Origin of the sequence: Marinomonas sp. NPDC078689 (assembly GCF_044542435.1) — a bacterium.
GTDB classification, from domain to species: domain Bacteria; phylum Pseudomonadota; class Gammaproteobacteria; order Pseudomonadales; family Marinomonadaceae; genus Marinomonas; species Marinomonas arenicola.
In genome coordinates, this window is sequence record NZ_JBITUJ010000001.1 from 519,045 (window position 1) to 634,387 (window position 115,343).

Here is a 115,343-nt window from a genome sequence, read left to right on the forward strand (position 1 = left end):
ATAACTTTGTTGTTTGGGTGCTCTTGTTGATGGGGCTTATCTGGGGAGCGGACTCTGGCGCTTATTTTTCTGGCAAAGCGTTTGGTAAAAACAAGCTTGCTCCACACGTTAGCCCAGGCAAATCTTGGGAAGGTGTGATTGGTGGCTTGGTCTTTACTCAGATTGGTCTTGTGGTGTTTTCTTACATGGTGCATTTCTCTTTGGTGCAGTGGCTTGTGTTAGCGGCAATCGGCTTGTTGACTGTGGCTGTGTCTGTGTTGGGCGACCTGACAGAGAGTTTGTTTAAACGTCATGAGTCGCTAAAAGATTCCAGTCGTTTAATTCCTGGGCATGGTGGGGTGATGGATCGTGTTGATAGCTTGACGGCCGCCGCGCCAGTGTTTGTTCTTCTGCTTAGTGTGTTTGGGTGGTTATGATGCAAGGCATTTGTCTACTTGGTGCGACCGGTTCGATAGGGCAAAGTACGCTGGATATTATTGAACAGCACCCTGAGAAATTTAAATTGGTTTGTGCGTCGGCGCACTCAAGTGTGGCGAAAATGGCGGATATCTGCCGCCGCTTTCAACCCAGTCGTGTGGTTATGGGCTCTTTGTCAGCACGTGATGAACTTGCTGCCTTGTGTCCTGATTTGCCTATTTCTTTTGAATGGGGTGATGAGGCCTTAGAGGACATTGCCGCCGATGCGCAAGTAGACCAAGTAATGGCGGCTATTATGGGGTTTGCTGGACTGAAGCCGACCTTATCGGGCATTCGCGCCAAGAAACGTATCTTGCTGGCTAATAAAGAGTCTTTAGTCACCGCGGGTCAGTTATTTATGGATGAAGTTGCGCGCCACGATGTGCTGCTACTGCCGATAGATAGCGAACATAATGCCATCTTTCAAAGCCTTCCTCAGCATGCCCAAGGGGCTCATAAAAAACACGTCAGCAAATTGTTGTTAACCGCGTCTGGTGGGCCGTTTCGTTCTTGGTCTTTGGATGAGATGCGCAAGGTGACGCCTGAGCAGGCGTGTAAGCACCCAAATTGGTCGATGGGGCAGAAGATATCCATTGACTCAGCTTCTTTGATGAACAAGGGGCTAGAGCTGATTGAGGCGTGCTGGTTGTTTGGTGTAACGCCTGCGGATGTTGATGTGGTGGTTCACCCCGAAAGTATAGTTCACTCTATGGTGTCCTATTTGGACGGTAGTGTGATTGCGCAGATGGGCAATCCTGATATGAAAATCCCTATTGCGTATGGCATGACCTGGCCAAATAGAATCGAAACCTCGGTGCCTCCGCTGGATTTAGTGTCCATTGCCGCATTGAATTTTGAAGCCCCAGATTTAGCGCGTTTCCCCAACCTTAAGCTGGCTGCAGACGCTTGGTACGCAGGCGGGACAGCCATGGCGACGCTCAATGCCGCAAACGAAGTCGCGGTGGCCGCCTTTCTTGAAAGAAAAATTGGATTCCTTGATATCGCAACGATTAATGGCGCGGTATTAAATCAGCTGGAGAGTTGCCCAGTGACCTCGCTTGATGTGGTGTTTGAGGCGGATCGTATGGCGCGACAAGTGACCACAAACATTATTAATAAGAAGGATTGGGTGTGATTCAGGATATTCTTTCCATTGTTGTAGCGCTGGGTGTGTTGATTACTTTTCATGAGTTTGGCCATTTTTATGTCGCGCGTAAATGCGGTGTGAAAGTGTTGCGTTTTTCGGTCGGCTTTGGCAAACCCATTTATCGTTATGTTGGCAAAACAGGCACCGAGTTTACTCTGGCTATGATTCCTTTGGGCGGCTACGTCCGCATGTTGGATGAGCGTGAGGGAAATGTACCTGAAGCATTTAAATCGCAAGCATTTAATAACAAAACAGTGTGGCAGCGTATTGCTATTGTTGCGGCGGGGCCGATTGCCAATTTTATATTGGCGGTGATTATTTATGCGCTTGTGGCCTCGATGGGACTGCAAACATTGGCGCCAAAAGTGGGTCATATTACGCCAAATACACCACTGGCCGAGACCAATATCCAGCCTGGGGATGAGCTTTTATCCATCAATGGCTCGGCCGTTAGTTCGTGGGAAGATGTAAATTTAGTGTTAGCAGACTTGATTGGAACTAGCGGAACCATTACCGTTCGCTATCAGGAAGAATTAAGTAAAGAAAAAGAAACCGATTCAGTGACGTTGGATCGTTGGTTGAAAGGGCAAAATCCCAACAATTTGATTCAAGAGTTTGGGGTGAGACCTTGGCAACCAAAAGTGACGCCTGTGATTGCTCAAGTGGTCGAGAAGGGCGCGGCGGAAACGGCGGGCTTTAAGGTTGGTGATAAAGTCATAAAAGCCAATGGACAGTCCATAGACGATTGGGCGCAGTTTGTTACTTTTATTCAAAACCACCCTGGAAGTCGAGTCTCTGTTGTGGTCATGAGATCGGGTGAGCCTACTGTGTTAACGATAGTGCCGGGGTCAATAGAGCGCGGTAATGATATTGTCGGTTACGCTGGGTTGGCCGTTGTGCCACCTAAATTGGATGAGAGTGTGTTCCGAGAGCGTCACTTTGGTTTATTGGCGTCGCTGAACTACGGCGCACAGCAAACTTGGAAGATGACGGCGTTAACCGTTTCCTCTATCGGAAAAATGTTGCAAGGCCTGATCTCTATCGATAATTTGTCAGGTCCTATTACGATTGCCAAGGTTGCTAGTGCATCAGCAGATTCCGGGTTGCAATCATTTCTAAAATTTATGGCCTACCTTAGTGTCAGTTTAGGTGTGTTGAATTTGTTGCCTATTCCTATGTTGGATGGCGGTCATTTAATGTTTTTTGGCGTCGAGGCGATTCGTCGTAAGCCAGTCTCTGAAAAAATCCAGAGTATGGCTTATCGGGTGGGCGCTTCATTATTGTTTACCTTAATGGCCATAGCCATTTTTAACGATATTGCCCGTTTGTAGTGAGGTATATATGAAGGTCGTTTCAGCAGTACTGCTGGCTTTGATAAGCGTGCAAAGTGTCGCTAAAAATATAGAAGATGTGCGGATTGATGGTTTAGTACAAATGCCATCATCAAGAGCGTTTGATGTAATTGGTTTTGAGCAAGGGCAGCCTTACAACTCTGATAAAGTGTATCAGGCGATTACTGCGTTGTTTGGAACTGGGTATTTTAGCAATGTTGATGTCTATGAAGAGAAAGATGTTTTAACGTTTAAGGTGGATGAAAGACCGTCTATTGGGGATTTGACCATAGATGGCAATGATTTGATCAAAACAGAAGACCTTAAGCGTGGCTTAAAACTGTCTGGTTTGGAAGTTGGTGAAATCTACAAACCTGAAACACTGAATAAAATCCAACAAGAGCTACAGCGTCAGTATTATGCGTTAGGGCGTTACGGCGCCACTGTGGATGTCTCCATAAAAGACATGCCGCGTAATCGAGTTCGTGTTGCGATTAAGATAGATGAAGGCAAAACGGCCAAAATTGTTCACATTAATATCGTAGGCAACCATGCGTTCAGTGATGAAGAGTTAACCAAAGACTTTCAGTCAGGAGAGGAAGGCGCTTCTTGGAACCCCTTCAGCTCAGCAGATGAGTACAGCAAGGCCAAATTACAAGGCGATCTTGATACCTTAAAAAGCTTTTATCTTGATCACGGCTATTTAGATTTCAATATTGAGTCGAGCCAGGTTAGTTTGTCGCCCGACAAACGCGATGTCTATGTCGTGGTTAATGTGGATGAAGGCAAGCCTTATACCATCAATAATGTGTCACTCAGTGGTAGTCTGCCTATTTCAGAAGATTTGGTGTGGAAAAAAATCGATCAGAAAAAAGGCGATGTTTTTTCTCGTAGCCAAGTAACGACCATTATCGATAATATTTCAGCGGAATTGGGTGACCATGGTTACCTGTTCACCAACGTTAATTTGATTCCTGAAAAATTAAAAAACCATACGGTTAATTTAACCTATCAAATTACCCCAGGGCCAAAAGTCTACGTACGTCGCATTGTTTTTAGCGGTAACAGCGAAACGCAAGACGAAGTGTTGCGTCGTGAAATGACACAATTTGAAGGCGCACTGGCAACGCACTCTAAAATCCAAGCCTCTAAGCGTCGTCTTGAGCGTTTGGGGTTCTTTAGTAAAGTCGATTTGAAAACACGTCGTGTCCCTGGCACAACCGACCAAGTGGATTTGGATGTGTCGGTTGAAGAGCAGGCGTCAGGCAGTATTCAGGCGAGTATTGGCTTCTCTGATTCCGATGGGTTGATTCTAGGTTTTGGTATTTCTAAGTCCAACTTTATGGGAACGGGGAATAAGCTGGCCTTTAACGCTACCCGCGCCAGCAGTTATACCGATTACACCATTAGTTATACCGATCCGTACTTTACGGTGGATGGCGTGAGTCGTGGGGCGAAAGTCTATTATCAAAGTAGTGATTACGACGACGATGATATCGAGGATTACCAACTGGATAAAATCGGTGCTGGCCTTACCTATGGTTACCCGATATCCGATACGCAGCGCATTACTTTTGGCGCGACAGTGCAGCAGACATCCATTAATTTAAGTGATGATCCATCGCTTGAAACAAGTGACTTTGTTGATACGAATGGCGATAGCTTTACCGATTTGATTGCTTCTATCTCATGGAGTGACAGCGATTTGATTGGTGGTGTGCTGCCGACTAATGGTTATTCAACCAGTGCAAGCTTGCAAGTGTCTACGCCTGGCAGTGATCAGCAATATTTCAAAGTCGGTTTGACGTCGCAAAAATATTGGAACATCCAAAACTCTAACCTTTGGTTATTCCATGTGAAAGGTCGTGCAGGTTACGGTAATGGTTATGGCAGCACAGAATATTTGCCATTTTATGAAAACTATTATGCCGGTGGTACTGGATCAGTACGTGGTTACAGCTCTTCATCATTAGGGCCGAAAAACTCCTATGACTCTGATAGTGATAATGACAGTGAGGCTATGGGCGGTAATATCCTAATGACAGGTACGGCAGAGATTATTTTCCCAATGCCTATGGTGGAGGATCATAAGTCGGTACGAACCTCTATTTTCTTGGATGCAGGTAACGTATTTACTGACTCTTGTTACTCGGTCAGCACCAACTGTACGGAAGGTGTGGATCTTGCGGATCTGCGTTACAGCATTGGTTTTAGTTGGACGTGGATTACTCCGATTGCGCCGTTATCATTTAACTTGGCGAAAGCCTTGAATGCACAAAGTGGCGATGACACAGATGTATTCCAGTTTCAGTTAGGAACGACTTTTTAACGTTAAATAAGAACGCATAATAAAGGAATAGAATATGAAAAACCTACTAGGTGCTCTCATTGGTTTTATGTTGATTGGCAGTGTGCACGCCAATGAGGTCGCTGTTGTCGATTTTCGTGCTGCTTTATTGCAAAGCGCGATCGGGCAAAAAGAGGCCGTAGAGCCGAAAAAACAAGTCGCTGAAATGGATGCCCGTTTAAAAAGCGAACAAGAAAAACTGAAAAAAATGGCCAACGATTTAAAACGTGACGAATTGACATTGGCGCCAGAAGATTTAAAGAAACGTCGTATTGAACTGGCGCAGCGTCAAAATCAAGTTCGTAATATGGCCGCTGGCATGCAGCGCCAAGCGAAACAGCTTGAACAGAATTTGATTAAGACGCTGACGCCAAAAGGTGAAGTTGCGTTAAAAGAAATCATCAAAGAGCGTAAATTAGACTTGGTGCTAAACCGAGAGTTGATTATTTATGCGAAGGCAGATGCCGACATTACAAAAGAACTGATTGATCGAATGAATAAGGGAAAATAAAGCATGGAATATACTCTAGCCCAGTTAGCAGAAAAGGTTCAGGGTAGAGTAAAAGGCGACCCCGAGTTAAGGATTGACGGATTAGGGACGCTTGAAAATGCTCAGTCACATGAAATTGGTTTTTTAGCGAACCCTAAATATAAAAGCCAGTTGGCGACAACATCCGCGGGCGCGGTGTTGGTAAGAAGTGATGAGCTGGCGTCGGTATTAGATAATGCCATCATAGTTAAAAACCCTTACCTGGCGTTTGCAGCTCTGAGCCATTTGTTTGTTCCCGCTACTCAGAAATGGGTAGGGATGGACGCAAGTTGTGTTATTTCTGATAGCGCTACCATTGCGGATAATGTCGTGCTTGCCCCCAATGTGGTTATCGATGATGACGTCGTTATTGAAGCAGGTTGTGTGATTGGCGCGGGGACGGTTATCGGTCGCGGCGTTCGAATTGCTGAAAAATGCCTTATTTACCCTAATGTTACTCTTTATCACGATGTTATAATTGGCTCAGATTGTATTGTTCATAGCGGTGTGGTGATTGGCGCAGATGGTTTTGGTTTCGCACCGACAAAAGACGGTTGGGAAAAAATCAATCAGCTTGGTTCAGTAGAAATTGGTAATCGAGTAGAAATTGGCGCTAACACGACGATTGATCGTGGTGCAATTGAGAATACAAAAATCGGTGATGGTGTTAAAATCGATAACCAGGTTCAAATTGCTCATAATGTTGTAATTGGGGATAATACCGCGATTGCAGGATGTGCCGCGATTGCTGGAAGCACTAAAATAGGCTCTTTTTGCACAATCGCAGGAGGAGTAGGCATAGTTGGTCATTTGACGATAACAGACTGTGTGCATATTACGGCGATGAGTTTGGTAAGTAAGTCAATTCTTAAAGAAGGGTCATATTCTTCTGGAACAGGATTAGAACCGACGGATAAATGGCGACGTTCGGCGGCTAGACTAAGAAGAATCGATGATATGGCAAAGCAAATCTCAAAACTGGAACAACAAGTTAATAAGCTTTTAACAAAAGGTTGATGCTAAATGATTATGGACGTAAAAGAAATCCGTAAATACTTACCCCATAGGTACCCATTTTTACTGGTAGATCGAGTTATTGAGATTAATCTAAATGATTCTATTGTCGCTTATAAAAACGTAACAGTGAACGAACCTTTCTTTACAGGTCATTTCCCAGATCACCCAGTTATGCCTGGTGTGTTGATTATTGAAGCCATGGCGCAAGCTGCGGGTATACTGGGCTTCAAAACAATGGATAAAACGCCTGAAGATGGTTCTATCTATTATTTCGTTGGATCTGACAAGGCGCGATTTAAACGTCCTGTTGTTCCTGGTGATAGACTACAATTAGAAGCCAAGATCATTACTGAAAAACGTGGTATTTGGAAATTCGAATGTAAAGCAACCGTCGATGGCGAGCTTGCTTGTTCCGCAACTATTATGTGTGCAGACAGGAAATTATAGTGACGATACACCCAACAGCTTTAGTTGACCCAAAAGCAGAACTGGATTCCAGCGTTGAAGTTGGCCCTTTTTCTGTGATTGGACCTCATGTAAAGATTGGCGCGGGTAGCGTTATTAAATCTCATGTGGTGATCAATGGTCATACGACGATTGGTTGCCATAATGAAATTTATCAGTTTGCTTCTATTGGTGAAGCAAACCAAGACAAAAAGTACAAAGGCGAGCCAACAAAGCTAATCATTGGCAATCATAATAGTATTCGTGAAAATGCGACCATTCATCGTGGTACTGTTCAGGATAATGGTTTGACCCAGATAGGCGACCATAACTTGTTCATGGCAAGCACTCATACTGGTCATGATTGTATTGTTGGTAATAATAATATCTTTGCGAACTACGCGGCGCTTGCAGGCCACGTAAAAGTGGGAGATTTTGTTATTTTAGGCGGCTACACAGGGATTCATCAGTTTTGCCAAGTGAATTCATACAGCATGTGCGGTATGGGTTCTATGGTGGCTAAAGATGTTCCTCAGTTTATGATGGTTTCTGGAAGCCCAGCCAAAGCCCATGGTATGAATTTTGAGGGGATGCGCCGTAGAGGTTTATCTCCTGAGGTTATCAAGGCTCTGCGAAAAGCGTATAAGACGATCTATCTAAAAGGAATGACTTTAGAGCAGGCGTTAACTGAGCTTGAAGGCAGTGCTATTTACGATATACCTGAAGTGACCAACTTTGTTTTGTCTATCCGTCGCTCTGAACGCGGCATTGTTCGTTAAACATTGTTCGCTAGACATTGTTAGAGAAAACCCCGGACTATTTCGGGGTTTTTTTATTACTCAAAATGGAAGAAATTGAATGGCGGTGACGCGTTATGTTCTCGTGGCAGGAGAGGCTTCAGGCGATATTCTCGGCGCCAATCTTATTGCCCACCTTAAAATGTTACAACCAGACGCTGTCTTTGAAGGCATTGGTGGTCCATTAATGCAAGCGCAAGGCTTGACGAGTATGGTGCCAATGGAGCGCCTTTCTGTCATGGGGCTGGTAGAGGTGTTAGGACGTTTGCGTGAGCTTCTCGGCATCCGTAAACAGTTGTACCAAGCTTGTCTGGCTCACCCTCCAACGGCGTTTATCGGGATAGACTCCCCAGATTTCACTATTCCATTAGAAAAAAAGCTAAAAGAAGCGGGCATTAAAACGGTCCATTACGTGAGTCCATCGGTTTGGGCTTGGCGTCAAAAACGGATTTTCAAAATCAAAAAATCTGTTGATCTTATGTTGGCTTTGTTTCCATTTGAACTGCCTATCTATCATCAGCACAATATCCCTGTGGTTTGTGTTGGTCATACATTGGCGGACGATATTCCCTTAGAAAGCAGTGCAGAAGACGCAAGAAAGGCATTGGCGCTTCCGGTTATGAAAGGGCCTGTGTTCGGCATATTACCGGGGTCACGAGGCGGTGAAGTTGCCAAATTAGCCCCTTTGTTTATTGAGACGATGAAGCTTATTAAGCAGCAGCAACCTGACGCGCAGTTTTTGATTCCTGCGGCGAACCAAGAGCGCAAACAGCAAATTGAAACCTTGTTGCAAGAAGCCAACGCAGAAGCGGTGTTGATTGATGGGCAATCGCGTACCGTCATGGCGGCGAGTGACGCGGTATTATTAGCGTCGGGTACTGCTGCGTTAGAGACCATGCTGGTCAAACGACCTATGGTGGTTGCGTATCGGTTTAGTGCGTTGACTTACGCTATCATGTCGAGAATGCTGAAAGTGCCTTATGTGTCTTTGCCTAATCTATTGGCGAATGATGCGCTTGTGCCAGAATTGATTCAGGATCAAGCAACGCCTGCTAATCTTAGTCGTCGCTTATTGCAAACTTGGCAGTCCTTTATGGGAGATCATAATATCCAAGCTCGTTATCAGGAGTTGCATCGAATGTTGCGCAAAAATGCCGGCGAAACGGCGGCCCAGGCAATTGTTGATATGGTTGAAGGGAAGCGTTAATGGAACCCTTTGTGAGTAGTGTGTATTTTGGTGATTTGCTTGCTGGTGCGGACGAAGCAGGACGCGGCCCTCTGGCGGGCGATGTGGTTGCAGCAGCGGTGATTTTAGACCCTAACAAGCCTATCGCAGGGTTGGCAGATTCAAAAAAATTGACCGAAAAAAAACGAGAAGCCTTGTTTGTTGAAATTCAAGAAAAGGCCTTAGCGTATGCGGTGGCGAGCGCCAGTATTGAAGAAATAGATCAGCTTAATATTTTGCACGCCAGTATGCTGGCGATGAGTCGTGCCGTGAATCAGCTGTCGGTCAGAGCAGAACATGTTTTGATAGATGGCAATCGAGTGCCCAAGGATTTGCCTTGTCCAGCAGAAGCCGTAGTGAAAGGGGATGCGCGTCATGCCGCTATCTCGGCCGCGTCTATTTTAGCAAAAGTGACACGCGACAGAGACATAGTCAAAATGGCGGCGCAATATCCGCAATACGGATTTGAAAAGCATAAAGGCTACCCGACCGCACAGCACCTTGCGGCTTTAGAGTTATATGGCATTACCCCTATTCATAGGCGCACCTTTGGCCCTGTGAAGAAATTTTTAGAAGGTTAATATTTTGTCCACATCGTTTATCCATTTACGTGTTCATACCGAGTTTTCTCTAGTTGATGGCTTGGTAAAAGTGAAAGGCTTATTGGGCACGACTGAAAGCATGTCGATGCCAGCTGTCGCGATCACAGATGAGAATAATTTGTGTGGCTTTGTGCGCTTCTATAAAGGCGCGATGGACAAAGGGATTAAGCCCATTTGTGGCGCGGATGTCGTGTTAGAAGAAGATGAGAAGGTTGAAGACCGTTCTCGTTTGACGCTGCTTGCGATGTCGAATGAAGGCTATAAGAATATCATCAAGGTGATTTCTAAAGGCTACCAATTGGGGCAGGTTGAAGGTCGTCCGATTATTAAGCGCGCTTGGATTGAAGCGCATAGCGACGATGTCATTGCCTTATCTGGTGCTCGTGAAGGTGATATTGGTAAGTTGCTAGAAAAAGGGCATCCAGAGGAAGCCAAGCAACAGTTGGCGTATTGGATGTCGGTTTTCCCTAACCGTTTCTATGTTGAGTTACAACGAACCAGTCGTTCAGGTGAAGAGCGCTTTATCCATCAGGTTGTCCCCATTGCCGCTGAACTAGGGTGTCCTGTTGTTGCGACCAACGATGTACGCTTTTTGAAACGTGGAGATTTTGAAGCCCATGAGGCACGAGTGTGTATTCATGATGGCGTTACTTTGGATGATCCACGTCGCAAGCGTCGCTATTCAGAAGAGCAATACTTTAAAACCGCTGAAGAAATGGAAGCCCTGTTTGAAGACATTCCTGAGGCGCTAGAAAATACCGTTGAAATAGCCAAGCGCTGCAGTGTTGATGTGCTGCTTGGTAAATACTTTTTGCCAGATTTTCCGGTGCCTGAAGGCATGACGATGGAAGACTTTTTCAAAAAGATCTCCTACGACGGACTTCAAGAACGTTTTGATTTTCTGGTGAATAAATATGGCGATCGCATTGAAAAGCGCCGCCAAGAATATTGGGATCGTCTTGATTTCGAATTGAATATCATCAACCAAATGGGATTCCCTGGTTATTTCCTTATCGTTATGGATTTTATTCAGTGGGCGAAAGATAACGACATTCCCGTTGGGCCTGGGCGAGGGTCCGGTGCCGGTTCTTTGGTGGCCTACGCGCTTAAAATCACCGATTTGGATCCACTTGAATACGATTTGCTGTTCGAGCGATTCTTGAACCCAGAGCGTGTCTCCATGCCCGATTTCGATATCGACTTTTGCATGGATAACCGTGACCGAGTGATTGATTATGTATCAAGAACATACGGTCGAGATGCGGTATCGCAGATTATTACGTTTGGTGCGATGGCCGCGAAGGCGGTAGTACGAGATGTGGCGCGGGTGCAAGGTAAACCCTATAGCCTTGGCGATAAACTGTCTAAGTTGATTCCTTTTGAAATTGGCATGACGCTGAAAAAAGCGTTGGAAGAAGAACCCGCGTTGCCTGAGTTTTTGGCTGGGGATGAGGACGCAGCAGAAGTCATGGAAATGGCTTTTTCCCTTGAAGGCGTTGTGCGTAACTTTGGTAAACACGCCGGTGGTGTGGTGATAGCGCCGACCAAGTTGACCGATTTTTCGCCTTTGTATTGTGAAGAAGACGGTTCCGGTTTGGTGACTCAATACGATAAAAATGACGTTGAGGAAGCGGGCCTAGTTAAGTTCGACTTCTTGGGGCTGAAAACGCTGACCGTAGTGGATTGGGCGGTTAAGAATATTAATCAGATCCATGAGGTTGCGGGTAAGCCTCCTCTCGATATTGCCTTAATCGATCTTGAAGATAAGTCCGTGTATGACTTGTTACAACGGGCGGAAACGACGGCGGTGTTCCAGCTGGAATCCCGTGGCATGAAAGAGTTGATCAAGAAGCTATTGCCATCGCGTTTTGAAGATATTATCGCCTTGGTAGCCTTGTTCCGTCCGGGGCCTTTGGGGTCCGGCATGGTAGATGACTTCATCAACCGTAAGCATGGCCGAGCCGAGTTGGCTTTCCCACATCCTGATTATCAACATGAAGACCTTATTCCGGTTCTGGAACCTACGTACGGTATTATTTTGTACCAAGAGCAGGTTATGCAGATCGCTCAGGTGTTGGCAAAATTCTCACTGGGTGGCGCCGATTTGTTGCGTCGAGCAATGGGTAAGAAAAAAGCCGAAGTTATGGCTGAGCAGCGCTTAATCTTTATGGAAGGCGCGCTGAAAAACAATGTTGATAAAGAGTTGTCCGGTAATATCTTTGACTTGATGGAGAAGTTTGCCGGCTACGGGTTTAACAAGTCTCACTCGGCGGCTTATGCCTTGGTGTCTTACCAAACCGCTTGGTTGAAAAAACATTATCCTGCGCCCTTTATGGCTGCCGTGTTGTCGGCGGATATGCAAAACACGGACAAGATCGTTATTTTCATCGAAGAATGTCGTTCGATGAAGTTGCCATTAGAATTGCCGAATGTGAATATGTCGGTTTATAAGTTTACCGTGACACCAGCCGGCGAGATTGTCTATGGTTTAGGGGCGATCAAAGGGGTGGGTGAAGGCCCGATTGAGGCGATTGTTGAGGCGCGTAAAGATGGGCCGTTTGAGCACATTTTTGACTTTTGCCAGCGGGTCGGTCGCAAGGTTAACAAGCGTGTAATGGAAGCGTTAGTGCGTTCAGGAGCGTTTGATACGATAGGGCCAAATCGAGCGACCTTGTTTGCTTCGATTGACGGCGCCTTGAAAAGAGCAGACCAAGCCGCAAAAAGTAAAGATGCAGGCATGATGGATCTGTTTGGTATTGCAGTTGAAGAACCAACGGAGAATGCCTACGATGAAATTGGTATTCAACACGAGTGGTCTGGACGTCAGCGTTTAGATGGTGAAAAAGACACATTGGGTCTTTATGTCACAGGTCACCCGATTGATGAATACGAAAAAGAAATTCGTCGTTTTGCGCGTTCTCGTATCGTTGATTTGCAGCCAAAGCGTGGCGATACACAGGTCATGGCGGGGTTGATTGTTGATTTACGGATTACCAAAAGTAAAAAAGGTGGAAACATCGCTTTTGTGACTTTGGATGATCGTTCGGCGCGCATTGAGGTGACGGTATTCCCTGATAGCTACGAAGCCTTAAAAGGCGTCATTGTAAAAGATGAAGTCGTGGTGGTTGAAGGGGAAATCAATGTCGATGAGTTCCGAGGCGGGCAAAAGGTTATCGCGCGCAATATATTCGATATTCCTCAAGCTCGTGTTCGTTATGTCGAAGCCTTACGTATTACATGGAGTGAAGAAACAGTAACGACCAGAGCGATTCAAGAGCTGGCCAAATACATGGAACCATTTCGAGGGAACGGATGTGATGTAGTGATAGGGTTCGATACGGATCAAGCGCATGGAGATATTCGTTTAGGGTCAAATTGGAAGATTTTACCCAATGACGAATTAATTCATGAACTTCAGAAACAATACGGTAAACAAAATGTTCAGCTAGTGTATACTTAGCCTCATTTTATAATTTGTACAAAAGAGCGTTGCGAGAAGCGGCGCCGACAGAGCAGATGGCAAAATGTCTTTTGCCTTGTATTTGATGGCAACCAAACAGCAGTGTAATTAAACATGAATTTAGATTATCTCCCATTTGAGCAGCCGATTGCTGAACTCGAACAAAAAATTGAAGAGTTACGTTTAGTCGGTAACGATAACGAGCTCAATATTAGTGACGAAATTAGCCGCCTTGAAGACAAGAAAGTCGCGCTTATTAAAAGTCTTTTTAGTAATCTAGGTGCTTGGGAAGTGTCGCAACTTGCGCGCCACCCAAAGCGTCCGTACACGTTAGATTACATTAAACACGTTTTCACAGACTTTGAAGAAATGCATGGTGACCGTCATTACGCGGATGATCGTGCCATTGTCGGCGGTATCGCACGACTAGAAGGTCGCCCTGTGATGGTTATTGGTCACCAAAAGGGTCGTGAAGTAAAAGAAAAAGTGCTTCGCAACTTTGGTATGCCGCGTCCAGAAGGTTACCGTAAAGCGTTGCGTTTAATGGAAACGGCAGAGCGCTTTAAGTTGCCAATCATTACGCTAATTGACACACCTGGGGCATACCCAGGTATAGGTGCAGAAGAACGTGGTCAAAGTGAGGCGATTGCCTTTAACCTTGCGGCCATGTCTCGTCTTAAAACACCGATTATCTCTACCGTTATTGGTGAAGGTGGTTCTGGTGGCGCATTGGCCATTGGTGTGTGTGATGAGCTTATGATGCTGCAATACGGCACCTATTCTGTTATTTCTCCAGAAGGCTGTGCTTCTATTCTTTGGAAGAGTGCTGAGCGCGCTTCTGATGCCGCGAAAGCGATGGGCATCACAGCGGATCGTCTAAAAGAACTTGGTTTTGTTGATACTATCATCAAGGAGCCAATGGGCGGTGCACACATTGCTCACGAGCAAATTGCACAAAGCTTAAAAGAAAACGTATTGGCTGCGTTGGCGCGTTTGGATGAATTAACAAGCGAAGAGCTGCTGGCTCGACGTTACAACCGTCTGATGTCTTACGGTTTATAATCGTTTAACGCCTTACGGCTTATAATAGTCATACCGGTGATCAAAGGCCTCCTATTTTTAGGGGGCTTTTTTGTTTATAGATAAGGCTGCTCCGGTATAGTATTCCCTTCATACCTATATAAGAGATGACTTTAATTTCGATTATGCCTGCTTATTCTTCATTACCACCGATTTTATCGACTCACCCGTTGAGCTTTCACCCTGACTGGATTCGCGCTTTATTTGAGGGTGATGGCCTAATTTGGGTCGGATTCAGTGGCGGTGTTGATTCTCATGTCTTGCTCCATGCGTTGGCGACCGCCTTGAATGCGGAACAAAAAGAAAAGTTAGTGGCGATACATGTGCATCACGGCTTGAGTGCGAATGCAGAGGATTGGCTGAATCATTGCCAGGCTATTTGCCAAGGGTTAAACGTGCGGTTTGTGGCGAAGCGAGTGGTGCTCGGCGAGCAGGCGTCAATAGAAGACGCGGCACGAAAAGCCCGCTACGCGGCTTTTGAAGAAGAGCTTAATCCAGCCGACGTTTTTCTCATGGCACATCATGCAGGAGATCAAGCTGAGACTGTATTGTTTCGCTTATTGCGAGGGACGGGTGGCAAAGGTCTGTCTGGTATCCCCGCAGTGCGTTCATTAGGTCAAGCGACGCTAATACGGCCACTTTTGGCCACTCCCAAAGCTTGCATAGTGGCGTACGCTAAAGAACATGGCTTGTATTGGGTGGAAGACGAATCCAACGACGATGAAAGATTTACACGAAACTTTATTCGTCATCGAATACTCCCCACATTAGAAATACGCTTCCCTAAAATGGAACAAAGCATAGGCTTGACTGCGCAACGGGTGGCAACAGACTACAGTATGCTTGCCGAGTTTTCGGCAAAGCAATTGGTCGACTGGTGTGATGCATTTGGTGGTTTAATACTGCAACACCTAACAGCCATGCCAGAAGAAAAACGCTTATTTTGGTTGCGTCATTTTCTACAAGAGAAACGAGTGTCATTGACACATACCCAGTTAGAAAGTGTTGCGGCTATGGTGTTTGGGGAAGATCATAAGCAACCAGAATTTTGTTTCGCATCAGGACGTATTATGCGCCATCAAGGTGTTGTTTATGTGTTGCCAAAAGAGCGTCCTGTGCAGCTTGGGGAGTTGATTTCAGGGGTGCCGTTAACACGCGATTTTGATCAGTTATTGGTTGAAGGTCGTGGGTGCTTTTCCCTACGTGAACGCCCCCAAGGTGCCACCCTTTTGCTGGCTAATGGTCATCGGCGAAAACTCAAGAAGTGGCTGAATGATCAGAAGGTGCCAAGCTGGTGGCGAGAGCATTTACCTTATCTCTATTTGGACGATGAGCTGATTGCAATTGGTTCATTATGGCGTCACCCTAGTTACCTTGATATAAAGTTTGATTGGCGCGCAAACGAAACGCTGCCTTTTCCTTTAGGTTAACCTTCTGCAGAATGAGAAAATGATGAAAATTGCGATATTAGACGATTATCAAAATGTCATAAAAGACCTGGCATGTATGTCTTTATTACAGGCTCATGACGTGACTATCATCAGTGATATTTTAAGCCAAGAAGAAAAAATACGAGCCCTTCAAGACATTGAGGCCGTGGTGCTGATTCGAGAGAGAACCACGGTCGATGAGGCTTTTTTGGCCGCTTTGCCCAAGCTTAAAGTGATCAGCCAGACTGGCAAAATCAGTCATCACCTGGACGCGGAGGCCTGTCAGAAAAGAGGCGTTACCGTGTTAGAAGGTGTTGGTTCTCCAGTGGCGCCTTCAGAGCTTTGTTGGGCGCTTGTGATGGCGGCGTCACGCCATATTGTTCCTTATGCCAGTCAGCTCGGTGCAGGACAATGGCAATCCTCAGGCTCGTTAGGGTTGGGGCGAACGCTTGAGGGTTTAACATTTGGTATCTGGGGTTTTGGTAAAATTGGTCAGCGGGTCGCTCGCTATGCCAGCGCCTTTGGTATGAAGGTGCTGGTGTGGGGCAGTGATGCCTCTCGTCAAAAAGCGCTAGCAGAAGGGTATACAGCAGCGTCCTCTAAAGCGATGTTTTTTGCGCAAAGTGATGTTTTGTCGCTGCATTTAAGGTTGCATGACAGCACCAGAGGCATAGTGACAAAAGACGATTTAGGGCAAATGAAACAAGACGCCTTGTTGGTTAATATCAGTCGAGCTGAATTGCTGGAGCAAGGGGCATTAGTCGAGGCTTTGCGTGCCGGTGCTCCTGGATTTGCAGCCATTGATGTGTTTGAGCAAGAGCCTGTGATGGCTGACTCTGAGCCTTTATTGTCCTTGCCCAATGTCTTGGCGACGCCACACATTGGCTATGTGGAGAAAAACAGCTACGAGCTTTATTGTCGAGTCGCGTTTGAAAATCTAGCCGCGTACGCTGCTGGGTAAACGTCATTGCGCCCGAGTTTTTAAAAGGGCGCAGTAGCGCGTTAGTTTTGTATTTTTTAGCGTCTGTTTGCGGTGTTTTGGCATCGCTTTATGAGGCAGTATAAGGTGAGGTACGATGTTACAAACCATCTCTTTTGCAGGGTTAGAGTTTAGCCCATTGGTTATTCTTCTTCCTATCGCCTTTTGTTTGGTGGCGTGCACTCGGTTTATTTTACATTGGCTTCATCTTCGAGAACGAATCTGGAAAGTCGCTTGGTTTGAGGTGGCTTTGTTCTTTTGTTATTTGGCGGCAACGGTTTATTTATTGGGTGGAAGATAAGGTTTATGATGAAAACAGTGCGCGTGCTTATAACGTTGTTGGTGATTTTGGTGGCCGGAGTCGCAGGGTCTTGGGTTTGGAATGATTACATGCATTCACCTTGGACACGAGATGGCCGAGTTCGAGCGGATATTATCACTGTGGCACCAGATGTGTCGGGGTGGGTAACTAAGCTTAATATTCATAATGACCAGCCAGTTAAAAAAGACCAGTTGCTGTTTGAAGTAGACCCATTGCGTTATCAAGCTGCGTTAGCCAAAAGTGAAGCGACGGTTGAAACAGAAAAGTACGCGCTGGCGTTAGCGAAACACAAATACGAGCGTCGTAAGCAGTTGGTCAAAACGAACTCAATTAGCTTAGAAGATTTAGAAGTGGCTCGGATTAATACCAAGGTGGCAGAAGCCAATTATAAATTGGCACAAGCAGAGCTTGAAACCGCCAAATTGAATCTTGAAAGAACGGCCGTTTATGCTCCTGAATCTGGCGATATTATTAATTTGAATTTACGCCAAGGCAATTATGTTAAACAGGGTTCGTCTGTACTGGCCATTGTAAAAGCCAATTCTTTTTATGTGACTGGGTATTTTGAAGAGACCAAATTGCCTTTAATTCACCTTGGTCAAAAAGCAAAGGTGACCTTGTTAGGTGGGGGTAAGGCGCTCGCCGGTGAGGTTGTTAGTGTAGGGCGAGCGATTGCTAATACCAACACACAAAGCAACAATCAATTACTTCCTCAGATCCAGCAAACCTTTAACTGGGTACGGTTGGCGCAGCGTATCCCTGTGGATATTAAGCTTGATTCGATTCCTCAAGGCGTTCAACTCAGTGCCGGTATGACAGTCTCTATTCATCTGTCTGAACAGTAGGCCATAGCATGGGCGTTGTTTTTCGAGCTCTATTCTTGCCTGAGCGTTATGCGGTTATCTTTGCGCTAAAAGGTGTGATTGCGATGGCAATGGCGTTGACCATTGCCATGTATCTTAATCTTGATAGACCTTATTGGGCGTTGATTTCAGCGGTTTTTCTACAGATGCGTCCAGAAGGCGGTTTGGTGATTGAAAAAGCCGTCTGCCAAATCGCCGGCACGCTTGTGGGGGGCGTCGTTGGTATTGTGATCTTGAGTTATTTCATGCCATACCCCTATTTGGCGATTGGCATTGTCACCTTGTGGCTTGGTATTAACTCCGCTTTGTCAGCCATGGTTAGACAGGCGAATTTTATTTATGGCTTTGCGATGGCGGGAGTCACCGCAGAAATCATCGTGTTATTGGTGATGGTGTCTCCGACCACTGCAGACAGCCAGGCCGTATTTAATGTGGCGCAAGCGCGAGTGAGTGAAATTGTATTGGGCTCGATTTGTGCGGCTGTGGTTAGTCACCTTTTTTGGCCGGTGAAGGTGAGGCACAGTTTGCAGGCGCAATCGCGCTCTGTGATTAACCAAACGCTGAGTTATTTGGTGGCCGAATTAGACCCCGCCGGGTCCCATGAAAAGCGTCACCAGCACATTGATAGCATCATGCAAACGTTGAGCTTGGTAAGTGATGATTCGAGCGCTGTGTCTTATGAAGGGCCAGAAGGGCCTGGGAGAGCGCGAGCGGCGAATCAAATCAGCCATAAAATCTTGTCCTTGCTGGCGGTGATACAAATCTTTGGTCGTTTGCAGCGCCAGCATCCAGAAATGATAACCCCTGCCCTGAGTGAATTGTTAGATCAACTGAGAGCGGCGTTTACCGCTATTGCTGACTCGAATGATTTTGATGATTGCTATGAGCAAGTAAGGGCGTTACGTAAGACGATTTTAGAGCTTCGTCAGCAGCCTAATAATGATCGACCGTTTGAAGCAAGAATGCTGACGGTAGGCTTGGATTTGACCGCTGATTTGACGGTTCTGCTGCGTGCGTTCCGTGCTCTTGAAAGTCGTGATAGTAGCTTGCTCAAGGCGCCTAGTGCTCATACCCATAGAGATCCTTTGGTTGGTCTGGTGACAGGCGTAAGAACCGGTGTGATCTTCTTGGTGGGCGCTTTTATCTGGATCAATACTGGGGCCAGCGCGGCCTTAATGATTATGATTTTGCCCGCTATTTTCTCCATCATGTTAGCGCGTTTACCGCGGATGATTCTGAGAGTTGTCTTGCAGCGTATTTTGATTGGCGTGCTGGTTGCTGTGCCCGTGGCTATTTTTTATGCGCTGAATCTCTTGGCGCAAAGTTCTGGGCAGCTGGAAGTGTTGTTGCTGGTGCTGGCGGCGCCGTATTTTATTGGTTTATTGGCTTTAGCCAAACGTGAAACATTGCCTTATGGGTTGGGCTTTTGTATTCCATTTAGTATTTTAGTGCGTCCGAGTATGGACATGTCACTGGCGTTTTCTGTGGATTATACCTTAAGCTCCGCGATGGCCATCTTTGTGGGTGTGTGCATCTTGTATTGGGTATTTGAGCTTATTGAGGGGCCAAGTAACCAGCTGTTGGTGCGTCGATTGTTTAAAGCGACGACCGCAGATTTGGCAGAATTAAAGAGCAAAGATAACCCCAGCGATTGGTTTAATTGCAGGATGGAAGATCGTTTGTTGCGGCTGATTAATTACGATCAACGTTCAACGACTCGGGTTGTAACTGACTTAGGGTTAACTGGTCTAAACCTTGGTCATGTCTCGATTAAATTGCACTCCTTGTGCGAAGGCATTGCGGGTGGGAATTTAAAGGCTGTGGATGCGTGGCAAGCGGCGTTAGCTAAGACGTTTATGTTGGCCACCAAAGGGCAGATGACAGAGGAGTTTGAAAACGCCTGTAGCCTTGTCCATAGCGAGCTTGTTGAACGAGTAGGAAATACCCCTCAGACAGAGATGATTCAAGGGATGTTTCAACGCATAAGCCTCTCTTTGAAGCGCAGTGCAGCGATTGTCGCCGAGGAGAAAGGGTAAGACCGCGCGCATTGTTTGCTGGGTTTAATTTTCCTCGACTCTGTCGCTGTGCTGTCATTACACCGTTAAATACCAGTCGGCGCCAGATTTGCTGGCGAGCACTGTGTGAGCGTTGAGAGAATCGCTTTGCTGAATTCTCGCCATCGCTTGTTCATGGGTAAAGCCCCATGCTTTCATATGTCGTTTGGCGAGTTGTTCAATGGCAAGTTCTAGTGGGGTGTCCAAAAACCAGTGCTGATCGAGTAAATCAGCGCATCCTTGCCAACCGTCTTTATCGTGCAGCAGGTAGAGTCCTTCAATAAGGATGATCTTTGCTTCTTTGGGGATCCGTATGTCATTGTCAACGGGGTCCCCTAGCTGATGATCAAAACTTGGCCATCTGGTATCTTGTTGTTGATACAGCGCTTTTAGAGTGCGCGTTTTGTTCATAAACGCAGCGCAGTCAAACGTCCAAGGTGCGCCCCGTTTGGCAAAGGCTTCAGTGGCATTTGGCCATTGTTTTAGGGTTTGTTTTGGAAAATGAAAACCGTCCATAGATAGGCAGACCACTTGGTTAGGGTGTAACTCCTCCATTCTTGCGCTTAAATAGGTAGCAAGCGTGCTTTTGCCTGAGCCAGGGCCTCCTGTTAAACCAATAAGAGAGCGCGTAGGTTTTGTTAATAAAGCCTCAAGTTTTTTGATTGCTTGCTCTACATCGCTTGAGTAAGCATATAAGTTATGAAGTTGTTCTGGGCTCATGGTGTGCTCCTAATGGGTAACCTTGTAGGAAGTATAGTGTCAACTTCGGTGTAAAAGTCTGAATTGATTGTTGCTGTCACTTTCGTCAATGTAAACCTTGCCGATGTCTTTTTAGGTCCGTATGCCGCAATGAATGTTTAGCAATAAAGTAAATAAAGAACATTGACGGAAGACAGTGAATGTTCTGATTTTGTTTGACTCGTATTGTTAATAAAGTCGTTTAAGATGGTGCTTTATCTAACAATACGCAATGAAAGTCTTGTAAAAAGGCTTTCTGGGGGATGTATGATTGCCGTTGTTGTAGGAAGTCGAACGAGAGAGACTCAGGGTATCATCCGAGTCGTTTTTCATGCTAAAGAGGGGGGGTTGCCGCCCTATGAGGCAGGAGCGCACATCGATGTTTGTTTGCCCAGTGGGCTAATTCGACAGTATTCGCTTTGTCGCTTACAGGACGATCCTCGGTGTTATGAAGTGGCTGTGCTTAAGGCGCATTCATCAAAAGGTGGTTCTGAGGAGATGCATCGACTTAATGTTGGCGAAACGCTGATGATAAGTGCCCCTAAGAACCATTTTCGGTTAGCGACAACCCCGGCAAAATCATTGCTTATTGCGGGTGGTATTGGGGTGGCTCCCTTGATTGCCATGGCGCAGCAGTTAGAGCAAATGATGAAGCCTTTTGAATTTCATTATTGCGCTCGCACCCCAGATGCGGCGGCCTTTGTGGCTTGGCTAAAAGCCGCTTCGTTTGCCGATAAGGTGCATTTTCATTTTAGTCAGGTGCCAACCTCTGGGCGTATGGATATCTTAAATGTGTTGTCTCAGCAGGCCATTAGCACGGAACTCTACTTGTGTGGTCCGACTGATTTTATTCAGCAGTTAGAGTGGCAGGCGCAAACGCTTGGTTGGTCGCAGGAGCGTTTACACAAAGAGTACTTCTCTGGGTTATCGCCGGTCTCTAAAGAGGACTCGAATACTCGCTTTACGCTTAAGATTCACAGCACGGGCGAGGAGTTTGACGTGGCGCCGGAGCAAACCATTACTCAAGTCTTAGACGCCAATGGAATTTATCTTCCCGTGTCGTGCGAAGAGGGCGTTTGTGGCACTTGTCAAACAAAGGTATGCCATGGTGTGCCGGATCACAGGGATTTGTTTCTCAGTGAGAAAGAGAAGGCGGCTGGTGGGTTTATTATGCCCTGTTGCTCGCGTTCAAAAACGTCTTTGCTCGAACTTGACCTCTAAGTGCTCTGTTTACAAGGTGTTTTCGAATTACTGGGGCTATTTTCATTTTACCGAGTATAAAACAGGTACGTTTTACATTGAGTGGAATGCCTTGCGATGTTATCATTTTCTCCCGTCCTGAAGGTGTATTAATATGCGCCATCAAATCTCATTTTCTCATTCTTTAAGGCGGGTTAAACACTCATGGCGACACGATATATTTTCGTCACAGGCGGCGTGGTTTCATCACTTGGTAAAGGCTTAGCGGCAGCCTCTTTGGCGGCTATTCTTGAATCTCGTGGACTGAAAGTCACCATGCTAAAATTGGATCCATACATCAACGTGGATCCTGGCACCATGAGTCCTTTCCAGCACGGTGAAGTGTTTGTCACTGAAGACGGCGCTGAAACCGATCTAGACCTTGGTCATTATGAACGCTTTATCTCCACTAAAATGGGTAAGCGTAATAACTTCACCACAGGTCGTATTTATCAACATGTTCTGAAAAAAGAACGTCGTGGTGAATACCTTGGCGGTACTGTTCAAGTTATCCCTCATATCACAGATGAAATCAAACGCCGCGTTATTGCTGGCGCTCAAGGTGCTGATATAGCATTGGTTGAGATTGGTGGAACCGTGGGTGATATTGAGTCTCAACCTTTCCTAGAAGCGGTACGTCAAATGAAAGTGGAAGTCGGTTCACACCGTGCTTTGTTCATGCATTTGACCTTGGTTCCTTACATCCGCACAGCGGGTGAAACCAAAACTAAGCCAACCCAACACTCTGTGAAAGAGTTGCGTTCTATTGGTATCCAGCCTGATATTCTTGTTTGTCGTTCTGAAGTGACTATCGAAGCGCCTGAACGCAAGAAAATTTCTTTGTTCACCAACGTAGAAGAGCGTGCGGTTATTTCATTACCGGATGCTGATACTATCTACCGTATTCCACAAATGCTGAATGACCAAGGTTTGGATAACTTGATCGTAGAGCGTTTCAACCTTGATTGCGATATGCCTGACCTGAGTATTTGGAACAAGGTTACGCAAGCCAAATTGAACCCTGAAAAACAGATCAATATCGCCATGGTTGGTAAATACATGGAGTTGTTGGACGCTTATAAATCCTTGATCGAAGCAATGGATCACGCCGGCATTCATGCGCGTACTAAAGTGAAGTTGCACTACATCGATTCGGAAAGCATCGAAGAAAACGGCACCGAAGTACTAAAAGGAATGGATGCGATTCTTGTTCCTGGTGGTTTTGGTGAGCGTGGTGTTGAAGGTAAAATCACCACAGCACAATACGCCCGTGAAAACAAAGTACCTTACCTAGGCATTTGTTTAGGGATGCAGGTTGCGGTTATCGAGTTTGCTCGAAATGTAGCGAACTTGTCTGGTGCACACAGTACAGAATTTAATTTAAAAGCAGAGAACCCAGTTGTTGGTCTGATTACAGAATGGACGAACACAGAGGGTTCCAAAGAAATCCGGTCAGAGGAATCTGATCTAGGTGGCACGATGCGCCTAGGCGCTCAAAATTGTAATTTAACAGCGGGTACGAAAGCGTTTGAAGCTTACGGAGAAGCGGTTATTACCGAGCGTCATCGCCATCGTTATGAAGTAAATAACTTCTATTTGGATGCGTTAGAAGAAGCTGGCTTGACGATCTCTGGTCGATCAGAAGACAATTCTTTGGTTGAAATGGTAGAAATTGCCGATCATCCTTGGTTTGTGGCTTGTCAATTCCATCCAGAATTTACGTCTACACCTAGATATGGACACGGCCTGTTCAGTGCATTTGTTCACGCAGCATTGAAGCATGCAGGTAAAGAAAAATAATTAGCACAAGCATAATCGTTTGTGATTTTTCATTTATTTTAAGAGGTTTGTTATGAGTCAGATCGTTGATATTAAAGCCAGAGAAGTTTTAGATTCTCGTGGTAATCCTACTGTTGAAGCCGATGTTGTGTTGGCGGATGGTTCTGTAGGCTCAGCGTGTGCACCGTCTGGTGCCTCTACCGGTTCTCGTGAAGCTTTAGAATTACGTGACGGCGATAAAAGTCGTTATTTGGGCAAGGGTGTTCTTAAAGCCGTTGCCGCTGTTAATGGTCCAATCCGTGACGCTTTGATCGGCAAAGACGCGCTTGCGCAAGCCGAACTTGATCAAATCATGATTGACCTTGATGGTACGGAAAACAAATCTACCTTTGGTGCTAACGCTATTTTGGCTGTGTCTTTGGCGGCGGCGAAAGCGGCGGCAATTTCTAAGAAAGTGCCATTATATGCCCACATTGCTGACATCAATGGCACATCAGGCGTTTACTCTATGCCGGTACCTATGATGAACATCATCAATGGTGGTGAGCATGCAGATAACAACGTTGATATTCAAGAGTTTATGATTCAGCCTGTTGGCGCGCCAAACTTCCGTGAAGCTCTACGTTACGGTGCTGAAATCTTCCATGCTTTGAAGAAAGTATTGAGCGATCGTGGTCTAAGCACTGCGGTAGGGGATGAAGGTGGTTTCGCGCCTGACCTAGCATCGAACGCAGAAGCGTTAGCGGTTATTAAAGAAGCGGTTGCGGCGGCTGGTTATGAGCTTGGTAAAGATATTACGCTAGCGATGGATTGTGCCGCCTCTGAGTTTTACGACAAAGAAGCAAACATCTACGATCTGAAAGGCGAAGGTAAGAAATTCACTTCAGAAGAGTTTAACGTTTTCTTAGAAGACCTGACTAAGCAGTACCCAATCGTATCGATTGAAGATGGCCTTGATGAGTCTGATTGGGAAGGTTTTGCACACCAAACTAAATTGTTGGGTGATAAAATCCAATTGGTTGGTGATGACTTGTTCGTAACCAATACTAAGATTTTGAAACGCGGCATCGATGAAGGTATTGCGAACTCAATCCTAATCAAATTCAACCAAATTGGTTCTTTGACGGAAACGTTAGCGGCCATCAAGATGGCAAAAGACGCTGGTTTTACCGTGGTTATTTCTCACCGCTCTGGTGAAACAGAAGATGCGACCATTGCAGATCTTGCTGTGGGTACGGCGGCTGGACAGATTAAAACAGGCTCTTTATGCCGTTCTGACCGTGTTGCTAAGTACAACCAATTGCTTCGTATTGAAGAGCAGTTAGGTGGAAAAGCCCCATACAAGGGTCTTTCTGAGATCAAAGGTCAGGCATAATTTGTTCTGATTTGAAAAAGGGAGAACATTGTTCTCCCTTTTTTTATTTTTTTTTATTCGATTTCCTTTGATAATAGAGGATTGTGAATAGATAGGCTGAGGGCATTATGCCGCGATTGATACTGTTTCTGTTTGGTTGTGCGATTTGCTATCAGGGTTACCACCTTTATTATGGTGAGCAGGGCATAAAACGACAGGAAGAATTGGCCAAGCAAATTGAATATCAAGAACGCGTTAATCAACGACTTAAACATCGTAATCAAGCGCTAAGAGCGCAAGTGGGCGACCTTCGTCAAGGTGAAGAGGCGGTGGAAGAGCACATTCGAACCGAGCTTCAATACATTAAAGACGGCGAAGTTTTTTATCGGATAGTAGAAAAATGACACAACCTCTTTGGGTAATTATTCCTGCCGCTGGCGTTGGTCAGCGAATGAATGCGGGATTTCCTAAACAATACCTTTCGTTAGCTGGCGACACGATTTTAGACCGTACCATCGCAATTTTCATTGATCATCCTCTGATTGCCGGCATTCTTGTTGGCTTAGGAGCAGATGACGAATATTGGCAAGATTCAAAATGGTTAAACCACCGTCAAGTTTCTACTTTTGTGGGCGGTGACACACGCAGTGATACGGTGCAAAAAGGCTTACGTTTTTTGCATGAGCAACATCTGGTTGGCAGTCAGTCAGTCTTGGTGCATGATGCTGCTCGTCCATTATTAACCGCGACAGCATTAGAGCGAATCGTAGAAAATACCCATCCACAGGGGGCTATTTTAGCCATTCCTGCACGCGATACCGTGAAGCGTCAAACGGACGCTGGTAAGGTTCACAGTACCTTGGACCGCAATCATATTTGGCTTGCACAAACACCGCAAAAATTTCCTGCTGATGCCTTATATGACGCGTTAAAAAAAGCCAGTCAGCACGCGGTAGAAATTACCGATGAATGTTCTGCGATGGAGTTTGTAGGCTGGAACCCTGATCTTGTGGTCGGTGAGAGCAGCAATATCAAGGTGACTTTACCGGAAGATTTGTTGATCGCAGAAGCGCTTTTTTCTCAACTACACTAATTATCAAATGGGAGACTTTATCATGGTACCGTTTCGTATCGGTCATGGTTTTGATGTACATAAATTCGGTGAAGGGGATCATATTGTTCTCGGTGGTGAGCGTATCCCTTACTCCCAAGGCTTAATCGCTCATTCAGACGGTGATGTGGTGCTGCATGCGTTAACAGACGCTTTGTTAGGCGCTGCGGCGCTGGGTGATATTGGTACCCATTTCCCGGACACAGACCCAGCCTTTGCTGGGGCCGATAGCCGAATATTATTAAAGCGTGCTTACCAAGAAATTCAAAAGTTGGGTTTCTTAGTGGGAAATGTGGATGTCACTATTATTGCGCAAGCGCCGAAAATGCGTCCTTATATTGATCTGATGCGAGCCAACATTGCCGCTGATTTAGAGGTCGAAATAGGGCAGGTGAATGTGAAGGCCACCACGACGGAAAAACTGGGCTTTACCGGCCGTAAAGAAGGGATTGCCGTTGAGGCTGTCGCGTTGATAGTTAAGCAGGATAAGTGATGAATACCGAATGGCGATATGCTTGGTCAAAGCCTGCGATTACGGGTGACTTAAAAACCACAGTGCAGGATTTTTATGTTGAAGAAGTGCTGGGTTTTGAGCCGGATGAACAAGGCGAATTTTGCTTTGTTTTCATTGAAAAACAAGGTGTTAATACAGACTTCTTGGCAAAGCGTTTGGCACAAATTGCTGGCATAGCCCCTAACAAGGTGACTTACAGTGGCGTAAAAGATCGTCATGCTTGTACCAGACAGTGGTTTTGTTTGCATGTATTGAACCAAACCCCTGATCTTAGCAATATTCAGGAAGCGTTTCGTGAACCAGAAAGTGTTCGGGTAATCCGTCAGACACGTCATTCTAAAAAATTGCGCACAGGCAGTCATATTGCTAACCGTTTTGTGCTGAGATTGCGAGAGCTGGATGGCGATTTAGATGAGTTACAAAGTCGCCTTGAGTTAATTAAGCTCGGCGGTGTGCCCAATTATTATGGTCCACAGCGCTTCGGTATAAACGGCAATAACTTGCATAATGGCAAAGGGTTTGTGCTCAAAGGCAGGCAAGGTCGCAACAAACTGGCGAAGACAGAGTCCTTTTGGTTATCGGCGATTCGCTCTTGGTGTTTCAATGAGGCACTGAGTCAGCAAGTTGAGTCAGGTATGTGGGCGCGTCTTTGCGACGGGGATATTGCTCAATATCAGGCAAGAGATGAGCAGTTTCGTGTTAAGGATATGACCGCAGACCTGCATCTTACAGCCATGCGGGGCGGCGTCCATCCTGTGCTGCCATTGATCTGTGAAGGTTGGGAAGCGGGCACTGGCCCACAGCGTGAGCAAGCAATCAAAGCAAGTTTGTCAGGCAATATGGAATTGGTTGACGGCTTGATTAATTTTGGTTTGTCTCGAGAGAGTCGCCTAGCGCGTTTAATGCCCATGGATATGGCCTGGGAATTGCTACAAGGGCCTAATGAGAAGGCGCAGCTTATCGTGGAGTTCTCTTTGTCTAAAGGGTGCTTTGCGACCAGTATATTGCGTGAAATGATAGATTTTCGAGACAAATCAGTAGAGAAACACCATGAGAATATTGATCGCGAATGACGATGGAATTGATGCTTTAGGCATCCAGACATTGGCGCTGAACTTAGCGGCTAACTACGATGTCTTGGTGGTCGCTCCGGATCGAAATCGCAGTGGTGCGAGTAACTCTCTCACCTTAACCAGGCCGCTTCAACCGACCAAAGTATCTGAAAACAGTTATCGAGTGGATGGCACGCCAACCGACTGCGTTAATTTGGCTCTCTCTGGTGTGATTGCAGGGCAGGTTGATCTAGTGGTGTCTGGTATTAACCATGGTGCAAACTTGGGTGATGATGTGATCTACTCAGGCACAGTCGCAGCAGCGATGGAAGCGCGTCACCTTGGTCGCCCCGCATTGGCGGTTTCTTTGGTGGGGGATACTTATTTTGAGACGGCTGCAAAAGTGGTGCAGCAGCTTATTGAAGATTCTCCTCGCCTTGCCTTAGCGCCCGGCATCTTGTTGAACATTAATGTGCCAGACGTGCCCTATGAACAGCTTAAGGGAATAAAGGTGACGCGTCTTGGTTATCGCCAGCGAGCACAAGAAGCGATCAGCGCCCAACACCCAAAAGGAGTGCCCAGTTTTTGGATTGGTGCCTTGTCTGAACCTCACGATGCGTCACCAGGAACAGACTTTCATGCCGTTGAGGAAGGGTATGTGTCTATTACGCCGATTCATACAGACATGACCTGTCATGAAGCGAAAAAGCCACTAGAAGATTGGGTTGTTTCATTGACGTTATGAGCCCATACGATCTGAATTGGTTGGTGAAACACACAGAGCCTAGAACTGCTCAGATGGTGGCTCAATTAAAAGAGCAGGGAATTCACCATTTGGAATTGCTGGCAGTAATGGGCGGTCTTGCGCGCCATGACTTCGTTGAACCTGCTTTTTCTCACCTTGCCTATTCTGCCACACCGTTACCTATTGGTCGAAACCAAACGATTAGCCAGCCTTTAACCGTTGCGCGGATGACGCAGTGGTTGTTGGACTATGCTCGCCGTGGCCGAGTATTGGAAATAGGAACAGGGTCTGGTTATCAAACGGCCATTCTGGCTCACTTTTTTAATAAGGTGCATACCATTGAGCGACAAGAGTCGCTTTATCGCTTGGCGAAAGAGCGATTGGCTAAGATGTCCGTTCATAATGTGGAATTTCATTTTGGTGATGGCCAGGCGGGTTGGCCACAAAAAATCGACATGGATGCCGTTATTATTACCGCTATGGCGAGTAAGGTACCGATTGCGTTAACGGATTGCCTGAAAGAAAACGGCATACTTATTATGCCGATAGATACGCCTGTATCATGTATTGGGTGTTGGCAAAAGAAAGGTCAGCATTGGAAATGTTTAGGAACAGCGCCTGCGCACTTTGTTCCCTTATTAGAAGGTAAAGAATATGCCTAATTGGCTAAAAGTGTATTTGGGTGGTGTAATGATGGGGGCTGCCGATGTCGTCCCGGGTGTGTCTGGTGGTACTATCGCTTTTATCTTAGGTCTATACGATCGCTTGCTTCATGCTTTAAGTGGGGTGAATAAAAGCAGTCTCATGTTGCTTTGTAAGGGGGACTTGAAAGGTTTATGGCGCCATTTTGATGGGCGCTTTTTATTGCCTTTGGGACTTGGCATATTAACCAGTATTTTTGCTATAGCTGGCCTGATTACTCATTTGTTGGCCACCTATCCAGCGTATTTGTGGAGTTTCTTTTTTGGGTTGATTTTGGCATCAGCGTATTTTTTGATTAGTCAGATAAAAGGCTTTTCAGTGCGCCATTTTTTATTCTTAGTCATAGGGATTTGTATCGGCGCGGCTGTTTCCTTGATCGTACCCACTCAGTTGAGTATTTCTTATACAATGATCTTTGTATCAGGCATGATTGCTATTTGTGCGATGATCTTGCCGGGTATCTCAGGCAGCTTTTTGCTACTGATGCTAGGAATGTACGGTTTTATTATGGGTGCGGTGAAAAGCCTTGATCTAATGGTTATCGCCGTTTTTGCTGGCGGTGCCTTGATTGGGTTGCTAAGTTTTGCCAAAGTGCTTAATGCATTGCTTGAACATGCAAAGCAAACAACGCTTGCTGTGTTAACCGGCATTATGTTGGGGGCGCTGGTTAAAGTTTGGCCTTGGAAGGTGACGGACACTTGGATCACAGTAGGGCATAAAAAATTGCCTTTAGAGGAACATTTGATACTGCCTTGGCAATCAATAAATTACCAAATAGGAAGTGATTTGCTGCTTCCGTTGTTCTTTGTTTTTGCTGGTTTGTTGAGCGTGCTTCTCATTTCTTACATTTCTTTACTAAAAGCAGACAAATAATTTTTTTGTTTTTCAGGTGACTTTTGAGGTAGTAGGTTATCAATAATTTTGCATTTAAAAAGACGTTGTCGTTATTTCCTTCCTGGGGTCTTATGGTGGGAATTTTCGTCTGTCTTTTTATTTCAGGTTGTTCTTATCAGGTTATTAACTTCCCTAACAAAAACAGTCAATCCTATCGTTCTAATAATGCCAGTGTGTCTTCGGTCCCTGCTTCTGGATACCATCGTGTCAAACGTGGTGAAACCTTGTTCTCTATTGCGTTTGGATATGGTCTTGATTATCGAGAAGTGGCTAATTTAAACAAAATTCGTTCACCATATACGATTTATCCGAAGCAAAAAATCTGGTTGAGAAAGAAAACCAATTCAGTATCTAAAAGAGTCAGTAGCGCTCCATCAAGGTCGACGAATAAAGCGCCTGTCGTGAAAAAATCAGCATCGGATATACAGCTTCAGAAGCGCAGTTCGCCACCTAAAGTTGTATCGAAATCGTCACCTGTGAACTCAGAAAAAGTCTCTTCTTGGCACTGGCCAATTGATGGCACCGTAGTGAAGGGGTTTTCAAGTGGTGGCGTTAGTAGTAAAGGTATAGACATTAAAGGGCAAAAAGGCAATTTAGTAAAAGCAGCGGCCAATGGAGTGGTCGTTTATGCAGGCAGTGGTCTGATTGGTTATGGCAACTTAGTAATAGTGAAACATAACGATGTGTACCTAAGCGCTTATGCATACAACGAAAGGATTTTGGTGAAGGAGCAGCAAACGGTTCGTGCAGGTGATGCATTGGCTGTAATAGGTGGAAAAGGTAGTGAGAAATCATTACTGCATTTTGAAGTTCGTCGTGATGGGCAACCAATAGATCCGCTAAAAGTACTCCCCCGGAAATAGAGCTCGGTAGGGGACAAGGAGGAAATATGAAAGCAATTGAAACGAATAATAGTGCGGCAAAACGAATTCCAGACACGTCCAATTATGATCAGGAAGTTGATAACAACGAATTAGTTGATTCAACCGATGAAGAATTTGAGTCCGCTGTTAGTGCCAGATACGCTAGTGAAGACAGCGGTAAAGTGTTAGATGTTACGCAGTTATATTTGAGTGAAATTGGTTTTTCCCCTTTGCTTTCTGCAGAGGAAGAAGTGTACTTCGCGAGGCTTTCATTAAAAGGTGATGAGAAAGCTCGCAAACGCATGATTGAAAGTAATTTGCGCTTAGTTGTGAAGATCTCACGTCGCTATTTGAACCGTGGCTTGTCCTTATTGGATCTAATTGAAGAAGGCAATTTGGGCTTGATTCGAGCGGTAGAAAAGTTTGACCCAGAGCGCGGTTTTCGATTTTCGACCTACGCCACATGGTGGATTCGACAAACCATTGAGCGGGCGATAATGAACCAAACTCGAACCATTCGTCTGCCAATTCATGTGGTTAAAGAGCTTAATGTTTACCTTCGAGCGGCTCGTGAGCTGACTCAAAAACTGGATCATGAACCCAGTGCAGAAGAAATTGCAGAGATGTTAGATCGTCCTGTAGAAGATGTTCAAAAAATGCTGGGCTTAAATGAACGGGTAAGCTCAATTGACTCTCCAGTAGGTGGGGAGAATAACGATAAAAGCTTAGTAGAGATTCTCGCGGATACTCAGCATCAAGGGCCAGAGGAAGACCGTCAAGATGGCGATGTTCTTCACAGTATAGAAGGTTGGTTGAGCGAGCTTAATGAAAAGCAGTGTGAAGTCATTGCCAGACGTTTCGGGTTGCGTGGATATGAGCCAAGTACCCTTGAAGATGTTGGTGCTGAAATAGGTCTGACGCGTGAGCGTGTTCGACAAATTCAGGTAGAGGCCTTACGCAAGCTAAGAATTATGATGGATAAAGAAGGTCTTGCATTGGATGATGTAATTCGTTTCGATAGCTAATGTTTGATTGAAAAACAAAGCCAGTATAGGAGAAGTGTTCCGTCTAAAGACGCGCTTTTCTATACTGGCTTTGGTGTTTTTATAAAGAGTGTTTACTGCGAAAGTCCGTTTTGACGCATTTCGATAATCTTCTGTTTTACCTTCTCTTGGTGTTTTTCTGCCATGCCTTTTACTTCGTAAGCGAGTATTTCTTCCCCTTCGATGTCAATGATTTCAGGGAGGCCTGTGAAAACACGATTTTGAATGTCGTTTAGAGTGAAGATGGCGTCACTAATAACCAGTTTGTTGACGCTTTCTGAATGACTTAGTTGAGAGACTTCTTCTAGTAGCATTTGGATTCTTTGGGTGTCGAACTCATTGTTTTTCATCATCTCTGTTATTTCCGGACCGCCGTTATGCAGGCCTAGATGAAAATCAAGCGCTGGCGTGTCTTGGTACAAATCATTCTCTAAAAGTTCTTCCATGAGTCCTAGGAAGAGCTGAGCCGTGCTTATGGCGTTAATGTATAAATTGTCTTTGCTGGTTTGAGCGCTGAAGAAAATAACCACAGAGTCATTATCATATTGATGAACCTGCCCCATGAAGGTTTCACTGGCTTGGAAAATGGCTCGGTAGATGGGGGTTAACAAGTTGGCTACTTGCAGTTGTGTCATCTCGTTGTGCCAATTGTCGAGGTTAAGAATGTCAAAATAGAGCAGGCAACTGCGCTTGTTTGATTCTTCAAGGATTTTATCAAAATCCATTTCAAGTTGAGTTTTGGCTGGTATTTCAACATCAACCGGCACAGCAGCAGGAACCTCTTCCACTTTAGGCCAATCTAATGTTTGTACGTCTTGAATGGCTTGGCACAGATTTCGACCCTCTTTGAACGATGGCGTTGGTAGCGGGCTGTCTTGATGGCCTTTTGCCAGTGCATTAAGTGCGTCAGTCGCTTCATTGATAGGGGAAAAAAGCCAGCGTGTTAGCAGTATGACGAGCAATAATGCGATGGCACAAATAAAGATAGAAACACCAATGAGTAAATTGTTCAGGTGCTTAAGTGTGGTCTGAGTTGGGGTTCTGTCTAGTGTTATGAGTACGTGCCCAACGATCTCATCGCGAAAGCGTATGCTGGAACTGTATACCCGGTGTTTGTCTGAAGGTCTTAAGTCGATGTCTTTAGACACATCGGAATTGCCGCTATCGGCTTCTGCCAACAATTCGTCTTTTTTATTGTAGACGCGCGCACTCAGAATATTGTCGTCTACGACCAGTCGATTAAGCAGAACATTTAGGCTTAATAAATCATTGGTTAGGATCGACTGGGTTGCATTGAATGCCGCTTGGGTGGCTAAGCTGCTTCCCAACACTTCGGTCTGTTGGTTTAAATAGTTCCCTAAGGCCTGTGTCATGGTAAACCAAATAAGACAGACTGTAATCGCCATCAGAGACATGAACGCCGTGATAATAATGGCAGAGGCCGTCAGCTTTTTCTTAAGGAAAAGCGTTAATGCGTTGGTTTTGATGTTCGTCTCCATTTACGTCCTTCAAACTTACCAATAAAAACAATCGCTAAAGTATACACAGGGTATCGTTGTTTTTCTTGGTTCTTTAAAGTGCAAGCAATACTTAGTTTCTATTGGGCTATTTGGTATAGTAGCGTGATTACTGTATTAGGAGCTTTTATGTCTGCCAGCATCACTTTAATGGGGTCTTTTCAACCATCTTATCTGAGTCAATTCGAGTCTTGGTTAGATGATCATCATCTTATCGGAACGTTTCAGACACTAACAGATGAGCTAGATGCTTACACTGTGGTTCGAGTCGCGCTTGAACAGGCGGTTTCCAATGACCAATTAGCCTCCATGAAGAAGGCATTGCTGGCTCTTTCTGATGACACCAAAATCGACCATATTTATCAATCTAAAACGCCTTGCCTTGATCAAAAAGGGGTGGCGGTATTTGATATGGATTCGACATTGATTAAAGCAGAAGTGATGGATGAGCTTGCGGTGGAAGCGGGCATAGGTGAAAAAATCGCCGCCATCACCGCCAGTGCTATGCGCGGTGAAATTGATTTTGTTGAGAGCTTTGTACAGCGACTGTCATTACTTGATGGCCTTAGTAGCGATGTAATGGATGGTGTCTACCAACGTATTGTTCATATGGATGGCATTGAACGGTTAATGAAGGTGTTGCATCACTTTGGTTGGCACACTGCTATACTGTCTGGTGGTTTTACGTATTTTGCAGATCGAGTTCAAAGCCAGTACGGGATATCGGAAGTGCATGCGAATGTGCTTGAAATTAAGTCAGGGCAGCTAACGGGTAAGCATTTAGGGCCGATTGTCGATGCTGAACGTAAGCAGCTTTTGTTGGCTAATATTGTCGACAATACAGGGGTTGATTGGTCCCAAACGATCGCTTGTGGCGATGGTGCCAATGACTTACTTATGCTGAATAAAGCGGCTCTGGGCGTAGCGTTGCACGCAAAGCCTTTGGTTAGAGAGCAGGCGCCATGCCCCATGAATAATTTAGGGTTGGATGGCATTTTATACTTATTAGGCGCTTCTTCTGCGCAAATACGTGACACCCTCGCTTAGCGTGAAAGTGGCGATGCGTCGTTGGATCTATTGACTGGAGTGGTCACTTGTCAGAAATAAGACTGTCGGATATCGACTTAAACTTACTGTATATTTTTCGTGTATTGATCGAAGAATTAAATGTGACCAAGGCCGCGGCTCGACTTGATGTCTCTCAGCCTGCGGTCAGCCGCTCGCTGTCAAGACTGAGGGATATCTTTGATGATCCCTTGTTCGTTCGAACGTCTCACGGTTTGTCGCCTACCACCAAAACACAATCATTGACGCCCTTGTTAATTGATATGTTAAAGGGGTTGGAAAGCCTGATTCAGCCAAGTGAATTTAAGCCTTTAACGAGCCAGCGTCGGTTTGTCCTATCGACCACAGATTTTGGCACCTTAACCGTATTGCCAAAGATGCTGGATCGTTTTCAGCAGGCTGCTCCGAATGCCATTTTGGATGTGAAAGCATGGGATGAAGAAACTGCGAACGAGTTGGACCATATGGATGTGGATTTAGCCGTAGCGGTATTGTCGAAAGAGCCTCCTGGTGGCATTCGCGCGATGCGCTTAAAAAGTGATTGCATGGTGTGTCTTGCTCGCAAAGATCACCCTAAGATCCAAGGCAATCTAACATTAGAAGCCTATTTGCAATCGAATCATGTGCAGGTGGTGTTGGGGCGTCGGGCGTATTTTGCAGTCGATAAAGAGCTGGATCGGTTAGGGCATAAGCGGCATGTCACTGTGCAACTTCCGACATTTGTTCCAGCCGCAAGAGTGGTTATGGACAGTGATTTATTGCTGACTGTACCGCGCCTTTTTGCAGAAGACATGGTGGCAACCGCGTCGGGGTTGGCGCTTTATGAGCTGCCTTTTGCTAGCCGCTCGTTTGATTATTCAATGATTTGGCACGAGCGTTTTCAGCATGATCCTGCTCACCAATGGTTTCGAGGGCTATTAAGACACGCCTTTATTGAAGAAGGTGAATAAAAACGTGTCTTACTGGTTAGGTCGTATTAAGTTAAAACCCTGAGAAAGGGTAGAAGGCATAAGAACATCCATATTCAATGGAAGTATGCGCCTTGATATGCAGGTAACCTTGGCTTTCACAAGCGGCCATTAGGGCTCCTGAGCTCTGTTGGGGATGCGCATAAGCCAGCCCATCTTCGCTAATAGAAACCCGTAAAAACTCATCTCGTTTAATGGTTTTAGTGCGACTAAAACCTGCATCGACTGGATAGGATAGGTCGAATATATTGTCCTGTCCTGCACAGCGAGCGAGTAAACGGCGCGCAAACCAATGGTAAGTAACCAAGGTGGAGCTCGGGTTCCCCGGAAGCCCTAAGAAAGGGGTTGTTCCAAGCGTCGCATGAACCAAGGGTTTGCCTGGTTTAATGGCTATTTTCCACAAATGAACGTCGCCCATTTTTTCTAAAATGGCTTTGACATGATCCTCTTCCCCTACCGATACTCCGCCAGATGAAAGAATAACGTCGCTGCAGGCGAGCAAGGTGCTGATCGCCGTTTCAGTTTCTTCAGGAGAGTCCTTGGCGTGAAGGCGTTGGGAAACGCAATAGCCAGCTTGAGTAACAAGAGCCTCCAGCATAGGGCCATTTGAATTGAATATTTGCCCTTCAGCCAGGGTATTACCTGGGGCAATTAGTTCATCCCCTGTGGTTAGGATACCGACGTTAAGTCGACTAAAAGCCGAAAGGCTTGTCATGCCAAGACTTGATAGTAGACCAATGTGCATTGGGCTAATTTTCGTGCCTTTTTTAACAATAACTTGGCCGCGCTGAATGTCTTGTCCTTTCGGGCGAATGTTGCCCCCAGCTTGCAGAGAGTCCAAAAAAGAAACGCCGTCTTCGTGACGCTTTGTTTCTTCTTGCATGACAACGGTGTCTGCGCCTTCGGGAATATTCGCTCCGGTAAAAATACGGGCACAAGTGCCTTCTTCTAAAGGCGTAGGGGCGTAGCCTGCAGGGATGCGTTGGCTGATTTTCAATACCTTGCCAGGGCTCCAGTCAGAGAAACGCAAGGCGTAACCGTCCATGGCGCTATTGTCGTTAGGAGGAACAAAAGCGTCGGCTACTATGTCTTGTGACACAATGCGCCCTAGCGCGCTCTTTATCTCGATTGTTTCTTCATTGACTTGAACGCTTTGCATGTTCTCAATGGCATCCAGTGCCTCTTCGAAAGGCAGTAGTTCAGACATTTTGTTTATACCTCATGTAGCTTGGAGTGATAGGCGCCAAGTAGCAACTCAACAAAATTACATGGGCGGTGAGTTGAATCTAACTGCTCTTTCAAAATGCCATTCCAAGCGGTGTGGCAGGCTCCTGTTGAACCTGGTAGGCAGAAGATGAGCGTGTTGTTCGCCAATCCGGCTACCGCTCTTGATTGAATCGTAGAGGTGCCAATTTCTTCATAGGAAATGTGTCGAAATAGCTCGCCAAAACCTTCTATTTGTTTGTCAAACAGTGGAATCATGGCTTCTGGTGTGCTGTCGCGTGAGTAAAAACCCGTACCACCAGTGATTAGTACGACATGATTGTTGTCATCTGCTATCCATTTAGACACCACGGCGCGCATGGCGTACACATCATCTTTGACCAGTTCACGCTGGTAAAGGAAGTGGCCGGCAGCACTGAGGTTCGCGATGAGAGCATCACCTGACGTGTCTTCTGCAAGTGATCGGGTGTCTGAAACCGTTAATACGCTTATTTGTAATGGTCGAAATGGCGTTGGGATTTTACTCATTAGGGGTCCTTATCTAGCCTCCGGTCGCGCTCATGAAGCGAAGTATTTGTGGGGCTTCATCAAGATTAAAGTGGTGTTTAAGGGGTTTTAGAGCCAAGGCGTCAATAATGCCTTCCTCTAGTGTTAATGACTGTTGCTGAGGCTCTCGTAAAAAAGGTTTAAGGTCTTTTGAATGCTCATTGCCTAAGCAAAGCAGTAGTCGGCCTTCAGCGGTTAATCGAATTCGGTTGCAGGTATCGCAAAAGTTGTGGCTGTGTGGAGAAATAACGCCAATTCTTCCGCGATAGCCAGTGACGTCGTAATAACGCGTTGGGCCACTGGTGACATGCTGGCTTTCATTTAAGGTAAACTGTGTGGACAGCTGCTCTATGACGTCGTCGCTCGATAAATAAGAGGCGGCGCGGTCATGGCTGGTGATAACGCCAAGCGGCATTTCTTCAATAAAACTGATGTCCATGTCTCTATCCAGTGCGAATTGAGCCAAATCCTGTAGCTCATCATCATTATGGTGTTTCAACATGACGCTGTTGATTTTCAGTTTTTTAAAGTCCAAAGACGCGGCTTTTTCAATGCCATCGATCACCTGTTGGAATTTGTCTCGTCGGGTTAACGCGAAAAAGCGATCGGCTTTTAGGGTGTCTAAACTGATGTTTATTCGAGACACGCCAACATTTAAAAGATCGTTGGCCATCTTGTATAATTGCGACCCATTAGTGGTCATCGTCAATTCTTCTAGGCCGGGTTGCTTGGTGATTTGCTCCAATGCCCAAAGAAGGTTTTTACGAACCAATGGTTCGCCGCCCGTAATGCGAATGCGCTTGGTGCCCATTGCGATAAAAGTTTTGGCGACTTTCACCACTTCTTCTAAAGATAAAATTTGGCTTCTTGGTAAGAAGGTAACATCTTCATCCATACAGTAGGTGCAGCGAAAATCGCATTTATCGGTTACCGAGATGCGAAGATAATCTATTTTACGGCCGTATGGATCAATTAAAGATGACATTGCTTAGAGAAATACCTATATAAGTGAGCGTCCATCAAAGCAAAAAAACGCCCATTTGGCAAAACGTAAACAGGCTAATTTCAAGGGATAGGTAACTAAGGAGCAAGCTTCCTAGATAACTGCATATTTATCACTGATTCTCTGCCCTGATTACTTACATAATAGCCCATATTTCACCCAATAAGGTTCCAATATGAAGCAAGTAGTAGATAACCTGATTGACCTATTAAAACTTGAGCGTTTATCAGAAACTAAGTTTATTGGTCGAAGTCAGGACTTGGGTTTTCCTAAAGTATTTGGTGGCCAAGTAGTTGGTCAAAGTTTGAGTGCCGCGACCCAAACCGTCGAGGCGAGGCACCCTCATTCGCTGCATTGCTATTTTCTTCGTCCAGGGGACTCCAATCATCCCATTGAATATGATGTGGAGATTGTGCGTGATGGCGGCAGTTTTAGTGTTCGTCGGGTGACGGCTTCTCAATTTGGAAAAAGCATTTTGGTCATGACAATTTCGTTTCAAATTGAAGAGCGTGGATTTGATCATCAAGACGCCATGCCTAATGTGCCCGGGCCTGAATCCTTTAAGTCTGAGTTGACGCTTTATCAAGAACACGCGAATGAAATTCCACAGAAGGTGAGAGAGCTCTTCACCGCAGATCGGCCTATTGAGTATCGTATTGTTGAAAACCAAAACCCATTTCGACCTCGCCCAGGCATCGCCAAACGACACATGTGGATACGCAGCGTAGATAAACTGCCGGATGAACCTTTGGTGCATCAATCCATGTTGGCGTATACGACAGATTATGGTTTTTTAGAAACCGCCCTGATGCCTCACGGGGTGTCGATCGGTAATCCTTACTTGAATATTGCGAGCCTAGACCATGCCATGTGGTTTCACCGTGAGTTCCGTTTGGATGAGTGGTTGCTGTATGTGGCAGATTCGCCGTCAGCAAGCCAATCTCGTGGTTTTGTGAGAGGTCAGATCTTTAATCAATCAGGCCAGCTGGTTGCCTCGACGGCGCAGGAAGGCTTGATTCGCTATAACAAAAAAGCGTAGAAAACAGGCTTTGGGAAAGTGTATTTATGTCTGTGATGACTTAGCGTTTGTTCGTTGTTCGATGTGCGTCTGCGATTTGAGTGGGTTAAATATGAGGTGATTGATGTTGCTCAAGTGCCCAGCGAACGTGTTCGCTTACCAGTTCTGATGTGGACGCTAGCGCACCTTCAAGGGCGTCAATAATCGCCTTTTCCGTCGGAGCATTGCCTAGTGCGACAGCAATGTTTCTGCGCCAGTTTTCGTAACCTGTGCGACGAATCGGTGAGCCTTCGGTATTTTTCAAAAAGGTCTCTTCATCCCACAGAAATAAACTGACAAGTTCTTCAGAATCCAAGTTGTGTCTGGGTTGAAAGTCTTGCTCTGTGGTGTGCTTGGCAAATTTTGTCCATGGGCAAACGAGTTGGCAGTCATCACAGCCAAAAATCCGATTGCCCATTTTTGACCTTAGCTCAACGGGGATTGCGCCTTTATGTTCAATGGTTAGGTAAGAGATGCATTTACCGGCATCCAGAACCCAAGGTTCAACAAAGGCGTCGGTTGGGCATTGAGTAAGACAGGCGTCGCAGCTGCCGCAATGACGAGTGGTTGTCGGTGGATCAACTGGCAGCGGCAAGTTTGTGAAAATCTCGCCCAGCAAAAACCAACTGCCTGCTTTTGGGGTGAGCAATAAGGTGTTTTTCCCGATCCAGCCCATGCCAGCTTGTTCTGCCACTTGTCGCTCTAATACGGGAGCGCTGTCTACAAAAGCACGATAGCCGTGTTCGCCGACTTGCTCTTCTATCTTTTTAGCCAGTTGTGTTAAGCGCTTACGAATCAATTTGTGGTAGTCACGGCCCAATGCATAGCGCGCGATATAGGCTTGATTTTTGGTTTTCAGGCGTTCAACTGTCGCCACCGATTGCGGCAAGTAATGCATGCGCAATGAGATGATGCGTCGAGTGCCTGGGTGGAGTTTGTCTGGCTGAAAGCGGATATCCCCATGATTGGCAAGATAGTCCATGCCGGCGTGATAATCGTTTGCGAGCCAGTTATTAAAATCGTCCCGGTATTGCTCTAAATCAGGCTCGACAATACGGGCCTCAGCAAAGCCAAAGTCAATCGCCCATGATTTGATATCACTTACCAGTGCGGTTAAACGCTGAGGATCTGAAAGAGAAGAAGGAAGCAAACGTATTACCAGAATGATGGTCTAGCTAGGCGACTGAAACAGCAGGCACCTAGCTGAAGAATAAATCAATAGAGCTGTGAATCACCTTTTACGACGTCCATCAAAAGTTTGATAAACATGCGATCTGCTTCGGTATGATCTTCTTGGATTTTCAGTGTCGTCTGATTTGAAACTTCTTCGGCAATACGCTGGTAAGCATTGGGCTCACTGATGTTCTCTTTTGCGATACGAACTAACTCTCCTGCTAGCTCTGGATCCATCAACATTTTACGAAAGCAGCGCAGAAATTCATCAATAATACGCTGTTGGTTGAGCTCATTCGCCATGGTTAAAACTCCTAATCAAATTATGTCGCTATAACACCACGAAGTGTGCGTCAGAGCAAGTTTTATCCTGCAAAATTGAGGGTTTTGGTTGACAGTTTTTTGTCTGATTGCGAGAATGCTAGGTCTATATTTTTCGGCGCTACCCATGCCGATTACTTCCTTGTATGTGGGCCACCAGCCCCTCCAATCAGATCTATATCTGATAAGCACAAATAGAATAAGGCTAAATTCTCGCCATATTGTATTTTTCCTCGCGAAAAACGCGGACAGTGTTAACACTGCGATTTATTGCGTTTGAGTTTCCCTTTGTTTCAGGTGACCTCATTAGTTTTGCAAACTTCGTGCTATCAACTTTTATCTGCTTGGCGTATGCGGTTACAATAGCGGCATAACACTAGCAGACAGATAAATACAATAGAGGGTAACAAGGTGGAGTTATTATCCGGTGGTGAAATGATCGCCCGCTTTCTCAAAGATGAGGGAGTAGAGTATATCTATGGTTATCCAGGTGGTGCTGCGCTTCATATTTACGATGCTTTGCATCGTCAGTCTGATGTAAAGCACATCTTGGTTAGACATGAACAAGCCGCGACGCACATGGCCGATGGCTATGCTCGCGCAACAGGTAAAGCGGGTACCGTTCTTGTGACCTCAGGTCCAGGCGCGACGAATACCGTAACTGGGATTGCGACGGCGTACATGGATTCTATTCCTATGGTCGTGATTTGTGGTCAGGTAATGAGCTACCTGATCGGTGAAGATGCTTTCCAAGAAACCGATATGATTGGCGTGTCACGACCTATCGTGAAACACAGCTTTACGGTTAAGCATCCTTCTGAGATTCCAATGATTCTCAAAAAAGCGTATTACATTGCTAGTTCAGGTCGCCCAGGTCCTGTGGTTGTCGATATTCCAAAAGATATGACAATGCCTGGTGAGAAATTCGAATACAAATACCCTGAATCTGTTTCTTTGCGCTCTTACACACCGCCAGCAAAAGGCCACAGTGGTCAAATCAAAAAAGCCGTTGACCTATTGCTTGCCGCGAAACGCCCGGTTATTTATGCCGGTGGTGGTGTTATTTTAGGTGGCGCATCTGACCTATTAACAACGCTGGCTAAGACATTAGATTTTCCTGTTACCAATACCTTGATGGGATTGGGATCTTACCCAGGAACCGATCGCCAATTTGTTGGTATGCTAGGTATGCATGGCGCTTATGAAGCCAACATGACCATGCATCACAGTGATTTGATTCTGGCTGTTGGCGCTCGTTTTGACGACCGTGTGACCAATGACCCTGACAAATTTTGTCCAGGTGCCAAAATTATCCACATCGATATTGACCCAGCAGCCATTTCAAAAACCATTCGTTCTGATGTGCCTATTGTGGGCCCAGTTGACCAGGTGTTGGAAGAAATGCTGTCGCTTATTGAAGGCGCAAGCACCAATGTCGACGCCGTCTCTAATTGGTGGAAACAGATCAATGAGTGGCGTCTTGTGCATGGCGGTCGTTACGACACAGCAAGCGATAAGATCAAGCCTCAAGCCGCGGTAGAAGCGTGCTGGAGAGCAACGAAAGGGGACGCGTACGTGGCCTCTGACGTGGGTCAGCATCAGATGTTTACTGCGCAATATTATAAATTTGATAAACCGAATCGTTGGGTTAACTCCGGTGGTCTTGGCACCATGGGATTTGGTTTGCCAGCGGCAATGGGCGTGAAGCTGAGTTTTCCTGAAGAAACGGTTGTTTGTGTCACAGGCGAAGGCAGTATTCAAATGAATATTCAAGAGCTTTCCACCTGCTTGCAATACGGCTTGCCAGTGAAGATTTTATGTTTGAATAATGGCTATCTCGGCATGGTTCGCCAATGGCAAGACATGAACTACGAAGGTCGTTACTCTAATTCTTATATGGATTCTTTGCCTGACTTCAAAGTATTAATGGATGCATATCGCCATAAATACGTTGAAATTCGTAGTAAAGATGAGCTAGATGCCAAGATGGAAGAAGCGTTTGCAATGAAAGACCAGTTGGTTTTCATCAATTGCTATGTGGACCCAGAAGAGCATGTTTATCCGATGCAAGTGCCTCGTGGCTCTATGCGCGATATGTTCTTGAGCAAGACGGAGCGTACCTAACATGAGACATATTATTTCTGTATTAATGGAAAATGAACCAGGTGCCTTGTCACGTGTTGTTGGCTTGTTTTCACAGCGAAATTTCAATATTGAATCGCTAAACGTGGCGGCGACCGACGATGCAACCTTGTCTCGTTTGACGCTTACGACCTTTGGTTCGGATCAAGTGGTTGAGCAAATCACTAAGCAGCTTAATAAGCTTATTGATGTCATTAAGTTAGTTGATCTAACGGAAGGGCAGCATATTGAGCGCGAATTGATGCTGGTTAAAGTCCGTGCTACCGGCGCTCAGCGAGCAGAAGTGAAGCGTACTGTGGACATCTTTCGTGGCAACATAGTTGATATGACACCGTCTATTTACACGGTACAAATTGTCGGTGAATCCGACAAGCTGGATGGCTTTCTTCAAGCGTTAGGTGGTGCACATCTACTTGAAGTGGTTCGTACTGGTGTTTCTGGTGTGGCTCGCGGCGAAAAAACATTATCTCTGTAATGGCAAATTAGCCGTCTGGGATACGTGATCGCAAAAGCGATACAGTCGTTTTGCGATGAAAACCCCAATCATTGAATAACATCAGCGGTTGGGGTTTTTTATGCTCAACGTTAAGCCGGAACGCGTTGGGAATGATTGTATTGAAGTAAGGTTTTGATTTGCTCGGTGGCAGCCCTAGGGTCGTCGGCCTGACAAATAGCCGAGACTAATGCCACACCATGGACACCTGTTGCCACTATGTCTTTCAGGTTGTTTATATTGATTCCGCCAATGGCAACTATTGGCAAGGATGTGGTTTGCAGCGCGCTTGCTAAACCGTCAATCCCCCAATGATGGCGGGTGTCGGTTTTGGTCGGCGTGGCAAAAATGGCACTGAGTCCAATGTAATCGATTGGCAAATCATGCACGCTGGCCAATTGCTGGTGGCTTTCAATGGACAAACCTAACAGTTTGTTGGGACCGATCAATTGTCGCGCTAAGCGAGCTGGCATATCGGATTGCCCTAAATGAACGCCATCTGCCTCAATCGCCAACGCCACATCCACCCGGTCGTTAATGATCAAGGGCACACCAGAGCCTTTTAGGACGTCTTTGACGGCGCTTGCGCGTTCAATAAAGGCACGCACGTCATGGTGCTTTTCACGAATTTGCACCATGGTAACGCCACCTTTGACGGCTTCTCGAACAATGTGAGTCAGGGCTTTTAGATCTAACTGTTCATCTGTTACAAGATAAAGCTGGTAAGGGTTCATGCTGCATTAACCTATGATTCGGTCGGAGGTATCGATCGCGGTGAGTTTCAAACGCTGTGCCAAGGTGGCTTCATCGAGTGTGTAGAGCACGTCTAAAATAGCCAGTTGCAAACTGCCTGGGCCTTTTGCTTGTTCAGCGGCGATTTCCCCCGCAACCCCAAACACCGCGGCTGCGGCCAAACCACTGGTCTCCCCAATTGCGGCAAAGGCGCCTGTCAGCGCCGAAAGCGAGCACCCCATGCCTGTGACTTGCGGCATCATGGGGTGTCCGTTGTCTAATGCGAGGATGTTTTTTTCTTGCTGAATAAAGGGGGGGTTGACGATGAAATCGGTTTCCCCAGACACCACCACGCTCGCATCAAAGGTCTCCATCAAGGTGACAGCGGCTTGAATAGCGGCACTGCTGCTGTCCATCGCATCGACGCCTTTGCTTTGCGAGGATTCACCCGCCAGCGCGATGATTTCAGAGGCGTTGCCACGGATAATCAAGCGCTCGGCGAGTTCAGCAAAACGACGAGATGTTTGGGTTCTAAGGGTGCTTGCACCACAGCCAACAGGATCAAGGACGACGACTTTTTGATGGTGATTTGCTTGTTCAATTGCAAAGGCCATGCGCTCAATCCAGTCACTGTCTAGGGTGCCAATATTGATCACCAGAGCGCCAGCAAAGCTCATCATCTCAGCCATTTCTTGACGAGAGTGCGCCATAATAGGCGAGGCTCCTATTGCCAGCAGAGCATTGGCTGTGTTGTTCATCACCACGTAATTGGTGATGTTCACCACTAAGGGTTTTTGTTCTCTCAGGGTGCGCAGTGCATTGAGAATAATGTGCTTATGCATGATGATTCTCCTAACGTGAAGCGTTTAGACCTTGCTGCCAAAAAGCCACTTCCATTCTGGTGGCGGTACAAAATACCTCAATCAGCTGTTGGCCTCGTTCACTGTTTATATCAATATTCTTCAGTAATGTATTGAAATACAGCGCGCCTTGTTTGGCGTGACCTTGGTAGTCGTCTCCAGCGTACAGCTCGATCCAACTCCTATATGGGTTGTTTTCCCACTGGGTATTGGCATCTAGGCTGATTTGTTCGCCGATCACGGCGTAACCAATAGAGCATGGCGCTAGGGCGGCGTAAAGGTCTACGAGATTGCCACTCATGCCAGCATCAAGAACGTATCGAGTATAGGCTAGGGTGCCGAAATCTTCTCTTTCTTGCTCCATTTGGTTTTCAGTTAATCCCCAGTCTTGGCAAAAGTTAACATGGTGGCTGATTTCACTGCTTAGCAGAGCATTTAATGTTGGCAAAGCTTGGCGCATATCGGTTAATGAATTGGCTTTATACACCGCCAGAGCATAGGCTCTGGCGTATTGTTTTAAAAACAAAAAATCTTGTTTTAGATAATGTAAAAAGCTGTCTTTGGGCAAGTTACCAGACGCCAATTGAGTAACAAAGTCATGCTTTGTGTAGGCTTGCCATTCTGTTTGGCAGGCGTCGATTAAATCTTGATACTGCATAAATCACCTGATTAGAAAGTAAGAAGGTAGTGTTTGGCTTCTGGTAAAGTGCTAATGATTTTATGATCGAATAAAAAGCGAGCGTAATGATCGTAACGGGTTAAATCCACGGCAGCAGGACGTAATGCAAAGCGAGAAAGTGTGTCTTGCCAAGCCATCTTATTAAGTGTGTTATCCAGGGTGTCTGGGGCGTAAGTGACAAATTCTTGCCACGCTTTTTTAGGGTGATTCACTATGTAAGTGGTGGCTTCTTCAATGGCGGTATTAAAGGCTCGAATGGCTTTTTTATTGTGTGCTTTTGCGTTTGTGACAAAAATCAATTCATCGTAATTTGGCACGCCGTTTTCTTCAGGGTAGAAGAGAACAGGCTGATAACCTTCTGTGATCAGTTGGTTCTTTTCAAAGTTACGTAACCCGCCCCAAATAGCGTCGACCTTCCCAGAAGCCAATGAAGAAGAAAGCGCCCAACCAACGTTCACTATTTTCACGTCATTAATGGTTAAGCCGACACTATTGAGCATGGTTCCTACCGTGGCTTCTTCATTGCCAGCGATCGAAATGCCAATGGTTTTACCTTTTAATTGGGCGAGAGAGTGGATGCCGCTCTTCTTCAATGTGATCAGAGAGTTAAGCGGTGTGGCGATTAAGGTGCCAGAGCGAACCAATGGTAACCCTTGAGCGATGTCCATGATCAAGCTGGGTTGGTAGGACACAGCCATGTCGACTTTCCCTGCCGCAACCAGTTTAGAAGGGGTGCTCGGGTCGGCGGGTTCTTGAATGGTGACCGCTAACCCCTGCTCCTTAAAGTAACCATGCTGTTGCGCGATAACAATGGGTCCATGGTTCGGATTGACGAACCAATCCAGCATGAGCGTGATTTTTTGTGTCTCGGCTAGGGCAGGTGTTGCCAGCAGTGAAGACGCCAAGGTTAATAGTGTGCTTGCGATCAGTTTTTTCACGTGTTTTCCTTTTGTTATTAGTGAGGATAGATAAGTGTTTTTCTCGGCCTTGTGGCTTATCGATAACATTAGTGCTCCCAAGGGATGGCTTTTTTGAGAGCAAAGTCCGTTGCAAAATACAGCACCACAGACAACAGAGATAAAATAAATAAGGCGGCAAACATGTCGTCGATCATCATTCGAGCATTCGCCTGTAACATGAGATAGCCCAAGCCAGCACTAGAACCGACCCATTCTCCAGCCACTGCCCCGATGGGGGCGATCACGACAGCGACACGAATGCCTGAGGCCAATGCCGGTAATGCCGCCGGTAGTTGAATATGGATCAGTTGCTGCCAGCGGCTAGCTTGCATTGTGTGAGCTAGGTCGAGAAAGCCTTTTGGGGTGTTGCTGAGTCCGTCGTAACAACAGGTCGTGACGGGAAAGAAAATAATGATGGCCGCCATCACGACTTTGGACGCAATGCCGTAATCTAGCCAAAGCATTAATACTGGGGCAATGGCAAAAACAGGGATGGCTTGGCTGGCAATCAATATTGGCAATAACCAGCGTTTTACTGGTTTAAACAGCAGCATTTGCAGAGCAAAAAATAGCCCCATGCTAAGCCCGAGCAATAGACCTAAAACAATTTCTTGGGCAGTGACCCAGGAGTGGCGCATCAGTACGTCATGGCGCACGAATAAACGGTCCAATACTGACAGTGGTGTGGGCAAGATAAACGAGGGCAAATCAAAGACGACAATAAGCCCCTGCCAAGTGGCCAGTATGGCGAATACTATGATGATGGCGCGCAGCAGTGTGTGAAACGACTTATTGAAGGCGGGGGTGCCATTGCGTGCACGACGGCTTTTTTTAGGCGGACTGGCAAGAGGCGTCAAATTAATCATTGTCTTGCTCCAATCTGTGAAAAATCTGCTGCTGAACATGGGCCGACTCTGGGTCTAATTCTCTTGGTGGAAAAAGCTTGGGTAAGGCTAATGGCTCTGCTTGCGCGGGTGAATTGGTGAGAATGTATAAACGTCCGGCTAGGCGTACCGCTTCTTGTGGGTCATGGGTGATGAGCACGACGGTTTTGTTTTTTAATAGGGTATAGGAAAGGCGCTGTAATTTATGTCGTGTTACCGCGTCCAACGCCGAGAAAGGTTCGTCCATTAACACAAAAGGTTTGTCCTGCATTAGGGTTCGAGCAAGCGCGACACGCTGACGCATACCGCCAGACAGTGTTTGAGGCAGTGCTTTTCGAACGTCAAGTAAGCCAACGCTTTCTAATAAAGATAAGGCTTTGTTGCGAACCTCATCGCTTACTCCTTGCTTGTTAAAGCGATAACTTAGGCACACATTGTCTTCGACTGATAGCCACGGGAGCAGCAAATCTTGTTGCGCCATATAAGCAATTCTATGCTGAAAGGGGAGGCCGTCGCTGCATTTTACCTCGCCGTGCCAGTCTACTTTATCGTCCAGTAAACCCGCTAAATAACGCAACAGTGAGGTTTTGCCACTGCCACTGCGACCCAGCAAGCAGGTCCATTCTCCAGGGGGAATCTCCATCGATAGCTTTTCCAATGTGGCCTTGTCTGCGCCATGGTAATGCAGGCAGGCTTGCTGGATGGATAACCCCAGCGGTGCGTTACTCATTGCTTTATGTCACTCTGGTTCAGCGCGAAAAAGTGATTTACAGGGCCATGACCCTGGCCAATTTTTAGCTGGATTGCGTGGGCAATTGCTTGGCTAATGTAGTTTTTAGCTTGGTGAACGGAAGTGTGTAAGGTGTTTCCTTGGGCAAGGTAAGAAGCAATGGCAGAAGAGAGGGTGCAACCTGTGCCGTGGGTGTTTTTTGTGTCAATGCGCGGCGCTGAGAGTCTGTCTACTGTGGTTGCCGTGATGAGCAGATCAAGGCTGTCTGCCTGCTGGTCTAAGTGTCCGCCTTTTAACAATACCGCTTTAGCACCGAGAGCCCTGAGAGCCGCCACCATGGCGAGCATGTCATCCTCGTTGTTAGGCAGTGGCAAACCGGTTAACGCCGCCGCTTCAGGCAGGTTTGGCGTAATGATGTCGACGAGAGGAAAGAGCCTTTGCTTAAGGGTATTGATGGCGTTTTCTTGCAGTAATAAATCGCCACTGGTAGCGATCATGACAGGGTCTAGCACGATGAACTTAGGTTGATACTGCAGCAGTTTATTGGCCACGGTTTTGATGATGTCGCTGTCCGCTAACATGCCTATTTTGACCGCGGTGATATTGATGTCGCTAAACACCGCGTCTAGTTGGTTTTCAACATGGTCTAATGGAATCGGAAAAATAGCAGAAACACCAAGGGTATTTTGCGCGGTGATCGCGGTAATGGCTGAGCAAGCGAAGCTGCCGGTGGCCGAGATGGCTTTTATATCTGCTTGGATGCCAGCGCCACCGCCACTGTCTGAGCCTGCGATGGTTAATACAATCGGCGTAGCAAGATTTTGCGGTTGCTGAGATCGAATGTGAGACGAAGTAAATGATGGACTAGACATATGAGCTCCTAACGGTGGTGCAAGGAACTACATAAGCAAATTTGATTAGAAAGGCTTCTTTGAACGCTTTATCGAGAAGCCCAAATTGCTATATGGGACACAGTGACTAGCACTGTTATCACAATAGTTCCCTACGCCAGTGTTAACTGAATCAGGTTCAACGGGTCTCGTGTTATACGATCTCAGCAAAAAAATGCCCCCCGACTATGATGCTAAGGATGTTAACAAGATTTGATTAAAGACTCATCACTTTTTAATCCTAACGGCCTTAATGATGACATTTTCGCTTATTTAATGGGCTCATCTAAGTGTGGTTTAGGTGTGAGGTGTGCTTGTACTGCCATGGTCATGGCTTCGAGCCCTGCGTAAGAATTGGATATCGCCGCATCCCGGGAAACCAGCACATAGTGACCTTTTTTGCAGGCGCTTAAAAATTGGCAAAAGCCTGGCAAAATGGCGTTCATCTTGGCTATTTCTACTTCTGGTTTTTGTGCAGAAAAATAAGGATCAAAGATAATGTCTGCGTCTAATTCAGGTAAACGCTCAGCGCTAAAGTCGACGCGTTCCCCTTTAGGGATTTGATTGATAATACTAGGGAACTGAAATCCTGCATCTCGCAAGACACGGCCGAGGGAGCGGTAACTGTGGTAAACGCTAATTTTACCTCGTAATGGTTGCATCACAGAGACGGTGATCTTGTGTGTGTCTATGGTAGCTTTGAGGCTTTTAATTTGCTCTTTATAGCGTCGTTCAAGAATCGCTAAGCGCTTTTCTGTGTGGGTGATTGTGGCAAGCTGTTGGTAGACATGGGCAGCGTCTAACCCACTGTCGAGTGAGATGGTCGGGGCAATATTTGCCAGTAAATCCACCGGCGTCGGACGCGAATTAGCGGTGATGATCAGGTCAGGCTTTAGACCTACGATGGTTTCTAAATCGACGTTAGTCGCCCCAATAAAAGTAATGTCGCTGTTGTCAAAATCCACCCCAGTTAATAATGCGCTAGAGCGAATATAAGGTGTGCCATTTTTGGAAATTCGACCATGGCTACCAATGGGCATGACACCGAGCTCAATCAAAGGGATGGTAATGTCGATGTCATACACAGAGACAATGCGCACAGGGTGACTGGGAATGGTCACTTGGCGGCCTAGATCATCGGTGAAGGAGACGGTTGTGGCGGAGAGGCCCTTGGCTGCCGAAAAGGGGCAGCCAAGGGTGATGAACAAAATAAGCAGTAGTCGGTTCAAAGCTGGTTCCTACGAGTCCAAAGAAGAATAATCAGCGTGGGCGCGCCTATCACGGCAATGACAACACCGGTCGGCAATTCGACTGGTGCAAAGGCGGCACGGCCTAGCGTGTCAGCAGCCAATACCAAAATAGCACCGATTAAGCTGGTGGAAATTAAATGATAACGGCTTGAGTAATTCGGTAAAAAACGCGCCAAATGCGGGGCAATCAAACCGACAAAGCCAATGCTGCCAGCCACAGACACACTGCCAGCAACAAGAAAAATAGCGACGCTAAAGCGAATGATATTGACCCATTTCCGGCGCACTCCCAAACTGGTGGATAGTGCGTCCCCAAGTGCTTCAATGTCGGCGGAGGGCGCATTGAACAAGAGGGCAATGAGACAGATAGCAAACAAGATGGCTACGAGCTGAACGCTTTGCCAAGTGGCGCCTTGTAGGCTTCCCGCGATCCAGATCAACACGGTTTGTAGGTCTTTAGTGTCGGTGGCGGCTAACAACACCATCATGGCGCCGACAAAAACCAAGATAAGCTAATGCCGATCATGACAAATCGAATGCTTGAACTGCCTCGAGCAAGCAATAACACAAAGACGCCGCTGGCCAATCCGCCAATCATGCCCACCAGAGGACGCCACGCCAATGAGAGTCCAGGAGCGGTCAATATTAGCGCAACAACACACAGAGCTGCGCCTTCTCGAACCCCTAAAATAGAAGGGTCAGCCAATCCATTTCGTGTGAGAGATTGCATCACGGCACCCGAGCAAGCCAACATTGCCCCGCAGCATACAGCTAGAGCGATTCTAGGGGCGCGAAATGCGTCTAGAATCAATAAATGAGAGAGGTTTGTTGTTGATGTGTTTGGCGTTTCTAGGTGCAAGTAAGCCAACACAGAGTGCAATGGAATGGCCTCGCTTCCAGTGGTTAGGGCGAAGAATATGACGCCCATTAAGGCTGTGAGTAACAGCCCAATCGTCAACAAAGACGCGAGATGAATACGGATCGAATAGTGCCCCGATCTTAGGGACAGCGGTGAGCTGGCTATCATCGCATTCTCCTCACAAAAATCCAGAGAAAAACAGGCGCGCCGACTAGGCCGGTTAATGCCCCTGTGGGTAACTCTTTTGGGGCGAATAAGCTAATGGCTGCGATATCGGCCGCCATTAATAACGCCGCGCCAGTGAATGCCACCAATAGAAGGGAGAAGACACTTGGGCGTGAGTGTATGCCGCGCCAAAGTGAGGCACAAATGAGCCCGATAAACCCTATGGGTCCGACCACAGACACCGCGCTGCCGGTGAGTAAAGCGGCCGCACAAAGAGAGAAGAAGCGGACTTTTTGGATCGATGCTCCCAAGCCTTTTGCCATGGCGTCGCCTAACGACATGGCGCTTAACTGCGGCATAATGAGCAGACTCAGGGCGAGTCCAGCCCCAGCAAAAGGCAAACTGATTAACACCGAGTGTAAGTTTGAGCCTGCGCCATCTCCAATAAGCCAGAAACGCAGTTGATCGAGCGTGTCTTCATCCAGAATTAACACAGTAGAGGTGATCGCACCGGCTAAGGCTGAAAACGCAATGCCGCAAAAAATCAATTTAAGCGGCTGCAAACCTTTTCTCCCGGCTGAAGAAATCAGCAAAACCAAACTGAAAAGTAGGCCAGCACCAACGCTCGCAACCAGTGGTCGAACTAGGGTAAACATAGGGGCGATAGGAAAAGCGGTAACCAATACGACGGCAAGACTGGCGCCAGAATTTAACCCAAGCAGTTGTGGGTCACTCAGACGGTTGCGCAGCGTCACTTGCAATAAATACCCCGCAATAGCCAAGCAGCTGCCTGCGAGTAACATTGCCAATACTCTGGGTAATCGTAATGATATCAACACCCTATGATCAAAATCATGAGGGTTATAGTAAAACAAGGCCTGGGTTAAGGTCGTTAACGAAATAGCGCGTGCGCCGTGCAACAAATGAAGTCCGCTTAACGCAATAACGAGAACCAACATGAACCCAAAGCGTGATCTATTGGACCATGGTTGAGTGTTGCTAGCGCGTGAAAGTAAGCTCCTGCTCATGCCACAGCCGATGCTTTAGGGGTTTGCTGTGACTTAGGCAGAAAAATGGGTAAGCCTGTTTCAGGGTGGGTGACGGCCAGAACTTGGGTCTCAAAAACCTCTTCTACCATCTTGCTATTACAGTGTGATGGGTGACTTAGCGTATGGCGAATTTCCCCTTCTTTTAAGAAGATTAAATGGTCGGCGTATTGCAGTGAAAGGTTGAGATCATGCAATACACAAACAATGGTTCGGCCATGTTGTTGAACCAGATCAACCAGCATTTCCAGTAGCTCGACTTGATGGCGCATGTCTAAAAATGTTGTTGGCTCATCGAGCAATATGAGGTTGGTTTCTTGGGCTAACACCATGGCAATCCAGACGCGTTGGCGTTGCCCACCAGACAGGCTATCAACGGGTCGTTCTGCCAATTCTTGAGTGCCGGTGACAGCCAGCGCATGATCTACGGCGGCTTCGTCTTGCTTGCTCCATTGTTTTAAGAAGCCTTGATGGGGAAAGCGACCGCGGGAGACAAGGTCTTTGACGGTTAAATCTTCTGGCACTATGGGGTGCTGCGGAAGCAGGCCTAATTGGCGTGCCACCTCCCGCGTGGGGAGTTGTGCAATGTTGTTGCCTTGTAGCAGAACCTGTCCTTTCATTGGCGAGATTAAGCGCGCCAAAGTGGACAGTAAGGTCGATTTTCCTGATCCATTTGGGCCCAGTAAGACCGTCATTTTGCCATCAGGAATAGTAAGGTTGATGTCTTTTAAAATCTGCTTGGAGCCATGGCCAGCATCAAGATGGAGAGTGCTGAGTGGGGCGGCTTGGCCATGTGAAGAAACGGTCATTGATGAATGTCCTAATAAAGCGGTTTTAATCTTGCTTGGCAATACAGTTTAATAATTGAAGTGATAATAGTTATTGTTAACTTTTTGATGGGCGTATTCTATGGTGTCTATGGTCAAAAATCACGACAAATTTGTCTCGATTGGTGATGCCCTAAGGCTTATAAACCTCTAGGGCATCTAACTGGCTAGCGAGCTAAGGCGGTTTTATTCTGTTTTTTGTGGTTGGGGAAGAGCGCCTTTATAAGACGCCATCAAAGGGTTCTTGAAGCGCAGGCTTTCGCCGTTTTAGTCGCGCTAGAAGGCGCTGGATGTCCTCTTTAATCATTAAGAGGACAGGAATAAGAACCAATGTGATTATGGTGGCGAACATGATGCCATAGCCTAAAGAGACGGCCGCAGGAATCAGCATCTGAGCCTGTCTTGAGGTTTCTCCGAGGATCGGCATAAGCCCTGCGAAGGTGGTAAAAGACGTTAATAGTACTGCGCGTAACCGGCTACGGCAGGCTAGATTAATGGCCTTTTGCACGTGGCTGGTTTCTTCTTTGCGAAGCGCATTAAAGCGTGACACAAGCAATAGACTGTCGTTGACCACCACGCCGCTGAGCGCCAAGATGCCGTTTAAAGAAAAAATGCCCAAAGGTAAGTCGTTGATCCAATGGCCAAGCAGTGCGCCAATAATCCCAAAGGGAATTGCCATCATAATGATGAGCGGCTGTGAGTAAGATTTGAGTGGGATGGCAAGCAGAGCATAAATGATCAATAAGGCGATCAAAAACATGTTTGACATGGAGGACTGAGTTTCAGCGCGTTGCTCTGCTTCCCCAGAGAAATACACGTCGACGCCTGGGTATTTTCGTTTCATCTGAGGCACCACAGCTTGCTGTAAGTAGCTGACTACTTCGCTGGCGGACATGGTGTCTTTATCCACCTCGGCGGTGAGAAATAAAGAGCGTTTCGCATTGATTCGAATGATGCGAGTTTGTGCCTCTTCTTGCGTTAACGTGGCCACCGAGGACAGGGGAACGTAGGTGCCATCCGATAAGACTATTTTGGTATTCAGCACCGCCGCAGGAGACTCTTGTTGCGCCTTTGGGTAGCCTAAATGGACTTCGATTTCCGTGTTGTCGCGCTGATACTTTTGTACCGTAATGCTGTCAAAGTTATTGTTTATTTGAGTGGCCAATCCAGCCGTGGTTAAGCCTAATAAACGGCCTTGTTCGTTGAGGGATAAAGCAAGGCGTGACTCTGTTGGCTCATCGTTTTGCTCTATGCCTGACACCGCCGGTAAGGTGTCTAGTTGCGCCAGCATATTGTGCATAGCGGCACTGAGTACGCTGTTGTCGTTGCCTCGTAATTCGATTTTAAGATCATCTAATAGCGCTCTTGAGCTGCTAAGGCGCAGACTCTTAACGCCTTCTGGCGTGCCTGCCAGCCGCTCCCATTGCTGAACAAATTGCGCGGCGCTGTAAGGGCGAACCGTGTCTAGTTCAATGCGCAAGCGGCCACTTTGGTCATTCGTGGCAGTAACTTGAATGTTGTTAATAAACGAAGCCGTACTTTTTTGATCGGCGCTGGTGTCTTTTTGATTGGCGCTGGTGTTTTCTTGATGAGTGTCACGGGCCATTTTGTGGCGTAATTGCTCATCGGCTTGATAGGCGGTTTTTTCCAGAAAAGAGAGTACTTTGCTGGTTTGCCCGTAGCTAACATCGTTGTACATAGCGAGCTCACCACGTACGGTGTCGCCAGGGATTTTAGGAAAGAAACTAATGCGTAGCGCGCCAGTAAAAGGCATCGACATCACCAGCATAAACACAGCGACAAACAGCACCAGAACTGCGTATCGATAGCGTAAAGCAAGGTCGATAAGAGGGCGATAAACTTTGTCGCTGAACCATTGAAGGCTAGCATCAGCACCCTGCTGAATCATCCCCCAGGAGCGTGATAAGACATTTTTATTGATCGATTTGCGGGTGTTAATGTGCGCCAAATGCGCGGGCAGTATGATTTTAGATTCGATGACAGAAAGCACTAAACAGATGGCAACCACGATGGCGAATTGAGAGTAAAGTTGCCCCAATCGACCGTCGATATTGGCTAATGCCCAAAAGGCGGCAACGGTTGTGAAAACACCAAATAGGGTCGGTACGGCAACTTGCAACGTGCCCTTGATCGTATTGTTTAGCGTATCCCCGTCTTTTGATCTAAGGCTATACACATTTTCTCCAACCACCACGGCATCGTCCACCACAATGCCTAATGCCATTATGAAACCGAAGGTGGTAAACATGTTTAGCGTCAGACCAATGGTTTGGGTGCCCATGAAATACAAGGTGCCAAAGAAGATAAAAGGCAGCCCCATGGCGACCCAAAATGCGACTGTGACATTGAGGAAAACCGCCAACAAAATAAACACAAGTAAAATGCCCGTGATGGCATTCTCAATCATTAAGTCTAAGCGTTGATTGATAGACTGGCTGCGGTCATACCAAGTAGAAAGTTGAACATTGGGTGGCAAACGACCGTCTGCATACCACTCATCAATAACATCTTTGGCGGCGGAAACAGAGTTAGATATGTCGTCTTGCCCGGTGGTGATGACCTGTATTGCAATGCTGTTTTGTCGGTTAAACCGCGACAACACAAAGTCATCTTCGTCGAAAGCATCGCGAATGGTTGCAATATCGCTGAGACGAATACGACCACCATTTGCTGTGGTCTTAATTTGAATGTTGGAAAACTCTTGCTTGAAGTAAGCCTGTTCTGACGCACTGATGTGCAGGTAAATATTCCGATCACGTAATGTGGCTACTCTCGCAGGGGACGACTCTTGGTTTATGGCGGTTGCAACCTCAGACAAGGTAAGGCCATAGCCTTGCAGGGTATTTTTGTCGACTTCGACTATCATGGTGGGGTCAATCCACCCTGAAATATTCGCCGAGCTAATGTTGTCTTTCGCTAATAAATCGGTTTTTAAATCGTAAGCGAGTTTTTGTAAGGTGCGACGGTCAGTGGTGCCGTGCAGTTGCAACCAAATAGCGTGCTCTTCTCTGGTGGATTTCGTGACAACCGGTGGGTCCGCTTCATCGGGAAAAGAAGTAATTTGATCGAGCGCATTTTTTATATCGTCTTCTAAGGTGTCTATGTTGTAGCCGTCTTGCATCTCAATGCTAACACTGGTGCTGTTTGCGGTAGAAGTCGTTGTAATGTCTTGGATGCCAATCACGTCTTGCAATTTTTCTTCAATAGGAATGGCAATGCCTTCTTCGTTTTCTTTTGCTGAACCACTTTCATTGCTGACCGAAATAGCAATGCTGTTAGGCGGTAAGCTAGGGAAGGCTTCTTTATTGAGCGCCCCCATGTTCATAACACCCAGAGTAATGATCAACAACATTAACAAGTTGGCGGCTACGGGGTTGCAAGCAAACCAGGCGATAATACCTTTAGGCTGATCCAGTGGTGTCATGGCGCTATACCTTCAGCCTGCATGGCTTGGTTTTCTATAGGGGTAACCAAACGGCCAGGGAGATAGCTGTTATAAGGGTGCGTTAGGATCTGATAAGGCTTGTCTTGCATGGCTTTTGGTACGCTAATGTAGACGTAGTTTGCATCAACAAACTCAGGGGATGTCGCAAAACTAGCGAGACGTTGGTCGTCTGTAATGTACCAAATCTCACTCTTTTGACTGAGTGCAGAATTGGGCAGCTGCCATAGATTCTCGATGGGCTTTCCTTCAAGTATGACGTTAACAAATGCACCAGGAAGTAAGGCAGGAGACTGTTCTAACGGATTGGCTAGACCGACAACAAGTTTGCGCATACGAGTGCTTTCATCAATGTGCAGATCTGCACTCAATACTCTGCCTGCCCAATGTTGGCGCCCATCCATAGATTCGATACGAGCCGGCCAGCGCTGTTTGATTAATGCCGTTGTTGTGGGCAATTTCTGCCAATCACTGTGTGCCAGATCCAGTTCGATTTCCAGTCGGTCGGTGCTGTAAAGTGTTGCAACCTCGTTGCCAGCATTTAAAAAGGAACCGGGAGAGATAAAGCGCGCGACCACAAGCGCATCGAAAGGCGCAATTAATTGAGCGTGTTTTAGCTTGTCTTTGGCGTCTGATAAGGCCGCTTTTGCCGCTTCGAGTTGCGTTCTAGCCGCTTCTAATTGCGGTTTTCGTAAGACTAGGTCTGAGTCGGGTGCTCCGCTGAACCCTGCTGCTTGCCACTCGGCTTTGGATTGTTTGGCTTGGCGTTCTTCTTCTTTTAAGGCAAGGGTCGCGCTGGCTACTGTATTTGCTGCGGTGGCGACTGAACTGGCCAGTTCAGTATTGTGCAGGCGGGCTAACACTTGCCCCTTGGTGACTCGCTGGCCTTTTTCGAAATGCTCGGCAAGGTAAGTCACTTCGCCGCTGACTTGGGTGGTTAGGGTTAAGTCATAATGTGGTTTGGCGATGCCTGAAACCTGCACCATGGCGGCGTGTTTACCTGGTGATACGCGAATCACACTGACTTCCATGGCTTGTTCAGGCGCCGCAGGCCTTGGTTGGCGAACCTTGTTTTTTTGCGCTTCTAACGCCTTGGTAATGTAAAAATAAACGCAGGCGATAACGAGCAAAGCAAGGATCAAGGTAATCCATTGATAAAGGCGTTTCATGACTCTTTGACTCCTAGCCCGAGGGCGAGCCCTAAATCGACTCGATTAATTAAGTGTAAGTACAGTAAGTTGTCTAGTTCTGCTGCCAAATTAAAGGTGGTTTCTTGCACCCGAATTAAATCGCTGAGTTCGACTAAGCCGGTACGGTATTTTTGTTCATAGCGAGTGAGGTTTTTTTGCGAGCTTTGTAAGGCTTGTTGGATGTTAAGCAGCTGTTGGGTTAAGAGCTTTTCTTGTCCTATGGTGGTTTCGACTTCGTTGATGGCGGTTAATAAGGTGCTTCGATAGTCTTGATAGGCTTCAGCTGTGTTTATTTTGGCAATTTCAACCGCGGCTTTTAGTTTACCGCCTTGGTACAAGGGTTGGGTGAGTTGCGCCAATAAAGACCATATCGGCGACGCAAATAGGGCGCTGCTTGGAGAACTGGCAGTATCGCTTAAGGTGGCGCTCAGACTAATGGTCGGTAACATGTCTTTATAGGCAACCGATACGTTTAAGTCCGCAGCTTGAATGGCCAAATAGGCGGCTTTTAAATCAGGGCGGCGTTGTAGGCTTTGCTCTGGTAAATAATCGAGCGTCAGATTGACCCTAGGGTAGTCCGTATTGGGTACTATGTTTAGCGTATTTTCACTGCCTAAGTAACGTTGTAATGTGCGCCGCTCTATCGCGAGATCTTCTTTGTATTGCGCGAGGTCCGCCCTTGATTGTGAGCTGGCAGTTTGCGCTTCATCAAGTTCTTCTAGGTCATTTAAGCCATTTTTAAAACGTTGTAAAAGCCGATTTTCGTTGGTTTCTAATACCGCTAAGCGGTGGCTTTCAATATCGATCAGATGCTGTTTTGAGGTCATGGCCAGCCAAGATTTAATGATGTTGGCCACTAGTACGTCTTGGCTTTCCTGATACAAGGCTTGGTCGGCCGCTAGGCTCTTTGCGGCGGCTGCTTCGCTGTTCGCTAATTTTCCCCAGAAATCCGCTTCCCAGCTGATGCTAATGTCTGCGTTATAGCTGGCTTCGACGCTTTCTGTTTTATTGCGAGAAAATCCAGCGTCGAGACTAGGAAGGCGGTCCCCATGGATGCTTTTTAATTGCCAAGTACTGGCTGTTAGGGTGAGCAAGGTTTTTTGTAAGTCAGGGTTTGCGGTTAGTGCCTGTTGAATAAGTAGGTCTAATTGCGCATCTTGAATAAGATCCGTCAAATAGCTGATCGGGGCTACTTCGTTTAGTTGGCGCCATTGGGTCTCTTTCTTGTCAATAAGTGCCGCGCTTTCTTTTTGTGCTTTGTCCGCAATTTTACCACGTTGCATGTCGCTACTGCAGGCTGTCAGCGAGAGACTTAGGCATAAGCATCCCCAATGCCAAAGCGTCTTATTTATCATGCCGTTCCTCTTTGTGAATTCACCCAATGTTAGGCCGCTTTGCCATAGACAACAAAATCGCCAAAAAAGTCGATCTTGGTTAATAAAAGATAAGGTTAATTTACTGGCTGGAATTTCAGTAAGACTTGCGCCAAGGTTTTGATGGCAGCTTCGCGTTGTTCCATGCCTTGTTCGCTGAAATTAATACGAAAACAGTGGCGGTATTTTCCGGTGGCGGAGAACAGAGGCCCAGGTGCGAATCCAACTCCCTCCAAACGGCACTGTTCCACCAACTTCATGCTGTCGATGTCTTTATCAAGCTCTACCCATAAGATAAAACCGCCATCAGGAAAACTAACACGGGTGTTGCTTGGAAAGTAGCGTTTGATGGCGGCTAACATATGATCTCTTTGCTTTTCATAGCGCTGGCGCATAGTGCGAATGTGTTTGTCATACCCACCAAGGCGAATGAATTTGGCAATGGCCAATTGCGGTAGCGTAGGGCACATGGAGCTACTGACGTATTTTATGTGAGTAACCTTGTCTCGATAACGCCCAGGGGCTATCCAGCCTACGCGTATCCCTGGTGCGACGGTTTTAGAAAAGGATGAGCAGAGTAAGACACGACCATCTTCATCAAACGATTTGATGCTTCTAGGGCGAGGAAATTGATAAGCGATGTCACCGTAAATGTCGTCTTCTATGATGGCAATATCATAGCTTTGCGCCAATCTATATAAGCGCTCTTTTTTGTCGTCCGACATTGTGTAGCCCAGAGGGTTGTTACAGGTTGGCGTGACTAAAATGGCTTTGATTGGCCATTGATCGAGCGCCAGCTCTAAAGCCTCTAAACTGATGCCAGTTTCTGGGTGAGTGGGAATTTCCATCGCTTTTAAGTTAGCCGCTTTGATGGCTTGCATAGAACCATAAAAACTGGGTGATTCGATGGCAATAATATCATTGGGTTCTGTCACTGCCCGTAGGCAAACAGAAAGTGCTTCTTGGCATCCTGATGTGACAACCAGGTCGTCTGGATGCAGTTGGCAGCCAGAGGCACCGGCTAAACGGCATAGTTGCGTGCGCAGTTCTTCTGAGCCTCTTAGGTCGCCATAGCCTAAGCCTAATGCAGGGTTTTGTTTGGTTAAATCCGCCAAGGTTTTTAGCAAAGGTTTTAAAGTTGACGCCGTCATATCAGGCATGGCGTGCTGTAACTGTACTCCGTTAGCATTGTCTCGGATCATGAGTAAGTTGAACACTTCTTCCCACTGTGAGACTTCCAATGGGCGTTGAGGTGGCCGAGAGATGCTGGGGAGGTTATCAATGCGCTGTTTTTGGACAACAAAGTAGCCTGATTTTGGTCGAGCCTCTACTAAAATTTCTTGCTCTAATTGCCGATAGGCTTCTTGAACGGTTGAAATACTCACGCCATGCTCTTGAGATAACTGACGTACCGATGGAAGTTTGTCACCAGGTTTATAGAAACCTAATTCAATGTGTTCTTTTAAGCGTTCTGACAAATCTTGATAGAGCGTCATAGCGTAGCGTCCTGTTAAGTCAGTGGCAGGGGGTACGTTATTGTAGACGAATAAAGACGCAAAATTGACCATACAGATTATTATGTTTGCTGCCATACAGACAGAATTAGGGTTTTCTGTATTGTTAATAAAGTGTTTTTCTGAGTCTGTATTGTATTTGATCTTCTCTCTATAGTTGACCTTCATACACAGTGGTTCTTTTTATTGAGTGCCGAATTGGCTCTAATAAACGCCTAATACCAACCCAGGCTAAGGTGAGTCAGAGACGAAAAGGAGATAGAGTGATGCTAATTATTTCTTTATTGACCCATGTTCAATATTGCATTGAGCGTTATCAAACACGTAAGTCTTTGATTAAGGTAAGTGAGCAGCAAATGCAGGATATGGGGCTGACTCATGAGATTCGTCAAGCAGAATTATCGCAGGCCAGTTTTAGCGGATTTATTGGCGATCTTATGCGCAAAAAAACCAAGGAAACTTCATCATGATTACGGACGCTTCGTTCTTTTTCGCTTTGGCTTTGTTCGCTTTTATTATGTCGGTAACGCCTGGACCCAATAATATGATGTTATTGGCGTCTGGTGCCCAATTTGGCTTTCGCCGTACTTTGCCCCATATGATTGGCATTGTATTAGGCATGGCGTCCTTGTTGTTTTCTGTGCTGCTGGGGATGGGGGCATTATTTGTACTCTATCCTCCTATTTACTCCGTTTTAAAATGGGTTGGCGGCGCTTATTTATTGTGGCTTGCTTGGAAAGTGGCCAGCGCCCCAGTAGGCCAACTGTCTAACGCCAAACAGTCGGCTTCGCCCATGCAATGGTGGCAGGCGGCGCTTTTTCAGTATGTGAATCCTAAAGCTTGGATGATGTCGGTTGGCTGTGTCAGCTCCTTTTCTTTGGCCGGAGACTTGTATGTGCAATCCGGTTTTTGGATTATCGTCTTGTTTGCGTGCATGGGGTTTCCTGCGATTACTCTTTGGGCATGGGCGGGTGTTGCGATTCGCCGTTGGTTAACGGATGACAAACGCCAGCGAGCGTTTAATTACATCATGGGATTGGCCACGGCTTCGACCTTGCTGTTAATGGTGGGAGGTTAGATAATCCCTATTTTGCAGCAAGGACAAAGGAGATCACTATGAATGAGTGGAGTCTCTATATCATCAAAACCCGTCTTGATACACTTTATACTGGCGTTACCACCGATGTGGAGCGCCGTTTTAAAGAGCACTCAGGTGCGAATAAAAGCGGTGCACGATATTTAAAAGGAAAAGGCCCCTTAGAGCTCCTATGGCATCAAGTTGTTGGGAGTAGAAGTGATGCCTTGGTACTAGAGTATCGTGTTAAACAACTTAATAAACGCCAGAAATTACAGATAGTTAACGGCCAACTTTGTGTCTCTTCCTTAATAAAGACTAGCTCACTTTGACGTTAAATCGAGTCATGGTGACTTCTTCCATGTGACCTGCTTAATAGGTCACGCTTCTTTTGTCATACCTTCCAACACGCTTCTTTTGTCTGATCAAACGTAAAGCGTGATCTTTTGTTTTTTACTAAAAAACAATATGGTAATATAATCATACAATTAAATTGGTGCTATTAAACGCATATTGGCATTTGAATCATTAGGAGAATAAAAATGACGAAACCTATTATTGGGTTCATCGGGCTAGGCTTAATGGGCGGCAACATGGTTGAAAACCTTCAAAAAAGAGGTTTTGAGCTTAATGTAATGGATCTAAATAAAGACGCCGTTGCTGCTTGTGTTGCACGTGGTGCGACACAAGCGACTTCCGCAAAAGAATTAGCGGCCGCAAGTGACATTGTTATGCTTTGTTTAACGACCTCAAACGTCGTTGAAGCATTGGTTTATGCTGAAGATGGTATTTTAGCGGGCATTAAAGAAGGCGCCGTATTAATTGACTTCGGTACTTCTATCCCTGCATCTACACGTAAAATTGGCGCCGATTTGGCCGCAAAAGGAGCGGGTATGATTGATGCTCCTCTAGGTCGTACACCTGCCCACGCCAAAGACGGCTTATTGAACATCATGGCCGCAGGCGATAAAGATACCTTTGAGAAAGTTAAGCCTATTCTTGAGCAACAAGGTGAAAATGTTTTCCATTTAGGCGCATTGGGAGCAGGCCACACCACTAAATTAATCAATAATTTTATGGGCATGACAACGGTAACGGCTATGTCTCAAGCGTTTGCTGTTGCGGATCGCGCAGGTGTTGATCGCCAGCAATTATTTGACATCATGTCGACAGGTCCTTCTAACTCGCCGTTTATGCATTTTTGTAAAAACTACGCGATTGATAACAACAGTGATTTAGGCTTCTCGATAGCTAATGCTAACAAAGATTTAGGTTATTTTTTGAAGATGGTAGAAGACCTTGGAACACGCTCGCAAATTGCAGAAGGAACGTCAGCGAACCTTCAAGCAGGCGTGGATTTGGATATGGGAAATGGCAATGTTCCTGAAATATTCGACTATTTCATGAAATTGAATGCGTAACTGTTAGCCATCAATATCTAATGCCGTTATGGTCAAAACGCCTCTTTTTAGAGGCGTTTTTTTTTTGCCCGCATAAGGCCACTTTTCAAGCGTTATCTTGGGAGTACTGGAGAACAGGGAAGCGCTCTGGCGAGGGAGTGGTTCGAGCTAGAGATTGCGACAAGGGAAAGATAAATAAGGGCTTTTAGGCTTCATCAGATGTGCATTCTGAGAAGCCTAAAGCAAGAGTTGAAGTGAGTTTGCTAAGTGGAACTAGCGGTTTTTCTATGCCTTCTTATGGTTGACCACAGTGAGAAAATCGCCAAAAGTATAAAAGCCAATGCGATAGGCCTTTCATATAGGAACGACCAGCTACCTTCGAACATCAATAGGGATTTTCTTAAATTGGTTTCTGCCATTGGCCCTAGAATGATCGCAAGCAGTATCGGCGAAGTGGGCACTTCTAATTTATTCAATACAAAACCAAGTACGCCAAATGAAATGGCAATGCCTACGTCGAACATTGAATTATTGATCGCATAAGCCCCAACAATCGATAAGAAAATAATGATGGGGATCATTAGTAATTTAGGGGCTTTTGAGATCTGACAGAAAAAGCGAATGCCTAATAGACCAATTAACAGCATGGCAATATTTGCCACTAGCATAGAGCTAAAAATACCGTAGACAATTTCTGGATTTTGAGTGAACAGGAGTGGTCCAGGAGTCAGCCCTTGAACAATCAAAGCCCCTAGTAATACGGCGGCAACCGCATCGCCCGGTACACCTAATGTTAATAGGGGAACGAGTGAACCGCCTGTGACTCCATTATTGCCTGCTTCTGCGGCTGCGAGCCCTCTAATAGAGCCGTTACCAAATTCTTCAGGGTTCTTAGAGACTCGTTTGGCTTCGTTGTAGCACACAAACGCTGAAATATCGGCACCAGCACCTGGAACCGCACCAATAGAGGTACCAAATAAAGCACTTTTAATCGACGTAGGTAGAATGCTTTTAAGGTCTTTTAAACTCATCAGTTTATTACTGAATTTCTCAGCAATTTTTTCTTTTGCATGCAGTTTTTCTAGTTGGGTTAAGGCTTCTGATATCGCAAATAAACCAATTAAAACCGGGATGACATTGATGCCGTTGTAGAGGTCTAAGATTCCAAAAGTAAATCTTGGAACACTGCTGATAGGGTCGAGACCCACGGTTGAAATCAATAAACCAATGGTACCGGCTAATAAGCCTTTCAAGATACTTTTTGATGCCACGCTGGCGATAATGGTCAAGCCAAACAGGGCCAATGCGAAGTATTCGGGAGCATTAAATCGCAATGCAAATTCTGCCAACATAGGCGCAATAGCGATCAATATAATGGTACTAATTAATCCGCCTACAAAAGAGGCGACCGCCGCGATGCTCAAAGCACGTGCCGCTTCGCCTTTCTGAGTCAGAGAATAACCATCCAGAACCGTTGCTGCGGATGCGGGTGTCCCCGGTGTTTTTAACAATATGGCAGAGATGGAACCGCCAAAAATACCACCGATGTACACCCCAATAAGCATCACCATGGCGGCAGTCGCTTCCATGCCAAAGGTAAATGGCAACAATATTGCCACGCCCATTGTTGCTGTTAAGCCTGGCAGTGCGCCAAGAATTATGCCCCCTAGAACGCCAAATATAAGGACAGGGAATATTGCTAAGCTAAATGCAGCACCAAGGCCGACAAATAAATGATCTATCATAGAAGCCTCTAAAAAATAATGCCTTCAGGAAGGGAAATAACAAACACGTGGCTAAATAGATAATAAATAGCAACAACAAAAAAATAGGCGAAAAGGTAGTAAGAAAGCTTCTTTGTTTTTAAATAGGCCAAATACAAGGTAAACGCAGTTAAGCTGGCAATAAGGTAGCCAAGAAGGCCTATTAGTACGGCATACACGACTAAGAAACACAGGCCAAAGAAAGACATTTTTGAAAATAATCCGTCGGATTCTTGTGCTTTATGCTTCTTGGCTCGGTGTTGAACGAGCAATGCAATACAGATGATGATTTGTGCGATGACCAAAACCGTAGGGAAAAATTTTGCCCCAACGCTAGCGTCTTGCTGATAATAGACTGGTACAGTAAATTGCGGGATTAACGACAATATAACAGCACTAATCACAATGATTAATATAGGAAAAACAATATTTCTATTTAACATAGAAAAATCCTTTTGAAATAAACTGAACTCAGTAATCACAAACAGGGTTGCCAGCAGTAGCAACCCTGTTTGTGTGTTATTACTTAATTAATGCACCTAAAGATTGAGTATCATCTTTAACAAACTGAGTAAACTCAGCGGCATTCATGTTGTGAATTGTCATGGCGCCTTTGGCCATGAAGGTTTTAAATTCATCGGATGCCATGGCTTGATCGAATGCATTTCCTAAGGTAACAATTATTTCATCTGGCGTGCTTTTCGGTGCGCCAATTCCACGCCATGTGCCACTGGTCACATTAACGCCTTGTTCTATCAAAGTAGGGACGTTAGGAATGTATGAAATACGTTCTTTAGACATCACCCCTAAGGCTTTTAATTGACCTGATCGGAGTTGAGAAATGGCTTCACCTGGTGTGACCATGGTCACGGCAGTGTGTCCACCCAAGACGGATGGAATGGCTTCTGATGAACCATTGTATGGGATGGCATTAAGTTGAATGCCCTGATCTTTTTGCAAAGCGATCAAATAAAAGTTTGGCGCTGCGGTTGAGGCAAACTTTACTTTTCCTGGATTGGCTTTCGCTTCTTTAATTAAATCATTGATGTTATTAAACTTACTGTCTTTGTTAACGAGGACAACGGCAGGGTCTAAGTTGACCATACGAATGAGTTTGAAATCATTGGCCGTATGTTGCATTAAGCCCATTTGAGGTAAGGAAGCGATTTCGCGGGTGACAACCGTTAAGGTATAGCCATCACCACGCTGTTGCGCGCCATAGCTCATGCCTACCGCACCAGAGCCTCCGGTTCGGTTCATCACAGAAATGTTAGTTCCAAGTATGTCTTTTGCGCTGTTAGCCAAGGTGCGACCAACCGCATCAGTACCGCCACCAGCACCAAATGGCACGACTAAACGGATATTTTTGCTTGGGTAATCAGCGGAAAACGCAGAAGCAGAAGCTAAAATTCCAGCAAGAACAATGGTATTTCTAATTATTTTTTTCATTACATAATCCTTTTTTATATTTATTGTCGTTTTCTTTTTTATTTGTTGTTTCTGTACATTTGAGTAGGTTGGTCTAGCTTCCTTTGTTGGTAATCACTGATGGCTAATTGTTCAAATGCTAGGGCTATCCAGCCGCTAATAAGCATATCAAACCACTGCTGAACACCACTGCAGGCAACCACAACATCCCCATAGACAAATGAGCCATAAAAGAGAACATCATCATCACGTAGAGAAGAGGGGTGCACGGCTTGGTGATGAAGGTTGGCGCTTTTGTTTCGCCAAGCTTGGGCCGCTTTGTTTCTAGCAAGAACATCAAAGGGAGTGCTCCACGATGAGTTCTTAATAGATTCTTGATACAGAATTGCCTCTTCAAATGTTGACTCCCAAGGCTTTATTCTGGGATCCATAATGACAATATGCAGTTCTTTTCGGTTGGTTTGTTCAAACAGCTTGTCTATCGCTGGTTTAACCAGTTCAACCGCGTCTTTAGCAAGCTGTTTATGGTCTCTTGCCATGTCAAACTCCTACTCGTTAGGTCGAGCGTTCTTCCCTATGCTCAAGTTTTTATTGTTAGTTCCTCATGACAAGCCCCCATCCTTAGAAGGTGTGTTTATCATGGTGATTTGAGTATTTCTATTCCAAGCTAGTGCTTATAAGAGGGCTTTTAGAAGGTCTTATCTTGGCAAGTAGCAAGTCATGAATCGTAACTTACCATAATATAATACTACAAATAAAGAGTGGTCAGCAGATTTGGGGGTGGTTTGCTCTTAGATGACAAACTTCGTGTTTTTGGGGGGCAAGGTGATTGAAGGGACAGAGCCAAAGAGGACTGTTTTTTGGTTGGTGTATGGGACTACACGCAGCCATTGTCCTCTAGCCCTTTAATATCAAAAACAATTTTAGATATTTTCTTTTATTCCAAATGTCTCATCAATACTGTGCTTGAGTTCATTGAATGGAATGTCATTCATACATTTATTATTATATGGGCAGGTTATATTTTGATTGCATGGTCTACAATCATAATCTAGCTCAAGGTGTTGGCTATTGACTGATTTTACTCCTGCTCTTAATGATGTATTTGGTCCATAAAGCCCAATGGCTTTTTTCCCTAAAGCAGACCCTAGATGAAAAATTCCGCTGTCTGGTGCAATTATTAAGCTTGATTCGTTAAGCCAGCTTTTCACATCTTTTAAGCTTCCTTTCTCATATACAGGGTATTTTTTTGTTCTCGACAGTATTTCATTGGCTAAGATTTCTTCAGTGCCTACTAGTCTAACAGTAATGTTGTTTTGCTTAGCATAATCGCATATCTCTACTATTAGATTTGTTGGAATGCGTCTAATTTCCTTATCTGCACCAATATGAATAATGATTTCTTTTTTTATCTCTTCTTCTAAACTCTGTAACTCTATTATATTTGAGAAGTGAAGGTTGAATAAATCTACAATAGGCTTGTAGTCCATTATTATGTTGTCATAACTAGGAAACTTTTCAACCATTTTGTTGTATAGGAAACTGTATTTCAGTTTTTGAATCTTGTTTTTATATCTTCCTATTTTATACTTTGCAGAAATTGATTTTATTAACTTTCTGCTTTCTTTGTTTGACGTTAAATCTATGACTATATCAAACCGATTGAAGTTTGGACTGTCAGATGCTTCCTCCTCAAAACCACTATCGGAAAGAAGCCCTTGGTACGCCTTTGGTATGATGTATGTCACCTTGTTTTTTTCAGAGAGAGGTGATCCAACGGATAAACTGGAGATGACGTCACCTATCCCTGATAGATTAACTAATGCGATGTTTAAGCCTTCAATTTTTCTTAGATTCATTGTTTAACCTTAAAATGTATTCGTTATCTGTTTGTTGTAAGAGAAACGGCATCAAGCACCTCTCGATAAGCCTGTTGTTCGTACTTTGCAAATCCTGATAATTGGCGGGCTTTTACTTTGGTAAAAATAGGTTGGGTAAGACCCGTCAAAAATCGTGTTACTAACACTTCTGTGATTAGACTATTAGGGCTTTTATTTTGCATATGAGAGACGAATTCATTGATGTAAAAAGCCAAGTTTTGCTGCCAATTATCCTTCTCTGAGGTTGGTGCGGCAAAAGCCAATACCTTACCTTTGCACACCGAGCAGTGGCCGCAGTGCTGTGGTGCATTCTGATCACCAAAATATTTAGCGAGGTTGTGATTTAGGCAACGGTCAAGTTGGAAAAAACGAATCATGGTAGCGATGCGCTCTATTTCAGAGCTTTCTTTTTCTTCAACATACTGACTGAGTTGGTTGAGCAGGGTTTCCTGATGAAAAACCTGAGTATTCACTTGATAGACCTCAGTAAGCCCCTTGCTCTCCAGTGTGATTATATTTTGATCAGCAAGATGTTCTAGCACTTGTAATACATCACCTCGGGTCACGCCCGCTTGTTGATACATGGTATCAAAGTTGGGTGTTCCCCAAATCTTCTTATACTGAATACCGTTTAATATCGCATCATAAGTGGATTGCATCTCAGCTGGAAGGTGCGCTTTAAAAGCATGGCGATCCGTTTGCCATTTTAATCGAACTTCTGCGTAGTAGCTGTATTTTGGCTCTATTGCGTCAAGCATTTCGAGCTGTACTAACAGCGTTTTTAGCGGTAAAGAGCGAATGTTTGTTTGGTTGGAAAGGCCATAAAGCTGGGTTTCCCATTGATCTGTATGCCACTGTTCATCATGAATTGTGTGTTCTTTGATTTGGTCGAGTAGATTCTGTATTTCATGGCGTTGTGGGGTATCACCATAGACGAAATTTTCTAAGGTATGAAGGCCTTCTAAGCTTGCGAGCATGACACAGCGGCTAGGTAAATTATCACGCCCAGCACGGCCAATTTCTTGGCTGTAGTTTTCAATGGATTTGGGTAGGTCATAGTGGACGACAAGACGAATATCCGCTTTGTCGATACCCATGCCAAACGCAATGGTGGCGATAATTATTGGCGTTTGACCGGACATAAAGTCTGCTTGAATCTGGCGCCGCACATCGTCCTTTAAGCCCGCATGATAAGCCTTCGCTGGAAAACCCTCTGTCATCAGTGTATTGGCAATGTCTTCCGCTGTTTTCTGTTGAGTCACATAGACAATACTTGGTCCTGAAACCTCCTTAAGGAGGCGCTTTAGTTCAAATATTTTGCCATCGCTTTGTGCTGGAATCAGCTCAATGTCCAAATTGGCGCGGTAAAAGCCAGTTTGAGTGATGTGTTCAGGGTAAATATTGAACTTCTGTGCCATATCTCTTTGTACACGACGTGTTGCCGTTGCCGTAAGCAATAATACCAAAGGGATTTGCAGTTCTTGTTGGTAATGAGGCAGTTTTAAATAATCAGGGCGGAAATTGTGTCCCCACTCAGAAATACAATGGGCTTCATCAACCACCAACATGGAAATAGGGACTTGCTTAATAAAGCGGCGAAAACGTTCGTTTTTAAAGCGCTCAACAGAAATCATTAAAATGTTAATGGAACCGTTTTGCACGCCTTCCATAACCGCTTGGCTGTCTTCTTTACTTTGGCTTGAATCTAAGCTGGCAGCGGCGATGCCCTTGCTGCGCAAAAAATCTAATTGATCGTGCATCAAGGCAATCAGTGGTGAAATAACCAAGGTCAGATTAGGTAGCTGGGTCGCCGTAAATTGATAACATAATGACTTGCCTGAGCCAGTTGGGAATACCGCTAATGAGGAGTGTCCAGCGAGTAACTGCTGAATGGTTTGCTCTTGACCTTGGCGGAATTGATTAAAGCCAAACAAGGCGTCGAGTTTTGATTCTAATGGATTCATCGAGATATGTTTCCCCATTCTAGTTCACAGCTTTTTAACTCATTTAGGTGATTGATCCAGTATTCATCACTGGTAAACCAAGGGAAAGCTTTGATAAAAGCAGGATCATGCCAGCGTTGTTGTAACCAAGCGGCATAGTGGATTATTCGAGCGCTTTTAAACACATCAATTAAACCTAGCTCACGTGTGTCGAAAGGCAAATAGGTTTCATATCCTTCGATCATTTCGCTGAGCTGCTGTTTTGGGTTTTCCGTTTGCGTTAGGTGTAGCCACAGGTCTTGAACCGCCACACCGTTTTGGCAATCATCAAAGTCGAGAAGATGAAATTGTTCATTATGAAGCATCAGGTTGCTACGGTGACTATCGCCATGAACTGGGCGTAATTGTGTTGGCCAATAGACATTGAGTTGGGCTGCGCTCATCTCATGAAGGCGGGAAATTTGCTTTTGATAGTCTGTTTTAAGCCGTTGTGGCAAATGTTCTCCTGCCAATATTTGTGCGCCAGCTTGTTCTATTTGTTCCAATGGAGACACGCTAATGCGGTGCGTGAAAGGGGTTGGCATGGCTTGATGAAGTTGCCCCATCCGTTCACCAAGCTGATACAGCTGATCTAGGTTATCTGCCTCTGGGTGCTGCCCTGTCAATTTTGCTGAAAGCGCAAAGTAGATGTCGTTATGCAAGAACAGTGTCTTACCTTCGAATGCCAAGGGGGCGACGACGGGAACACCTTGTTCTTGCAATGCGAGCAAGGTGTCATGTTCTTCGCGGATTTGTGCCTCAGTCCAACGTTCTGGTCGGTAAAATTTAGCAATGACCGGCGAACTGTCCTCAATGCCCACTTGGTACACTCTATTCTCATAACTGTTGAGCGGGTAAATACGCGAATCACTCCATAATCCTGTGGATTCAACGGCGTCTAAAATAACGTCAGGAACTAGGCTTGAGAAAGTGTGTGTCGCGGACATAATATTGGCTCTAAAGAAGTAAAAAGGCAGTGATGAAAACCGAAAAGCGCATCTGGTAGCCCAAGAAAAAGAGGGGTGGCCTGATAAAAGTATTATAGCAAAAATATGCGCGAATTAGGGGGGGGAGGGAAATGCTGAATGGAACAAACAGCCAGATCCGATTGATCCGACTGCTTGTTGTCTGTGGACTGATTATTTTTCTAACGCTTCCTCTGACGAGTCAAGAGCGCTGTCAGTACTGGGTGAACTTGATGGGTCTTGATCCATCATTGCGTCGCCAGCATCTTGCTCAATGCTGGATGTGGATGTGGTCGTGTCTGTTGCCATTTCGTCCGTTACGCCGCTGTCTTTAGCGGGTGTTGTCGTGACGTCAGCTGTTTTTTGGGCTGATTTTTTAGCCATCTCAAGTTGCGCCATTAAATTAGCGACTTGATTCTGTAGCGAGGTGATGTATGCGGTTTTATCAGCAAGCTTGCTATTGAGCGAATCAATTTGTTTATTCAGTATGTCTAAATTGTTATTTTGCTTAACAATAGTGGCCTTTAAGTCTTGCTGGGCCGTTTGTACTGCTTGCTCGTTTTTCATGCTGTCTTTGATAAATTGAACAATAAGCTGCCCCTGTTTACTCAATCTTTGATCACGAGAGTCGACGGCGCCCAATTCATTAGAAATCGCCAGCAAGAGTTTCTCGAAGTTCAAAATATAGCGTTCATTGGCACTTTGCGGCATGGCTCGAAGTTTTTTCACCGCAATGGACACTTGCTCTGCATGATTAATGGCAAACATCACCGCATCGGCTTTTTCTTTAATTTTTGCAGTGGCTCTTGGTTCGGCGGCAATGAATGCTTCAGCGTCCATTAACGCAGCTGAGGCTTGTGCTAACGTTTGTGGGGCATAGTTTTTCACTAGTGCCAGTTCCAGTCTTTTCAACTTGTCTTTAGCGTCTGACAAGTACACTTTAATGGCGGTTTTTATTTCTAACCCACGCTGTTTGCCTACTAAGCTTGGCTGAGCCGTGATGGCCGCATCAACTTTGCCATTCGCGACTTGATCGACAAGGTTTTTTAGCTCGTTATCCAATTGCTTATAGGTTGTTGGGTAGAGTGTGTCTGCCCCAATTTCTTGCAATTGTTTGCGGTTTGAAAAAGCGTCTTCGAGTGCGGTCAAAGCTTGCTCACGAATGCCTTCTGCTTGGCTTATTTTGGCATGAAAGTTATTTAGGCCTTCTTGCGCCGCTTCTATATTGGTTTGAGAATTAAAAAAGCCAATACTGTCGTTTGCTTCGCTGGGGTCAGAGGCAAATTCTGCGTAGTATTCTTTGGCTTTGTCGAGCGCCTGTTGTGCCTGATTGACCTGCTCTGTGGCGAACCAATCCAGCTTGCTGTCTTTTGCTGATGTCAGTGTGGTCGTGGCGTTGTCGATGGCTACCTTGACGGCTTCTATGTCTGCAGATAACTGTGTTTGAGCAGCGGTATCGGCTTGGCTAGGTGCAGATGAGCTACTTGGAGAAGAGGCACAGCCAGCTAACGTTAGGGTGATTGCAGCCATCATGGCTACTATTTTAACCTGGTGTTTCATTACATAATCCTTATTGCAGAATAGTAGAAAACGTGATCGCTCGTCGTTATCGATAAATGCATAAAATCGTCTTTTGCTGTCAGTTTCTATTCGAAATACTGACGCTTTGTTGAAGTGCGTAATAGTAGCTACCTGCAGCGAGCAAGTATAGGTGGTGGTGCCAGATTCCATCAAAGAAAGCGAAGATAAGGGGCAGGAAAAAAATAGCCTCGCGAGGGCGAGGCTATTTATTCATCAGAATGATAACAATGCGCTGTTATTGATTAAAAGTGAAAGGGCGATCGCCGTCTTCATCTTTAATACGAGTAGGTAAGCCCATCTCATTCAATAGACCTAAGAAAGGTTTTGGATCAAGTTGTTCGACGTTGCGCATTTCTTTTGCGTCCCAAGTGCCGTTGGCAACGAGAATAGCGGCTGCAACAGGAGGAACACCTGCGGTATAAGAAATACCTTGGCTACCCACTTCGTTGTAAGCGTCTTTGTGGTCTGCAACGTTGTAGATAAAGACTTCTTTTTCTTTGCCGTCTTTGATGCCTTTAACAACATCGCCGATGCAGGTTTTACCTGTGTAATCTGGCGCCAAAGAAGAAGGATCAGGAAGTACGGCTTTTACCACTTTAAGCGGCACTACTTCTAAGCCTTCTGCTGTTTTCACTGGCTGTTCAGACAATAATCCTAGACTTTTTAGTACGGTGAAAACATTGATGTAATGTTCGCCAAAGCCCATCCAGAAACGCACATTCGGCACGTCTAGGTTTTGAGAAATAGAGTGAACTTCGTCGTGTCCAGTCATGTAAGCGGTTTGCTTACCAACGACAGGAAGGTCATCTGTTCGACTGATTTCGAACATTTTATTTTCTTGCCACGCGCGGTCTTGCCAAGAGTAAACACGTCCGGTGAATTCACGGAAGTTGATTTCTGGGTCGAAGTTGGTCGCGAAGTATTTGCCGTGGCTGCCTGCATTGATATCGATGATATCGATGTCGCTAACGCTGTCAAAATAATCGTTGTAGGCAAGTGCTGCGTATGCGTTCACCACACCTGGATCAAACCCTACGCCAAGAATAGCGGTCACGCCTTTGTCTTTACATAATTCGCGGCGTTTCCATTCGTAGTTTGCATACCATGGTGGTGTTTCACAGATTTTTGTTGGGTCTTCATGAATTGCTGTGTCTAGGTAAGCTGCGCCAGTTTCGATACACGCTTCTAGTACCGACATGTTGATAAACGCAGAACCTACGTTAATGACGATTTCAGACTGGGTGTCGTTAATCAGCTTAATAGTGGCAGGTACATCAAGAGCATCAAGAGCGTATGCCTGAATGCGACCCTCGACTTTCATGCTGCCCTTTTCTAGGACACTGGCTACAATATCGTCGCATTTTGCAACGCTACGGGAGGCAATTGCGATATTGCCCAGTGTGTCATTGTGTTGGGCGCATTTGTGGGCTACAACACGAGCCACGCCTCCGCCACCGATAATTAGGACATTTTTTTTCATAGTAACGCTCTCTCCAAAATAAAAAGTGTGAACCGCCTTAACTTGTGATCAAGAAAGGTTCTGCACAAAGTCGTTATAGTCGAATTCCCTCACAACCTCGATGCTGCCATCCAATTGGCGTATGGCAATAGACGGCATCTTAACACCGTTAAACCAGTTCTTTTTCACCATGGTGTAACCTGCCGCGTCTTGAAAAGACAAGCGGTCCCCTACTTGCAATGCTTTGTCGAACTTGAATTCACCAAAGATATCGCCAGCTAAGCAAGATTTACCACACACCATGTATTCATGTTCACCATCGCAAGGGGCCATTTTAGCGTTTTCACGATAGATTAATAAGTCCAGCATATGGGCTTCAATTGAGCTGTCTACAACGGCCAAGTTTTTGCCGTTAAATAAGGTATCCAAGACAGACACTTCCAATGTGGTGCTGTTGGTAATCGCGGCTTCACCAGGCTCTAGGTAAACTTGTACTTGGTAACGATCTGCAAAGGCTTTTAGACGTTGGCAGAAAAGGTCAATAGGGTAGTTTTCACCGGTAAAGTGAATGCCGCCTCCTAGACTGACCCATTTCATTTGTTTGATCAAATGACCAAAACGGCTTTCAATGTGAGTGAGCATCTCATCAAAGCGTTCGAAACTGTCGTTCTCACAGTTATTATGGAACATAAAGCCAGAAATTTGTTCCATCACGGTTGCGATTTTTTCTGGGTCCCATTCGCCTAAACGGCTAAATGGGCGAGCAGGATCCGCAATAATAAAGTCAGAGGTACTGACTTGAGGATTAACTCTTAAACCACGAGTTTTATCGCGGCTAACCTCATTGAAACGGGAGAGCTGCCCAATGGAGTTAAAGATGATTTTGTCGCTGTTCGCAAGGACGTCTTCAATTTCATCGTCGGTATAAGCCACGCTGTAAGCATGAGTCTCACCTTGAAATTTCTCTTTGCCTAATTTCACTTCATACAAAGAAGAAGACGTGGTGCCGTCCATGTACTCTTGCATTAAGTCAAACACAGACCAGGTTGCGAAACATTTAAGCGCCAAAAGGGATTTGGCTCCGGACTGTTGGCGCACGTAAGCAATCTTCTCTAAGTTTTTTAGAAGACTGGCTTTATCAATGAGATAATATGGTGTCTTGATCATGGCAACGGCCCATTTTTGAAAAGGCGTATTCTAGAGCAAAAATGGGGGCGTTTTCTAGCAAGATTTTGCTATTTTACCACTTCATTTTTTCTCAAAAATTGTTTGGAAAATCAAAGTCGAATGGAAGTTCGGTTTCGAGTTTTTAGGACGATGCTTAGCAAGGATCCAATCGAACAAATAAGACAAAATGTCGCCATCTTCTAATTTCTCCTTGAGAAATCATCTTGCTCCCCTACAATGCCGCCTTCGCTTGTCACTTAATGTGGCTTTATTTGTGGGTTTTATTGCCGTTTTGGCGAATTCCCCTGTGCTTATTTGTCGGTGAGCACATTATGCTGTTAGGAAGATATTGAGATGAATGCGGTTGTTGTAGGTGTTGCCTTAATGTTGATATTAAGTGTGGCGCGTTTAAATGTGGTGATTTCGTTGTGCGTTAGTGCAATCACTGCCGGTCTGGTCGGCGGTATGAGCCTATTAAAAATCACTCAGGTATTTGAGCAAGGACTTGGAGAAGGGGCTGTTATCGCCTTAAGTTATGTGATGCTAGGGGCGTTTGCCGTGGCCATTTCTCGCTCTGGCTTAACGGATTGGCTTGCGCATAAAATTATTGCCTTAATTAACCGTTCACCAACGCCTAATCATGTTGCTCTAATGCGTACCTTGGTGTGCTCGGTATTATTAATTATGGCCATTTTCAGTCAGAATTTAATCCCAGTACACATTGCCTTTATTCCTATTTTAGTTCCGCCATTATTACACGTCATGACTTATTTAAAGCTTGATCGTCGTTTGATTGCTTGCGTTTTAACATTTGGTTTAGTGACGCCTTATATGGTGTTGCCTGTGGGCTTTGGTGGTGTCTTTTTGCATCAGCTGTTAGCGAGTAATCTAGCGGCTAATGGCTTGACCGTTGACCCGAGCGCCATTGCGCCAGCGATGTGGTTGCCTGCAACCGGCATGGTGATTGGCTTGCTGATTGCCGTTTTCTTTAGTTACCGTAAGCCTCGCGAATACGTAACCTCAGAAAATGAGTTCAATTTGGATTCTCTAACCTTGCCAAGTCGTAATGCTATTATGGTGTCTTTTGTGGCCATTGTGGTTGCCTTAGCGACACAGCTTTATACCGGGTCTATGATCTTTGGGGCGTTAAGTGGTTTAGCGGTCTACTTTATTACAGGTCAAATTAGCTGGAAGCAATCTCAGACAGTGCTGTCTGGTGGGGTTGAGTTGATGGCGATGATTGGTTTTATTATGATCAGTGCCGCCGGGTTTGCCGCGGTGATTCGTGCAACCGGTGAGGTTAACTCCTTGGTTAATCTATTGGGTGGTTGGCTTGGCTCAAATCAAGCCGTTGCGTCTGCTAGCATGTTGTTGGTTGGTTTGATTGTGACAATGGGGATTGGCTCGTCGTTTAGTACCATTCCTATTATCGCAACCATTTATACTCCCCTTGCGATGCAGCTTGGGTTTAGCCCAATTGCAGTTGTGGCCTTGGTGGGAACCGCGGCGGCGCTTGGCGATGCTGGCTCACCAGCTTCTGACTCTACATTAGGGCCTACTTCTGGTCTGAATGCAGATGGGCAACATGATCATATTAGAGACAGTGTTATTCCAACATTTTTGCATTACAACTTACCGCTTCTTGTGATGGGCTGGGTCGCTTCTTTAGTGCTTTAAAAGGGCAATAGAGCATAGGGTAGTGCTTTGCTAGCGTGAAACTCGAGTCTTGGGGCTTTCATTTTTAACGTGGCTGTTTTTTCATGATGATAGAATGCAGCCCTGATTTACCTAGATGGTTAAGGAACTCTGTTCTATGTTGAATTTAGTAATCGGTCTGGTTATTTTCTTTGGTTTGCATTCGGTGCATATCTTTGCACCAGAGTGGCGTGCTCGCAGTATGGCGAAAAACGGTGCTGTGCGTTGGCGCATGCGTTTTGGTTTGATTAGCTTATTGGCCATTGCGTCTATTGTGATGGGCTTTATGCAGGCCCGTCTTGCGCCTGTGTGGCTTTGGAATCCACCAATGTGGACTCACCAAATAGCGTCTTTATTGGTGCTAGTGTCTTTTTATTTTGCAGCCGCGGCGCTGATTCCAGGCACCAAATTGAAATCCATGGTGGGGCATCCTTTTCTACTGGCGATTAAATTGTGGGCCTTTGCACACTTAATCAGTAATGGCACGTTAGCCGACCTTGTCTTGTTTGGTGGTTTCTTGGTTTGGTCTATTGTTAGCTTTGCTGTGGCTCGCCGTCGTGACCGAGCCGCTGGCGTAGAGAAGCCTGAATACATTGGCGTGCACATGGATCTTGCCGCGTTTGTCGTATGTATTGTGTGTTGGTTCGCCATGGTGTTCTTCTTACACAAAATGTTGATTGGTGTTTCTCCTTTGGTTTAATGCAATCTAGGCACCAATCAGAATCCCCAACTGGCTAAGCCAGTTGGGGATTTTTTTTGCTTAGTAAAATCGACGTTTAGGTTCTAAAAATATTAATGTTATCAATTAGGTCTTGTGCCAACACTTTTAGTTCTTCGGCGCGTTGTGCGCTGAGCGTTGATAACTCAACCAGCTCGACAGAGCCTTGCTGAATGTCATTGGTGTTTTGATTGATTTCAGCGGTGACACTGGTTTGCTCTTCGGTGGCGGTGGCAATTTGCGCAGCGCGATCGTTGATTAAGCTAATAGACTGTTGAATATTGTCTAGGCTGATTTTAGCTTCATTTACATCAAGGACACTGCCTTCTGCTTGCTCATGGCTCTTCTGGATCTTAAATACGGCATTTTTGGTTGTGGTTTGCAGTGTTTCGATCATTTTTTGAATTTCTTCAATCGAACTATAAGTGCGCTGTGAAAGTTCTCGTACCTCGTCTGCAACAACCGCAAAGCCACGGCCATGTTCTCCTGCACGAGCGGCTTCAATGGCGGCGTTAAGGGCTAACAGATTCGTTTGTTCGGCGATGCCGGAAATGGTCGTCAAGATGGCACTGATGCCATTGGCGTTGCTGCTAACGTTGTTAATAACATGGGCAACTTCTTGAACTTCTGTGGCCAGAGCTGAAATGCTGTTTTGGCTCTTAATCACTTGGTTTTGGCCAAGTCGGCTTGCGGCAACGGTCTCATCTGCATTGCTTGCCGTATTAGTGGCATTGTTAGCAATCTCTTGTGTGGCTTGAGCCATTTGATGAACTGCAGTAGCCACCATAGAAATGTTTTGTTGTTGTTCTGCTAACTTTGCGTTGCTATCGCCCGAGCTGTCGTGGGCATAGGTCGCTTGTTGAGAGAGTTGTTGGCCGATTTTTTTAAGGTGTGAAATGGTGCCGTGTAGCAACTCTACGAAGTTGTTAAAGTTCGCCACCAATAGCGCAATTTCATCTTTGGAACGGGTTGTTAAACGCTGTGTTAGGTCTCCGTTGCCGTTGGCAATTTGCGCCATGCTGTCAGACACTCGACGCAAGTCTTTTAATAAGAAGCGCGTGACTTGGGTGACGATTAAGGCGGCCAACAGGATGATTATTAGAGAGATAATAATGGTTTTGATGCCCAGACTTTTCACGGGAGCATCCAATACCGACTTTTTCATTATCATGCCCAAAATCCATGGGCTGCCTTCAATTTTACTGGTGTACATTAGGGTGTCTTGACCTTTTAGGCTAAAGGTCTTGAACTGAGGGGCTTGGTTAACCTGACTAAAAAATTGCTTGTTGAGACTAGGGGATAACTCCGTTGCATTTTTTAAAATCAATTGGACATTTGGGGTCGCAATGATCTTACCGCTTTCATCAAATAAAGTGCTGTAACCATCGCCTTGTACTTGCAGCGCTAAAATGCGATCCATCACTGTGTCTAAAAACACCAACCCCCCTAATGCACCTTTAAACTGACCATTGACAAGGATGGGTTCCACGAAGGTCATCGACAGTTTTTTGGTTGAAGCAGAGATGTAAGGGGCGGTAACAAACGCTTTGCGTTTCGCTTTGGCGTCTTTATACCAGCCGCGGACTCTAGGATCGTAAGAGGCGCTATTTAACGAGGGGTCATGGCGATACATATTGCCGTTTTCTAAGCCAAGAAACGTCATGCCAAACTGCAGGCTGGTTTGTGCCTGTTGCAGAATGTCTAGTACCGCTTGCTCGCTTAGATTTGGGTTGGCTTGTAGCTGTGCTTCTACTTTGTTACGCATGGCAACCAAGGCATTACGACGGTCTTCTGACCAGCTATTAATATAGGTAGAAATAGCATCGGCTTGGGAAGTCGCTTCCGCTTCTACGCGGGATGAGCTGGAGGATTCGAATTCATAATATGAAAGAAAGCCAACGCTAAGGGTGACGATAATCGCGACGATAATTGATTGTAATGTAATCTTGGCTTGTAGCGAAAGACTCATAATAACTCCATTTATAATTCAGTGGTGGCTTGTATGTGGGCGTTTTTTTGCTGATAAAACGCTAAGCCAAAGTCGAGAGTGAGATAAGGCGCTACGCGTATTCTTTGTTGTATTTTATTGTTGGCATAAAAGTAGCACCGTCATTATAGAGATTTTCATCTGAGTGACGAATAAAAAATGGTTTACGGCATAAATAGTATGGCTAAGCGCCCTGAGTGCTGACAGTTTTAAGGGGAATGTGTTATCTTCCGCGGCCTTTTTGGTTATTAAGATAGGCAGAGATTGAACATGATTTGTGGATTTGATTACGGTACATCGAACTGCGCAATCGGTATTGAAGAAGATGGCAAAGTGCGATTAGTGCCTCTTGAAGGCACAAACACCTTTTTGCCATCAACGCTTTATGCGCTTGACCGGGATCTGATATCAGAGTCCGTTGCAAGAAACTTGACCGACCCTCAAGCAAGAGCATTATTTGTTGAGCAGCGTCGTCTTATTTTGTCGCGCGCACAAAGAGTACGTCGAGAAGAAGACATTGCCAGTGATGAGCAGGCCTTATTTTTTGGTCGAGCCGCTTTTTCTGAATATTATCAATGGCCTGAAGACGGGTATTTTGTTAAATCTCCTAAGTCCTTTTTAGGTGGCAGCGGACTGCGTGAGCAACATATTCACTTTTTTGAAGATGTGGTTACCGCGATGATGCAAAACATCAAGCAGCAAGCTGAGAAAAGCTTAGGACAAGAAATCACTCATACGGTAATTGGTCGTCCGGTTAACTTTCAAGGCATTGACTCTGAAGCGAGCAATCGCCAAGCATTGGACATTCTAACGACAGCGGGTAAACGGGCTGGTTTTAAAGAGATTGAGTTTCTGTACGAGCCGATAGCGGCAGGTTTGGATTTTGAAGCCAAGATGACGCAAAACCAAACCGTGCTGGTGGTGGACATAGGGGGGGGGACCACCGACTGCGCTATGGTCAAAATGGGCCCTGATTTCGCATCAAAAGAAGACAGAAGCGCTGATTTTCTAGGACATACTGGTGAACGGATTGGTGGTAACGATCTAGATATTCGAGTGGCAGGTAAGCACCTGATGCCGCTTTTTGGTATGGACTCGAACCTAAAGACTGGGTTACCAATGCCGACGCAGCTTTATTGGAATGCTGTGACTACCAACGATGTCACGGCGTTGGCAACATTTAATAGCCTAGAAACCAAGCTGCAAATCGAACAGTTACGTTTAGATGCGTCTGAACCGAAATTGCTTGAACGCTTTTTGCATTTGCGTGAAGAAAAGCATAATTACCATTTGGTTCGCAATGCAGAAGAAGCCAAAATCGCTTTGTCAGATCAGCAAGAACACAAGGTGTCGCTGGATTACATTGAAAAAGGGTTAAACCGCTCCATCTCTCGCGATCAGTTTTCACATTCGATTCAACCGCCATTAGAAAAAATGCTGTCCTTAATGAGTGAGGCGATCAAGCAAGCGGGCGTGCAACCTGATGTAATTTATATGACGGGTGGCTCTGCGAAATCTCCAGTTATTAGAGAAGCGATCCAGCACAGAATAGGCGATGTTCCAGTCCTTGATGGTGACCACTTTGGCAGTGTTGCCGCTGGGCTTACGGTGTGGGCTAAACGTATTTTTCGCTAGTTTTGACCGCGTTGTATCATGAAATTGAATGAAGATATTGTCGACTTGACGTATTTTCATTCAGAGTCTAGAAAGGTTACTTTTTAGGTTGCTTATTAGTGAGTAACTTCATAGGCTTTGCGAATCTACTCTTTTATAGGGTAGTACGAATAAAGGTGTCAGTGTAACTGATGAAACGGGAAACGAGTGCGCTTCAGGAAGAAGCTAATCTGGTACTGCCCCCGCAACGGTAAATAAGTCAGGAAGCCATGCTTGCTCCCACTGTGAAAATGGGAAGGGACAAGTCGCTGCTTATGAGTCCGGAGACCGGCCTTTATTTTTTATGTTTTTTGCCAAGCAAAAAACGATTAATTGAAATCATACGGGTGAGTATGAAACATTTATTGGAGGCACATAGTGCATATTGAACCAGGCGTTGTCACTGGCGCTAAAATTGTTTTGAGTTATGCAACGGCATTTGCGGCATTAGGGTTATCTGCAAAATCGTCCATCGATGCGATTCGTGAACATGGTCTAATGACCTTATTGGGGCGAAGCATCATCACCAGCGCATTGGTCTTGTTCTTTTTCCAGGTGTTGCCGCATCAGCCGGTAGGCGTGTCAGAAGTTCATCTTATTTTAGGCTCTACTTTGTTTTTGATATTTGGCCCTGCAGCCGCCTCTATCGGTCTGTTTATGGGATTGTTGATTCAAGGTGTCTTTTTCGCTCCTTTTGATTTGCCGCAATACGGTATGAACGTAACAACTTTGCTATTGCCTCTTTTTGCTATGGCGGCTGTGTCGCGACGGGTTATTTCTGAGCGTACGGCGTATGTGGATATTGGTTACGCACAGGCGTTGAAACTGTCGTTAACTTACCAAGGTGGCATTGTACTATGGGTTGCTTTTTGGGCATTCTATGGTCAAGGCTTTGCCGTTTCTAACTTGTCTGCTGTGGCGAGTTTTGGTGTGGCTTATTTAAGCGTTGTATTGATTGAGCCACTTATTGATTTGGCTATATTGGCAGGCGCTAAAGGAATGAAACAAGTGAAGCGTTCTCCTCTGGTAGAGCAGCGTCTTTTTAACTCATAATCCTGTTCTTTGTTTTACCGCCTTCTTTGAAAACGCCTCTTCTTATACCTCAGAAGAGGCGTTTTTGTCTCTGGTTGAACAATCAGTGTGATAGCGGATGGATTAACGGTTTTCTGAGTCGTGCCCCTGCTTACAGACAAAGTCTAAAAAGGCTTGGTTTGCCTGAGAAAGGTAAGCGCCTTTGCGCCATGCAATGCCAAGGTCGAGCCAAATGGGTGGGTTAAAAGGGCGTGAAATAAGTTGATCGTCACCCTCGACCACCATGCTAAGCAAGGTCGAGACGCCAAAGCCTTGTTGCGTAATGGATTTAATGAGGGGGATTAAGTTAGTTTCAAAACCAATTTTAGGGCTTTTGCCGGTTTCTCTTGCAAGCCTGTCTACCACTCGTCGATGAAAATACCCTTCTTTAAACATCACCAACTCTTCATCAAAAAAGGCATCGGGTGTGATGCTTTCTAGTTGACTAAAAGGGTGATCTTTGGCCACAGTGACGCGCATTTCTTCTTTAAGTAAACGGTGAGTTTCTAAGCCTTCTGGTAAGGTTTCCGCAACAATGACGCTTAAATCGAGTTCGCCGTCTTCGAGCATTTTTTGCAGCTGCCAAGTGCCTCCCTCAATGACCTTTAAATTGATCGTTGGGTGACGGTGTCGAAATGCCATGAGAATAGGGGGGAAGTAATAAGAGCCCAGCATGCTCGGAATACCAACGCGGACTTCACCTTGATTTAGGCCTTTTAGCTCATTCATTTCTAATAATGCATCGTCGGTCGCTTGAATGATTTTCTCTGCGTGTAGCAGCAGGCGTTTGCCTTCGTCGGTTAGGCTGATCTTACGGTCTGCTCTGTGCAGTAGGGTCAAGCCAAGTTCTGTTTCCAGTTTTTTGATGGCCATACTGACGGCTGGTTGAGCCACATTCAATTGCTCTGCGGCACGGGTAAAGCTGGCGTTTTTGGCTATCGCCAGAAAATAACGCAGTGGTTTAATATCCATCAATATTATTGATCCTATAGATAACTAAGATATATTTTATTGATAAAGTGGCGAGGCGTATAGTGGCAAATAACGGATGGATCTGGGTGCTTTTCTATTCGTTTTCTTTTATCAGCAGTGAATCATTTGGGGTAGTGTGTGATTGAGGTGGGCAGTGGTGTGTTCTGGCGAGGAACACTCGCGTTAGTGTTGGGCTCTTTTATGGTGTTTGCCAATGTGTATGTGACACAGCCATTGCTGCCAATGATCGCCAATGAATTCAATATCAGCCCCTTACAGGCCACCGCCAGTTTTACCATTACCACATTAACGTTAGGCATATCGTTGCTTTTTTATGGTCCCATTTCCGACGCTTTTGGGCGCAAAGGCATCATGATCATGACCATGGTGGGGATCACGCTGACCACCTTGGGGTTGTCCTTCGTACAAAGTTATGAATCCTTGTTGTTGCTTAGGGGCTTACAAGGTTTCTTTCTCGCCGGATTGCCCGCCATCGCGGTGGCGTATTTGGGCGACGAATACACACCTGAAGCCTTGATGGTCGCCGTCGGTTTGTATATCAGTGGTAACACTTTAGGTGGTATCGGTGGGCGCTTGATTGGTGGTTTTGTCGGGGAATGGTTGGGGCGGTCGTCTACTTTTGCGGTGATGAGCGGGATCAGCCTTATTTGTATGACGGCGTTCATCCTTTTATTACCCAATTCCAAACGTTTTGATCCCAAACCTCTACGGGTATCGCATATTGTTTCCAATATGTGGAACCATTTAAAAAATCGTCGATTGGTCACCTGTTATTTTATCGGCGGCTTTAGTTTTTTTATTTTTATTAATCAATACAGCTACATCACCTTTGTATTAGAAGAAGCGCCTTACCATTTAACCTCGAAATACATAGGCATGTTGTTTCTCACGTATTTATCGGGCACTTTAGGATCGGCTATATCAGGCCGCTTAGCGAGACGTTGGCCGCAACCTAATATTATGGTGTTAGGAACCTGCATTCTAATGTTGGGGTCTCTGGTTACCTTGGGCGGCACGCTTTGGGCGATTATTTTAGGTTTGTTAATCAACAGTTTTGGTTTTTTCTTGTGTCATTCAACGGCGAGCAGTTTTGTCAGTCGTAATGCTAAGTTTGCGAAAGCCAGCGCCTCCTCTTTATACCTTGTTTTTTATTACCTTGGAGCCAGTGTTGGTGGCTATTATCTTGACCCATTTTGGCGTGCTGAAGGTTGGCTTGGCGTAGTCGTTGGCTCGTGGATTGTATTAGTATTTGTTGCCTGCGCTGGCGTTAGTTTGATCCGCCTGACTAAGCCTGTGCTTCAGCCTCTTTCAGAAAGTCATTAGTTTTTCGTAGTCGCATTCTTAGGTTTGTATAGGAAAAATGGCGGCGATTTTCCACAGATAAGTAATCGTGCTTTTTTTTCCCCGTTTATTGCGGAAAGTCTTCATGCTTGCGTCGTGATTTCACTGAGGAGATGGCGTAACCTAAGCAACATTATTTTAAAGTAGTGTTTACTTTATTATCGTTTTGTTAGCTATCCATCTTAGGAGCTCAGAAATGGATGTGTTGTCCTCATTAGCGACGTTTACCATTCAATGGGGAGCGATTATATGTCTCTTCTTGTTGTTGGCTGCGGTTATTTCCATTGGTGTTATGTATTGGGTTGATGTGCATCAAACCTCTCATACTATTCGCCGAAATTATCCTGTTGTTGGTCGTTTTCGTTATCTTTTTGAGCACCTTGGTGAATTTTTCCGTCAGTATTTTTTTGCCTTGGATCGTGAAGAGCGCCCCTTTGATCGAGCTGAGCGTTCATGGGCTTATCGCGCGGCGAAAAAAGTGGATACAACTATCGCCTTTGGTTCGACTCGTTCATTGGAAACCCCTGGGGATATTTTCTTTTTAAATTGCGCGTTTCCAACATTGGAAGAAGACGCCGCGCAGCCAAAAGAAGTGTGCATTGGTGAGTTCACCGCAAAGATCCCATATCGAACAAACTCGGTTGTGAACATCTCAGCGATGAGCTTTGGCGCTTTGTCTAAACCTGCTGTGCAAGCGTTATCGAAAGGGGCGCGCCAAGCTGGTATTTGGATGAATACCGGAGAAGGCGGTTTATCTCCTTATCATTTGGAAGGCGGTTGTGATCTGGTGTTTCAAATTGGTACTGCGAAATACGGCGTACGAGATAAGGACGGGCGTTTAGATGATGCTAAATTGGCGAAGATTGCTGAGCATCAAACGGTTCGTATGTTCGAAATTAAAATGAGTCAAGGTGCCAAACCAGGGAAAGGAGGCATGCTACCAGGCGCGAAAGTGACTGAAGAAATTGCCCACACTAGGGGAATCCCAGTAGGCGAAGATTCCATTAGCCCGAATGGTCATACTGATATCAAATCGATCGATGACCTATTGAACATGGTACGTCATGTACGCGTAGTGACCTCTAAACCCGTTGGTTTTAAAATGGTGGTTGGGGATCTTGGCTTTTTTGAAAAAATGTGCGAATTGATTCATAAAAAAGGCATTGATTATTGCCCTGACTTTATCACCATAGACAGCTCTGATGGGGGAACGGGAGCAGCTCCACAACCCTTAATGGACTATGTGGGCATGCAACTAAGAGAAAGTTTGCCGCTGGTGGTGAACATCATCACGTCTTATGGCCTACGCCGTTATATTAAAATCATTTCGTCTGGTAAGTTAATCGTACCTGGTAAAGCGGCTTGGGCGTTGAGTGCTGGCGCTGACTTTGTGGTGAGTGCACGTGGATTTTTGTTCTCGCTGGGCTGTATTCAAGCGTTGCAGTGTAATAAAAACACCTGCCCAACAGGGATTACCACGCATAATCCAGATTTACAAAAAGGTCTGGTTGCACAAGAAAAGTCTGTGCGTGTGGCCAATTATGCAGATGGTCTACTGCATGGCATTGGTTTGATTGCGCATTCTTGCGGCGTGAAAGAGCCTAGAGAATTAAATCGATCCCATGTGCGAATTATTGAAAATCAAAGTCGATCTGCGCTATTCTCTGAAGTAAATCCGATCCCTAATGTTAGACCTGAGTTTATTAATATGGTCGGTTTTCAAAATGAGCCTTCAGTTATAGAAGAGCGTTTACAATAAAGGAAGACAATGAGCCAACACACTGTTTTTGTAGAAAATTTAACGGATGCGAGCAGCTACTATCACTCTGTATTTGGTCTGCTGGCAAACGCTGAAAACAACCACAGTGAGTCGGCTTTATCCGTCTGCTTATCTTCTACTGAGTCAATTAAACAGGGATTAACTCTGTTGTTGGTTGAGGATGAAAGCGCCGCCGCCGACGCCTTGAAAATCATAAAACCTATGCCAGCGATTGAATGGAAAAGTGAACAATTCTGGGATGACTACCATGCTTTTTCTGGTTTTGGTGTCGTCTTTGAATCCTTACCAGATGAACAAGATAGTCATGTACAGGTTTGCTTTATCGATGGTTACGGCGTGCGTTGGCAATTGGTTGGCGCGTGAGTGAACAAATTAGGAGGCTAAATCCCTTTACCTCCTAAATCCCTTTACCTCCTAAAAATCTATTACAGGCGGTAAGTTGCGCTTAGACCGATTGTGCGAGAAGCACCGATAGAGGCTGTTGTATCATTTCTTTGGTAAATAATATCTTCGTTGGTTAAGTTGTTGATGTAACCGTTGATCGTTAGATCGTCATATGTGTATTGTAAAAAAGCATTGGTTGTTACGTAATTACCGGCTTTTTGACTGGCTGTATTATCCATGTCTGAGTAGTAAGAGGTTACGTAAGTGGAATCAGCACCCACTGACCAGCTTTGTCCAATGTACTTGGTAAAGCCTAAGCCAAGGTTTAAATCAGGTGCGTAAGACAATTCATTACCCTGCCAGCTGGTTGTATCGCTGCTAGTTTCATCTACTTTTGTTTTCAATGTACCAGCAGATGCTCTTAGCTCTAGCGTCTGCGTTGCTAGTGCAACGACTTCAATTTCAGCGCCGTAAGTGTGAGCCTTTTTAACGTTCTCTAGCTTGTAATCTGTGTAAGCTTGGTAGTCATTGTAATCGTTATAAAAAACACTGGCGTTAATGGTAAGGTTATTATTAAGGCGTGTTTTACTGCTTAATTCATAAGTAATGACGGTTTCAGGGTCAAATGTGTAGTATTCCCATGAACTGGATGTACCGTCCCACCACTGAAGGGCTGCGCCGCCAGAGTTATAACCTTTGGTCACGGAAGCACCTAATGTTGTTGCTTCAGTGATGTCATAAGTCGTGGAAACTTTAGGTAAAAAGTAAGTGTCTTCCGTGTTGTCTTCTAAAAGGTTGGTGTAAACAGTTAGATCGCGATCTTGTTTTTCATGCTCAAGGCGTGAACCTGCTGTTATATCCCACTTATCTGTTGCGGCATAAGTGATTTCACCAAAGCCAGCTACGTTAGTTTTTGTCCCATCTGAATCATAAGCTGAGCTGCCTTCAGAAAGAACTTCTAGGGTAGAATCTGCTTGAGATACATAGAAGCCAAAAAAACCGGAAAGTTTGGAATCATTTGGTGAGAAGATCACCTTGTTTTCCATCGTTGTTTTCTTCTCTGTTAATGTAAGCTCTAAGTCATCTGGGTATTGTTGGAATGATGCTGTGTAATCGTTGTAGCTAATTTGAAGCTGGTTTTTAACTTCTTCGCTTATATCATAATCAATATTAGTACTAATACTGTTAACTTGAGAGTCTTGGGTTCGAGTATTTTCATTATCATCAGCATTAAGAACACGTACTCTGTTTGTGGTGCCGTAATTGCTATTATTCACCCAATTCAAGTATTCACCATCGTTTTCACGGTGTACACCTGTGACTTTAACTCTCAATCCTTCGATGCTGCTTGGTGTCCATAATAGTTTGACTCGAGCATTTAGAGATTCTGATTCACTTAGATCTTCACCATCACCGTCATCATCTTCATAATCAATGTAACCATCCCCTTTAGTGTGATCTATCGCGACGCGAGCGGAAAGTTCATCTTTGACTAATGGTCCAGAAACCATAGCCGCTACGTTATGTTTGATATTACCGTTATCGTAACTTTCTAAACCGGCACGAACAGCGGCTTCGTTGTAATTGGTTGGGTCATTGGTTTCCAGAACCACAGCGCCACCAATGGCATTATCGCCTTGTGATGTAGATTGCGGCCCACGTAATACTTCCGCCTGCTTAGAGTCCCAAACATCTGTTGGGTTGAAGTTATAGCCGCCCCAAGTTTCAGTGATGCCATCAACCACAGTGGACACACGAGGGCTGCCACCTGTCATAAAGGCGTTCGCGCCAATTGCGGCACCGGCACTGTTCACGCCTCGGATGTTGACGGTACCGAATGCACCGGTCGTCACGTTTGGTGCTTCTACGATAACATCGTTAATGTCTTTCTTTTTACCGCTTTCGTACTGTTCTTCAGTGATAACAGTCACCGCTGTTGTTGTGTCTTTTATGTCTTTATCAACTTTCTCACCAGTAACGGTAATAGCATCAAGATTAATCGCATCCTCGGCCCAAACGCTGTTTGATAAAGTTGCTGCATTGATACCAATAACCGCCATAGCGACTACGGATAAGCGGTAAGGCACATTAACGCGAGAGATAATGTTTGTGTTAGCCATCTGAAGAACATTCCTTAGTTAGTTTTATTGAAATCAAACAGCGTCCTTTGACGTGTTTGTTTTTGTTTTACATAAACCCACTCAAACACTGCTATTTCGCACCAATATGTGACCAAATTGCAGTTTTACTAAAATGTGTTGCTACTTTGTAGCCTTATGTAAAAGTCGTGTAATCTTATTGATAATGAAAATGATTCGCAATACCATTTATTAATTATTTCTATTTATTTTAAAAAAACATCTTTCCGACGATGAGTTAAGGATCAAAATGAGTGTGGATTTAGCGCTTAAATTAGCGGCAGGTGAGTATTTAGTCGCAGCGGATATTGGGACGAAGGCCTGGTGGGAAAGGCTAAAGCAGCAGGGTTGCCCGCTTATGTTTGGAAATTATTCAGGGGAAACCGTGGTTGATTTCTTTTGGCAAGACCCTTCAGGGGACGAGTCTCAATCTTGTGTGGCGCAAGTTCTACTGCAAATAAATTCAGTGACCGATCATCATAGTTGGGAGCCGGTATCCTTATCGCGCGTAGCGGGCACTGATGTTTGGCATAAGCAACTCAGTATTGAGTCCAGCTGGCGTGGCAGTTATTCCTTTATCCCTTTGACGGCGGAACAAATGCCTCACCTTGCGTTTTCTGAGAGTGACGGCTCATCACAAGCGCAGCGACGTTGGTACATATCGATAATGGATCAGGCATTGCCGGATGTATTAAACCCTTTTCCGGCTTCAATCGATGGCAAAACATCTGCATTGCATTTGCCTAATGCGCAAAGAGAGTTTGGTTGGCCTCAATGGGACGCCGGTGAGCTCACTTTTCCTCGTGAGCGAATGACAACATTCACCTGGGACAGCACCAGATTAGAAAATTCACGGTCAATTTATGCCTTCCAAACCGGTGAGGACTCTGGCTCTAAACCATTGGTTATTTTGTTAGACGGCCAAAAATGGGCAACACCATCAGGTACGCCTGCGGTACTAGAGGCTTTAACTCAGCAACAACACATCGCGCCCGCTCAATATCTATTGATTGATTCTATCGATGGCAAGGTTCGTTGGTCTGAGCTTTCTTGTCATGAAGGTTTTTGGCAGGCGGTATTTGATGAACTGTTTCCTCTGGCGCAGCAGCATGGGGTGTCACTGGGTGGGGCTTCTACGACCTTGGTTGCAGGGCAAAGCTTAGGAGGCTTGGCGGCGTTATACGTCGGCTTGAACTGGCCTGAGAGGGTGCAAAAGGTGATTAGCTTATCAGGATCATTTTGGTGGCCAGACGTTAATCGAGCGTTACCTTGTGACCCGACGCTGCTGTCTTATACACCACCAAATAGCCTATCTGCTCAGCTTCAATTGGGCCAGTTAGCGGCTTCACATTTAGACATTTTCATGAGTGTAGGCAGTGGCGAAGGCGATATGAATCGCTATAACGAGAATATGCTGGCCGCGTTAGAAGCGGATCGTTTAGTCACTTTCGCTAACCAACCAGCAAGGCTTATTTATGATCGCTTTTGTGGCGGGCATGATTGGCTCGCATGGCGCTCTAGTTTGGTAAAAGGGCTTGTCGCACTTTTACCACCTAGTGCCTAACTAGGTCGCTATCATGCTAATGATAGCGTTATTGTTTTGAGAGTGATGATGACGAAAAAGCATTTTTTGTTGGATTTTAGTTTGTTAAAAACCAACAAAAGTTTTCGCGCTATTTTTATAGCACGGCTAATGTCGGTACTTGGTATTGGTATGTTGAATGTGGCGGTACCGATTCAAATTTACCAGTTAACCGGTTCCAGTTTACAAGTAGGCTATGCTGTCGCCTTGGATGGCATAGGTATGTTTGTGGGCTTGATGTTAGGCGGGGTGTTGGCCGACCGGTATGACAGACGAAAATTGATCCTATTTTCTCGAGGGATCTGTGGGGTTGGTTTTATCTTCTTAGCGCTTAATAGTTACTTATCTGCCCCCTCCGTATGGGCGGTTTATGCTATTTCATTATGGGATGGCTTTTTTAGCGCCCTGGGGATGACCGCCTTATTGGCGTCTATTCCGCACCTTGTTGGCCGTGAAAACTTACCCACCGCTGGGGCTTTAAGTATGTTGGTTGTGCGCATAGGGTCGGTGATATCCCCTGCATTGGCGGGCTTAGTGATTGTCGCTTGGGGTGTCACATGGAATTACAGTTTAGCGGCAGCAGGGACCTTGTGTACGTTATTGTCCTTGGTGTTTTTACCTAGCATGAAGCCTGAGAAAGAAACAGAGGAACAGCATCCAGTACGTTTTTTATTGGGCGGCTTTCAGTTTGTTTTGCGTCACAAAGTCATACGCAGTGTGGTATTGCTTGGCACGCTAGAGGCGATGACAAAGTCGATTCGAATTTTGTTTCCAGCACTTGCCCTTGCTGCATTTGGCGGCGGTGCTTTTGAAGTTGGACTAATGTACTCGGCGGTACCAGTCGGAGCGATTATAGCCGCTTTGACCAGTGGCTGGGTGCGCAATGTAAAGCGTCCAGGGTTGGTGATGTTAGCCATGGCATTTGGCTCCTTTATCAGTGTGGCAGTTTTGGGGGTGAGTAGTTACTTTGTGCCTATGCTGGTGATGTTGGCGGTGTTTGGTTATTTTGGGTCGATCGGTGGTTTGCTGCAATACACCATAGTTCAAGGGCATACACCGGATCATATGCTTGGCCGTATTGGTAGCTTTTGGACAGCCCAAGATGTGGTAGGGGATTCAGTAGGCTCCTTAGGGGTAGGTGTGTTGGCTAAGGTACTCACGCCAATTAACAGTGTGCTTGCACTAGGACTTGGTTGTGCGGGCTTAACAGCATTGATGTCTATAGGCTTTCGTTCATTGCGCAATGCCAGCTTGATCGATGAGAATATGACGACTGAGGCCGCTGAATCATCTCCTAGTAATGTTGCTGCTACTGGCTCCACGACTTAGCCTACGGGCATTTACTTTTTAGCTCAGTACTGTATTTTCTAGCGTAATATTTTTATAAATGGTTGAGAGACATCTCAGCCATTTCTTTTTTGCTAGGAGTCAATATGTGCGTTTTATGTCATTACGCAGATTGTGTTACCTCATTAGAATCCAGGCTGTTCTTTAAAACCCTAAGTGGTCATGCCATTAAGCGCAAAGGGTTTAAAGAGACCGCTCGGGAGCACGTCAAATGATTCCTTTTGTTAGCCGAGCGCCAAAGGCGGAGCAAAGGTTATGGGTAAAGGCCCTCGCCAAAGCGCTGCCAGAAGAGCACATCATGCCGTTTGCTGAGCTGAGTGAAGAGCAAAAAAACACTTGTGAACTGGCCATTGTAGCGAACCCAGATCCTAGTGAACTATTGGCATTGCCTGAGCTAAAATGGGTTCACAGTGTGTGGGCAGGTGTGGAAAGAATGGTGATGGAGCTGGATCGGCCGCGTTTTTCGATTGTGCGTTTAATCGATCCAGAGTTGGCCAGCACCATGTCAGAGGCGGTGTTAGCATGGAGCTTGTTTTTACATCGAGAAATGTACGCTTATCAAGAACAGCAGGAACGAAAAGACTGGCGGCAACGACCTATGGTGCGCGCTCAGGATCGTCGTATCAGTGTGCTAGGGTTAGGGGAGCTAGGGAAAACCAGCGCCTTACGTTTGAAAGAAAACGGCTTCGAAGTATCAGGCTGGAGTCGCCGTCCTAAAACCATTCAAGGTGTTTCCTGTTTTCATGGTCAAGAAGGGCTTTATGAATTATTGCGCCAAAGTGATATTCTTATCTGCTTGTTGCCACTGACAGAGCAAACCAGAGGCATTCTGAACCAAGACACTCTTGCTTATTTGCCGCAAAACTCGAGTATTATTAACTTTGCTCGTGGTGCCATTATTGATGAGCAAGCTTTGTTGTCTGCGTTGGATAAACAAGTGTCTCATGCTGTGTTAGATGTGTTTACACAAGAACCGTTGCCTCAGAATCATCCTTATTGGCAGCATCCTAATATCAGTGTGCTGCCGCATGTATCTGCACCTACTCATCCGGCCAGTGCGAGTCAGATCGTCGCCAACAATATTCGACGATACCGAGAGCGGGGAGAAATGCCTCAAATAGTGGATGTGAACATAGGTTATTAACTTGCAATGAGTTGTTTCTGATGTGTTATCAGAGGCCTCGTTATCCGTCTTATATAATGCTAAGAAGAGGGCGAAAATGCCACATTGTATTGTTGAATACAGCCAAAATTTGGACCAAGAAGTACCGCCAGCAGATTGGCTGGAAACCGTTAAAAAAGCCTGTTTAGAGTCTGGGATTTTTGCTGAATCGGATGTTAAATTACGTGGTTTTCCGTATAAAAACTTTATGACTGCAGGCAAAGAAGATGCGTTTGTGCATGTCACAATTCGCATGTTATCTGGACGCCCAGTCGAGCAAAAAAGAGCCCTTTCTCATTTGGTTTTAGACGCTTTGACTCAGTTTTCGTTAGTGGATGTTAGCTTTACCGTTGAAGTTTGTGAAATGGAACGTGATACTTACGCCCGTAAAGTGATTTTATCTTAATCAAAGACATTGGCTTGGTTGTTATGGGGCAAGGAAGTATTTCATGAAAGTTATGCTGTTATGGGTTTTGTGTTTCCCCGTTATGCTCTATGCACAAATAGATTCTGTTGAGTCTGATGAAGAACGTGCGGCATTAAATATCGACAACAAACAGCCAGCTAGCCAGCAGGCTAGTGAAGCGGAAAATGATGACGATTATACGCCTGAAGAGCCGAAAGTCCCTGATACGATCACCCAGCGAGCCAAAGCGTCTGATGGGCTGGTGGAACAGCGAACATCCCGGGAAAGGGACTCTTCTAATAATCCCTTTGTATTAACGCCACATAGGCCCAATTACTTTCTTCCGTTTACTTTTAATCCACATCCGAATGAAACGGCATTTTTGGGGGATAAAGCGGACGATGAAGACTTAGATAAAGTTGAGTTTAAGTTTCAGCTCAGTTTCAAATTTCCCGTCGCCTATAATATAGTCGGAAAAAACACCAGCCTATGGTTTGCTTATACTCAGCAGTCCTATTGGCAGGCATACAACGGGGCTATTTCCGCGCCGTTTCGTGATACCAACTATGAGCCAGAAGTGTTCATAGTGACCCAACCTCGCTTTGATTTTCTTAATATCAAACCAAGCTATGTGAGTTACGGTTTTGATCACCAATCTAATGGTCAATCCGACAGTTTATCTCGCTCTTGGAACCGTTTGTATGTGGATATTACGTTTGAGCATGGCGATACCGCATACTCAATCAAGCCTTGGTATCGGATTCCTGAAAGCGAAGAGGAAGACGATAACCCTGATATTGAAAAATACCTAGGTTATGGTGAGTTCAGAGTCTTTCATGCCATTGATGATTACAGTATCGATGTGATGTTGCGTAATAATCTACGATCTTCCGAGAACAAAGGGGCAATAGAAGTTGGCTTTACGTTTCCTTTGTGGGGGAAATCGAGAGGTTATGTGCAATATTTTAATGGCTACGGCCAATCGTTACTTGGCTATGATGAGTCCTCTCAAACGCTGGGTGTCGGCATAATGTTAACCAATTGGTTTTAATCGTTATCAATACCTGCCTTGTTCGATGATCTAAACGCCTTGCCATAAAGCAGGGCGTTTTTATGTCGTCACAAAGTTGTCATCTAACTGAAGCGTAAATGACATTTTGCTGCCTTATGTTGAAACTATGATCAACAAGAGAGGTGGAAAAATGAACATTCTTCAAAACATACACGCCGTCGATGTACATGCCTTTTCTTGGTGTATGGCGCGTAAGCATCGCATTGCATTGGCTAGAGTCAGCAGAGCGATTTCCTTTAGCGCTGATGGCCCCCTTTATGTATTGATTGCCATCGTTTTGTGGGCATTTGGCTTTTCGGCGCTCGCGTCAGCTTTGGCGTTAGGGTTTCTTCTTGAGCGCAGTTTATATCTTATTTTAAAGCGTGGTTTTAAGCGGAATCGACCTGCGGATGCGCTCGATAACTTTAAAAGTTTCATCGTGCCTTCGGATCAATTCTCGTTTCCTTCTGGTCATACCTCAGGGGCTTTTTTTGTTGCTTATTGTCTTTGTGACGCCTTTCCGGATTTTGCTCTTTACCTTTACGTTTGGGCGTCTCAAGTTGGTTTGTCGCGTATTTTCTTAGGCGTGCATTTTCCGACCGATACCGTGATGGGCGCGTTACTTGGCACAGGCTGTGCGGCCTTGATGATAGGGGTGTTAGTGTGAAAATACTGTACGGTGTTCAAGGCACAGGGAATGGTCATATTACACGAGCGCGCTCGATGGCCGCGGAGTTTGCGTTAGCGGGTGTTGAGGTCGATTTTGTGTTCTCTGGGCGGCCTGCCTCAGATTATTTTGATATGGATGTGTTTGGGGACTATCGTGTTTTCGATGGGCTGAGCTTTGTTGCTAAAAATGGTCAGCTAGACCTTTTGGCGACCTGTCAGAAGGCCCGTTTTTTGACCTTGTTTAAAGACATACGTCAGCTAAACACACGGGGATACGACCTAGTCATTACCGACTTTGAGCCCATTGTTGCCTGGGCGGCAAAGCGCCAAGGCACCCCTTGTCTTGGCTTTGGGCATCAATATGCCTTTTGTCATAATATTCCGCGCTATACAGGAAAGCGTTTATCGCAATGGATTTTATCAAATTTCGCGCCCTCAACGACCCAGCTAGGCGCTCATTGGCACCATTTTGGTTATCCTATTTTACCGCCGCTTGTGCACTTAGATGAGCACTTACACGAAAAGAAACGCGCGCCTTATGAGAAAACCGTGTTGGTTTATTTGCCTTTTGAAAACAGCGAAGAGGTGATGGAATGGCTTGAAGACATTCCGAACTACCGTTTTCGATTACACTGTAAAGACATTGATCCTGGAGTGTATCGGAATATAGAAGTGTTCCCTTTTAGCTTGAGTGAGTTTCAGAAAAACCTCAGCGAATGTGAATCGGTACTTTGTAATGCTGGCTTTGAGTTGAACTCAGAGGCTTTGCAATTAGGGCGGCGTATTTTGGCTAAGCCCATGCAAGGGCAAATTGAACAGCTTTCTAATATGATAGCGCTGCAAACATTGGGGTTAGCTCAAACCAGTGAAGTGCTTAATGCGAAGGTTATTCAGCAATGGCTTGAAAGCAGTCGAGTTGTGCAAATATCTTACCCTAACGTGGCGCGAGCCGTTGTTCGTTGGTTGCAGGCAGACAATGACACAACGGTGGATGAATTGTGTGCTGGGTTATGGGCGCAAACGCCGAATACCGCTGGAATCGACTTTACCTTTCCGGTTGGAAAGAAGGCGCAGCCGGTACATCGCGCACTAAAACGCCAGCGTTTGGCAAATTGTCAGCCTAGATAAACCATGATCAAGTAAAAAGCCTCTTTAGACGACTGCTCGTTTAAAGAGGCTTTTTCAGTTTAGGAATAACGTGATAAGCGTTTAGCTGGCTAGGTTTTGAGTAAAGAACTCAAGGGTTCTAGACCAAGCAAGCTCTGCGTTTTTCTCTTGGTAGCGTGCCGTAGAGTCGTTATGAAAACCGTGATTTGCGTTAGTGTAGACGTAGGCAGTATAGGGGACCTTGTGTTTTTTTAATGCCTCCTCATAAGCTGGCCAAGTGGCGTTAACGCGTTTGTCTAGCTCCGCAAAGTGAAGTTGTAATGGGCCTTTGATTTGCTCTATATGCGCTTTTGCTGGCGTGCCGTAAAATGGCGCCGCAGCGGCAATGGTGTTTGGCATATTGGCGGCTAAGGTATTGGTTAAATAGCCACCATAGCAAAAGCCTACCATGCCGACCTTTCCTGTTCCGTAGGCGTGCTTTTCAAGCAAACTGGCGGCGTCCATAAAGTCGCCTTCTATTTTTGCCCCATCCAGTGTTTTTTGCATTGCTCGACCTTCATCGTCATTTCCTGGGTAGCCGCCCAGCGGAAAAAGCGCATCAGGTGCAAAAGCGATAAAGCCGGCTTTTGCCAGTCGTCGAGCCACATCTTCAATGTAAGGATTCAGACCTCGATTCTCATGCGCCACTAAGACAGTCGGTGCTTTATTACTCGCATCTACTCCTTTGGGAATAACGAGATAGCCACGACCTTGACCATGACCATTAGGCGTGTCAAATGTTACGTAGCTTGCTTGGATATCTGAGTCATTAAAAGACACTTGTTCCGCGAGTGCGTAATTTGGCAATAAGGCGCCAGCAACCACAGGAAGTGTTAGTCCTGCTATGCTAAGTGAGCCAAGGCGAGACAAAAACGTTCGGCGATCAATATCACCATGAGCATATTCGTCGTACCAATCAAACGCTTCTTGAGGGATGTCTTTAGCTGACATCGTTGGTATTGAATGTTCCGTTGTTGCAGTCATTGTTAATCCTTCTTGATACTAGGTGATAACACAACGAATATATCGCTATTGCGTTTTTGTTAGAGGTGAATGTATTCCAATTAGTTCCATGTTAATAATAGACACTCTTGGCGCCGTTTTACTAGTGACTATTTGAACGGCGTTGTTATTTGTTTTGCCCGATTGTGCTGCCCTATGCCGGCGATAAAAATAACTTAATAGGAATAACTTTATATGACGTGCAAAATGCCCATTATTATTACCGGCGGAGCCCAGCGTTTGGGGTTAGCCTGCGCCAAAAGGTTAAGAGCCGAAGGCCATGACGTAGTGGTGACCTATCGTCATACCAAAGCCAGCATTGAGGTGTTAGAAGGGTTGGGCGTTAGCTGTGTGCGGGCGGATTTTTCCTCGCAGCAAGGCGTTGACCTTTTTATTGCTCAGATAAAACAAGACTATTCTGGACTACGAGGCATTATTCACAATGCGTCGGAATGGGAGGCAGAAGCCGATTGTCCAAAGGCAAGTCAGTTGATGGAAAAAATGTGGCAAGTCCATGTATTTGCGCCATACCGTATGAATATTGCTTTTGAAGCTTTATTATATGCGGGCTTTGAGTGTCTGGGGAAAGCGGACATTATTCACATGACGGATTACAGTGCGGAAAAGGGCAGTGATAAGCACATAGCTTATGCTTCCAGCAAAGCTGGGTTGGCAAATTTGACGTATTCTTTTGCGAAACGATTCGCGCCGAAAGTGAATGTTAACTCGATAGCACCATCATTATTAATGTTTCACCCAGAAGATGATGCGGATTACCGCGAAAAAGCATTGAATAAATCGCTTCTACATCAAGAGCCGGGTGAACAAGAAGGCGTACTAGCGGTACAATATGCATTAACCAACCGCTATATGACAGGGCGAACCCTCTCTCTTGATGGGGGTAGGCATTTGGTCTAGCCAAGTTATAAGGGTAAATAAAAGATTACTTCTTTTTGATAGAAGCCTTTATGTCGTTAGACAAGGTATAGCAACTTAGGACATAGATATGAGCACTGCCGTAGTAGAAAAAACAAATGTAGGTAGCCTAGTGCTTTCTGAAGAGGCGATAAAAGTACGTGATGCCTTGATCAGTCATGGTCTTGAAACGCCGATGATTGATAATGGGCTAACGAGTGAAGAGAAGTATCAGCGCATCAAGCAATCTTTCGAAGATGTGGTAAGCACATTAGGCTTAGACCTGACTGACGATAGCTTAGCAGAAACCCCTCATCGCATTGCCAAAATGTATGTGAAGGAAATTTTCTCGGGCTTGGATTACGCTCAATTTCCAAAAATCACTGTCATCGACAATAAAATGAAAGTCGATGAAATGGTAAAAGTCAGCAATATCAGTTTTACCAGCACATGTGAGCATCACTTTGTCACCATCGACGGTTTTGCTAAGGTTGCGTATTTACCAAAAAATAAAATTATTGGCCTGTCAAAAATAAACCGTATTGTGCGATTTTTTGCACAACGTCCACAGGTTCAAGAACGCTTAACGCAACAGATACTAGTGACTTTGCAAGTGTTGTTAGAAACAGACAATGTCGCCGTCAGCATCAATGCGACTCATTATTGTGTGAAAGCCCGTGGTGTTATGGACGCGAGTTCATCCACACAAACCACAGCATTAGGCGGCTTATTTAAGCGCAGCGATAAGACTCGAGGCGAGTTTCTTACCAACTAAGCCTAATGTCTTGGCTAGGATTCATTAATTGCGCATTCATTGAGCGAGATAGGATGACGATAGGTAAAAAAAACACATGGTTTCCAGCCAAGAAAAATGGCTGGGGCTGGGGTAAACCTCATGCTTGGCAAGGCTGGGTTGTGCTTGCTGTGTACTTTTTATCGATTGCTTTAGTGAGTGTCATGCACGACCCGAAAGTAGTGCTCATGCGGTGGGGTGCTTGGGTGGCGGTACTCACCAGCTTACTTATCCTTGTCTATATTGTAAAAGGGGATCCCCCGAGCTGGAAATGGAAACGCATTAAGAAAAAACGGTTATTTAAGTAAAGTCTAAATAACCGTTTTTTGCCTTGTCTGCGAAGGGCTGGCGTTTAATCGTTGGCTTTTTCTAGCTGGTTACGTTGAACCAGATGTGGAAATAAATACATCCAGATACCGACAATGGCAATGGTCCCCACTCCTCCTATCACTATGGCTGGTACCACACCAAACCATGCTGCGGTTACGCCGGATTCGAATTCCCCTAATTGATTAGAGCTACCAATAAACACAGAATTGGCCGCGCTGACTCGCCCCCGCATTTCGTCCGGGGTTTCAAGCTGTACTAAAGTCGAGCGAATGACCACACTGATCATGTCTGAGGCGCCTAATAATACTAAGGCAAACATAGATAAGAATAGACTTTCGGACAGGCCAAATAAGATGGTCGCGACGCCAAAAACAGCGACGGCGGCAAACATGATTTTACCAACACTGTGCTCTAATGGCCGGCGTGCGAGATAAATCGACATAAGCAGTGCACCGAGTGCTGGCGCACAACGCAATAGACCTAAGCCCCAAGGCCCAGTATGAAGAATGTCCTTGGCGACGATCGGTAGCAGAGCCGTTGCCCCACCTAATAACACCGCAAACATGTCTAAAGAAACCGACCCTAAGATGACTTTATTGCCACGGATAAATGAAAATCCGCCCAGTAAATGATCAAGACTTATTGGCGTTTTGCTTTTAATTGAAAAGTTATAGCGCAAGAAAAACATAATGCCGCAGGCCACAAAAAAGCAACTCATGCTGGAAACATAAAGCGTCGTTGGCCCTAAAATATAGATCAATCCGCCTAAGGCTGGGCCAGCAATCACACAGATTTCTCGTGCAGAGGCGATGGCACTCATGGCTCGAGACAACATCTCGCTAGGGACTAGGTTTGGCAAAATGGCTTGATTTGCCGGCATTTCAAAGGCGCGTGCGGTGCCAAGCATGGCGGCACAAAAGTAAATCATATTAGCCGAAATCGTATCGGTAATATTGCCAAAGGCCAGTATGCCCACCGTCAGCGCCATGGCAAATCGAGTACAAACACAAATTAGACGGCGGTTGTAACGGTCGGCTACATGCCCCACAACCAGGGTTAATAATAGCTGAGGGAGAAACTGTGACAGTCCCACCAAGCCCAACGCAAGCGGGCTATTGGTAAGATCATACATTTGCCAGCCAACACCAACACTGAGCATTTGAAAGGCAAAAGAGGAGGCTATTTGCCCGATCCAATAATGGACGAAATTGTGGTTTTTAAAAAGCGGAGACATAACAGCCTTACTGTTTTGATGAAGTCATAAAGTGAGTGGTTTTTAAATTGGCTAAAATCGCAGTGTCGGAGTACCAAGACATAGTTGGCTTAACTATACGTTAGGTGTGCTTTGGTTGACTAGATCTACTTGTCAAATTTTTGGCGTCTGAAACTCACAGGGTTAGGCTTAACTTTGAATGATTAGTTTAGTTTTTCCTGAGTGATTTGTCGGGGAGACACGCCAAAATGTTGATGAAAACGTCGACTGAAATGGCTCAGGCTTTGATAGCCCAATTCGTAACTGACTTCCGTCACAGACACGTGTTCTTGTAAGCGCTGATAAGCACGGCTCATGCGGCGTTGATGCTGATATTCAGCAGGCGTGCAATTTAATTGGCGTTTAAACGCATCGTAAAAACGGCTGCGGCTCATGCAGGCTTTTTTGCTTAGTTCGTTGACGTCTAAAGGCAGTGCGAGGTTTTGTTCGATCCAATGCAAAACGCAGGTTAAGCCGTTCGCGTCAGGGTTGTGTTGAGTGAATCTCAGCAGCGCTTCACGACCATGATGGCGCAAAATGCGAGTGACTAATTCACTGACGCCAAAATCAACCAATAAGTCGCGATCTGGGTCATTTTGCACAAAATCGCTGGTGAGTCGGTTGAGCAGTTGTTGAGTGGCTTGGGTGTGCAGTGTGTGCAAGGGTTGGTTTGGGTCAATGGGCGTTTTAGTTGGAATCGGGGACGAGGACATGATGTCGTTCATTCGATCGCAAATTTGGGCGACACGTTCTTTGGATATTTCGATGGTAAGACAGGTTGTCGGTAAATCCAATTGGGCTTCGGGAAAGTCGATCAATACTTCTTCATCTGGGGATAAGATAAAGGATTCATGGGGTAGGAAAGATATGTTCTCGCGGTTTTTAGTGTGCATGACTTTTGCGCCAGTCACCATGCCGCAGTAAAGCAGGGAGCTGGCTTTCAGGCTGACTTTCTGAGCTTGCTCATAGGTGTCATAAATACTCAGCTCAGCATGGGGGCCAGCAAAGCAAACACGGTTTTCTATCAGTTTGCTTGGTGCTCGTTTTTGCCAAGCAAGCGGTTTATCCGCCATGAAGGATTTATTCATTAACACACCTCTGAGTTATTTTTGTATGGTGGCGCGGTGTTTATGTTTTCAGCATTTATCATCTACCTTGAGTGGGTCAAGGTCAATATAAATGGATACACAGACAAGTATCGTGGACTGCTAGACAAGTTTTTATTGGCGCTTGTTCTAAAGTGAGAGGGAGAGTCACTAATGACTTCTGAACTTCATTAAAACTCATTACAAAAACAACAAGAGTGGAGATAGATTATGATTTATGCAAAACCAGGCAGTGCAGGCAGCGTCATTTCATTTCAAGAACAATATGAAAACTACATCGGCGGTGATTGGGTTGCGCCAGTGAAAGGCCAGTATTTTGATAATGTAAGTCCTGTTACTGGTGACGTATTCTGCCAAATTCCACGATCTACAGAGGAAGACATTAACCTAGCGTTGGATGCGGCTCATGCGGCACGAGAAGCATGGGGAAAAACATCCGTCGCGGCGCGTTCAAATATTCTACTCAAAATAGCAGACCGCATCGAACAAAATCTAGAACTCTTGGCCGTTGCTGAAACGTGGGATAACGGTAAAGCGGTGCGTGAAACGTTAAATGCAGACATTCCTTTGGCCGCTGATCACTTCCGTTATTTTGCTGGTTGCTTACGAGCACAAGAAGGCACGGCCGCTGAGCTAGATGAACACACAGTGGCGTATCATTTTCATGAGCCTTTAGGGGTGGTTGGTCAAATTATTCCTTGGAACTTCCCTATCTTAATGGCCGCTTGGAAGCTGGCACCTGCGTTGGCAGCGGGCAACTGTGTGGTACTAAAACCGGCCGAGCAAACACCAGCGTCTATTCTTGAGTTAGTCAAACTGATTGGCGATCTGCTGCCTGCCGGTGTGTTAAATATCGTTAATGGTTTTGGTAAAGAGGCGGGGCAAGCGTTGGCGTCCAGTAAACGTATCGCTAAAATTGCCTTTACAGGATCGACCCCAGTAGGCTCTCAGATTTTGCATTGTGCCGCAGAAAACATTATTCCATCTACTGTTGAGTTGGGTGGCAAATCCCCTAATATTTATTTTGCTGACATCATGCAACAAGAAGAATCCTACATAAGTAAGTGTGTTGAAGGCTTGGTGTTAGCCTTCTTTAACCAAGGCGAAGTCTGTACTTGCCCATCTCGCGCCCTGGTTCATGAATCTATTTATGATGAATTCATCAAGTTGGTGATTGAGCGTACCAAAACCATCCAACGTGGTGACCCACTCGATACCGATACTCAAGTGGGGGCTCAGGCATCGAAACAACAGTTTGATAAAATTCTTAGCTACATGGACATCGGTAAAGAAGAAGGCGCTGAATTATTAATCGGTGGTGGTGTGGCGACAGTGCCAGGCTTTGAAAACGGCTTCTATATGGAACCGACCTTGTTCAAAGGCACCAATGATATGCGTGTGTTCCAAGAAGAAATTTTTGGCCCAGTCGTCAGTATCGTGACCTTTAAAGATGAAGCAGAAGCGCTGGCCATTGCCAATGACAGTGAGTTTGGTTTAGGTGCGGGGGTTTGGACTCGTGACACGAATCTGGCGTACCGGATGGGGCGAAATATTCAAGCGGGACGAGTCTGGATGAACTGCTATCATCAGTATCCAGCTCACTCAGCGTTTGGTGGTTATAAAAAATCGGGTGTTGGCCGTGAAACGCATAAAGTGGCGTTAGAGCATTACCAACAAACGAAAAACTTGTTAGTAAGCTACGACGTTAATCCGTTAGGCTTTTTCTAGGTTATTGAAAGTGTCTTAATCCCCTGAGACAACATTTTGGCCCTTCGGGGCCTTTTTTTATTTGCGACAAAAAGAAAACCCCAAAAGAGAAGACTCTTTTGGGGTTTTTTATGGATCTAATATTCGATTTTATCGAAACATATTATTTCTTAATGTCTTTGTATTTCTTGATCTCACCGCTTTTCAGGCGAGCTAAGTAAGACGTTAATTCTTTTCTTACAATAGGCATCAAGCAGTATAAGCCGATGATGTTGGCAACGGCCATGGCGAAGATCGCGGCGTCAGAGAAATCAATGACAGGACCTAAGCTAGACGCTGCGCCGATAACAACAAACAAGCAGAAGATGATTTTAAAGGTCAACTCCATTTTTTTGCTTTCACCGAACAAGTAAGTCCATGCTTTTAGACCGTAGTAAGACCAGCTCAACATGGTTGAGAAGGCGAACAAGATAACCGCAATAGCAAGGACAAACGGGAACCAACTGATTGTTGAGCCAAATGCGGCAGACGTTAGCGCCACACCAGATGAACCGTCAGCGGTCAAAATAGAGCCACTTTCATTCAGGATATAAAGACCTGTTTGTGGGTCAGATACTAATTGGCCTGTGATGATGATCACAAGGGCTGTCATGGTACAGATCACAACGGTATCGATAAATGGTTCAAGCAAAGAAACAAAACCTTCGGTAATAGGTTCGTTTGTTTGTACTGCTGAGTGAGCAATCGCGGCAGAACCAACCCCGGCTTCGTTCGAGAAGGCGGCACGTTTGAAACCTTGGATCAAGGCACCTACTAGACCACCTGCAACACCAAGACCTGTGAATGCGCCGGTAAAGATTTGGCCAAATGCCCAACCAATTTTGTCTGCGTTGAAGATCAAAATAATCAGTGCAGCGCCCACATAAAGGATACCCATGAAAGGGACCACTTTATCAGTAACACGCGCAATCGATTTGATGCCGCCGACAATAACGACGAATACGAGCGTGGCAAAAACAACCCCAGTAATCCAACCTGGGTAGTCACCGATAACTTGTGTTAATTGAGCGTGTGCTTGGTTGGCTTGGAACATGTTGCCGCCACCAAGAGAGCCCAAAATACAGAACACAGCGAACAAGCCCGCTAGCAATTTACCACCAGGAATGCCTTTTTCAGCGAAACCTTTAGAAATGTAATACATCGGACCACCAGACACGCTGCCGTCTTTGTATTCATTTCGGTATTTCACACCCAGGGTACACTCGGTAAATTTCGATGCCATGCCTAGTAAGCCGGCAAGGATCATCCAAAAAGTAGCACCAGGGCCACCAATGGAAACCGCTACCGCAACACCCGCAATGTTACCCAGTCCAACCGTACCGGAAAGTGCGGTAGCAAGCGCTTGGAAGTGACTTACTTCACCTGCGTCATTTGGGTTTGAGTAGTCGCCTTTGACCAAGGCAATAGAGTGCCCGATGCTGCGAAACTGAACAAAACCAAAATACAGAGTGAATACACTGGCGCCTGTTACTAACCAAAGCACAATCCAAGGAAAGCTCGTCCCTGGGATGGGTGCAAAGATAAGGGCAACGAACCAACCTGTTGCGGCACCAAAAACTTCGTTTACCGCGGCATCAATGCCTTCTGCTGCTTGAACCGTGGAGCTTAGGCTCATCATTAGCAGTGAAAGCAAGGCCGTTATTAATATCGTAAAATTTTTCATAGCAGCTCCTCAGCTTACAACGGTAACAGGGACATTCGCACTCATAACAAGGTGCGCTGTCACACTACCAAAGACACGTGTGCTTAAGCCGTGTTCAGTGGAGCGCGCCACGACAATCTGTTCTGCGTTTGTTTCAACAGCAATACTGTTAAGTAAATGGGCAACCTTGCCATGCAGTACACGGCCATTCCCTTTAATGCCTGCTTCTTCGAGTGCTTTAAGAGCTGGGCTGATAACGCGGGCGTTAGCGTTGTTTAATTCTTCTTGGCGGTTTTTCTTACGTAGGGCATTTTCTTCGTGGGTTTGAAAAGTGTAAGGAGACCATTCGACAATGCAAACAAGCTCTAAAACGCATTCGTCTCCGATTAGGGTTGCTAGTCGCTTGGCGTAGGAAAGTGCGCGATTGCCTGCCTCACTTCCGTCTACTCCGACAATAATAGTTGCTGACATAATTAATCCTCTTCCTTTGGGTGTGAAGGGTAAGTCGCCGTATTTTGATTTTTATTGGGCGTATTTTTAAAAAACCTTTCTAAGAAAGGCTAACCAGTTAAACAATAGCGCCATTTCAGCATCAAAATAGAATTTAATTTCTTTATGAAGCCTGTTGATACTATACAAAAAAATCATGATCATTTGCATACTTTGTAACAAATGTGCACAAAATAAATATAACAAATCCACAACGGCTTATTGATAGGGAAACTTAATAGAAGAAAAGGATCGAAAGGCGTGCTTTAGTGGCTTCAAGGGACAGCAATAAGGTGTGCGTTTTTTGACCATTTTCAGCGTCTTAACATCGTCAAAAAAAGAGTCTCTCAACTTTGTTCTTACTGTTTAGGTGAGTGAAGTTACGGGTGTTAGATAAAAAACACAGCATGGCTAGAAGGTCTAAATGAATTTGGGAGTATGAGGACATAAAAGTGTCGTTTTCAGGTAAATGGCTTGATGGCGTGACACACACAATATCGACATAGAGAGTGCGTTGTTTTGTTGGTTGATGTATCGCGATGCATTTTGCTGCTACCTCTGTTTGAAACGCATAATAAAAATGCTTGTAACCAAGAATATTTAGTTGTTCTCTGAACGGGTCTTTGTTCTTGTAATGACAAATAAAAAAGAGCCAGACAGTGAGGCCTTTATTCATTGTCTTGGTGTTTTAAGAAAAGAGGAAAGCGTAATCATGGCAATCAGTTTGTTTGATCTTTTTAAAGTAGGTATTGGCCCATCCAGTTCACATACTGTGGGGCCAATGGTGGCGGCGAACCAGTTTGCTCACCAACTTGAGACATTGCATTTAATGTCAAAAGTCGCGCGCCTAAAGATCGATTTGTATGGTTCTTTGGGGGCAACGGGTAAAGGGCACGGTACCGGTAAAGCTGTGCTTATCGGCTTAGAGGGTGAATTCCCCGATTTAGTTGACCCAAACATGATTAATGATCGCGTGGCAGAAATAGAATCGACTTCGCTGATTCGTTTGCTGGCTAAGCAGGCTGTCGCGATTGATGTGCAAGCAGATTTGATTTATCACCGAATCGATCGCCTTGATTTTCATGCGAATGGCATGGTGTTAGAAGCCTTTGATGCAGACGGGTCGTCCTTGCATAAAGCGACTTTTTATTCCGTCGGTGGTGGCTTTATTGTGCAAGAGAACGATCAAGGCGACGTAGAGTTGGTTGAAGACAGTACCGTACTGCCTTTTGAGTTTCATAGTGCGGAAAGCTTAATTGCTCTTTGTCGAGAACAGGAGTTGAGCATTGCTCAGATCATGCTGGAGAATGAAAAAGTGTGGCGCAGTGAAGAGGCCATACGAGAAGGCATTCTAAGTATTTGGAAAACCATGAAAGAGTGCGTGAAAAATGGCATGACACATGAAGGTATCTTGCCAGGCGGATTAAAAGTCAAACGCCGCGCGGCCAGCTTATATAGAGATTTGTCCAGCAAAACACGCATGGACATGATTACGCCTTCGCTGGGGGCACTGGATTGGGTGAATTTGTACGCCTTGGCGGTCAATGAAGAAAACGCGGCCGGAGGGCGAGTCGTCACAGCGCCAACCAATGGCGCGGCGGGCATCATCCCTGCGGTCTTGCATTACTACTGGGAGTTTTGTCCGCGCTCCAGCAAAGACGGCATTATTGAGTTCTTTTTAACGGCCGCAGCAATAGGCATGTTGTTTAAAGAAAACGCGTCTATATCTGGTGCTGAAGTCGGTTGCCAAGGGGAAGTCGGTTCGGCTTGTGCGATGGCCGCAGCAGGGTTAGCGGCTGCGACTGGCGGCACCCCAGAGCAAGTAGAAAATGCCGCGGAGATTGGCATGGAACACAATTTGGGGCTGACCTGTGATCCGATAGGAGGGCTGGTTCAAGTACCTTGTATTGAGCGCAATGCGATGGGGGCAATGAAAGCCATTAACTCCGCCGCGATGGCGATTCGAGGCGATGGAACGCACTATGTTTCATTAGATAAAGTGATCCGCACCATGCGTGATACCGGACGTGATATGAATGATAAGTACAAGGAAACCTCTCGTGGGGGACTCGCTGTTAATGTCATTGAGTGCTGACCTTGTGGGTTAGCGACAATCAATTTTAGAACTGTGTCATCGAGATTATAGGATGGTGTTATGAGTCGTTATTCAGTGTTTAGTCTGTTTAAACATGCGTTAAGTCATCATGAAAATTGGCAGAAAGTATGGCGCAATCCGACTCCGAAGGATGTCTATGATGTGGTGATCATTGGTGGTGGAGGGCACGGTTTAGCAACGGCTTATTATCTTGCTAAAGAGCATGGTATTACCAATGTTGCCGTGGTTGAAAAAGGCTATTTAGGCGGAGGGAATACCGCCCGTAATACAACGATCCTTCGTTCTAATTATCTTTGGGACGAAGCGGCTCATTTATTCGAACACTCGATGAAATTGTGGGAAGGCTTGAGCCAAGATTTAAACTATAACGTGATGTATTCACCACGAGGTGTGTTAAATCTTGGTCACAACTTACAGGATATGAGAGACATTGAACGTCGCGTCAATGCTAACCGACTCAATGGTATTGATGGCGAGGTATTAAACGCCAAACAGGTGAAAGACATTTGCCCGCTATTGGATTGTTCAGATCGCGCTCGTTACCCAGTTTTGGGTGCTTCTTGGCAAGCTCGTGGCGGTGTGGCACGTCATGATGCTGTTGCATGGGGATTTGCTCGCGCGGCAGATTCACTGGGTGTTGATTTGTTGCAGCAAACGGAAGTTATCGGCATTCGTCGTCATGAAGGCGCTGTATGTGGCGTAGAAACCAATCGTGGTTTTATCGCCGCTAAAAAAGTGGCGTGTGTGACCGCGGGCAGCTCTTCTTTGCTAGCCAAAATGGTGGGCATGGAGCTGCCTATCGAAAGTCATCCGTTGCAGGCTTGTGTTTCTGAACCAATCAAGCCGATTCTAGACACGGTTGTGATGTCCAATGCAGTACACGGCTACATGAGTCAATCGGACAAAGGCGACTTGGTGATTGGTGCGGGTATTGATGGTTATACCGGCTATGGGCAGCGTGGCTCTTTTCCCGTTATTGAGCACACTTTAGCGGCGATTTGTGAAATGTTTCCAGACGTTAGACGAGTGCGCATGAACCGTGCTTGGGGCGGTATTGTCGATACCACGCCTGACGCTTCCCCGATTATTTCCAAGACTCACATTCCGGGTTTGTACTTTAACTGTGGTTGGGGAACCGGTGGCTTTAAGGCCACACCTGGGTCTGGCAATGTGTTTGCGCACACCATCGCCAAGGATGAACCTCATCCACTGGCGAAACCTTTTAGCATTGATCGCTTCCATTCGGGGCACCTTATTGACGAACACGGCGCCGCTGGCGTAGCTCACTAGGAGATCTGTTTTATGTTGCATCTTTTTTGTCCCTATTGTCAGGAACATCGTGAAGAAGACGAGTTCCATTATCGTGGCCAAGCGCACATTGTTCGTCCCAAAGATCCTGACGCTTTATCGGATAAGGAGTGGGGGGATTACTTATTTTTCCGTAAGAATCCCAAAGGTATCCATCATGAAATGTGGTACCACGTAAGCGGTTGTCGACGTTTTTTTAACGTGACGCGCAATACCGTTACTTATGATATTTACGAAACCTACAAGATAGGTGAGATGCCAGCGGTTACCGATAAGGAAGAGACGGAATGAGCCAGAAGAATCGCTTAGCCCAAGGGGGCCGGATTGACCGTAATAAAGCATTAAACTTTAGCTTTGCAGGTCAGCACTATAAAGGTTATGAAGGCGATACCTTAGCGTCGGCTTTATTAGCAAATGGCGTGGACGTAGTCGGTCGTAGCTTTAAATATTCCCGTGCTCGCGGCATTACTGGTCACGGAAGTGAAGAACCCAATGGTGTGGTTCAACTGGGGACTGGCGACACAACGGTGCCCAATGTTCGAGCCACACAACAGGAGTTGTACTCAGGTCTAGTGTCTAACCCTGTCGCGGGTTGGCCGAATGTTAATTTCGATTTGATGTCCTATTTGGGCAAAGCTGGTGCTCTGATGCCACCAGGGTTTTATTATAAAACCTTTATGTATCCACAAAAGTTGTGGATGACGTATGAGCATTTTATTCGTAAGGCCGCAGGTCTGGGTAAAGCGCCAACTGCGCCAGACCCAGATACTTATGACAAGTTTAATCAGCATTGCGATGTGATGGTTGTAGGCGGTGGTCCAGCAGGTTTGAGTGCGGCCTATGCCGCGGCCAAAACGGGTGCGCGCGTTATTATTGCGGACGAGCAAAGTGAAATGGGTGGGCATCTTCTAACGTTTGATCAGCCTATTAATGGCGGGTCGGCGTCCTTGTGGTTGGCTGAAATTGTGGCTGAACTGGAAGCAATGGAGAATGTGAAAGTACTGCCTAAAACTACGGTCATGGGCTACTTTGATCATAATTTCTTAGTGGCGATTGAGCGCCGAACGGATCACCTTGGCGAGCGGGCAGTGTCTGGAACACGTCAACGATCGCATCGAATACGTGCTAAGCAGGTAATTTTGGCGGCGGGCGCGCAAGAGCGACCATTGGTGTTTGCTAACAATGATGTGCCTGGGGTGATGTTAGCGTCTTCGGTAGCGACCTATATTAAACGCTACGCGGTCGTGCCTGGTCATAATTTAATCGTCTCTACGGCCAATGACAGCGGCTATTTAGCGGCGATCGAGTGGTCAAAAGCGGGCCGTCATGTGGTGGGAATCGCCGATTCTCGTACGCATTCGGATGGCGCATTAGTCGCCGAAGCTAAGGCGTTAGGGATCAACGTTTGGTTTGGTCATGCGGTCACCGAAGTGAAAGGCGGACGTCGAGTCTATTCCGCTTCTGTGGCGCCAATCAATGAACAAGGCGACAAGGTAACGGGCGATGTTAAACAGTACGACTGTGATACGGTCGCCACATCGGGCGGCTGGAGTCCTGTGGTGCATTTGAGCTGCCATACTGGCTCACGCCCGACTTGGAGTGAGGAGGTTATCGGCTTTGTTCCCGGTAAAGCCTTGCAAGCACAGCATTGTGTCGGTTCTATTCTGGGTGATCATCAGCTAGTTGATTGCATTGATCATGGTTTTGATGTCGGTGCTAAAGCAGCGTCAGCGGCAGGTTTTGGCCAAGGCGAGGTGTTAGCGAATAAGCCTTCTGTTGAGCGGATTGCGGAAGGTAAAGCGCAAGCTCTGTTTTTGGTGCCACATAAAAAACCAGTCAGTCGAGCGCCTAAGCAGTTTGTTGATTTGCAAAATGATGTGACGGCGGCAGGCATTGAATTGGCAACCCGCGAAGGGTTTGAATCGATCGAGCACGTTAAACGCTATACCGCGATGGGGTTTGGTACCGATCAAGGTAAGCTGGGTAACGTTAATGGTATGGCGATCGCGGCTCGCTCGCTAAGCAAAAGTATTGAGGAAACTGGCACGACCATTTTCAGACCCTCTTATACGCCTTCTACTTTTGGGGCGTTAGCAGGGCGTGACGCCGAGTCATTATTCGATCCAGAGCGTTATACCGCAATGCACCAATGGCATGTTGAAAATGGCGCCTTGTTTGAGGATGTCGGTCAATGGAAGCGTCCATGGTATTACCCAAAACCGGGTGAGACTATGCAGGAATCCTTGAATCGTGAATGCTTGGCCACGCGCAATAGTGTGGGTATTTTGGATGCGTCCACCTTAGGAAAAATTGATATACAAGGCAAAGACGCGCGTGAGTTCTTAAACCGTGTCTACACCAATGCTTGGTCTAAGCTGGCGGTTGGCAAGTGTCGTTATGGTCTGATGCTGAAAGAAGATGGCATGATCATGGATGATGGCGTGACTTCTTGCTTGGCGGACGATCATTTTATTTTGACGACCACAACGGGTGGTGCGGCCAATGTACTGGAGTGGTTGGAGCTGTGGCACCAAACAGAATGGCCGGAATTAGATGTCTTTATGACATCGGTGACCGACCATTGGTCGACCATGACTATTTCGGGACCCAATGCCCGTAAAGTGTTAGCCAAAGTGTGTGATGACATTGACCTTGATAAAGACGCTTTCAAGTTCATGGATTGGCGAGAAGGCACGATAGCAGGGGTGAAAGGGCGGGTTTTCCGGATCAGTTTCACTGGCGAATTATCTTACGAAATCAATGTGCCAGCAAACGATGGACTTTTTGTTTGGGAAGCGGTGATGGCCGCTGGCAAAGAGTTTGATATTACGCCTTATGGCACTGAGACCATGCACGTGCTGCGCGCTGAAAAAGGTTTCATTATTGTGGGTCAAGACACCGATGGTTCAGTCACACCTTATGATATGGATATGGGCTGGTGTGTTGGAAAAAACAAAGAGTTCAGCTTTATTGGCAAGCGCTCTTTCGATCGCCCAGATACGAAAAAGGCCGCAAGAAAACAGTATGTGGGGTTGAAAACGAAGAACCCTGATGAAGTGCTGCCAGAAGGTGCACAAGCTGTGTGGGACCCAGAGCAAGCGATTCCAATGACCATGGTGGGGCATGTCACATCGAGCTATTACAGTGCTGTGGTTGGTCGTTCGATTGCGTTAGCGGTTATTAAAGAAGGTCAGAGTCATAAAGGCGATACCGTATATTTTCCTTTGGCTGATGGTCGAGTTATTGAAGCTGAAATTTGTGATTATGTCTTTTACGACCCAAAAGGAGAGCGCCAAAATGTCTAATTCAGCGACGTTTGATTTTTCAGCACGGGCTAAAAATACTCAAGGTATCACTCGACGTGAGACACCTTTGCACCATGTTACGCATAAAAATGTCGACGATGCTGGCGTGCGCTTTTGCGAAGCGTCTTTTTATGCGCACCTGACCTTACGAGGCAACCCAGAAAACGCTGATTTTGTCGCCGGCGTTGAAAAAGTGCTGGGCACTGCCTTGCCTTTGACGCCACTAACAAGCAGTGCTTGTGAACGTTGCCATGTTTTTTGGATTGGTCCGGACGAATGGTTGATTCTCGCAGCGAACTTGTCTCCTGGCGAGATTGAAACCTCGTTACGCGCCGAGCTTACTGGGCATTTTTCCGTGGTGGATGTGTCAGGTGGTCAAACACTGATGACCTTATCTGGTCGTGCCGTTCAGCAAGTCTTACAAAAGAGCTGCGGATACGACATAGAAGCGGAATTTCCTGTAGGGAAAGTCATTACTACGCATTTTGCTAAGGCAACGGTCGTTCTGCATCATCAGGTAGAAGGCAGTTACTTTATGGTTGTTCGTCGTAGCTTTGCGGATTACGTTTGGCGTTGGCTGGTGGATGCATCGGATGAATATGGTTTGTCTGTGAGCGAATAATCTGCTGTGTATACAGGTTTCGTTAGTGCGCGCTCTAGATGGCAAGCAATCATTGTTGTTTCGAGAAGTGATAATTTTTTTAAAGTGCCCATAGGGGCACTTTTTTTACGGATACTTTCTGACACAAAATTGTAATATTTATAGGGTTTTTATATTGGGTACCTCGGTGTAGAATGGCGCCCGAAAGGCATTTTATGAACAAAATGTGACAGGATGACCCCAGAGCCGAATTCTAATATTGCTAAGGTAGGCATTTCTCTTTCCACTATATTTGGGTTCAGTGGAAAGCGGTTTGGCATAGATTAATCAGTAAAGATGAGCCTATATGGATCTTACAAATAACCCGAAACAAGAAACTACCCTATGGGGTGGAAACGAATTTATCCGCATACTGCTAGCATTAGCTTTTGTATTCGTCTCTGGCTTTTATGCTTCATGGCAAGGTATTGGGGTTTCTAACCTTTCAATTCTCGCTATCGCTGCGGCGATTGGGGCTTACATGGCATTGAATATCGGTGCTAATGATGTCGCGAATAACGTCGGTCCAGCGGTAGGTTCGAAAGCGCTGTCGATGACTGGTGCGATTCTAATTGCCGCAGTATTTGAAGCCGCAGGCGCTCTCATCGCTGGTGGCAGCGTTGTTGGTACGATCAAAAAAGGCATTATCAATCCGAATGCCATTGCGGATGCAGAAACCTTCATTTGGATTATGATGGCCGCTTTGTTAGCGGGTGCTATTTGGCTTAACTTGGCCACTTATTTAGGCGCGCCAGTTTCTACAACCCACTCGATTGTTGGTGGTGTATTAGGAGCAGGTATTGCAGCAGGTGGTTGGGATATCGCCAACTGGAGTCAATTGTTGGCGATTGTCGCAAGTTGGGTCATTTCTCCTGTGCTGGGAGGGGTAATAGCCGCGTTATTCTTAATTTATATTAAGCGTTCCATTACCTATAAGAACGACATGATCGCAGCGGCGAAAAAAACCGTGCCTTTATTAGTCGGCTTGATGGTTTGGGCGTTTTCTACTTACCTGATAATGAAGGGCTTAAAGCACCTTTGGAAGCTAGACATAATGACGGCGGGTTTGATCGGGTTTGCGATCGCATTAACGGCGTACTTTATTGTGCGTCCTATGGTCGATAAAGCCGCTGCCTCGTTGCAAAACAATAAAGACGCTGTGAACAGCTTATTTACTATTCCATTGATTGCTTCCGCGGCCTTATTAAGTTTTGCCCATGGTGCGAATGACGTCGCCAACTCTATTGGGCCTTTAGCTGCGATAAACGACGCTTTGATGACGGGCTCTGTCTCAAGTAAAGCACCGATTCCTCTTTGGATTATGGCCGTAGGTGGTATCGGTATTGCCATTGGTCTTGCGTTGTTTGGTCCTAAGTTGATCAAAGCCGTTGGTAGTGAAATTACTGAGCTGGATAAAACTCGTGCTTTTTGTGTTGCTATGGCCGCTGCCATTACCGTTATTATTGCATCGCAGCTAGGGCTACCAGTGAGTTCTACGCATATCGCTGTTGGTGGTATTTTTGGTGTAGGCTTTTTACGTGAATACTTGAAGCAGTCTTACGATAAGAAAATTGCAGCCATTATTAAGCATTCTCAAAATGCGGGATTGGGTGTTGACGAGACTCAGGCATTTGTAAAACGCTTTACCGAAGCCGATGTTGACCAGAAGCGCCTTATTCTTAAAGAGCTAAAAGCAGCAAGAGCCGATTCGCCAATTTCTAAAGAAGAGCGTAAAGGCCTTAAAAAAGCCACTAAGAAAGAATTGGTTAAGCGTTCTGCGCTGATTCGAATTGCTGCAGCTTGGGTCA

At 45.7% G+C, this 115,343-nt stretch carries 103 protein-coding genes and 2 riboswitches (2 of these 105 cut by a window edge); of the genes, 62 read left to right on the top strand and 41 right to left on the bottom strand.

The features are described from left to right. From ACIGBN_RS02380 to ACIGBN_RS02460, 17 genes are all read left to right on the top strand, one after another. Positions 1-416: the 3' portion of a phosphatidate cytidylyltransferase gene (locus tag ACIGBN_RS02380; RefSeq protein WP_133001645.1), read on the top strand. 388 nt of this gene lie to the left of the window's left edge; 416 of the gene's 804 nt are visible here — the last part of the coding sequence; its start codon lies beyond the left edge, outside the window; its stop codon occupies positions 414-416. Then, positions 416-1,591 (top strand): 1-deoxy-D-xylulose-5-phosphate reductoisomerase, encoded by a 1,176-nt coding sequence (ispC, locus tag ACIGBN_RS02385; RefSeq protein WP_396663597.1) that lies wholly within the window; start codon positions 416-418, stop codon positions 1,589-1,591. The genes ACIGBN_RS02380 and ispC overlap by 1 nt, the downstream gene beginning before the upstream one ends. After that, a complete protein-coding gene (gene rseP / locus ACIGBN_RS02390) occupies positions 1,588-2,934 on the top strand; it encodes an RIP metalloprotease RseP (protein WP_396663438.1) in 1,347 nt (448 codons plus the stop codon). Before ispC ends, rseP begins: the two co-directional genes overlap by 4 nt. A 10-nt stretch (positions 2,935-2,944) precedes the next feature. Beyond that, the gene (bamA, locus tag ACIGBN_RS02395; RefSeq protein ID WP_396663440.1) at positions 2,945-5,263 is read left to right on the top strand and encodes an outer membrane protein assembly factor BamA; all 2,319 of its coding nucleotides are present in this window, start codon (positions 2,945-2,947) and stop codon (positions 5,261-5,263) included. A gap of 34 nt (positions 5,264-5,297) precedes the next feature. Then, positions 5,298-5,792: an OmpH family outer membrane protein gene (locus tag ACIGBN_RS02400; protein ID WP_133001642.1), complete on the top strand. Its 495-nt coding sequence runs from the start codon at positions 5,298-5,300 to the stop codon at positions 5,790-5,792. Between the two features lie 3 nt (positions 5,793-5,795). Beyond that, complete coding sequence (gene lpxD, locus ACIGBN_RS02405; protein WP_133001641.1) at positions 5,796-6,827, top strand: UDP-3-O-(3-hydroxymyristoyl)glucosamine N-acyltransferase; 1,032 nt, start codon at positions 5,796-5,798, stop codon at positions 6,825-6,827. Positions 6,828-6,833: 6 nt separating this feature from the next. Further along, the gene (fabZ, locus tag ACIGBN_RS02410) at positions 6,834-7,274 is read left to right on the top strand and encodes a 3-hydroxyacyl-ACP dehydratase FabZ (protein WP_133001640.1); all 441 of its coding nucleotides are present in this window, start codon (positions 6,834-6,836) and stop codon (positions 7,272-7,274) included. Beyond that, positions 7,274-8,050 (top strand): acyl-ACP--UDP-N-acetylglucosamine O-acyltransferase, encoded by a 777-nt coding sequence (gene lpxA / locus ACIGBN_RS02415; RefSeq protein ID WP_341562537.1) that lies wholly within the window; start codon positions 7,274-7,276, stop codon positions 8,048-8,050. Before fabZ ends, lpxA begins: the two co-directional genes overlap by 1 nt. Before the next feature lie 79 nt (positions 8,051-8,129). After that, positions 8,130-9,275, top strand: a complete 1,146-nt coding sequence (lpxB, locus tag ACIGBN_RS02420) for a lipid-A-disaccharide synthase (RefSeq protein ID WP_396663444.1) — start codon at positions 8,130-8,132, stop codon at positions 9,273-9,275. Continuing rightward, positions 9,275-9,874 carry a ribonuclease HII gene (gene rnhB / locus ACIGBN_RS02425; protein WP_396663446.1) on the top strand — a complete coding sequence of 200 codons (600 nt, stop codon included), beginning with the start codon at positions 9,275-9,277 and terminating at the stop codon, positions 9,872-9,874. Before lpxB ends, rnhB begins: the two co-directional genes overlap by 1 nt. 4 nt (positions 9,875-9,878) lie before the next feature. Beyond that, a complete protein-coding gene (dnaE, locus tag ACIGBN_RS02430) occupies positions 9,879-13,355 on the top strand; it encodes a DNA polymerase III subunit alpha (RefSeq protein WP_133001636.1) in 3,477 nt (1,158 codons plus the stop codon). Positions 13,356-13,469: 114 nt separating this feature from the next. Beyond that, positions 13,470-14,417, top strand: coding sequence for an acetyl-CoA carboxylase carboxyl transferase subunit alpha (gene accA / locus ACIGBN_RS02435; protein ID WP_133001635.1), 948 nt, complete (start codon positions 13,470-13,472; stop codon positions 14,415-14,417). Between the two features lie 125 nt (positions 14,418-14,542). Further along, positions 14,543-15,865 carry a tRNA lysidine(34) synthetase TilS gene (tilS, locus tag ACIGBN_RS02440; protein WP_396663449.1) on the top strand — a complete coding sequence of 441 codons (1,323 nt, stop codon included), beginning with the start codon at positions 14,543-14,545 and terminating at the stop codon, positions 15,863-15,865. A 76-nt stretch (positions 15,866-15,941) separates the two neighbouring features. After that, on the top strand, positions 15,942-16,826 hold the full coding sequence (locus ACIGBN_RS02445; protein ID WP_396663451.1) for a D-2-hydroxyacid dehydrogenase family protein: 885 nt from the start codon (positions 15,942-15,944) through the stop codon (positions 16,824-16,826). 115 nt (positions 16,827-16,941) lie between these two features. Next, a complete protein-coding gene (locus ACIGBN_RS02450; protein WP_133001633.1) occupies positions 16,942-17,145 on the top strand; it encodes a DUF1656 domain-containing protein in 204 nt (67 codons plus the stop codon). Between the two features lie 5 nt (positions 17,146-17,150). Then, entirely contained in the window at positions 17,151-18,011 is an 861-nt protein-coding gene (locus ACIGBN_RS02455; protein ID WP_133001632.1) for an HlyD family secretion protein, read from the top strand. A gap of 8 nt (positions 18,012-18,019) precedes the next feature. Next, the gene (locus tag ACIGBN_RS02460) at positions 18,020-20,065 is read left to right on the top strand and encodes an FUSC family protein (RefSeq protein ID WP_133001631.1); all 2,046 of its coding nucleotides are present in this window, start codon (positions 18,020-18,022) and stop codon (positions 20,063-20,065) included. Between the two features lie 57 nt (positions 20,066-20,122). Here ACIGBN_RS02460 and ACIGBN_RS02465 read toward each other — a convergent pair whose 3' ends face one another. Further along, positions 20,123-20,803, bottom strand: a complete 681-nt coding sequence (locus ACIGBN_RS02465) for a hypothetical protein (RefSeq protein WP_133001630.1) — start codon at positions 20,801-20,803, stop codon at positions 20,123-20,125. Between the two features lie 285 nt (positions 20,804-21,088). On the opposite strand from ACIGBN_RS02465, the gene ACIGBN_RS02470 reads away from it, so the two are divergent. From ACIGBN_RS02470 to rpoS, 12 genes are all read left to right on the top strand, one after another. Next, complete coding sequence (locus tag ACIGBN_RS02470; RefSeq protein ID WP_396663454.1) at positions 21,089-22,042, top strand: PDR/VanB family oxidoreductase; 954 nt, start codon at positions 21,089-21,091, stop codon at positions 22,040-22,042. Positions 22,043-22,225: 183 nt separating this feature from the next. Beyond that, positions 22,226-23,860, top strand: a complete 1,635-nt coding sequence (locus ACIGBN_RS02475; RefSeq protein WP_133001628.1) for a CTP synthase — start codon at positions 22,226-22,228, stop codon at positions 23,858-23,860. Positions 23,861-23,912: 52 nt separating this feature from the next. Beyond that, on the top strand, positions 23,913-25,214 hold the full coding sequence (gene eno / locus ACIGBN_RS02480; protein ID WP_133001627.1) for a phosphopyruvate hydratase: 1,302 nt from the start codon (positions 23,913-23,915) through the stop codon (positions 25,212-25,214). 107 nt (positions 25,215-25,321) lie between these two features. Beyond that, complete coding sequence (locus tag ACIGBN_RS02485) at positions 25,322-25,597, top strand: septum formation initiator family protein (RefSeq protein ID WP_133001626.1); 276 nt, start codon at positions 25,322-25,324, stop codon at positions 25,595-25,597. Continuing rightward, positions 25,594-26,286, top strand: coding sequence for a 2-C-methyl-D-erythritol 4-phosphate cytidylyltransferase (gene ispD / locus ACIGBN_RS02490; RefSeq protein WP_133001625.1), 693 nt, complete (start codon positions 25,594-25,596; stop codon positions 26,284-26,286). Before ACIGBN_RS02485 ends, ispD begins: the two co-directional genes overlap by 4 nt. A 22-nt stretch (positions 26,287-26,308) precedes the next feature. Then, positions 26,309-26,797, top strand: a complete 489-nt coding sequence (ispF, locus tag ACIGBN_RS02495; RefSeq protein ID WP_396663457.1) for a 2-C-methyl-D-erythritol 2,4-cyclodiphosphate synthase — start codon at positions 26,309-26,311, stop codon at positions 26,795-26,797. Beyond that, positions 26,797-27,891, top strand: coding sequence for a tRNA pseudouridine(13) synthase TruD (truD, locus tag ACIGBN_RS02500; RefSeq protein WP_396663459.1), 1,095 nt, complete (start codon positions 26,797-26,799; stop codon positions 27,889-27,891). The genes ispF and truD overlap by 1 nt, the downstream gene beginning before the upstream one ends. Beyond that, positions 27,869-28,615, top strand: coding sequence for a 5'/3'-nucleotidase SurE (gene surE, locus ACIGBN_RS02505; protein ID WP_133001622.1), 747 nt, complete (start codon positions 27,869-27,871; stop codon positions 28,613-28,615). Before truD ends, surE begins: the two co-directional genes overlap by 23 nt. After that, positions 28,612-29,277, top strand: coding sequence for a protein-L-isoaspartate(D-aspartate) O-methyltransferase (locus ACIGBN_RS02510; protein ID WP_133001621.1), 666 nt, complete (start codon positions 28,612-28,614; stop codon positions 29,275-29,277). The genes surE and ACIGBN_RS02510 overlap by 4 nt, the downstream gene beginning before the upstream one ends. Then, complete coding sequence (locus ACIGBN_RS02515; RefSeq protein WP_341562551.1) at positions 29,270-30,190, top strand: DUF368 domain-containing protein; 921 nt, start codon at positions 29,270-29,272, stop codon at positions 30,188-30,190. The genes ACIGBN_RS02510 and ACIGBN_RS02515 overlap by 8 nt, the downstream gene beginning before the upstream one ends. 92 nt (positions 30,191-30,282) lie before the next feature. Continuing rightward, complete coding sequence (locus ACIGBN_RS02520) at positions 30,283-31,074, top strand: peptidoglycan DD-metalloendopeptidase family protein (RefSeq protein WP_133001619.1); 792 nt, start codon at positions 30,283-30,285, stop codon at positions 31,072-31,074. A gap of 26 nt (positions 31,075-31,100) precedes the next feature. Further along, entirely contained in the window at positions 31,101-32,099 is a 999-nt protein-coding gene (gene rpoS, locus ACIGBN_RS02525) for an RNA polymerase sigma factor RpoS (protein ID WP_341562552.1), read from the top strand. A gap of 92 nt (positions 32,100-32,191) precedes the next feature. Here rpoS and ACIGBN_RS02530 read toward each other — a convergent pair whose 3' ends face one another. Beyond that, the gene (locus ACIGBN_RS02530; RefSeq protein ID WP_396663463.1) at positions 32,192-33,616 is read right to left on the bottom strand and encodes an AhpA/YtjB family protein; all 1,425 of its coding nucleotides are present in this window, start codon (positions 33,614-33,616) and stop codon (positions 32,192-32,194) included. Positions 33,617-33,763: 147 nt separating this feature from the next. Between ACIGBN_RS02530 and serB the strand changes: the two genes are divergently transcribed. Beyond that, positions 33,764-34,681 carry a phosphoserine phosphatase SerB gene (serB, locus tag ACIGBN_RS02535; protein WP_396663465.1) on the top strand — a complete coding sequence of 306 codons (918 nt, stop codon included), beginning with the start codon at positions 33,764-33,766 and terminating at the stop codon, positions 34,679-34,681. Between the two features lie 47 nt (positions 34,682-34,728). Continuing rightward, positions 34,729-35,649 (top strand): LysR family transcriptional regulator, encoded by a 921-nt coding sequence (locus ACIGBN_RS02540; protein ID WP_133001615.1) that lies wholly within the window; start codon positions 34,729-34,731, stop codon positions 35,647-35,649. A gap of 31 nt (positions 35,650-35,680) precedes the next feature. On the opposite strand, the gene ACIGBN_RS02545 is transcribed toward ACIGBN_RS02540, so the two are convergent. Genes ACIGBN_RS02545 through moaA form a run of 3 tightly spaced genes read right to left on the bottom strand, consistent with a single transcriptional unit; the run spans position 35,681 to position 38,422 of the window. After that, positions 35,681-36,874 carry a molybdopterin molybdotransferase MoeA gene (locus tag ACIGBN_RS02545; protein WP_396663467.1) on the bottom strand — a complete coding sequence of 398 codons (1,194 nt, stop codon included), beginning with the start codon at positions 36,872-36,874 and terminating at the stop codon, positions 35,681-35,683. Positions 36,875-36,879: 5 nt separating this feature from the next. Beyond that, positions 36,880-37,419 carry a molybdenum cofactor biosynthesis protein B gene (gene moaB / locus ACIGBN_RS02550; protein ID WP_133001613.1) on the bottom strand — a complete coding sequence of 180 codons (540 nt, stop codon included), beginning with the start codon at positions 37,417-37,419 and terminating at the stop codon, positions 36,880-36,882. Positions 37,420-37,432: 13 nt separating this feature from the next. Further along, positions 37,433-38,422: a GTP 3',8-cyclase MoaA gene (moaA, locus tag ACIGBN_RS02555; protein ID WP_396663468.1), complete on the bottom strand. Its 990-nt coding sequence runs from the start codon at positions 38,420-38,422 to the stop codon at positions 37,433-37,435. A 193-nt stretch (positions 38,423-38,615) separates the two neighbouring features. Here moaA and ACIGBN_RS02560 point away from each other — a divergent pair, with 193 nt between their 5' ends. Then, a complete protein-coding gene (locus ACIGBN_RS02560; RefSeq protein ID WP_133001611.1) occupies positions 38,616-39,479 on the top strand; it encodes an acyl-CoA thioesterase II in 864 nt (287 codons plus the stop codon). 85 nt (positions 39,480-39,564) lie between these two features. On the opposite strand, the gene queG is transcribed toward ACIGBN_RS02560, so the two are convergent. Together queG and ACIGBN_RS02570 are read right to left on the bottom strand one after the other, a co-directional pair. Next, positions 39,565-40,647, bottom strand: a complete 1,083-nt coding sequence (queG, locus tag ACIGBN_RS02565; protein ID WP_133001610.1) for a tRNA epoxyqueuosine(34) reductase QueG — start codon at positions 40,645-40,647, stop codon at positions 39,565-39,567. 65 nt (positions 40,648-40,712) lie between these two features. After that, complete coding sequence (locus tag ACIGBN_RS02570; RefSeq protein WP_133001609.1) at positions 40,713-40,973, bottom strand: hypothetical protein; 261 nt, start codon at positions 40,971-40,973, stop codon at positions 40,713-40,715. A 429-nt stretch (positions 40,974-41,402) separates the two neighbouring features. Here ACIGBN_RS02570 and ACIGBN_RS02575 point away from each other — a divergent pair, with 429 nt between their 5' ends. Both ACIGBN_RS02575 and ilvN read left to right on the top strand, forming a co-directional pair. Further along, positions 41,403-43,115, top strand: coding sequence for an acetolactate synthase 3 large subunit (locus tag ACIGBN_RS02575; RefSeq protein WP_133001608.1), 1,713 nt, complete (start codon positions 41,403-41,405; stop codon positions 43,113-43,115). Position 43,116: 1 nt separating this feature from the next. Next, entirely contained in the window at positions 43,117-43,608 is a 492-nt protein-coding gene (gene ilvN / locus ACIGBN_RS02580) for an acetolactate synthase small subunit (RefSeq protein ID WP_115896084.1), read from the top strand. Between the two features lie 110 nt (positions 43,609-43,718). Here ilvN and thiE read toward each other — a convergent pair whose 3' ends face one another. The 16 genes from thiE to ACIGBN_RS02660 all read right to left on the bottom strand — a co-directional run bounded on the left by thiE (position 43,719) and on the right by ACIGBN_RS02660 (position 61,029). Continuing rightward, complete coding sequence (gene thiE / locus ACIGBN_RS02585; protein ID WP_396663472.1) at positions 43,719-44,360, bottom strand: thiamine phosphate synthase; 642 nt, start codon at positions 44,358-44,360, stop codon at positions 43,719-43,721. A 6-nt stretch (positions 44,361-44,366) separates the two neighbouring features. Further along, the gene (thiM, locus tag ACIGBN_RS02590) at positions 44,367-45,200 is read right to left on the bottom strand and encodes a hydroxyethylthiazole kinase (RefSeq protein ID WP_396663474.1); all 834 of its coding nucleotides are present in this window, start codon (positions 45,198-45,200) and stop codon (positions 44,367-44,369) included. Between the two features lie 10 nt (positions 45,201-45,210). Continuing rightward, positions 45,211-45,876: a thiaminase II gene (tenA, locus tag ACIGBN_RS02595; protein ID WP_133001605.1), complete on the bottom strand. Its 666-nt coding sequence runs from the start codon at positions 45,874-45,876 to the stop codon at positions 45,211-45,213. A gap of 11 nt (positions 45,877-45,887) precedes the next feature. After that, complete coding sequence (locus ACIGBN_RS02600; protein WP_243711899.1) at positions 45,888-46,835, bottom strand: ABC transporter substrate-binding protein; 948 nt, start codon at positions 46,833-46,835, stop codon at positions 45,888-45,890. A gap of 68 nt (positions 46,836-46,903) precedes the next feature. After that, positions 46,904-47,722 (bottom strand): ABC transporter permease, encoded by an 819-nt coding sequence (locus ACIGBN_RS02605; protein WP_396663477.1) that lies wholly within the window; start codon positions 47,720-47,722, stop codon positions 46,904-46,906. Beyond that, on the bottom strand, positions 47,715-48,470 hold the full coding sequence (locus tag ACIGBN_RS02610) for an ABC transporter ATP-binding protein (RefSeq protein WP_396663479.1): 756 nt from the start codon (positions 48,468-48,470) through the stop codon (positions 47,715-47,717). The genes ACIGBN_RS02605 and ACIGBN_RS02610 overlap by 8 nt, the downstream gene beginning before the upstream one ends. After that, positions 48,467-49,342 carry a bifunctional hydroxymethylpyrimidine kinase/phosphomethylpyrimidine kinase gene (gene thiD, locus ACIGBN_RS02615; RefSeq protein WP_396663480.1) on the bottom strand — a complete coding sequence of 292 codons (876 nt, stop codon included), beginning with the start codon at positions 49,340-49,342 and terminating at the stop codon, positions 48,467-48,469. Before thiD ends, ACIGBN_RS02610 begins: the two co-directional genes overlap by 4 nt. Before the next feature lie 111 nt (positions 49,343-49,453). Continuing rightward, positions 49,454-49,555, bottom strand: a riboswitch (TPP riboswitch). Between the two features lie 74 nt (positions 49,556-49,629). Beyond that, on the bottom strand, positions 49,630-50,589 hold the full coding sequence (locus ACIGBN_RS02620; RefSeq protein WP_396663481.1) for an ABC transporter substrate-binding protein: 960 nt from the start codon (positions 50,587-50,589) through the stop codon (positions 49,630-49,632). Next, positions 50,586-51,098: a FecCD family ABC transporter permease gene (locus ACIGBN_RS02625; RefSeq protein ID WP_396663483.1), complete on the bottom strand. Its 513-nt coding sequence runs from the start codon at positions 51,096-51,098 to the stop codon at positions 50,586-50,588. The genes ACIGBN_RS02620 and ACIGBN_RS02625 overlap by 4 nt, the downstream gene beginning before the upstream one ends. Next, positions 51,095-51,637, bottom strand: coding sequence for an iron chelate uptake ABC transporter family permease subunit (locus tag ACIGBN_RS02630; RefSeq protein WP_396663485.1), 543 nt, complete (start codon positions 51,635-51,637; stop codon positions 51,095-51,097). Before ACIGBN_RS02630 ends, ACIGBN_RS02625 begins: the two co-directional genes overlap by 4 nt. After that, the gene (locus tag ACIGBN_RS02635; RefSeq protein ID WP_207923311.1) at positions 51,634-52,593 is read right to left on the bottom strand and encodes an iron ABC transporter permease; all 960 of its coding nucleotides are present in this window, start codon (positions 52,591-52,593) and stop codon (positions 51,634-51,636) included. The genes ACIGBN_RS02630 and ACIGBN_RS02635 overlap by 4 nt, the downstream gene beginning before the upstream one ends. Positions 52,594-52,658: 65 nt before the next feature. Then, complete coding sequence (locus tag ACIGBN_RS02640) at positions 52,659-53,489, bottom strand: ABC transporter ATP-binding protein (RefSeq protein ID WP_396663487.1); 831 nt, start codon at positions 53,487-53,489, stop codon at positions 52,659-52,661. A gap of 238 nt (positions 53,490-53,727) precedes the next feature. After that, positions 53,728-56,952, bottom strand: coding sequence for an efflux RND transporter permease subunit (locus ACIGBN_RS02645; RefSeq protein ID WP_396663489.1), 3,225 nt, complete (start codon positions 56,950-56,952; stop codon positions 53,728-53,730). Further along, on the bottom strand, positions 56,949-58,139 hold the full coding sequence (locus ACIGBN_RS02650; RefSeq protein ID WP_396663491.1) for an efflux RND transporter periplasmic adaptor subunit: 1,191 nt from the start codon (positions 58,137-58,139) through the stop codon (positions 56,949-56,951). Before ACIGBN_RS02650 ends, ACIGBN_RS02645 begins: the two co-directional genes overlap by 4 nt. Next, positions 58,136-59,515 (bottom strand): TolC family protein, encoded by a 1,380-nt coding sequence (locus ACIGBN_RS02655; protein ID WP_396663493.1) that lies wholly within the window; start codon positions 59,513-59,515, stop codon positions 58,136-58,138. The genes ACIGBN_RS02650 and ACIGBN_RS02655 overlap by 4 nt, the downstream gene beginning before the upstream one ends. Positions 59,516-59,610: 95 nt before the next feature. Continuing rightward, the gene (locus ACIGBN_RS02660; protein ID WP_133002099.1) at positions 59,611-61,029 is read right to left on the bottom strand and encodes a PLP-dependent aminotransferase family protein; all 1,419 of its coding nucleotides are present in this window, start codon (positions 61,027-61,029) and stop codon (positions 59,611-59,613) included. A gap of 284 nt (positions 61,030-61,313) precedes the next feature. Here ACIGBN_RS02660 and ACIGBN_RS02665 point away from each other — a divergent pair, with 284 nt between their 5' ends. The 4 genes from ACIGBN_RS02665 to ACIGBN_RS02680 all read left to right on the top strand — a co-directional run bounded on the left by ACIGBN_RS02665 (position 61,314) and on the right by ACIGBN_RS02680 (position 63,543). Further along, the gene (locus tag ACIGBN_RS02665) at positions 61,314-61,517 is read left to right on the top strand and encodes a hypothetical protein (RefSeq protein WP_343772224.1); all 204 of its coding nucleotides are present in this window, start codon (positions 61,314-61,316) and stop codon (positions 61,515-61,517) included. Next, positions 61,514-62,125 (top strand): LysE family translocator, encoded by a 612-nt coding sequence (locus ACIGBN_RS02670; RefSeq protein WP_396663495.1) that lies wholly within the window; start codon positions 61,514-61,516, stop codon positions 62,123-62,125. Before ACIGBN_RS02665 ends, ACIGBN_RS02670 begins: the two co-directional genes overlap by 4 nt. Before the next feature lie 38 nt (positions 62,126-62,163). Next, positions 62,164-62,454: a GIY-YIG nuclease family protein gene (locus ACIGBN_RS02675; RefSeq protein ID WP_396663497.1), complete on the top strand. Its 291-nt coding sequence runs from the start codon at positions 62,164-62,166 to the stop codon at positions 62,452-62,454. Positions 62,455-62,664: 210 nt separating this feature from the next. Next, positions 62,665-63,543 (top strand): NAD(P)-dependent oxidoreductase, encoded by an 879-nt coding sequence (locus ACIGBN_RS02680; RefSeq protein ID WP_133001591.1) that lies wholly within the window; start codon positions 62,665-62,667, stop codon positions 63,541-63,543. Positions 63,544-63,785: 242 nt separating this feature from the next. Here the strand turns inward: ACIGBN_RS02680 and ACIGBN_RS02685 are convergent, their stop codons facing one another. The 10 genes from ACIGBN_RS02685 to nspC all read right to left on the bottom strand — a co-directional run bounded on the left by ACIGBN_RS02685 (position 63,786) and on the right by nspC (position 75,747). Beyond that, positions 63,786-65,267 (bottom strand): tripartite tricarboxylate transporter permease, encoded by a 1,482-nt coding sequence (locus tag ACIGBN_RS02685; RefSeq protein ID WP_396663500.1) that lies wholly within the window; start codon positions 65,265-65,267, stop codon positions 63,786-63,788. Between the two features lie 8 nt (positions 65,268-65,275). Further along, entirely contained in the window at positions 65,276-65,728 is a 453-nt protein-coding gene (locus ACIGBN_RS02690; RefSeq protein ID WP_133001589.1) for a tripartite tricarboxylate transporter TctB family protein, read from the bottom strand. Positions 65,729-65,807: 79 nt separating this feature from the next. After that, positions 65,808-66,734 carry a tripartite tricarboxylate transporter substrate binding protein gene (locus tag ACIGBN_RS02695; RefSeq protein WP_396663502.1) on the bottom strand — a complete coding sequence of 309 codons (927 nt, stop codon included), beginning with the start codon at positions 66,732-66,734 and terminating at the stop codon, positions 65,808-65,810. A 38-nt stretch (positions 66,735-66,772) separates the two neighbouring features. Then, on the bottom strand, positions 66,773-67,252 hold the full coding sequence (locus tag ACIGBN_RS02700; RefSeq protein ID WP_133001587.1) for a hypothetical protein: 480 nt from the start codon (positions 67,250-67,252) through the stop codon (positions 66,773-66,775). A 384-nt stretch (positions 67,253-67,636) separates the two neighbouring features. Further along, a complete protein-coding gene (locus tag ACIGBN_RS02705; RefSeq protein ID WP_396663504.1) occupies positions 67,637-68,572 on the bottom strand; it encodes a glycosyltransferase family 9 protein in 936 nt (311 codons plus the stop codon). 23 nt (positions 68,573-68,595) lie between these two features. Beyond that, positions 68,596-70,557: an ATP-dependent DNA helicase RecQ gene (locus tag ACIGBN_RS02710; RefSeq protein WP_396663506.1), complete on the bottom strand. Its 1,962-nt coding sequence runs from the start codon at positions 70,555-70,557 to the stop codon at positions 68,596-68,598. Then, on the bottom strand, positions 70,554-71,522 hold the full coding sequence (locus ACIGBN_RS02715) for a serine/threonine protein kinase (RefSeq protein WP_396663508.1): 969 nt from the start codon (positions 71,520-71,522) through the stop codon (positions 70,554-70,556). Before ACIGBN_RS02715 ends, ACIGBN_RS02710 begins: the two co-directional genes overlap by 4 nt. A gap of 192 nt (positions 71,523-71,714) precedes the next feature. Then, positions 71,715-73,100, bottom strand: a complete 1,386-nt coding sequence (locus ACIGBN_RS02720; protein ID WP_396663510.1) for a hypothetical protein — start codon at positions 73,098-73,100, stop codon at positions 71,715-71,717. Positions 73,101-73,356: 256 nt separating this feature from the next. Next, entirely contained in the window at positions 73,357-74,601 is a 1,245-nt protein-coding gene (locus ACIGBN_RS02725; protein WP_133001582.1) for a saccharopine dehydrogenase family protein, read from the bottom strand. Positions 74,602-74,649: 48 nt separating this feature from the next. After that, positions 74,650-75,747 carry a carboxynorspermidine decarboxylase gene (gene nspC, locus ACIGBN_RS02730; RefSeq protein ID WP_133001581.1) on the bottom strand — a complete coding sequence of 366 codons (1,098 nt, stop codon included), beginning with the start codon at positions 75,745-75,747 and terminating at the stop codon, positions 74,650-74,652. Between the two features lie 354 nt (positions 75,748-76,101). On the opposite strand from nspC, the gene ACIGBN_RS02735 reads away from it, so the two are divergent. Continuing rightward, positions 76,102-77,424: a Na+/H+ antiporter family protein gene (locus tag ACIGBN_RS02735; RefSeq protein ID WP_133001580.1), complete on the top strand. Its 1,323-nt coding sequence runs from the start codon at positions 76,102-76,104 to the stop codon at positions 77,422-77,424. Between the two features lie 136 nt (positions 77,425-77,560). Next, complete coding sequence (locus ACIGBN_RS02740; RefSeq protein ID WP_133001579.1) at positions 77,561-78,142, top strand: NnrU family protein; 582 nt, start codon at positions 77,561-77,563, stop codon at positions 78,140-78,142. Positions 78,143-78,218: 76 nt separating this feature from the next. On the opposite strand, the gene ACIGBN_RS02745 is transcribed toward ACIGBN_RS02740, so the two are convergent. Next, positions 78,219-80,129 carry a methyl-accepting chemotaxis protein gene (locus ACIGBN_RS02745; RefSeq protein WP_396663513.1) on the bottom strand — a complete coding sequence of 637 codons (1,911 nt, stop codon included), beginning with the start codon at positions 80,127-80,129 and terminating at the stop codon, positions 78,219-78,221. 288 nt (positions 80,130-80,417) lie between these two features. Here ACIGBN_RS02745 and yegD point away from each other — a divergent pair, with 288 nt between their 5' ends. After that, positions 80,418-81,782: a molecular chaperone gene (yegD, locus tag ACIGBN_RS02750; protein WP_341562593.1), complete on the top strand. Its 1,365-nt coding sequence runs from the start codon at positions 80,418-80,420 to the stop codon at positions 81,780-81,782. 136 nt (positions 81,783-81,918) lie between these two features. Further along, positions 81,919-82,112: riboswitch (cobalamin riboswitch) on the top strand. Between the two features lie 66 nt (positions 82,113-82,178). Continuing rightward, positions 82,179-82,853, top strand: a complete 675-nt coding sequence (locus ACIGBN_RS02755; protein ID WP_133001576.1) for an energy-coupling factor ABC transporter permease — start codon at positions 82,179-82,181, stop codon at positions 82,851-82,853. A 102-nt stretch (positions 82,854-82,955) separates the two neighbouring features. Here the strand turns inward: ACIGBN_RS02755 and ACIGBN_RS02760 are convergent, their stop codons facing one another. After that, positions 82,956-83,843, bottom strand: a complete 888-nt coding sequence (locus ACIGBN_RS02760) for a LysR family transcriptional regulator (protein WP_133001575.1) — start codon at positions 83,841-83,843, stop codon at positions 82,956-82,958. Positions 83,844-83,981: 138 nt separating this feature from the next. On the opposite strand from ACIGBN_RS02760, the gene ACIGBN_RS02765 reads away from it, so the two are divergent. From ACIGBN_RS02765 to ACIGBN_RS02775, 3 genes are all read left to right on the top strand, one after another. Beyond that, positions 83,982-85,187 (top strand): MFS transporter, encoded by a 1,206-nt coding sequence (locus ACIGBN_RS02765; protein WP_396663516.1) that lies wholly within the window; start codon positions 83,982-83,984, stop codon positions 85,185-85,187. A 214-nt stretch (positions 85,188-85,401) separates the two neighbouring features. After that, complete coding sequence (locus ACIGBN_RS02770; protein ID WP_133001573.1) at positions 85,402-86,964, top strand: FMN-binding glutamate synthase family protein; 1,563 nt, start codon at positions 85,402-85,404, stop codon at positions 86,962-86,964. Between the two features lie 9 nt (positions 86,965-86,973). After that, positions 86,974-87,348: a hypothetical protein gene (locus ACIGBN_RS02775; protein ID WP_396663519.1), complete on the top strand. Its 375-nt coding sequence runs from the start codon at positions 86,974-86,976 to the stop codon at positions 87,346-87,348. Positions 87,349-87,410: 62 nt separating this feature from the next. Here ACIGBN_RS02775 and ACIGBN_RS02780 read toward each other — a convergent pair whose 3' ends face one another. Further along, entirely contained in the window at positions 87,411-89,489 is a 2,079-nt protein-coding gene (locus tag ACIGBN_RS02780) for a TonB-dependent receptor (protein ID WP_396663521.1), read from the bottom strand. Between the two features lie 268 nt (positions 89,490-89,757). Here ACIGBN_RS02780 and fes point away from each other — a divergent pair, with 268 nt between their 5' ends. The 7 genes from fes to ACIGBN_RS02815 all read left to right on the top strand — a co-directional run bounded on the left by fes (position 89,758) and on the right by ACIGBN_RS02815 (position 96,852). Further along, positions 89,758-91,071 (top strand): enterochelin esterase, encoded by a 1,314-nt coding sequence (gene fes, locus ACIGBN_RS02785; RefSeq protein WP_396663523.1) that lies wholly within the window; start codon positions 89,758-89,760, stop codon positions 91,069-91,071. A 48-nt stretch (positions 91,072-91,119) separates the two neighbouring features. Further along, positions 91,120-92,418: an enterobactin transporter EntS gene (gene entS / locus ACIGBN_RS02790; RefSeq protein ID WP_396663525.1), complete on the top strand. Its 1,299-nt coding sequence runs from the start codon at positions 91,120-91,122 to the stop codon at positions 92,416-92,418. A gap of 229 nt (positions 92,419-92,647) precedes the next feature. Further along, a complete protein-coding gene (locus ACIGBN_RS02795; protein WP_396663527.1) occupies positions 92,648-93,580 on the top strand; it encodes a 2-hydroxyacid dehydrogenase in 933 nt (310 codons plus the stop codon). A gap of 76 nt (positions 93,581-93,656) precedes the next feature. Continuing rightward, positions 93,657-94,004: a 5-carboxymethyl-2-hydroxymuconate Delta-isomerase gene (locus tag ACIGBN_RS02800; protein ID WP_133001570.1), complete on the top strand. Its 348-nt coding sequence runs from the start codon at positions 93,657-93,659 to the stop codon at positions 94,002-94,004. A 43-nt stretch (positions 94,005-94,047) separates the two neighbouring features. Continuing rightward, positions 94,048-95,055 carry a phospholipase A gene (locus tag ACIGBN_RS02805; protein ID WP_243711897.1) on the top strand — a complete coding sequence of 336 codons (1,008 nt, stop codon included), beginning with the start codon at positions 94,048-94,050 and terminating at the stop codon, positions 95,053-95,055. Positions 95,056-95,206: 151 nt separating this feature from the next. Next, positions 95,207-95,722: a phosphatase PAP2 family protein gene (locus ACIGBN_RS02810; protein WP_133001569.1), complete on the top strand. Its 516-nt coding sequence runs from the start codon at positions 95,207-95,209 to the stop codon at positions 95,720-95,722. Beyond that, complete coding sequence (locus ACIGBN_RS02815) at positions 95,719-96,852, top strand: MJ1255/VC2487 family glycosyltransferase (protein ID WP_133001568.1); 1,134 nt, start codon at positions 95,719-95,721, stop codon at positions 96,850-96,852. Before ACIGBN_RS02810 ends, ACIGBN_RS02815 begins: the two co-directional genes overlap by 4 nt. 81 nt (positions 96,853-96,933) lie before the next feature. Here the strand turns inward: ACIGBN_RS02815 and ACIGBN_RS02820 are convergent, their stop codons facing one another. After that, positions 96,934-97,854 carry a dienelactone hydrolase family protein gene (locus tag ACIGBN_RS02820; protein WP_133001567.1) on the bottom strand — a complete coding sequence of 307 codons (921 nt, stop codon included), beginning with the start codon at positions 97,852-97,854 and terminating at the stop codon, positions 96,934-96,936. Between the two features lie 213 nt (positions 97,855-98,067). Between ACIGBN_RS02820 and folM the strand changes: the two genes are divergently transcribed. From folM to ACIGBN_RS02835, 3 genes are all read left to right on the top strand, one after another. After that, complete coding sequence (gene folM, locus ACIGBN_RS02825; RefSeq protein WP_133001566.1) at positions 98,068-98,790, top strand: dihydromonapterin reductase; 723 nt, start codon at positions 98,068-98,070, stop codon at positions 98,788-98,790. A gap of 88 nt (positions 98,791-98,878) precedes the next feature. Continuing rightward, positions 98,879-99,562 carry a GTP cyclohydrolase I FolE gene (gene folE / locus ACIGBN_RS02830; protein ID WP_396663531.1) on the top strand — a complete coding sequence of 228 codons (684 nt, stop codon included), beginning with the start codon at positions 98,879-98,881 and terminating at the stop codon, positions 99,560-99,562. 53 nt (positions 99,563-99,615) lie between these two features. Continuing rightward, positions 99,616-99,888, top strand: coding sequence for a hypothetical protein (locus tag ACIGBN_RS02835; RefSeq protein ID WP_396663533.1), 273 nt, complete (start codon positions 99,616-99,618; stop codon positions 99,886-99,888). Between the two features lie 44 nt (positions 99,889-99,932). Here ACIGBN_RS02835 and ACIGBN_RS02840 read toward each other — a convergent pair whose 3' ends face one another. Together ACIGBN_RS02840 and ACIGBN_RS02845 are read right to left on the bottom strand one after the other, a co-directional pair. Further along, entirely contained in the window at positions 99,933-101,144 is a 1,212-nt protein-coding gene (locus ACIGBN_RS02840) for an MFS transporter (protein WP_396663535.1), read from the bottom strand. 182 nt (positions 101,145-101,326) lie between these two features. Beyond that, positions 101,327-102,250, bottom strand: a complete 924-nt coding sequence (locus ACIGBN_RS02845) for an AraC family transcriptional regulator (RefSeq protein WP_396663537.1) — start codon at positions 102,248-102,250, stop codon at positions 101,327-101,329. Between the two features lie 228 nt (positions 102,251-102,478). Between ACIGBN_RS02845 and ACIGBN_RS02850 the strand changes: the two genes are divergently transcribed. Continuing rightward, the gene (locus ACIGBN_RS02850; protein ID WP_133001562.1) at positions 102,479-103,996 is read left to right on the top strand and encodes an aldehyde dehydrogenase family protein; all 1,518 of its coding nucleotides are present in this window, start codon (positions 102,479-102,481) and stop codon (positions 103,994-103,996) included. 142 nt (positions 103,997-104,138) lie between these two features. Here the strand turns inward: ACIGBN_RS02850 and ACIGBN_RS02855 are convergent, their stop codons facing one another. Together ACIGBN_RS02855 and ACIGBN_RS02860 are read right to left on the bottom strand one after the other, a co-directional pair. Continuing rightward, positions 104,139-105,698, bottom strand: coding sequence for an alanine/glycine:cation symporter family protein (locus ACIGBN_RS02855; RefSeq protein WP_396663539.1), 1,560 nt, complete (start codon positions 105,696-105,698; stop codon positions 104,139-104,141). Positions 105,699-105,707: 9 nt separating this feature from the next. Next, the gene (locus tag ACIGBN_RS02860) at positions 105,708-106,148 is read right to left on the bottom strand and encodes a universal stress protein (RefSeq protein WP_133001561.1); all 441 of its coding nucleotides are present in this window, start codon (positions 106,146-106,148) and stop codon (positions 105,708-105,710) included. 730 nt (positions 106,149-106,878) lie between these two features. Between ACIGBN_RS02860 and ACIGBN_RS02865 the strand changes: the two genes are divergently transcribed. From ACIGBN_RS02865 to ACIGBN_RS02890, 6 genes are all read left to right on the top strand, one after another. Next, positions 106,879-108,261, top strand: coding sequence for an L-serine ammonia-lyase (locus ACIGBN_RS02865; protein WP_396663541.1), 1,383 nt, complete (start codon positions 106,879-106,881; stop codon positions 108,259-108,261). A 60-nt stretch (positions 108,262-108,321) separates the two neighbouring features. After that, positions 108,322-109,572: a sarcosine oxidase subunit beta family protein gene (locus ACIGBN_RS02870; RefSeq protein ID WP_396663543.1), complete on the top strand. Its 1,251-nt coding sequence runs from the start codon at positions 108,322-108,324 to the stop codon at positions 109,570-109,572. Positions 109,573-109,584: 12 nt separating this feature from the next. After that, a complete protein-coding gene (locus tag ACIGBN_RS02875; RefSeq protein WP_133001558.1) occupies positions 109,585-109,881 on the top strand; it encodes a sarcosine oxidase subunit delta in 297 nt (98 codons plus the stop codon). Further along, the gene (locus ACIGBN_RS02880; RefSeq protein ID WP_396663545.1) at positions 109,878-112,895 is read left to right on the top strand and encodes a sarcosine oxidase subunit alpha family protein; all 3,018 of its coding nucleotides are present in this window, start codon (positions 109,878-109,880) and stop codon (positions 112,893-112,895) included. The genes ACIGBN_RS02875 and ACIGBN_RS02880 overlap by 4 nt, the downstream gene beginning before the upstream one ends. Continuing rightward, positions 112,888-113,517, top strand: a complete 630-nt coding sequence (locus tag ACIGBN_RS02885; RefSeq protein WP_396663547.1) for a sarcosine oxidase subunit gamma — start codon at positions 112,888-112,890, stop codon at positions 113,515-113,517. The genes ACIGBN_RS02880 and ACIGBN_RS02885 overlap by 8 nt, the downstream gene beginning before the upstream one ends. A gap of 325 nt (positions 113,518-113,842) precedes the next feature. Further along, positions 113,843-115,343, top strand: the 5' portion of a protein-coding gene (locus ACIGBN_RS02890) for an inorganic phosphate transporter (protein WP_133001557.1). Its footprint extends 74 nt past the window's final position; the window shows 1,501 of its 1,575 coding nt (coding positions 1-1,501); it begins with the start codon at positions 113,843-113,845; its stop codon lies off the right edge, out of view.

Bases quoted from the DNA above. Each gene is read 5' to 3' on its own strand.
- ispC (WP_396663597.1), top strand. From the start codon at position 416: ATGCAAGGCATTTGTCTACTTGGTGCGACCGGTTCGATAGGGCAAAGT.
- bamA (WP_396663440.1), top strand. From the start codon at position 2,945: ATGAAGGTCGTTTCAGCAGTACTGCTGGCTTTGATAAGCGTGCAAAGT.
- ACIGBN_RS02400 (WP_133001642.1), top strand. From the start codon at position 5,298: ATGAAAAACCTACTAGGTGCTCTCATTGGTTTTATGTTGATTGGCAGT.
- lpxD (WP_133001641.1), top strand. From the start codon at position 5,796: ATGGAATATACTCTAGCCCAGTTAGCAGAAAAGGTTCAGGGTAGAGTA.
- fabZ (WP_133001640.1), top strand. From the start codon at position 6,834: ATGATTATGGACGTAAAAGAAATCCGTAAATACTTACCCCATAGGTAC.
- lpxB (WP_396663444.1), top strand. From the start codon at position 8,130: ATGGCGGTGACGCGTTATGTTCTCGTGGCAGGAGAGGCTTCAGGCGAT.
- rnhB (WP_396663446.1), top strand. From the start codon at position 9,275: ATGGAACCCTTTGTGAGTAGTGTGTATTTTGGTGATTTGCTTGCTGGT.
- accA (WP_133001635.1), top strand. From the start codon at position 13,470: ATGAATTTAGATTATCTCCCATTTGAGCAGCCGATTGCTGAACTCGAA.
- tilS (WP_396663449.1), top strand. From the start codon at position 14,543: ATGACTTTAATTTCGATTATGCCTGCTTATTCTTCATTACCACCGATT.
- ACIGBN_RS02445 (WP_396663451.1), top strand. From the start codon at position 15,942: ATGTCTTTATTACAGGCTCATGACGTGACTATCATCAGTGATATTTTA.
- ACIGBN_RS02450 (WP_133001633.1), top strand. From the start codon at position 16,942: ATGTTACAAACCATCTCTTTTGCAGGGTTAGAGTTTAGCCCATTGGTT.
- ACIGBN_RS02455 (WP_133001632.1), top strand. From the start codon at position 17,151: ATGATGAAAACAGTGCGCGTGCTTATAACGTTGTTGGTGATTTTGGTG.
- ACIGBN_RS02460 (WP_133001631.1), top strand. From the start codon at position 18,020: ATGGGCGTTGTTTTTCGAGCTCTATTCTTGCCTGAGCGTTATGCGGTT.
- ACIGBN_RS02465 (WP_133001630.1), bottom strand. From the start codon at position 20,803: ATGAGCCCAGAACAACTTCATAACTTATATGCTTACTCAAGCGATGTA.
- ACIGBN_RS02470 (WP_396663454.1), top strand. From the start codon at position 21,089: ATGATTGCCGTTGTTGTAGGAAGTCGAACGAGAGAGACTCAGGGTATC.
- ACIGBN_RS02475 (WP_133001628.1), top strand. From the start codon at position 22,226: ATGGCGACACGATATATTTTCGTCACAGGCGGCGTGGTTTCATCACTT.
- eno (WP_133001627.1), top strand. From the start codon at position 23,913: ATGAGTCAGATCGTTGATATTAAAGCCAGAGAAGTTTTAGATTCTCGT.
- ACIGBN_RS02485 (WP_133001626.1), top strand. From the start codon at position 25,322: ATGCCGCGATTGATACTGTTTCTGTTTGGTTGTGCGATTTGCTATCAG.
- ispD (WP_133001625.1), top strand. From the start codon at position 25,594: ATGACACAACCTCTTTGGGTAATTATTCCTGCCGCTGGCGTTGGTCAG.
- ispF (WP_396663457.1), top strand. From the start codon at position 26,309: ATGGTACCGTTTCGTATCGGTCATGGTTTTGATGTACATAAATTCGGT.
- truD (WP_396663459.1), top strand. From the start codon at position 26,797: ATGAATACCGAATGGCGATATGCTTGGTCAAAGCCTGCGATTACGGGT.
- surE (WP_133001622.1), top strand. From the start codon at position 27,869: ATGAGAATATTGATCGCGAATGACGATGGAATTGATGCTTTAGGCATC.
- ACIGBN_RS02510 (WP_133001621.1), top strand. From the start codon at position 28,612: ATGAGCCCATACGATCTGAATTGGTTGGTGAAACACACAGAGCCTAGA.
- ACIGBN_RS02515 (WP_341562551.1), top strand. From the start codon at position 29,270: ATGCCTAATTGGCTAAAAGTGTATTTGGGTGGTGTAATGATGGGGGCT.
- ACIGBN_RS02520 (WP_133001619.1), top strand. From the start codon at position 30,283: ATGGTGGGAATTTTCGTCTGTCTTTTTATTTCAGGTTGTTCTTATCAG.
- rpoS (WP_341562552.1), top strand. From the start codon at position 31,101: ATGAAAGCAATTGAAACGAATAATAGTGCGGCAAAACGAATTCCAGAC.
- ACIGBN_RS02530 (WP_396663463.1), bottom strand. From the start codon at position 33,616: ATGGAGACGAACATCAAAACCAACGCATTAACGCTTTTCCTTAAGAAA.
- serB (WP_396663465.1), top strand. From the start codon at position 33,764: ATGTCTGCCAGCATCACTTTAATGGGGTCTTTTCAACCATCTTATCTG.
- ACIGBN_RS02545 (WP_396663467.1), bottom strand. From the start codon at position 36,874: ATGTCTGAACTACTGCCTTTCGAAGAGGCACTGGATGCCATTGAGAAC.
- moaB (WP_133001613.1), bottom strand. From the start codon at position 37,419: ATGAGTAAAATCCCAACGCCATTTCGACCATTACAAATAAGCGTATTA.
- moaA (WP_396663468.1), bottom strand. From the start codon at position 38,422: ATGTCATCTTTAATTGATCCATACGGCCGTAAAATAGATTATCTTCGC.
- ACIGBN_RS02560 (WP_133001611.1), top strand. From the start codon at position 38,616: ATGAAGCAAGTAGTAGATAACCTGATTGACCTATTAAAACTTGAGCGT.
- ACIGBN_RS02570 (WP_133001609.1), bottom strand. From the start codon at position 40,973: ATGGCGAATGAGCTCAACCAACAGCGTATTATTGATGAATTTCTGCGC.
- ilvN (WP_115896084.1), top strand. From the start codon at position 43,117: ATGAGACATATTATTTCTGTATTAATGGAAAATGAACCAGGTGCCTTG.
- thiE (WP_396663472.1), bottom strand. From the start codon at position 44,360: ATGAACCCTTACCAGCTTTATCTTGTAACAGATGAACAGTTAGATCTA.
- thiM (WP_396663474.1), bottom strand. From the start codon at position 45,200: ATGCATAAGCACATTATTCTCAATGCACTGCGCACCCTGAGAGAACAA.
- tenA (WP_133001605.1), bottom strand. From the start codon at position 45,876: ATGCAGTATCAAGATTTAATCGACGCCTGCCAAACAGAATGGCAAGCC.
- ACIGBN_RS02605 (WP_396663477.1), bottom strand. From the start codon at position 47,722: ATGATTAATTTGACGCCTCTTGCCAGTCCGCCTAAAAAAAGCCGTCGT.
- ACIGBN_RS02610 (WP_396663479.1), bottom strand. From the start codon at position 48,470: ATGAGTAACGCACCGCTGGGGTTATCCATCCAGCAAGCCTGCCTGCAT.
- thiD (WP_396663480.1), bottom strand. From the start codon at position 49,342: ATGTCTAGTCCATCATTTACTTCGTCTCACATTCGATCTCAGCAACCG.
- ACIGBN_RS02625 (WP_396663483.1), bottom strand. From the start codon at position 51,098: ATGATGGTGTTGTTAGCCGCCACCGACACTAAAGACCTACAAACCGTG.
- ACIGBN_RS02630 (WP_396663485.1), bottom strand. From the start codon at position 51,637: ATGATAGCCAGCTCACCGCTGTCCCTAAGATCGGGGCACTATTCGATC.
- ACIGBN_RS02635 (WP_207923311.1), bottom strand. From the start codon at position 52,593: ATGTTGGTTCTCGTTATTGCGTTAAGCGGACTTCATTTGTTGCACGGC.
- ACIGBN_RS02640 (WP_396663487.1), bottom strand. From the start codon at position 53,489: ATGACCGTTTCTTCACATGGCCAAGCCGCCCCACTCAGCACTCTCCAT.
- ACIGBN_RS02645 (WP_396663489.1), bottom strand. From the start codon at position 56,952: ATGACACCACTGGATCAGCCTAAAGGTATTATCGCCTGGTTTGCTTGC.
- ACIGBN_RS02650 (WP_396663491.1), bottom strand. From the start codon at position 58,139: ATGAAACGCCTTTATCAATGGATTACCTTGATCCTTGCTTTGCTCGTT.
- ACIGBN_RS02655 (WP_396663493.1), bottom strand. From the start codon at position 59,515: ATGATAAATAAGACGCTTTGGCATTGGGGATGCTTATGCCTAAGTCTC.
- ACIGBN_RS02660 (WP_133002099.1), bottom strand. From the start codon at position 61,029: ATGACGCTCTATCAAGATTTGTCAGAACGCTTAAAAGAACACATTGAA.
- ACIGBN_RS02665 (WP_343772224.1), top strand. From the start codon at position 61,314: ATGCTAATTATTTCTTTATTGACCCATGTTCAATATTGCATTGAGCGT.
- ACIGBN_RS02670 (WP_396663495.1), top strand. From the start codon at position 61,514: ATGATTACGGACGCTTCGTTCTTTTTCGCTTTGGCTTTGTTCGCTTTT.
- ACIGBN_RS02675 (WP_396663497.1), top strand. From the start codon at position 62,164: ATGAATGAGTGGAGTCTCTATATCATCAAAACCCGTCTTGATACACTT.
- ACIGBN_RS02680 (WP_133001591.1), top strand. From the start codon at position 62,665: ATGACGAAACCTATTATTGGGTTCATCGGGCTAGGCTTAATGGGCGGC.
- ACIGBN_RS02685 (WP_396663500.1), bottom strand. From the start codon at position 65,267: ATGATAGATCATTTATTTGTCGGCCTTGGTGCTGCATTTAGCTTAGCA.
- ACIGBN_RS02690 (WP_133001589.1), bottom strand. From the start codon at position 65,728: ATGTTAAATAGAAATATTGTTTTTCCTATATTAATCATTGTGATTAGT.
- ACIGBN_RS02695 (WP_396663502.1), bottom strand. From the start codon at position 66,734: ATGAAAAAAATAATTAGAAATACCATTGTTCTTGCTGGAATTTTAGCT.
- ACIGBN_RS02700 (WP_133001587.1), bottom strand. From the start codon at position 67,252: ATGGCAAGAGACCATAAACAGCTTGCTAAAGACGCGGTTGAACTGGTT.
- ACIGBN_RS02705 (WP_396663504.1), bottom strand. From the start codon at position 68,572: ATGAATCTAAGAAAAATTGAAGGCTTAAACATCGCATTAGTTAATCTA.
- ACIGBN_RS02710 (WP_396663506.1), bottom strand. From the start codon at position 70,557: ATGAATCCATTAGAATCAAAACTCGACGCCTTGTTTGGCTTTAATCAA.
- ACIGBN_RS02715 (WP_396663508.1), bottom strand. From the start codon at position 71,522: ATGTCCGCGACACACACTTTCTCAAGCCTAGTTCCTGACGTTATTTTA.
- ACIGBN_RS02720 (WP_396663510.1), bottom strand. From the start codon at position 73,100: ATGAAACACCAGGTTAAAATAGTAGCCATGATGGCTGCAATCACCCTA.
- ACIGBN_RS02725 (WP_133001582.1), bottom strand. From the start codon at position 74,601: ATGAAAAAAAATGTCCTAATTATCGGTGGCGGAGGCGTGGCTCGTGTT.
- nspC (WP_133001581.1), bottom strand. From the start codon at position 75,747: ATGATCAAGACACCATATTATCTCATTGATAAAGCCAGTCTTCTAAAA.
- ACIGBN_RS02735 (WP_133001580.1), top strand. From the start codon at position 76,102: ATGAATGCGGTTGTTGTAGGTGTTGCCTTAATGTTGATATTAAGTGTG.
- ACIGBN_RS02740 (WP_133001579.1), top strand. From the start codon at position 77,561: ATGTTGAATTTAGTAATCGGTCTGGTTATTTTCTTTGGTTTGCATTCG.
- ACIGBN_RS02745 (WP_396663513.1), bottom strand. From the start codon at position 80,129: ATGAGTCTTTCGCTACAAGCCAAGATTACATTACAATCAATTATCGTC.
- yegD (WP_341562593.1), top strand. From the start codon at position 80,418: ATGATTTGTGGATTTGATTACGGTACATCGAACTGCGCAATCGGTATT.
- ACIGBN_RS02760 (WP_133001575.1), bottom strand. From the start codon at position 83,843: ATGGATATTAAACCACTGCGTTATTTTCTGGCGATAGCCAAAAACGCC.
- ACIGBN_RS02770 (WP_133001573.1), top strand. From the start codon at position 85,402: ATGGATGTGTTGTCCTCATTAGCGACGTTTACCATTCAATGGGGAGCG.
- ACIGBN_RS02775 (WP_396663519.1), top strand. From the start codon at position 86,974: ATGAGCCAACACACTGTTTTTGTAGAAAATTTAACGGATGCGAGCAGC.
- ACIGBN_RS02780 (WP_396663521.1), bottom strand. From the start codon at position 89,489: ATGGCTAACACAAACATTATCTCTCGCGTTAATGTGCCTTACCGCTTA.
- fes (WP_396663523.1), top strand. From the start codon at position 89,758: ATGAGTGTGGATTTAGCGCTTAAATTAGCGGCAGGTGAGTATTTAGTC.
- entS (WP_396663525.1), top strand. From the start codon at position 91,120: ATGACGAAAAAGCATTTTTTGTTGGATTTTAGTTTGTTAAAAACCAAC.
- ACIGBN_RS02795 (WP_396663527.1), top strand. From the start codon at position 92,648: ATGATTCCTTTTGTTAGCCGAGCGCCAAAGGCGGAGCAAAGGTTATGG.
- ACIGBN_RS02800 (WP_133001570.1), top strand. From the start codon at position 93,657: ATGCCACATTGTATTGTTGAATACAGCCAAAATTTGGACCAAGAAGTA.
- ACIGBN_RS02805 (WP_243711897.1), top strand. From the start codon at position 94,048: ATGAAAGTTATGCTGTTATGGGTTTTGTGTTTCCCCGTTATGCTCTAT.
- ACIGBN_RS02810 (WP_133001569.1), top strand. From the start codon at position 95,207: ATGAACATTCTTCAAAACATACACGCCGTCGATGTACATGCCTTTTCT.
- ACIGBN_RS02820 (WP_133001567.1), bottom strand. From the start codon at position 97,854: ATGACTGCAACAACGGAACATTCAATACCAACGATGTCAGCTAAAGAC.
- folM (WP_133001566.1), top strand. From the start codon at position 98,068: ATGACGTGCAAAATGCCCATTATTATTACCGGCGGAGCCCAGCGTTTG.
- folE (WP_396663531.1), top strand. From the start codon at position 98,879: ATGAGCACTGCCGTAGTAGAAAAAACAAATGTAGGTAGCCTAGTGCTT.
- ACIGBN_RS02835 (WP_396663533.1), top strand. From the start codon at position 99,616: ATGACGATAGGTAAAAAAAACACATGGTTTCCAGCCAAGAAAAATGGC.
- ACIGBN_RS02840 (WP_396663535.1), bottom strand. From the start codon at position 101,144: ATGTCTCCGCTTTTTAAAAACCACAATTTCGTCCATTATTGGATCGGG.
- ACIGBN_RS02845 (WP_396663537.1), bottom strand. From the start codon at position 102,250: ATGAATAAATCCTTCATGGCGGATAAACCGCTTGCTTGGCAAAAACGA.
- ACIGBN_RS02850 (WP_133001562.1), top strand. From the start codon at position 102,479: ATGATTTATGCAAAACCAGGCAGTGCAGGCAGCGTCATTTCATTTCAA.
- ACIGBN_RS02855 (WP_396663539.1), bottom strand. From the start codon at position 105,698: ATGAAAAATTTTACGATATTAATAACGGCCTTGCTTTCACTGCTAATG.
- ACIGBN_RS02860 (WP_133001561.1), bottom strand. From the start codon at position 106,148: ATGTCAGCAACTATTATTGTCGGAGTAGACGGAAGTGAGGCAGGCAAT.
- ACIGBN_RS02865 (WP_396663541.1), top strand. From the start codon at position 106,879: ATGGCAATCAGTTTGTTTGATCTTTTTAAAGTAGGTATTGGCCCATCC.
- ACIGBN_RS02870 (WP_396663543.1), top strand. From the start codon at position 108,322: ATGAGTCGTTATTCAGTGTTTAGTCTGTTTAAACATGCGTTAAGTCAT.
- ACIGBN_RS02875 (WP_133001558.1), top strand. From the start codon at position 109,585: ATGTTGCATCTTTTTTGTCCCTATTGTCAGGAACATCGTGAAGAAGAC.
- ACIGBN_RS02880 (WP_396663545.1), top strand. From the start codon at position 109,878: ATGAGCCAGAAGAATCGCTTAGCCCAAGGGGGCCGGATTGACCGTAAT.
- ACIGBN_RS02885 (WP_396663547.1), top strand. From the start codon at position 112,888: ATGTCTAATTCAGCGACGTTTGATTTTTCAGCACGGGCTAAAAATACT.